The 115,011-nt window shown below is 66.4% G+C and carries 98 protein-coding genes, 1 tRNA gene and 3 pseudogenes; 61 read left to right on the forward strand and 41 right to left on the reverse strand.

The features are described from left to right. Positions 1–520: 520 nt before the first annotated feature. On the reverse strand, positions 521–3,721 hold the full coding sequence (gene putA, locus GGR73_RS16620; protein WP_184457993.1) for a bifunctional proline dehydrogenase/L-glutamate gamma-semialdehyde dehydrogenase PutA: 3,201 nt from the start codon (positions 3,719–3,721) through the stop codon (positions 521–523). Positions 3,722–4,011: 290 nt separating this feature from the next. Here putA and GGR73_RS16625 point away from each other — a divergent pair, with 290 nt between their 5' ends. Genes GGR73_RS16625 through GGR73_RS16650 form a run of 6 tightly spaced genes read left to right on the forward strand, consistent with a single transcriptional unit; the run spans position 4,012 to position 8,758 of the window. Continuing rightward, positions 4,012–4,488 carry a DUF2244 domain-containing protein gene (locus GGR73_RS16625; protein WP_016902801.1) on the forward strand — a complete coding sequence of 159 codons (477 nt, stop codon included), beginning with the start codon at positions 4,012–4,014 and terminating at the stop codon, positions 4,486–4,488. 16 nt (positions 4,489–4,504) lie between these two features. Further along, positions 4,505–5,455, forward strand: coding sequence for a cytochrome c oxidase subunit II (gene coxB, locus GGR73_RS16630; protein ID WP_024938844.1), 951 nt, complete (start codon positions 4,505–4,507; stop codon positions 5,453–5,455). A gap of 39 nt (positions 5,456–5,494) precedes the next feature. After that, positions 5,495–7,099 carry a cytochrome c oxidase subunit I gene (gene ctaD, locus GGR73_RS16635; RefSeq protein ID WP_016902803.1) on the forward strand — a complete coding sequence of 535 codons (1,605 nt, stop codon included), beginning with the start codon at positions 5,495–5,497 and terminating at the stop codon, positions 7,097–7,099. Beyond that, entirely contained in the window at positions 7,080–7,250 is a 171-nt protein-coding gene (locus GGR73_RS16640) for a hypothetical protein (RefSeq protein ID WP_024938846.1), read from the forward strand. The genes ctaD and GGR73_RS16640 overlap by 20 nt, the downstream gene beginning before the upstream one ends. Further along, on the forward strand, positions 7,247–7,843 hold the full coding sequence (locus GGR73_RS16645; RefSeq protein ID WP_102257003.1) for a cytochrome c oxidase assembly protein: 597 nt from the start codon (positions 7,247–7,249) through the stop codon (positions 7,841–7,843). The genes GGR73_RS16640 and GGR73_RS16645 overlap by 4 nt, the downstream gene beginning before the upstream one ends. 39 nt (positions 7,844–7,882) lie before the next feature. Beyond that, positions 7,883–8,758, forward strand: coding sequence for a cytochrome c oxidase subunit 3 (locus tag GGR73_RS16650; protein ID WP_016902806.1), 876 nt, complete (start codon positions 7,883–7,885; stop codon positions 8,756–8,758). Positions 8,759–8,849: 91 nt separating this feature from the next. Here GGR73_RS16650 and GGR73_RS16655 read toward each other — a convergent pair whose 3' ends face one another. Next, a complete protein-coding gene (locus tag GGR73_RS16655) occupies positions 8,850–9,068 on the reverse strand; it encodes a twin transmembrane helix small protein (RefSeq protein ID WP_006449736.1) in 219 nt (72 codons plus the stop codon). Positions 9,069–9,128: 60 nt separating this feature from the next. Here GGR73_RS16655 and GGR73_RS16660 point away from each other — a divergent pair, with 60 nt between their 5' ends. Genes GGR73_RS16660 through cyoE form a run of 4 tightly spaced genes read left to right on the forward strand, consistent with a single transcriptional unit; the run spans position 9,129 to position 12,530 of the window. Beyond that, positions 9,129–9,854: an SURF1 family protein gene (locus GGR73_RS16660; RefSeq protein WP_184457995.1), complete on the forward strand. Its 726-nt coding sequence runs from the start codon at positions 9,129–9,131 to the stop codon at positions 9,852–9,854. 27 nt (positions 9,855–9,881) lie between these two features. Continuing rightward, positions 9,882–10,457 (forward strand): hypothetical protein, encoded by a 576-nt coding sequence (locus GGR73_RS16665; RefSeq protein WP_184457997.1) that lies wholly within the window; start codon positions 9,882–9,884, stop codon positions 10,455–10,457. A gap of 10 nt (positions 10,458–10,467) precedes the next feature. After that, positions 10,468–11,631, forward strand: coding sequence for a COX15/CtaA family protein (locus GGR73_RS16670; protein ID WP_016902809.1), 1,164 nt, complete (start codon positions 10,468–10,470; stop codon positions 11,629–11,631). 2 nt (positions 11,632–11,633) lie between these two features. Continuing rightward, positions 11,634–12,530: a heme o synthase gene (gene cyoE / locus GGR73_RS16675; protein ID WP_039518476.1), complete on the forward strand. Its 897-nt coding sequence runs from the start codon at positions 11,634–11,636 to the stop codon at positions 12,528–12,530. 201 nt (positions 12,531–12,731) lie between these two features. On the opposite strand, the gene GGR73_RS16680 is transcribed toward cyoE, so the two are convergent. After that, positions 12,732–14,312 carry a thioredoxin family protein gene (locus tag GGR73_RS16680; protein ID WP_184457999.1) on the reverse strand — a complete coding sequence of 527 codons (1,581 nt, stop codon included), beginning with the start codon at positions 14,310–14,312 and terminating at the stop codon, positions 12,732–12,734. Positions 14,313–14,574: 262 nt separating this feature from the next. Further along, a complete protein-coding gene (locus GGR73_RS16685; protein WP_039524893.1) occupies positions 14,575–15,579 on the reverse strand; it encodes a bile acid:sodium symporter family protein in 1,005 nt (334 codons plus the stop codon). A 348-nt stretch (positions 15,580–15,927) separates the two neighbouring features. Between GGR73_RS16685 and GGR73_RS16690 the strand changes: the two genes are divergently transcribed. After that, the gene (locus GGR73_RS16690; RefSeq protein WP_184379513.1) at positions 15,928–17,139 is read left to right on the forward strand and encodes a lipase family protein; all 1,212 of its coding nucleotides are present in this window, start codon (positions 15,928–15,930) and stop codon (positions 17,137–17,139) included. Between the two features lie 76 nt (positions 17,140–17,215). Here GGR73_RS16690 and GGR73_RS16695 read toward each other — a convergent pair whose 3' ends face one another. The 5 genes from GGR73_RS16695 to rpsU all read right to left on the reverse strand — a co-directional run bounded on the left by GGR73_RS16695 (position 17,216) and on the right by rpsU (position 21,389). After that, positions 17,216–17,419 (reverse strand): hypothetical protein, encoded by a 204-nt coding sequence (locus tag GGR73_RS16695; RefSeq protein WP_301182645.1) that lies wholly within the window; start codon positions 17,417–17,419, stop codon positions 17,216–17,218. Then, entirely contained in the window at positions 17,419–19,167 is a 1,749-nt protein-coding gene (gene dnaG / locus GGR73_RS16700) for a DNA primase (RefSeq protein ID WP_104589524.1), read from the reverse strand. The genes GGR73_RS16695 and dnaG overlap by 1 nt, the downstream gene beginning before the upstream one ends. 111 nt (positions 19,168–19,278) lie before the next feature. Beyond that, positions 19,279–20,226 carry a YihY/virulence factor BrkB family protein gene (locus tag GGR73_RS16705; RefSeq protein WP_184458001.1) on the reverse strand — a complete coding sequence of 316 codons (948 nt, stop codon included), beginning with the start codon at positions 20,224–20,226 and terminating at the stop codon, positions 19,279–19,281. A 248-nt stretch (positions 20,227–20,474) separates the two neighbouring features. Then, entirely contained in the window at positions 20,475–20,921 is a 447-nt protein-coding gene (locus GGR73_RS16710; RefSeq protein ID WP_065032992.1) for a GatB/YqeY domain-containing protein, read from the reverse strand. 252 nt (positions 20,922–21,173) lie between these two features. Further along, positions 21,174–21,389 (reverse strand): 30S ribosomal protein S21, encoded by a 216-nt coding sequence (gene rpsU, locus GGR73_RS16715; RefSeq protein WP_002808376.1) that lies wholly within the window; start codon positions 21,387–21,389, stop codon positions 21,174–21,176. Positions 21,390–21,669: 280 nt separating this feature from the next. Between rpsU and tsaD the strand changes: the two genes are divergently transcribed. From tsaD to GGR73_RS16730, 3 genes are all read left to right on the forward strand, one after another. Next, complete coding sequence (gene tsaD, locus GGR73_RS16720) at positions 21,670–22,734, forward strand: tRNA (adenosine(37)-N6)-threonylcarbamoyltransferase complex transferase subunit TsaD (RefSeq protein WP_160955065.1); 1,065 nt, start codon at positions 21,670–21,672, stop codon at positions 22,732–22,734. A 75-nt stretch (positions 22,735–22,809) separates the two neighbouring features. Beyond that, positions 22,810–23,166 (forward strand): dihydroneopterin aldolase, encoded by a 357-nt coding sequence (gene folB, locus GGR73_RS16725; RefSeq protein ID WP_184458003.1) that lies wholly within the window; start codon positions 22,810–22,812, stop codon positions 23,164–23,166. A 232-nt stretch (positions 23,167–23,398) separates the two neighbouring features. Beyond that, positions 23,399–25,570 (forward strand): glycoside hydrolase family 3 N-terminal domain-containing protein, encoded by a 2,172-nt coding sequence (locus tag GGR73_RS16730; protein ID WP_184458006.1) that lies wholly within the window; start codon positions 23,399–23,401, stop codon positions 25,568–25,570. Positions 25,571–25,861: 291 nt separating this feature from the next. Here GGR73_RS16730 and GGR73_RS16735 read toward each other — a convergent pair whose 3' ends face one another. Further along, entirely contained in the window at positions 25,862–27,040 is a 1,179-nt protein-coding gene (locus GGR73_RS16735) for a PQQ-dependent sugar dehydrogenase (RefSeq protein ID WP_184458008.1), read from the reverse strand. Positions 27,041–27,210: 170 nt separating this feature from the next. Here GGR73_RS16735 and yiaA point away from each other — a divergent pair, with 170 nt between their 5' ends. Then, positions 27,211–27,648, forward strand: a complete 438-nt coding sequence (gene yiaA / locus GGR73_RS16740) for an inner membrane protein YiaA (RefSeq protein WP_046344757.1) — start codon at positions 27,211–27,213, stop codon at positions 27,646–27,648. A gap of 55 nt (positions 27,649–27,703) precedes the next feature. Here yiaA and GGR73_RS16745 read toward each other — a convergent pair whose 3' ends face one another. From GGR73_RS16745 to GGR73_RS16770, 6 genes are all read right to left on the reverse strand, one after another. Beyond that, positions 27,704–28,036 (reverse strand): hypothetical protein, encoded by a 333-nt coding sequence (locus GGR73_RS16745; RefSeq protein WP_184458010.1) that lies wholly within the window; start codon positions 28,034–28,036, stop codon positions 27,704–27,706. A gap of 171 nt (positions 28,037–28,207) precedes the next feature. Further along, positions 28,208–28,705 carry a hypothetical protein gene (locus GGR73_RS16750; protein ID WP_102256993.1) on the reverse strand — a complete coding sequence of 166 codons (498 nt, stop codon included), beginning with the start codon at positions 28,703–28,705 and terminating at the stop codon, positions 28,208–28,210. 88 nt (positions 28,706–28,793) lie between these two features. After that, positions 28,794–30,101 carry an APC family permease gene (locus GGR73_RS16755; protein WP_184379502.1) on the reverse strand — a complete coding sequence of 436 codons (1,308 nt, stop codon included), beginning with the start codon at positions 30,099–30,101 and terminating at the stop codon, positions 28,794–28,796. Beyond that, positions 30,098–30,874 carry a L,D-transpeptidase family protein gene (locus GGR73_RS16760; protein WP_104593653.1) on the reverse strand — a complete coding sequence of 259 codons (777 nt, stop codon included), beginning with the start codon at positions 30,872–30,874 and terminating at the stop codon, positions 30,098–30,100. Before GGR73_RS16760 ends, GGR73_RS16755 begins: the two co-directional genes overlap by 4 nt. A 495-nt stretch (positions 30,875–31,369) precedes the next feature. Next, positions 31,370–32,467, reverse strand: a complete 1,098-nt coding sequence (locus tag GGR73_RS16765; protein ID WP_102580510.1) for a dipeptide epimerase — start codon at positions 32,465–32,467, stop codon at positions 31,370–31,372. Continuing rightward, positions 32,464–33,876 (reverse strand): SH3 domain-containing protein, encoded by a 1,413-nt coding sequence (locus GGR73_RS16770; RefSeq protein ID WP_184458012.1) that lies wholly within the window; start codon positions 33,874–33,876, stop codon positions 32,464–32,466. The genes GGR73_RS16765 and GGR73_RS16770 overlap by 4 nt, the downstream gene beginning before the upstream one ends. A gap of 310 nt (positions 33,877–34,186) precedes the next feature. Here GGR73_RS16770 and GGR73_RS16775 point away from each other — a divergent pair, with 310 nt between their 5' ends. The 14 genes and pseudogenes from GGR73_RS16775 to hglS all read left to right on the forward strand — a co-directional run bounded on the left by GGR73_RS16775 (position 34,187) and on the right by hglS (position 46,616). Beyond that, positions 34,187–34,990, forward strand: coding sequence for an N-acetylmuramoyl-L-alanine amidase (locus GGR73_RS16775; protein WP_053054563.1), 804 nt, complete (start codon positions 34,187–34,189; stop codon positions 34,988–34,990). 109 nt (positions 34,991–35,099) lie between these two features. Further along, the gene (locus GGR73_RS16780) at positions 35,100–36,005 is read left to right on the forward strand and encodes a hypothetical protein (RefSeq protein WP_184458014.1); all 906 of its coding nucleotides are present in this window, start codon (positions 35,100–35,102) and stop codon (positions 36,003–36,005) included. 400 nt (positions 36,006–36,405) lie between these two features. After that, a complete protein-coding gene (locus GGR73_RS16785) occupies positions 36,406–37,188 on the forward strand; it encodes a hypothetical protein (RefSeq protein ID WP_184458016.1) in 783 nt (260 codons plus the stop codon). A 166-nt stretch (positions 37,189–37,354) separates the two neighbouring features. Then, a complete protein-coding gene (locus GGR73_RS16790) occupies positions 37,355–39,310 on the forward strand; it encodes a peptidoglycan-binding domain-containing protein (protein WP_184458018.1) in 1,956 nt (651 codons plus the stop codon). Between the two features lie 336 nt (positions 39,311–39,646). Next, the gene (locus GGR73_RS16795; protein WP_435013355.1) at positions 39,647–40,297 is read left to right on the forward strand and encodes a M15 family metallopeptidase; all 651 of its coding nucleotides are present in this window, start codon (positions 39,647–39,649) and stop codon (positions 40,295–40,297) included. Between the two features lie 79 nt (positions 40,298–40,376). After that, positions 40,377–40,574, forward strand: a complete 198-nt coding sequence (locus tag GGR73_RS16800; protein WP_016903162.1) for a CPXCG motif-containing cysteine-rich protein — start codon at positions 40,377–40,379, stop codon at positions 40,572–40,574. Between the two features lie 137 nt (positions 40,575–40,711). Further along, positions 40,712–41,089, forward strand: coding sequence for a hypothetical protein (locus GGR73_RS16805; protein ID WP_184458022.1), 378 nt, complete (start codon positions 40,712–40,714; stop codon positions 41,087–41,089). Between the two features lie 224 nt (positions 41,090–41,313). After that, entirely contained in the window at positions 41,314–41,676 is a 363-nt protein-coding gene (locus tag GGR73_RS16810) for an EF-hand domain-containing protein (protein WP_024938867.1), read from the forward strand. A 256-nt stretch (positions 41,677–41,932) separates the two neighbouring features. After that, a complete protein-coding gene (locus GGR73_RS16815) occupies positions 41,933–42,367 on the forward strand; it encodes an EF-hand domain-containing protein (RefSeq protein WP_049818089.1) in 435 nt (144 codons plus the stop codon). Positions 42,368–42,404: 37 nt separating this feature from the next. Further along, entirely contained in the window at positions 42,405–43,163 is a 759-nt protein-coding gene (locus tag GGR73_RS16820; RefSeq protein WP_046344739.1) for an HAD family hydrolase, read from the forward strand. Between the two features lie 112 nt (positions 43,164–43,275). After that, positions 43,276–43,863 (forward strand): hypothetical protein, encoded by a 588-nt coding sequence (locus GGR73_RS16825; RefSeq protein ID WP_184458024.1) that lies wholly within the window; start codon positions 43,276–43,278, stop codon positions 43,861–43,863. Positions 43,864–44,023: 160 nt separating this feature from the next. Next, complete coding sequence (locus tag GGR73_RS16830) at positions 44,024–44,638, forward strand: hypothetical protein (protein WP_184458026.1); 615 nt, start codon at positions 44,024–44,026, stop codon at positions 44,636–44,638. A 129-nt stretch (positions 44,639–44,767) separates the two neighbouring features. Next, positions 44,768–44,922: pseudogene (locus tag GGR73_RS20380) on the forward strand (beta-ketoacyl-[acyl-carrier-protein] synthase II); the annotation flags it as partial. 326 nt (positions 44,923–45,248) lie between these two features. Further along, positions 45,249–46,616 carry a 2-oxoadipate dioxygenase/decarboxylase HglS gene (gene hglS, locus GGR73_RS16835; RefSeq protein ID WP_065032981.1) on the forward strand — a complete coding sequence of 456 codons (1,368 nt, stop codon included), beginning with the start codon at positions 45,249–45,251 and terminating at the stop codon, positions 46,614–46,616. A 488-nt stretch (positions 46,617–47,104) separates the two neighbouring features. On the opposite strand, the gene GGR73_RS16840 is transcribed toward hglS, so the two are convergent. The 3 genes from GGR73_RS16840 to GGR73_RS16850 form a co-directional block, all read right to left on the reverse strand. Beyond that, positions 47,105–50,242, reverse strand: coding sequence for an efflux RND transporter permease subunit (locus GGR73_RS16840; protein ID WP_184458028.1), 3,138 nt, complete (start codon positions 50,240–50,242; stop codon positions 47,105–47,107). Between the two features lie 133 nt (positions 50,243–50,375). Continuing rightward, entirely contained in the window at positions 50,376–53,624 is a 3,249-nt protein-coding gene (locus tag GGR73_RS16845; protein WP_181141072.1) for an efflux RND transporter permease subunit, read from the reverse strand. Positions 53,625–53,717: 93 nt separating this feature from the next. Further along, positions 53,718–54,959: an efflux RND transporter periplasmic adaptor subunit gene (locus GGR73_RS16850; protein ID WP_046344730.1), complete on the reverse strand. Its 1,242-nt coding sequence runs from the start codon at positions 54,957–54,959 to the stop codon at positions 53,718–53,720. Positions 54,960–55,215: 256 nt separating this feature from the next. On the opposite strand from GGR73_RS16850, the gene GGR73_RS16855 reads away from it, so the two are divergent. The 7 genes from GGR73_RS16855 (at position 55,216) to GGR73_RS16885 (ending at position 64,123) form a co-directional block, all read left to right on the forward strand. Further along, complete coding sequence (locus tag GGR73_RS16855; RefSeq protein ID WP_046344728.1) at positions 55,216–56,532, forward strand: M20 family metallopeptidase; 1,317 nt, start codon at positions 55,216–55,218, stop codon at positions 56,530–56,532. A 174-nt stretch (positions 56,533–56,706) separates the two neighbouring features. Beyond that, the gene (gene queF / locus GGR73_RS16860) at positions 56,707–57,522 is read left to right on the forward strand and encodes an NADPH-dependent 7-cyano-7-deazaguanine reductase QueF (protein WP_054591073.1); all 816 of its coding nucleotides are present in this window, start codon (positions 56,707–56,709) and stop codon (positions 57,520–57,522) included. A 102-nt stretch (positions 57,523–57,624) separates the two neighbouring features. After that, complete coding sequence (locus GGR73_RS16865) at positions 57,625–57,918, forward strand: LysM peptidoglycan-binding domain-containing protein (protein WP_024938877.1); 294 nt, start codon at positions 57,625–57,627, stop codon at positions 57,916–57,918. Positions 57,919–57,980: 62 nt separating this feature from the next. After that, a complete protein-coding gene (locus GGR73_RS16870) occupies positions 57,981–58,538 on the forward strand; it encodes a hypothetical protein (protein WP_184458030.1) in 558 nt (185 codons plus the stop codon). Between the two features lie 402 nt (positions 58,539–58,940). Then, complete coding sequence (locus tag GGR73_RS16875) at positions 58,941–61,172, forward strand: NADP-dependent isocitrate dehydrogenase (RefSeq protein ID WP_184458032.1); 2,232 nt, start codon at positions 58,941–58,943, stop codon at positions 61,170–61,172. Between the two features lie 267 nt (positions 61,173–61,439). Beyond that, positions 61,440–63,179, forward strand: a complete 1,740-nt coding sequence (aceK, locus tag GGR73_RS16880) for a bifunctional isocitrate dehydrogenase kinase/phosphatase (RefSeq protein WP_104575630.1) — start codon at positions 61,440–61,442, stop codon at positions 63,177–63,179. 59 nt (positions 63,180–63,238) lie between these two features. After that, complete coding sequence (locus tag GGR73_RS16885; protein ID WP_184458034.1) at positions 63,239–64,123, forward strand: hypothetical protein; 885 nt, start codon at positions 63,239–63,241, stop codon at positions 64,121–64,123. A gap of 638 nt (positions 64,124–64,761) precedes the next feature. On the opposite strand, the gene rho is transcribed toward GGR73_RS16885, so the two are convergent. Both rho and trxA read right to left on the reverse strand, forming a co-directional pair. Further along, positions 64,762–66,648 carry a transcription termination factor Rho gene (gene rho / locus GGR73_RS16890; protein ID WP_184458036.1) on the reverse strand — a complete coding sequence of 629 codons (1,887 nt, stop codon included), beginning with the start codon at positions 66,646–66,648 and terminating at the stop codon, positions 64,762–64,764. A gap of 217 nt (positions 66,649–66,865) precedes the next feature. Next, a complete protein-coding gene (gene trxA / locus GGR73_RS16895; protein WP_005923050.1) occupies positions 66,866–67,207 on the reverse strand; it encodes a thioredoxin TrxA in 342 nt (113 codons plus the stop codon). A 198-nt stretch (positions 67,208–67,405) separates the two neighbouring features. Between trxA and rhlB the strand changes: the two genes are divergently transcribed. From rhlB to rpoH, 6 genes are all read left to right on the forward strand, one after another. Beyond that, positions 67,406–69,124, forward strand: coding sequence for an ATP-dependent RNA helicase RhlB (gene rhlB / locus GGR73_RS16900; RefSeq protein ID WP_167709813.1), 1,719 nt, complete (start codon positions 67,406–67,408; stop codon positions 69,122–69,124). A 75-nt stretch (positions 69,125–69,199) separates the two neighbouring features. Further along, positions 69,200–69,886, forward strand: coding sequence for a cell division ATP-binding protein FtsE (ftsE, locus tag GGR73_RS16905; protein WP_016903688.1), 687 nt, complete (start codon positions 69,200–69,202; stop codon positions 69,884–69,886). Further along, a complete protein-coding gene (gene ftsX / locus GGR73_RS16910) occupies positions 69,883–70,833 on the forward strand; it encodes a permease-like cell division protein FtsX (protein ID WP_167763592.1) in 951 nt (316 codons plus the stop codon). Before ftsE ends, ftsX begins: the two co-directional genes overlap by 4 nt. A gap of 8 nt (positions 70,834–70,841) precedes the next feature. Continuing rightward, positions 70,842–71,684 carry a response regulator gene (locus GGR73_RS16915; protein ID WP_016903686.1) on the forward strand — a complete coding sequence of 281 codons (843 nt, stop codon included), beginning with the start codon at positions 70,842–70,844 and terminating at the stop codon, positions 71,682–71,684. Between the two features lie 5 nt (positions 71,685–71,689). After that, positions 71,690–72,415 (forward strand): uracil-DNA glycosylase, encoded by a 726-nt coding sequence (gene ung / locus GGR73_RS16920; RefSeq protein ID WP_184458232.1) that lies wholly within the window; start codon positions 71,690–71,692, stop codon positions 72,413–72,415. Positions 72,416–72,615: 200 nt separating this feature from the next. Then, positions 72,616–73,491, forward strand: coding sequence for an RNA polymerase sigma factor RpoH (gene rpoH, locus GGR73_RS16925; protein ID WP_024938885.1), 876 nt, complete (start codon positions 72,616–72,618; stop codon positions 73,489–73,491). Positions 73,492–73,641: 150 nt separating this feature from the next. On the opposite strand, the gene GGR73_RS16930 is transcribed toward rpoH, so the two are convergent. Beyond that, positions 73,642–74,256: a trimeric intracellular cation channel family protein gene (locus tag GGR73_RS16930; RefSeq protein ID WP_016903683.1), complete on the reverse strand. Its 615-nt coding sequence runs from the start codon at positions 74,254–74,256 to the stop codon at positions 73,642–73,644. Positions 74,257–74,308: 52 nt separating this feature from the next. Further along, a complete protein-coding gene (locus tag GGR73_RS16935; protein WP_024938886.1) occupies positions 74,309–75,601 on the reverse strand; it encodes an NAD(P)/FAD-dependent oxidoreductase in 1,293 nt (430 codons plus the stop codon). A 118-nt stretch (positions 75,602–75,719) separates the two neighbouring features. On the opposite strand from GGR73_RS16935, the pseudogene GGR73_RS16940 reads away from it, so the two are divergent. The 3 genes and pseudogenes from GGR73_RS16940 to GGR73_RS16950 all read left to right on the forward strand — a co-directional run bounded on the left by GGR73_RS16940 (position 75,720) and on the right by GGR73_RS16950 (position 77,721). Beyond that, positions 75,720–76,235, forward strand: a pseudogene (locus GGR73_RS16940) (hypothetical protein). Continuing rightward, the gene (locus tag GGR73_RS16945; RefSeq protein WP_024938888.1) at positions 76,232–77,062 is read left to right on the forward strand and encodes an NYN domain-containing protein; all 831 of its coding nucleotides are present in this window, start codon (positions 76,232–76,234) and stop codon (positions 77,060–77,062) included. Before GGR73_RS16940 ends, GGR73_RS16945 begins: the two are co-directional and overlap by 4 nt. Then, complete coding sequence (locus GGR73_RS16950; protein ID WP_374057818.1) at positions 77,059–77,721, forward strand: glutathione S-transferase family protein; 663 nt, start codon at positions 77,059–77,061, stop codon at positions 77,719–77,721. Before GGR73_RS16945 ends, GGR73_RS16950 begins: the two co-directional genes overlap by 4 nt. Before the next feature lie 345 nt (positions 77,722–78,066). Here GGR73_RS16950 and GGR73_RS16955 read toward each other — a convergent pair whose 3' ends face one another. Then, positions 78,067–80,289 (reverse strand): primosomal protein N', encoded by a 2,223-nt coding sequence (locus tag GGR73_RS16955; RefSeq protein ID WP_184433141.1) that lies wholly within the window; start codon positions 80,287–80,289, stop codon positions 78,067–78,069. 469 nt (positions 80,290–80,758) lie between these two features. On the opposite strand from GGR73_RS16955, the gene GGR73_RS16960 reads away from it, so the two are divergent. From GGR73_RS16960 to sppA, 4 genes are all read left to right on the forward strand, one after another. Continuing rightward, complete coding sequence (locus GGR73_RS16960) at positions 80,759–81,793, forward strand: hypothetical protein (RefSeq protein ID WP_054591081.1); 1,035 nt, start codon at positions 80,759–80,761, stop codon at positions 81,791–81,793. Continuing rightward, positions 81,780–82,382 carry a DUF3106 domain-containing protein gene (locus GGR73_RS16965; RefSeq protein WP_184458040.1) on the forward strand — a complete coding sequence of 201 codons (603 nt, stop codon included), beginning with the start codon at positions 81,780–81,782 and terminating at the stop codon, positions 82,380–82,382. Before GGR73_RS16960 ends, GGR73_RS16965 begins: the two co-directional genes overlap by 14 nt. A 364-nt stretch (positions 82,383–82,746) precedes the next feature. After that, positions 82,747–84,123: an MATE family efflux transporter gene (locus tag GGR73_RS16970; protein WP_054591083.1), complete on the forward strand. Its 1,377-nt coding sequence runs from the start codon at positions 82,747–82,749 to the stop codon at positions 84,121–84,123. A gap of 84 nt (positions 84,124–84,207) precedes the next feature. Next, complete coding sequence (gene sppA, locus GGR73_RS16975; RefSeq protein ID WP_184458042.1) at positions 84,208–86,109, forward strand: signal peptide peptidase SppA; 1,902 nt, start codon at positions 84,208–84,210, stop codon at positions 86,107–86,109. A 277-nt stretch (positions 86,110–86,386) separates the two neighbouring features. Here sppA and GGR73_RS16980 read toward each other — a convergent pair whose 3' ends face one another. Further along, on the reverse strand, positions 86,387–86,602 hold the full coding sequence (locus GGR73_RS16980) for a hypothetical protein (RefSeq protein WP_016903674.1): 216 nt from the start codon (positions 86,600–86,602) through the stop codon (positions 86,387–86,389). A 106-nt stretch (positions 86,603–86,708) separates the two neighbouring features. Here GGR73_RS16980 and GGR73_RS16985 point away from each other — a divergent pair, with 106 nt between their 5' ends. Further along, positions 86,709–87,485: an SDR family oxidoreductase gene (locus GGR73_RS16985; protein ID WP_184458044.1), complete on the forward strand. Its 777-nt coding sequence runs from the start codon at positions 86,709–86,711 to the stop codon at positions 87,483–87,485. Positions 87,486–87,753: 268 nt separating this feature from the next. On the opposite strand, the gene GGR73_RS16990 is transcribed toward GGR73_RS16985, so the two are convergent. From GGR73_RS16990 to GGR73_RS17030, 9 genes are all read right to left on the reverse strand, one after another. Then, positions 87,754–88,434, reverse strand: a complete 681-nt coding sequence (locus GGR73_RS16990; protein WP_184458046.1) for a DUF4124 domain-containing protein — start codon at positions 88,432–88,434, stop codon at positions 87,754–87,756. Beyond that, positions 88,431–89,222, reverse strand: a complete 792-nt coding sequence (locus GGR73_RS16995; protein WP_184458048.1) for a DUF4124 domain-containing protein — start codon at positions 89,220–89,222, stop codon at positions 88,431–88,433. Before GGR73_RS16995 ends, GGR73_RS16990 begins: the two co-directional genes overlap by 4 nt. A 90-nt stretch (positions 89,223–89,312) precedes the next feature. After that, complete coding sequence (locus tag GGR73_RS17000) at positions 89,313–89,876, reverse strand: Sua5/YciO/YrdC/YwlC family protein (RefSeq protein WP_039515356.1); 564 nt, start codon at positions 89,874–89,876, stop codon at positions 89,313–89,315. 9 nt (positions 89,877–89,885) lie between these two features. Next, positions 89,886–92,384 carry a DNA topoisomerase I gene (locus tag GGR73_RS17005; protein ID WP_184458050.1) on the reverse strand — a complete coding sequence of 833 codons (2,499 nt, stop codon included), beginning with the start codon at positions 92,382–92,384 and terminating at the stop codon, positions 89,886–89,888. 182 nt (positions 92,385–92,566) lie between these two features. Further along, on the reverse strand, positions 92,567–93,799 hold the full coding sequence (locus GGR73_RS17010) for an RDD family protein (protein ID WP_184458052.1): 1,233 nt from the start codon (positions 93,797–93,799) through the stop codon (positions 92,567–92,569). A 27-nt stretch (positions 93,800–93,826) separates the two neighbouring features. Beyond that, the gene (locus GGR73_RS17015; protein WP_184458054.1) at positions 93,827–94,561 is read right to left on the reverse strand and encodes a pilin; all 735 of its coding nucleotides are present in this window, start codon (positions 94,559–94,561) and stop codon (positions 93,827–93,829) included. 37 nt (positions 94,562–94,598) lie between these two features. After that, a complete protein-coding gene (locus GGR73_RS17020; protein WP_003484452.1) occupies positions 94,599–95,072 on the reverse strand; it encodes a DUF494 family protein in 474 nt (157 codons plus the stop codon). A gap of 43 nt (positions 95,073–95,115) precedes the next feature. Further along, the gene (gene dprA / locus GGR73_RS17025; protein ID WP_024938527.1) at positions 95,116–96,252 is read right to left on the reverse strand and encodes a DNA-processing protein DprA; all 1,137 of its coding nucleotides are present in this window, start codon (positions 96,250–96,252) and stop codon (positions 95,116–95,118) included. Between the two features lie 71 nt (positions 96,253–96,323). Then, a complete protein-coding gene (locus GGR73_RS17030) occupies positions 96,324–97,460 on the reverse strand; it encodes a LysM peptidoglycan-binding domain-containing protein (RefSeq protein WP_184458056.1) in 1,137 nt (378 codons plus the stop codon). A gap of 131 nt (positions 97,461–97,591) precedes the next feature. Here GGR73_RS17030 and def point away from each other — a divergent pair, with 131 nt between their 5' ends. From def to GGR73_RS17055, 5 genes are all read left to right on the forward strand, one after another. Further along, positions 97,592–98,104, forward strand: a complete 513-nt coding sequence (gene def, locus GGR73_RS17035) for a peptide deformylase (protein WP_024938525.1) — start codon at positions 97,592–97,594, stop codon at positions 98,102–98,104. 307 nt (positions 98,105–98,411) lie between these two features. Continuing rightward, a complete protein-coding gene (gene fmt, locus GGR73_RS17040; RefSeq protein ID WP_184458059.1) occupies positions 98,412–99,335 on the forward strand; it encodes a methionyl-tRNA formyltransferase in 924 nt (307 codons plus the stop codon). Beyond that, entirely contained in the window at positions 99,335–100,645 is a 1,311-nt protein-coding gene (gene rsmB / locus GGR73_RS17045) for a 16S rRNA (cytosine(967)-C(5))-methyltransferase RsmB (RefSeq protein WP_184458061.1), read from the forward strand. The genes fmt and rsmB overlap by 1 nt, the downstream gene beginning before the upstream one ends. A 48-nt stretch (positions 100,646–100,693) precedes the next feature. Then, a complete protein-coding gene (locus GGR73_RS17050; protein ID WP_184458064.1) occupies positions 100,694–102,415 on the forward strand; it encodes an ArnT family glycosyltransferase in 1,722 nt (573 codons plus the stop codon). A gap of 153 nt (positions 102,416–102,568) precedes the next feature. Next, positions 102,569–103,846 (forward strand): O-antigen ligase family protein, encoded by a 1,278-nt coding sequence (locus tag GGR73_RS17055; protein WP_154832768.1) that lies wholly within the window; start codon positions 102,569–102,571, stop codon positions 103,844–103,846. 122 nt (positions 103,847–103,968) lie between these two features. Here GGR73_RS17055 and GGR73_RS17060 read toward each other — a convergent pair whose 3' ends face one another. Next, positions 103,969–104,793, reverse strand: a complete 825-nt coding sequence (locus GGR73_RS17060; RefSeq protein WP_024938520.1) for a glycosyltransferase family 2 protein — start codon at positions 104,791–104,793, stop codon at positions 103,969–103,971. On the opposite strand from GGR73_RS17060, the gene GGR73_RS17065 reads away from it, so the two are divergent. Continuing rightward, a complete protein-coding gene (locus GGR73_RS17065; protein ID WP_184458066.1) occupies positions 104,794–105,852 on the forward strand; it encodes a CDP-glycerol glycerophosphotransferase family protein in 1,059 nt (352 codons plus the stop codon). An 86-nt stretch (positions 105,853–105,938) separates the two neighbouring features. On the opposite strand, the gene GGR73_RS17070 is transcribed toward GGR73_RS17065, so the two are convergent. The 3 genes from GGR73_RS17070 to ribA all read right to left on the reverse strand — a co-directional run bounded on the left by GGR73_RS17070 (position 105,939) and on the right by ribA (position 109,189). Next, positions 105,939–107,444: a PH domain-containing protein gene (locus tag GGR73_RS17070; protein WP_054591097.1), complete on the reverse strand. Its 1,506-nt coding sequence runs from the start codon at positions 107,442–107,444 to the stop codon at positions 105,939–105,941. After that, entirely contained in the window at positions 107,441–107,917 is a 477-nt protein-coding gene (locus tag GGR73_RS17075) for a PH domain-containing protein (RefSeq protein WP_024938517.1), read from the reverse strand. Before GGR73_RS17075 ends, GGR73_RS17070 begins: the two co-directional genes overlap by 4 nt. A 138-nt stretch (positions 107,918–108,055) precedes the next feature. After that, positions 108,056–109,189, reverse strand: coding sequence for a GTP cyclohydrolase II RibA (gene ribA, locus GGR73_RS17080; protein ID WP_016902497.1), 1,134 nt, complete (start codon positions 109,187–109,189; stop codon positions 108,056–108,058). Between the two features lie 244 nt (positions 109,190–109,433). Between ribA and GGR73_RS17085 the strand changes: the two genes are divergently transcribed. Next, entirely contained in the window at positions 109,434–109,955 is a 522-nt protein-coding gene (locus GGR73_RS17085) for a GNAT family N-acetyltransferase (RefSeq protein ID WP_016902496.1), read from the forward strand. A 54-nt stretch (positions 109,956–110,009) separates the two neighbouring features. Here GGR73_RS17085 and GGR73_RS17090 read toward each other — a convergent pair whose 3' ends face one another. Further along, positions 110,010–111,026, reverse strand: a complete 1,017-nt coding sequence (locus tag GGR73_RS17090; protein ID WP_024938516.1) for a lauroyl acyltransferase — start codon at positions 111,024–111,026, stop codon at positions 110,010–110,012. Here GGR73_RS17090 and dtd point away from each other — a divergent pair. From dtd to GGR73_RS17110, 4 genes and pseudogenes are all read left to right on the forward strand, one after another. Next, entirely contained in the window at positions 111,025–111,465 is a 441-nt protein-coding gene (gene dtd, locus GGR73_RS17095; RefSeq protein WP_184458068.1) for a D-aminoacyl-tRNA deacylase, read from the forward strand. The two genes, GGR73_RS17090 and dtd, sit on opposite strands and share 2 nt — an antisense overlap. A 106-nt stretch (positions 111,466–111,571) precedes the next feature. Further along, positions 111,572–113,446, forward strand: a complete 1,875-nt coding sequence (gene rpoD / locus GGR73_RS17100) for an RNA polymerase sigma factor RpoD (protein WP_016902493.1) — start codon at positions 111,572–111,574, stop codon at positions 113,444–113,446. A 188-nt stretch (positions 113,447–113,634) separates the two neighbouring features. Beyond that, positions 113,635–113,948, forward strand: a pseudogene (locus tag GGR73_RS17105) (hypothetical protein). A gap of 290 nt (positions 113,949–114,238) precedes the next feature. Then, positions 114,239–114,314, forward strand: a tRNA-Ile gene (locus GGR73_RS17110). A gap of 131 nt (positions 114,315–114,445) precedes the next feature. On the opposite strand, the gene GGR73_RS17115 is transcribed toward GGR73_RS17110, so the two are convergent. Together GGR73_RS17115 and GGR73_RS17120 are read right to left on the reverse strand one after the other, a co-directional pair. Continuing rightward, a complete protein-coding gene (locus tag GGR73_RS17115; RefSeq protein WP_161961094.1) occupies positions 114,446–114,724 on the reverse strand; it encodes a hypothetical protein in 279 nt (92 codons plus the stop codon). Next, a complete protein-coding gene (locus GGR73_RS17120) occupies positions 114,721–114,939 on the reverse strand; it encodes a hypothetical protein (RefSeq protein WP_184458070.1) in 219 nt (72 codons plus the stop codon). The genes GGR73_RS17115 and GGR73_RS17120 overlap by 4 nt, the downstream gene beginning before the upstream one ends. Positions 114,940–115,011 lie beyond the last annotated feature (72 nt).

The raw sequence follows: 115,011 nt of genomic DNA on the forward strand, positions 1-115,011 counted from the left end.
GTGTGGCTCAAGCCATGCGAGAGTAGGTCATCGCCAGGGGCTTTACCCGAAACCCTCAGTCCAACAGGACTGAGGGTTTCTTTTTGTGCGAAATTTAAGACAACTGGCTAAAGCCAAGGCCAAAGCCAAAGCCGAAGCCGAAGCCAAAGCCGAAGCCGAGTAGCGCCACGGCACTCGGACACTTCAGGCGCATCCCTTGGAACCTTGCCACGCTGTGATCGGGGCCTCATCGACATGTAACGCAGTAGCTGACGCGTCGGTTCACGCAGGTCACTGACAGGGCCCAAGGTTGAGCTTCTTTCTTACCTCTGTCCCCTGATTTTCACGTCGATGCCGAGAGGTAGGTACTCGCAGCGATGCTGTTGTGTAGCAATGACCTACCGCTTACTTCTACGCAATGCAGATCTACGGGCACGGGACCTTGTGCGGACATCTGGGCACAACAAAAACCCCGCGATGCGGGGTTCTTGTTTTCCTCAGCAAGCCAAGAGAGATGGCCTGATAGTTGTGGGCCTGGCCCTCAGTCGCCCAGTGTCAGAAGCGAGGCGTTGCCGCCTGCGGCCGTCGTATTGACGGTGACGACCTTCTCGGTGGCAAAACGAAGCAGGTAATGCGGGCCGCCGGCTTTCGGGCCGGTACCTGACAGTCCCTGGCCGCCGAAGGGCTGTACGCCGACGACCGCACCGATCTGATTGCGGTTGACGTAGACATTGCCGACCGCAACACGCGTGGTGATGCGATCGATGGTCTCGTCGATGCGCGAGTGCACGCCCAGGGTCAGTCCGTAACCGGTGGCATTGATCTGATCGATGACGACGTCGAGTTGGTCGGCTTTCCAGCGGATGACATGCAGGACCGGCCCGAAAATTTCGCGCTGCAGCTGCGCGAGCGAGGCCAGCTCGTACGCACGCGGGGCGAAAAAGCTGCCGTTGGCAGTGGCGGGGCCCAGGGTGGTGGTGCCGATCGGGCGGGCTTCGCGATCCATGCGCTCCGCATGATCGTCGAGGATCTTGAGCGCATCTGCGTCGATGACGGGGCCAACATCGGTGGACAGCAGCGCAGGATCGCCGATCTTCAGCTCTCCCATTGCGCCGGCCAGCATGGTCATGACCTTGTCGGCGATGTCGTCCTGCACGAACAGCACGCGGGCCGCCGAGCAGCGTTGGCCGGCGGACATGAAGGCGCTGGAGATCGCGTCCTTGACGACGGCTTCCGGCAACGAGGACGAGTCGGCGATGAAGGCGTTCTGGCCACCGGTTTCGGCAATCAGCACGCCGATCGCGGCATCGCGAGACGCCAGGGTACGGTTGATGACGCGCGCGGTCTCCGTGGAGCCAGTGAAGGCGACGCCCGCCACGCGCGGATCATTGGTCAGCGCAGCGCCGACGGTGGCGCCGTCGCCCGGCAGGAACTGCACGACCGCTTCGGGGATACCCGCTTCGTGCAGCAGCTTCACTGCAGCGTAGCCGATCAAGTTGGTTTGCTCTGCAGGCTTGGCGATCACGCTGTTGCCGGCAGCCAATGCGGCGGCGACCTGGCCGAGGAAGATAGCGAGCGGGAAGTTCCAGGGGCTGATGCAGACGAAGACACCGCGGCCATGCAGCTGCAGTTCGTTGGATTCGCCGGTTGGCCCGGGCAGACGCTCGGGTGCGCCGAACTGCGCGCGTGCCTGGGCTGCGTAATAACGCAGGAAGTCGACCGCCTCACGCACTTCTGCCACGGCGTCGGGCAGGGTTTTGCCGGCCTCCTTGACGCAGATCGCCATGAACTCGGGCATGCGTGCTTCGAGCAGGTCGGCGGCATGCTCCAGGATGGTGGCGCGGCTGGCCGCCGGCGTGCGGTTCCAGGCCGGCTGCGCGGCAGCGGCGGTTGCCAGCGAGGTCTGCACGGTGGCCGGATCGGCCGGCTGCCAGTGCCCGACCGTTTCGCGTCGGTCAGCCGGGTTGCGCACCGCCTCGCTCTGCGTGCTGATCACCGCGCCGGGCACCAGTGGGGTGGCCTTCCACGGCTTGATGGCGGCATTGAGTTGCTCGGCCAGCTGCCGCAGATCGTTGTCGTTGGCGAGATTGGCGCCCATGGAGTTTTTCCTGTGTTGGTTCTGGCTGCGCAACAGATCGGTGGGCAGCGGAATCTTGGGATGCGGAATGGAGCCGAACGAGGACACCGCTTCGACCGGATCGCGGATCAGGTCTTCGATGGCGACGTCCTCGTCGGTGATGCGATTGACGAAGCTGGAATTGGCGCCGTTCTCGAGCAGGCGACGCACCAGGTACGGCAGCAGATCCTCGTGCGAGCCGACCGGGGCGTACACGCGGCATGGCAGTCCCAGGCGATCGGCCGGAATCACTTCGGCATACAGGTCATCGCCCATGCCGTGCAGTTTCTGGTGTTCGTAATGCTTGGTCGTTGCGATTGCGCGTACCGCCGCGATGGTCTGCGCGTTGTGCGTGGCGAACATCGGATACAGCGCATCGCTGTGCGCGAACATGCGGCGCGCGCAGGCCAGATACGACACGTCGGTATTCTGCTTGCGGGTAAAGACCGGGTAGCCGGGGTGACCTTCGATCTGTGCGCGCTTGATCTCCGCGTCCCAGTACGCGCCCTTGACCAGACGCACCGGAATGCGACGGCCGACGCGGCGTGCCAGATCGGCGAGAAAATCGATCGTATACGGCGTGCGCTTCTGATACGCCTGCACCGCCAGGCCATAGCCCTCCCATCCATCCAGCGACGGGTCCGAGAAGGTGGCCTCGATGATGTCCAGCGACAGTTCCAGACGGTCGGCTTCTTCGGCATCGACGGTGTAGCCGATGCCGTAGGACTTGGCCAGTTGCGCCAGCTCGAGCACGCCCGGCACCAGCTCGGCCATCACGCGTGCGCGCTTGGCGTGCTCGTAGCGCGGATACAGTGCGGATAATTTGATCGAGATGCTGGGCGCTGCAAAGACATCGGTACCGACGAAACTGCCGCTGCGGCCGATCGCGTGGATGGCATCGCGGTACGCCTGCAGATAGCGCTGCGCATCCTTCATGGTCAATGCGCCTTCGCCGAGCATGTCGAAGGAATAGCGGTAATCGGCGTTGTCGCCCTTGCGCGAACGCGACAGGGCCTCACCGATGGTGCGGCCCATGACGAACTGGTGGCCCATGATCTTCATCGCCTGGCGCACTGCCAGGCGAATCACCGGCTCGCCGACGCGGCCGATCAGGCGCTTGAACGCACCCGGCACGTCGGCACGGGTGAGGTCGTTGAGCTGCACCAGCTTGCCGGTGAGCATCAGGCCCCAGGTCGATGCGTTGACCAGCACCGAGTCGCTGCCGCCAACGTGTTTTTTCCAGTCCGCATCGCCGAGCTTGTCGCGGATCAGCTTGTCTGCGGTGTCCTGGTCGGGAATTCGCAACAGTGCTTCGGCCACGCACATCAGCAAGACGCCTTCTTCGCTGCCCAGGTCGTACTGGCGCATGAAGGCTTCGATCGCGCCCTGGTCCTGCGCACGTGCGCGGACGCGGGTGACCAGATCGGCGGCGACTGCCTGCACCTTGGCCTGTTCGGCGGCGGGCAGACGCGCCTGGTCGAGCAATTCGCGGACGTGCTCGGTTTCGTCCTTGAGCCAGGCGGCGGTGATCGCCGCACGCAATGCGCCGGGTGCGGCAGGCAGCTCGGGCGCCAGCAGCGGGCGCGCAACTGAGGGAGAGGCAAGCGGGTCGAGCTGAGCGTTCATGCGAAGGGTGCCTGGGAATCCTTGCTCATTCTAGAGAGCCGCAGCCCCTGCGCACTTGTGTGGAAGCGGCAACTTTTCCGCCGTTTTGTGCACGTGGCCGGCGCAGGCCCAAAACGGACTCGCTCCCTGCCGGCCGCAGCCGCGGGCATCGGCACATGCACCGGGAAGTGATTGATTTACGCGTGTTTTTAGCTGCACTGCAGCAATCGCATGATTGCCGGAAACGCTTGCCGCATGCGTTCGTGCGGGTCTACCATCGGGCCATTCCCGCAGTGCGCTGCGTGTTGCCAATGATCGAAGTACTGCCGTTGATGTCCGAAGGGGTCGGGACGCAGTTGCGGTTGCGGCCTCCGCGGGCATTGTCGGCCAGGCAATTCGTGCAGCTGTTCGCAGTGTTGGCGGGAACGATGTGGGTATTTGCGGGCCTGGGGTGGTGGACCGGCAATGCATTCGCGCCGGTGTTCGCCCTGTTGCACAGTGGTGTGGTGGCGCTGGCGCTACGGCAGTTGTGGCGAAGTGGCGAGCGCGAAGAAGCGATCCGGGTAGGGGAGACCGTTGTCGAGGTGTTTCCATCCGGACATGCGCCACCAGCGTTTCAGGCACATCCGCATTGGGTGCGGTTATGCATGGAACGCGACGACAGGGTGGTGCTGGTCAGCAGCGGCAAGCAGATCGAGATTGGAAGTTTTCTCGGGCCGGCCGAACGTGTGGAACTGGCAACTACGCTGAAACGCTTGCTCGCGGCCGCCAATGGCCGTCACCGATGACGTAAGGGTCTAGGCAATGACGCAACGCAGCAGCTGGAAGGCGACGTATCCGAAATTGGCTTTGGCGATGCTGGCGCTGTCGAGCGCCTCGGTTGCCTGGGCGCAATCGGCCGACCCGAAGGAATGGCAGCTCAACATGGGCCGCGGGGTCACCCAGACCGCGCGCATGGCCTACGAGGCGCACATGGTGGCGCTGTGGGTCTGCGTGGTGATCGGCGCGCTGGTGTTCGGTGCGATGGGCTATGCGATCTTCAAGTTCCGCAAGTCCAAGGGGGCGGTGGCCGCGCAATTCAGCCACAACACCACGGCAGAGGTGCTGTGGACGGTGATCCCGGTGCTGGTGCTGATTGCGATGGCCTGGCCGGCAACGGCCAAGCTGATTGCGATGTACGACACCCGCGAGTCGGAAATGACCGTCAAGGTCACCGGCTACCAGTGGATGTGGAAATACGAGTATCTGGGCCAGGGCGTGGAGTTCACCAGCCGGCTGGCGCGCGAATCCGATCGCATCCGCCAGAGTGGCGAGCGTCCGACCGCTGCATCGCAACCGCATTATCTGCTGGACGTGGACAATCGCCTGGTGCTGCCGGTCAACACCAAGATCCGTTTCGTGATCACCGCCGACGACGTGATCCATGCGTGGTGGGTGCCGGCGCTTGGCTGGAAGCAGGACGCAATCCCCGGCATCGTCAACGAGGCATGGACCAATATCGAACAGCCGGGCGTGTATCGCGGGCAGTGCGCCGAGTTGTGCGGCAAGGATCATGGTTTCATGCCGATCGTGGTGGAAGCGCTGCCCAAGGCCGAATTCCAGCGCTGGCTGGCGGCCCGTCGCAGTGCCAGCGCAGCGCCTGCCGCACCGGCCGGCACCCCGGCGCCGGCGTCCACACCTGCAGCACCGCCTGCCGGTGAGGCTGCTCCAGCCGCAGCGCCTGCTCCGACCGCCGCACCGACCGCCGCTCTTTAATCGCCCGCAACCGCACCGCTTCGTAGAGGTCGTTCCGTCATGGCGCATACCGCAGTCGATCACCACGGACACCACCAGCCCGGTTTCGTCGAGCGCTGGTTTTTCTCGACCAATCACAAGGACATCGGCACGCTGTATCTGCTGTTTTCCTTCGTGATGTTCATCATCGGCGCGGCGATGAGCGTGGTGATCCGCGCTGAACTGATGCAGCCCGGGCTGCAGTTCGTCAAGCCGGAATTCTTCAACCAGATGACCACCGTGCATGCCCTGGTGATGATCTTCGGCGGGGTGATGCCGGCCTTCGTCGGCCTGGCCAACTGGATGATTCCGTTGCAGATCGGCGCGCCGGACATGGCGTTGCCGCGCATGAACAACTGGTCGTTCTGGTTGCTGCCGGTGGCGTTTACCTTGCTGCTGCTGACGCTGTTCCTGCCCGGCGGTGCGCCGGCCGGCGGCTGGACGCTGTACCCGCCGCTGTCGCTGCAGGGCGGCTACAACGTGGCCTTCAGCGTGTTCGCGATCCATGTGGCCGGCGTCAGTTCGATCATGGGTGCGATCAACATCATCGCCACCGTGCTCAACATGCGCGCGCCGGGTATCGACCTGCTGAAGATGCCGATCTTCTGCTGGGCCTGGCTGATCACCGCCTTCCTGCTGATCGCGGTGATGCCGGTGCTGGCCGGCGCGGTGACCATGCTGCTGACCGACAAGTTCTTCGGTACCAGCTTCTTCAATGCGGCCGGCGGCGGCGACCCGGTGATGTACCAGCACATCTTCTGGTTCTTCGGGCATCCGGAGGTCTACATCATGATCCTGCCGGCGTTCGGCGTGGTCAGCGAGATCATCCCGACCTTCAGCCGCAAGCCGCTGTTCGGCTATCAGGCGATGGTCTATGCGATCGCGGCGATCGCGTTCCTGAGTTTCATCGTGTGGGCGCACCACATGTTCACCGTGGGCATGCCGCTGGGTGGCGAAATCTACTTCATGTTTGCCACGATGCTGATCTCCATCCCGACCGGGGTGAAGGTGTTCAACTGGGTCAGCACGATGTGGAAGGGCTCGCTGACGTTCGAATCGCCGATGCTGTGGGCGGTGGCGTTCGTGATTCTCTTCAGCATCGGTGGATTTTCGGGTTTGATGCTGGCAATCGTGCCGGCGGATTTTCAGTATCACGACACCTATTTTGTGGTCGCGCATTTCCATTATGTGCTGGTCACCGGTGCGGTCTTCGCGCTGATTGCGGCGGTGTACTACTGGTGGCCGAAGTGGACCGGGCGGATGTACAACGAGACCTGGGCCAAGTTCCATTTCTGGTGGACGATGGTATTCGTCAATCTGCTGTTCTTCCCGCAGCATTTCCTTGGCCTGGCCGGCATGCCGCGGCGGATCCCCGATTACAACGTGGTGTTTGCCGACTGGAACCTGATCAGCTCGATCGGCGCGTTCGGCATGTTCGCCACGCCGTTCCTGATGGCCGGCATCCTGCTCGCCTCGCTGCGCAGCGGCGCCAAGGCCGACGCACGTGCCTGGGAAGGCGCCAAGGGACTGGAGTGGACGGTGCCGTCGCCGGCACCTGCGCATACCTTCACCGTGCCGCCGGTGATCAAGCCTGGAGATCTTGCGCATGAAGACATCGGTCACTGAGTCCGCGCCGCCGGCTGTGGCACGTCTGCTCTCCGCTGCCGAACGGCAGGCGCAACAGCGTCGTGCGGTGCGCCGCACGGCGATCACCGTCGGCATCATCGCGCTGCTGATCTATGCGGGTTTCATTGCGTCGGGAGTCATCGGGCGGTGAATGCGCGGGCGCCCGCACCTGCACCGACGGCCGGCCTGTTCAAGCTGCTGGGCGTGGTGTTGGGCGTGTTCGTGCTGACCTTTTCGCTGGTGCCGCTGTATCGCATCGCGTGCGAAAAAGTCTTCGGCATCCGCATGGAGCGTGTGCCGGGCAGTACGCGCGGCAATGCCGCCGCGAGTGCAGGGGCTGGCAAACGCACGGTGCGGGTGGAGTTCGATGCCGGGGTCAATTCCAAACTGCCGTGGACCTTTCATCCCGAGCAGATGACGATGGATGTGGTGCCGGGCGAACTCAACGAGGCGCTGTACTTCGCACGAAACGACAGTGCGCGGGCAGTGGTCGGCAGTGCGGTGCCATCGGTCGCACCGGCGCGGGCATCCGGATACTTCAACAAGACCGAATGCTTCTGTTTTACCGCGCAGACCTTGCAGGCCGGCGAAACGCGCGACATGCCGCTGCGTTTCATCGTCGACCCGGCGCTGCCGCCCGAAGTCACCACGATCACCCTGTCCTACACGTTCTATCGCAACGACACCCTGACCTCGGAGTTGCAGGGCGGTGGCGCATCCAGCGCGCCGCGCGCGGCGCCTTGATCCTTCATCCACACGCAGCACCGACACGGAAGCAACGCCATGGCAGACCATAGTCCCAACGCCGATGCGTATTTCGTCCCGAGCCAGAGCAAATGGCCCTTTGTCGGGTCGATTGCGATGTTCGTGATGATGATCGGCGTGGCCAGCTGGCTCAACGATGCGGCATGGGGGCGCTGGACGTTCTTTGTCGGCATGGCGATGTTGCTGGCGACCTTGTTCATGTGGTTTGGCGATGTCATCCGCGAATCCAACGCCGGGCACTACAACCGCCAGGTGGACGGCTCCTTCCGCATGGGGATGGTGTGGTTCATCTTTTCCGAGGTGATGTTCTTCTGCGCCTTCTTCGGCGCGTTGTTCTACACGCGTGTGCTGACGCTGCCCTGGCTGGGCGGCGAAGGCGATGGCGTGATGACCAACGAACTGCTGTGGAACGGCTATTCCGCTGCATGGCCGACCAATGGCCCCGGCACGATCGGTGGGCAGTTCCAAACCATTCCCGCCTGGGGCCTGCCGCTGATCAATACGCTGATCCTGCTCAGCTCCGGCGTGACATTGACCATTGCGCACCACGCGCTCAAGGGCGGCCGTCGCGGCGCGTTATTGCTGTGGCTGGGCCTGACCGTGCTGCTGGGCTGCGTGTTCCTGTTCCTGCAGGCCGAGGAATACATCCACGCCTACACCGAGCTCAATCTGACGCTGGGATCGGGCATCTACGGATCGACCTTCTTCATGCTCACCGGCTTCCACGGCATGCACGTGCTGCTGGGCACGATCATGCTGGCGGTGATGTGGCTGCGGGTGGCGCGCGGGCACTTCACCCGCGACAACCACTTCGCCTTCGAAGCGGCGGCCTGGTACTGGCATTTCGTCGACGTGGTGTGGCTGGCGTTGTTCCTGTTCGTGTATGTACTTTGAGGGCGGGGATTGGGGAGTCGGGATTGGGGATTCGCAAGAGCGATCCGCGTTTGCTGTTACCAATCCCCAATCCCCAATCCCATCGGCCGCGTCAGCGGCCGAGCCCATGCGGCTTGATCCAGCCGGTGTAGATGCCGAGGATCACGACGGCGATCAGTGCGACCGATAGACCGATGCGCCAGGTCAGTGCGTTGACGGTGCGCTTGGTTTCGCCACGGTCGGTGAGCAGGTAATACAGGCCCGCACCCAGGTTCCACAGGATCACGATCAGGAAGGCGACAATCAGCAACGTCTTGAGCGAATCGTTCACAACAGCCCCGGTGGTCGTCGGCGTGGTAGCGGCATTGCACGCCTTTTTGCGTCGCTTGTCATGACGCGCAAGCACACGGCGGTGTTGGGATGGTGTCTGGCCGTGCTGGTCAGTGCGGGGTTTGCGGCGCTTGGTCAGTGGCAGCTGCAGCGCATGCACGACAAACAGGCGTTGCTGGAACGCGCGGCGCATGTGCGGCAGACGCCGTTGACCCTGGTACAGGCGCTGGCCACGCCGCATGCGCTGGCCTGGGTGAGCGGAGAGGTGCGGTTCCTGCCGCAGCAGGTGCTGCTGGACAATCAGCTGCATGCCGGGCGTGCCGGTGTGCGGATCTATCAACTTGCCGCGCCGCAAGGCAGCCCGGTCACGCTGCTGGTCGATCTGGGCTGGCTGCCGTTGCCGGCCAATCGGCAGTTGCCGACGATCACCCCGCTGCAAGGCACCCGGACACTGCAGGGCTTGCTGAGTGCGCCGCCCTCGGCCGGACTCGCAATGGGGCCGGCGTTGGCCGCCGGCAATGCGCCGCAGACCTGGCTGGCCACGCGTCTGGATACCAGCGCCCTGCGCAGCGCGCTGGGCAGGCGCGACATTTCGTCGCAGGTCCTGCGCCTGGATCCCGCCCTGCCGGTCGGGTATGCACGCGACCTGGAGATGCTGCCGAACACGCTGCCACCCGCGCGGCACTTGGGTTATGCGGTGCAATGGTTCGGTCTGGCCGCGGCCGTGCTGGTCACCGCGACGCTGCTGAGCTGGCGTGCGCGTCGCCGCCGTCAACGCGGGCACTGACGCCTGCGGCATGAGAAAATCGCCGGCATGACCTCCTCCACATCGGCCACGCCGCATTCGGTCAAACGCGGCCGCAGGATGCTGATTGCCCTGGCGGTGCTGTTCTTCGGCTCGATGTTGCTGGCCGGCGTGCTGCGCTTCTCCGGATGGCAGCCGGCATCGATGCGCAATCACGGCGAACTGCTCAAGCCGCCCGCCGACCTGCGCGGGTTGGTGCCAGTACGCGCGGACGGGCAGCCGTATGCCTGGACGCCTGCCGAACGTGTATGGCGTATCGCGCTCGCACCGCCTGCCGGCTGCACGCAGCAGTGCCTGATGTTGGCGGCCGAACTGGACAAGGTATGGCAGCTGCTCGGCCATCGCGCCGACAAGGTGGAGGTGTTGTGGATCGGCGCCCCGCCGGCCGGTCTGCCGCCGATGCCGGCCCTGCGTGTGCTGCGCGACGACGCGCGGCTGCGGCAGGGCCTGCCGCGTGCCAACGATGCCGCCGGCGTGCCGGTGTATGTAATCGACCCGAATGGCTTCGTGATCCTGCGGTACGCCCCGGGGTTCGACCCGGCTGGCCTGCGTGCCGATCTGGTCAAGCTGTTGAAACTGATGTGAGCCCGTTTCGATGAATCTGTTTGCGCCACCGGCATTGTTCCGCCACTTCCATCGCATGGCCTGGCTGGCTGCGTTGTTCACTGCGAGCACGATCCTGTTCGGGTCGTTCGTGCGCCTGTCCGATGCCGGCATGAGCTGCCCGGACTGGCCGACCTGCTACGGCCGCGTCACCTGGCCGCAGACCAGCGACGAAGCCAATACGCATGTGGCCAGCAAGATTCGGCCGCTGGAATCGCACAAGGCCTGGCGCGAGCAGGTGCACCGCTTCCTGGCCGGCGCGCTCGGGGTGGAGGTGCTGGTGCTGTCGTTGCTGGCGGTGCGCCGCCGCCGCATGGGCATCGCCCAGGTGGTTTCTGCCGCGGTGCTGGTGGCCTTGTCGATTCCGTTGTACATGTCCGGCTGGCACGCACTGGCGTTCGGCGTGGCGATTGCCGGCGAGGCCATCCTGCTGCTGGCGGCGCTGCGCTGGAGCAATATCGACCTGGCGCGTGCGGCGGTGCTGACGCTGGCGGTGGTGATCTTCCAGGCGCTGCTGGGCATGTGGACGGTGACGCTGCTGCTCAAACCCATCGTGGTGATGGGCCATCTGCTCGGCGGCATGTTGATGTTCTCGCTGCTGGTGTGGATGGCCTGGCGCGCGACGCACCTGCCGATCACGCTGGCCGATGCCTCGCGGCTCAAGTGGCTGCTGCGTGCGGGCGTGGCGGTGCTGGGCCTGCAGATCGCCCTCGGCGGCTGGGTCAGTGCCAATTACGCGGCGCTGGCCTGTGGCGGCGGTAGCTGGTCGGCCGACAATTTCCCGCGCTGCGTCAGCCAGTGGTGGCCGCCGCATGACTTCCGCGAAGGCTTCACGCTGTGGCGTGGGATCGGGGTGGATTACGAAGGCGGTGTGCTCGATGGCGCAGCGCGTATCGCCATCCAGATGGCGCACCGGTTGTGGGCAATTGCGACGGCGCTGTATCTGTGGTGGCTGGCCTGGCGCCTGTCGCGTTCGCCGGGCATGCGGGTGTGGGCCGGTGCGCTGGCGGTGCTGGTGGCGGTGCAGGTGACGCTGGGCATGCTCAACGTCAAGCTGGCGTTGCCGCTGGAAGTGTCGGTGCTGCATAACGGCGGCGCGGTCGCATTGTTGTTCGTGCTGGTCTCGCTGCTGGCGCGGCTGCGCGCGCCGGAGTGAGCATGGCTGTCAGCGCACGCGATTACTGGGATCTGACCAAACCCAAGGTGGTGGCACTGATCGTGTTCACCGCCCTGGTGGGCATGTTCCTGGCCATCCCCGATGTGCCGACGTGGGTGCAGGTGCGCACCGGTGCGTTGGGTTTTCTGGGCATCTGGCTGGCGGCGTCGGCGGCGGCAGCGATCAACCAGTTGCTGGACGCCAAGATTGACGCGCAGATGGCGCGGACCTCGTGGCGCCCGCTGGTGGTGGGCAAGGTGCGGCCGTGGCAGGTGCTGCTGTTTGCCGGCGTGTTGATCGTGATCTCCATGACCATCCTGGTGGTCTGGGTGAATGTGATCACCGCGGTGCTGACGTTCGCGTCGCTGATCGGTTACGCGGTGATCTACACCGTGTACCTGAAGCGTGCGACCTCGCAGAACATCGTGATTGGCGGTCTGGCCGGCGCCACGCCGCCGATGCTGGGCTGGGCCGCAGTGACCGGCTTGCCGACCAGCGCCGACTGGATCAACGCCTCGCTGCTGGTGCTGATCATCTTCATCTGGACGCCGCCGCATTTCTGGGCGCTGGCGATCTTCCGCCGTGCCGATTACGCCAAGGCGGCGATCCCGATGCTGCCGGTCACCCATGGCGTGCCGCATACGCGCAAGCAGATCCTGGTGTACACGGTGCTGCTGGCGATCGTGACCCTGCTGCCGGTGGTGGTGGGCATGAGCGGGCTGTTCTACCTGGGCGGCGCGGTGGTGCTCAACGTGGTGTTCCTCTGGTACGCCTGGCGCATGCTCGATCCGCCGGACGAGCTGTTCTCGATGAAGATGTTCGGTTACTCCATCGTCTACCTGATGGCGCTGTTCGCGTTTCTGATGGTGGACCACCTGCTGTTGCCGTGGGTGCGCTAGCGGCAGCGAATGCCCGCTGCTGCGATCAAGGCGGGCGACAGACCTGAGAGCGATGCAGCCGTCAGGCGGATGCGGCCGGTGGCTGGAACCGGCCCATCTCGCTCTTACACGTCAGTTGTGCGTGCCGTTGAGCATCCGGTGCGCAATCGCTACTTAGCACACTCAAATTCACCGCGTAGCGGGCTGCTTGCTCACGCCGGCTCAGCTCAACCAGCTGGCGCACTCGCTGGTGTTCTTGCTGTCACAGCTGCTCTGCATCTTCTGCTGCAGGCGCGTCAGCACCGCATTGCCTTCCTGGCGATGCTGCTTGCTCCAGGTCTTCAACGTGGCGCCCAGCGTGGCGAAGCGCTGCCGGGTGCGTTGGCGGTAGCCATCGGGCTGCCCGGCCAGCTCGCCGATCACCTGCGTGGCAGCGGCCTCGATGCCGGCGGTGTCGTCCGGGCTGAGTCGGATCAGGCCATCCACGTACATCACGCCCCATTGCACGCGAGTGGCCGGTCCCTGCGCGCTTTCGTAAGCCTTCCTCAGCCAGGACAGCGCGGTCTTCTTATCGCCGCGTTGTTCGGCCAGATCGGCCAGTTCGGGCATGTAGTAGTAAGGCGTCTTGCTGCGCGTCAATTCGGCCAGCAGCAACTGTTCGGCGCCGCTGCGGTCGCCGACCTCGCCGAGCAGTGCCGCGGCGGTGCTGATGGTGGATTGGCGCTCCTCATCGGTCCTGGCGGTGTCGGTCGCCCATTGCACGCGTTGCTGCACGGTGTCGACCACGGCCTTGGGCAACGGCGGTTGCGGGCCCTTGGCCTCGGTTTCGGTGGGCTGGCCTTGTGCCAGGCGTGCCAGCTGGATGCGCGCATACGCGGTGCCGAGCCGGTCGGCGATCGGCAGTGCGGTGTCGGCGTAGACCTTGTCCAATGCCAGATTCAGCGCATTGGACAAGGCAGTGCGCTCACCGGCATCGCTGCTGGCAGCGGCGACCAGCCGTGCAGGCATGTAGCTCAGCGTGCCGAGATTGGCGCGCACCTCTGCCGGATCGGCCAGCACCGCTTCCAGCAACGTGCGTGACGCCGCGCTGGGTGCAGGCGGTTCCTTGGCTGCGGTAATCGCCGCCAGGGCGAAGCTGCGTTGCAGCGCCGGCTGTGGCGCCGACCTGGACAGGCGCGTGAGCACATCCACGGCCTGCTCCGGCTTGACCAGCCGATCGTCGGTGCCCCAGGCATAGTTGCCGAGTACGGCCCAGTCGTCCGCGCTGAGCTGCTGAGGGGTCTGCAATGCGGTGTCGAGCAGTTGCCTGGCGGTACTGGTGCTCTTGGCCGCGACCCGCAGCACATCGGCCAGACGTGCGTTGTCGGCATCGCCGGCCAGGCGGGTGATCTCGCTGCGATCCGGGCGCAGCACGATGATGGTGGGGTAGCCCTTGATGCCGAAGCGCTCGCCCCAGGCCTGCGCGCCCTCCGAATCGCCGTCCAGATGCACCGCCACGAATTGCTGGGTGCGGGCGATGAAGGTCGGGTCCTTGAACAAGGTGGCCTTCAGGCGATTGCAGGGCGGGCACCAGGCCGCACCCCAGTACAGCAGGATCGGCTTGCCGCTTTCCCTGGCCTCGGCGAAGGCATCTTCGACATCGCCCTCGCGCCAGGCGATGCTGGACGCGGGTGCCGGCGTGGCGGCCGCCTTGGTCTGTGTCGGGGCTGGCGGCGTGGCGGGCTTGTTGCAGGCAGTGAGCGTGGCCAGCACCGCCAGCAGCGCGATCAGGGACGGGGCAGGGCGTCGGAACGATAGCGTCATGGCAATCACCGATGGGGGCGGCAAGGTGGATCGAACACTCTAGCGAGCGGCACTGTGCCAGCGTCGGAGTGCGTCATAACCGTTGTATATCTGCTTACAACCGGCACCGGCACGCAACGCGAACCGGTGTCGCGTCGGGCGTAGCGGGCCGGCGATGGCGCGCAGGCAACGCGCCGGCGGCAAGCAAGCCTTTGCAGGGCACGCCGCGTGGGATGCGCCATGTGTCGTCGATCAGACCACCGCCGTGCAGTGGCCGTTACCTTCAATGACCACCGGGAGTGATCTGCGGCTCGCCCGGCGCGTTGCGCGCATAACGCGCGGCCACGAATGCGCAGACAATGAGCTGTAGCTGGTGATACAGCATGATCGGCAACACGATCGCGCCCAGGCCACCGCCGGCGAACATCACCTTGGCCATCGGTACGCCGGTGGCCAGGCTCTTCTTCGAACCGCAGAACACGATCGCGATCTCGTCGGCGCGGTTGAAGCGCAGGCGCCGCGCGATGAAGGTGATCGAGAGCATCGCCACCGTCAGCAACAACGCGGCGGCACCGAGCACCGCGAGCAAGGCCGGCAACGGCGTCTTCTGCCACAGACCTTCGTTCACCGATGCGCTGAAGGCGGTGTAGACCACCAGCAGGATGGTGCCCTGGTCGGTGTAACGCAGCACGGCGCGATGCCGTTCGACCCAGCCGCCGATCCATGGGCGCATGAAATGGCCAGCCAGGAACGGCACCAGCAACTGCAGCAGGATCTTGCCGATCGCCTCGGCCGGGTGCGCCATCGCGCCCTGGCTGCCGACCAGGGCGCCCATCAGCAACGGTGTGAAAAACACCCCCAGCAGGCTGGAAAGCGAGGCGGCACACACGGCCGCCGGCACGTTGCCGCGCGCCATCGAGGTGAAGGCGATCGACGATTGCACCGTGGATGGCAGCGCGCACAGGAACAGCACGCCGATATACAGCTCCGGTGTCAGCGCAAGATGCGCGAGCGGTTTGAACAACAGCCCGAGCAGCGGGAACAGCACGAAGGTGCAGGCCAGGATCACCAGATGCAGGCGCCAATGCAGCGCGCCGGCCTTGACCGCCTCGCGCGACAGGCGCGCGCCGTGCAGGAAGAACAGCGCGGCGATCGCCACGTCGGTGACATCGTCCATGACCGCCGCGGCGGTGCCGGAGACCGGCAGGAACGAGGCGAGCGTGACCGTGCACAGCAGCGCGAGGGTGAATGGATCAATGCGCAACCGCGCCAGCCAGTGTTTGATCATCGTGCGTATTCAGGGGGAGGGCTGCCTGCAGAGTGCCATTGTAGAGGCCAGCGTGCACCGTGCGAGTCGGCCGCGCAGCGCAGGCCGGGGACGCATGCGTGCTCGCACCGGCTCCGGCAGCAGCGTGCGCTTGCGCCTGCCTGTGCAGCGCTGCAGACGGCGCCGCGTGGGGTGGTGAGCGATTCGTGCGATGCGTCGAGATTCCGCTGTGCGGGCGCTTCTGGCACGCACATCCTTTGTTAGATTCCGGTTGCACACGCCGCGCGCATCCGTGCCCGAACGGTGTCCGCGCGCCGCGTCCATGTTCGCTCGTGTTTCCACGCAAGGCCTAAGGAAAGGAGCCAGTCCATGCACTACGACCAATATCAACAGACCTTTGCGCTTTCCGCCCTGGCCAACTGGGTGGGCGATCGCAGGGGCAGCCAGCCGGTGTTGCAGGCGGACTACCAGGCCACGTTGCTGCAGACGCTGGCATCGGCCGACACCCAGGACCGGATCGGCGACTGGCAACTGGTGTGGGGGCCGCAGGTCTGGCAGGCGGCCGATTCGTCGCTGTCGGGCAATGCCATGTACGTGGCGCATACCGACGCCATGCCGGGCATCGGCGAGGCGTATGTGGTCGCGTTGAGCGCCACCAACCCGGAGTCGCTCTACGACTGGTTCACCGAAGACTTCGATGTGTCCTCGGTGGTGGATTTTGCGACCTACACGCCGTTGCTCGGCACCGCGCCGGTTGCGGCGAAGAAACCCGTCAAGCCAGGTTCGGCGGTCATCTCGATGGGCGCCGCCACCGGTGTGTGGCATCTGCTCAACATGGTCAGCCCCTCCACCGCACTGGCGCCGAACACGACGCTGCTGGATTTCCTGCAAGCGCTGGATGGCAGCAAGGCGACGGTGATCTTTGCCGGGCACAGCCTGGGCGGTGCGCTGTCGCCGACCTTGGCGACCTGGTTGAAGACCAACGGCAAACTGGACAATTTCAGCGCCGTGCACTGCTATCCCACCGCCGGCGCCACGCCGGGCAACGGCGGGTTCGCCGCGCTGTATGCGCAGGCATTGCCCTCTCCAGCGCCGGGCGCGGCGCCGTATCAGATCTGGAATGCCGACTTGTGGAACACGCTCGATTGCGTGCCGCATGCCTGGACCGTGCCGATGCTCAGCCAGATCAAGACGCTGTACGGGAATGCGCCGATCAAGGAGATCGATGTGCTGGTCGATGTGGCCATCGCCAATGCGGTGGCGTCCACGGTGAACTACCGGCAGATCGCCAACCAGCCGCTGACCGGCACGCTCACCGGCACCCCCACGACGGTCCTGCAATTTCTCGAGCAGATGGCTTCCCAGCACACCACCGCCTATCAGGCCTTGATTGCCCCATGGCTCACGCCGGTGTCCGGTACGCCGCAGAGCCAGAGTGCCGACGAAGCGCCCGCGCGCGATGCCCTGATCGAGCGGCTGACCGCGCATGCCGGCCAGGCCGCACTGGCCGATGCCGACAAGATCGAAGCGGTCAGCGCGGCGCTCGGCTCGATGGCCAAGACCTTGTTCAAGCAGCTATGAGCGCGCATCTGCATGCGGCGGCCAGCGCTGGCCGGCTGCGTCGGCAACAGGTGGTCTGACAGCATGCGCCGGATGCTCAGTGCGCGGTCGAACGCAGGCGCGGCAGTGCGCGCAGTGCGTGCTGGTCGATCTCGTCGAGTCCGTGTGCGCGTTGCCTTGCCTGCAGCGCTTCAATGCGCTGCTGCAGCAGTTGCCGGTGCAACTGGGCCATGGCGTCGTGCAGCGTGCGCGCCTGGCCCGCACACGACAGCGTAAGTCGATCCCCTCGCGTTACCCGCACTACAACGCAGCAAGCGCCTTGAACAGCTCGCGCAATTCGTACTTGTCGGTGTCGTCCAGGCCCTGCGCGCGCTGCTTGTCCTGCAGTTCGTCCAGGCGCTGGCGCAGCAATTGCTTGTCCAGTTGCGCAACGACGTCATGCAGTTCCATCGCCCAGCTGTGCTCGTCGCCGGGCAATGCCTGTGCGGCCAGTTTCTGCAGCGCGGCCTGTTCGTCGCGTTCGGCGAAGTGTTCCAGCAGCGCACCGGTGCTGATTTCCGGGCGTTGCCGCACCAGTGCCAGCAGTTCCATCAACAGGTCGATGCCGGGCAGGCGCAGGCCGGAAAAATCGTGGTCGCCCTCCAGGCTCATCGCCAGCGACGGCCGCTGCAGCAGGATCGCGATCGACGCGCGCACCAGGCTGCGTTTCTGCGCGGGTGCACCCATGCGGGCAGGTGGCCGTGCCTGCGATGTGGACGCCTGCGCCGCCTGATTGACGCCCACGCCGGTCAGGCGCGACAGCTCCTGCTTCATCAGGTCGCCGAACGCGCCTTCGGGGATTTGTGCCAGCATCGGCTTGGCGCGTTCGGCCAGCCGCGCCTTGCCATCGAGCGTGTGCAGGTTGATCTCGCGCGACATCTCGTCGAAGAAGAACTGCGACAGCGGCGTGGCCTGCTTCAGGCGCTGATCGAAGGCCTGCGCGCCTTCCTTGCGCACGATGGTGTCCGGGTCCTCGCCATCGGGCAGGAACAGGAAGAACGCCTGGCGGCCGTCCTTCATGCGTGGCAGCACCGATTCCAGTGCACGCCAGCCCGCCTTGCGGCCAGCGTTGTCGCCGTCGAAGCAGAAGTACACATCCGGCGCGTTGCGGAACAGCAACTCGGCATGTTCTGGCGTGGTCGCCGTGCCCAGCGTGGCCACCGCCTGGGTGACGCCAAACTGAAACAGCGAGACCACGTCCATATAGCCTTCCACCACGATCAGCCGCTCGATCTTCTGATTGGCCTGGCGCACCTGCCACAGGCCGTACAACTCGCGGCCCTTGTGGAACAGCGCGGTTTCCGGCGAGTTGAGGTACTTCGGCCCCGGGTCGCGGCCATCGGCCGGCGCACCCATGATGCGTCCGCCGAACGCGATCACGCGGCCGCGGCGGTCGAAGATCGGGAACATCACCCGGTCGCGGAACTTGTCGTAGACATGGCCGCGATCGTTCTTGGAAAACAGCCCGGCGCGTTCGAGCACGCTCATGCGGCGTGCATCGGTGCCCAGCGTGTCCTTCAGTGCGCTGTAGCCATCGGGCGCGTAACCGATCTGGAAACGCGCGCGGTTGTCGGCATCCACGCCGCGGCCGTCCAGATAGTCGCGGGCGCGTTCGCTGCCCTCGAGCTGACGCTGGAAGAACTTGGTCGCCGCTTCCAGTGCCGAATACAGCTCGCGGCTGTCGTCCTGCTGTTGCGGAGTGCGTTGCTGGGTCTCGCGCGGGATTTCCATGCCGGCACGCTTGGCCAGCTCGTCGACCGCATCGAGAAATTCGAGGCGGTCGTAATTCATCAGGAAGCTGATCGCGGTGCCGTGCGCGCCGCAGCCGAAGCAGTGATAGAACTGCTTGGTCGGCGAGACCGTGAACGAGGCCGAGCGCTCGTCATGGAACGGGCAGCGCGCCGAGTATTCCTTGCCCTGACGCTTGAGCGGCACGCGACCGCCCACCACCTCGACGATGTCGGTGCGTGCAAGCAGTTCGTCGATGAATGCGTCGGGGATGCGGGCCATCCCGCTAGGATATCCCAGCCGCCGGCGCGCGCCGATTTCAGTGAGCGAGGGTCCTCAGCAAAGCGGTGGATGCCGCCTGGGTACGCGCGGCAACCGGCGCGGCATGCGCAATCAATTGCGCGTGGGTGCTTCCTGCGGCGGCGCGGCATCCGGTTCGGCGGCGACCGGCGGCAGGTTGTCCGTATCCACCCCGGCCTCGCGCAGCTTGCGATGCGAGCGTACGCGCTCGTCGATCACCGCGGTCAGCAGGGCGCCGACGAAGAACACCACCGAGGCGTAGTACATCCACACCAGCAGGATGACCAAGGTGCCCATCGAACCGTATGCGCTGCCAGGCGCGGCCTTGGCGATGTACAGGCCAATGCAGTAGCGGCCCAGTGCGAACAACAATGCAGTGATCACGCCGCCGACAAAGGCCTGCCGCCAGTTGACGGTGCGATCGGGCAGATAGCGATACAGAAAAGCAAAGGCGAGCGAATACAGCGCCAGGGTGGTGATGTAGCCGATCGCCGGCAGCACCGATGGCAGCCGTGCGAACACTACCTGCAACGCGGTGGTGGCAATCATCGACACGATCAACAAGAAGCCCAGGGCCAGGATCACGCCGAACGAGAACACGCGCTTCTTCAGCCACGCCATCAGGCCTTCCAGGCGCTGCTTGTCGGTGCGGAAGATCAGGTTCAGAGCGTTCTGCAACTGCGCAAATACCGCCGTGGCGCCGATGAACAGCAGCAACGTGCTCCACAGTCCGGCCAACGAGCCTACGCCGGGTTGATCGGTGGCGTTGCGGATCACCGTATCGGCCACTTCCGCCGCGCTGCCACCGGCCAGTTGCGCGATCTGCTGCACCAGCGCTTCCTGTGCGGGCGGATACAGCGATGCGGTCAGCCACAGCAGCAGCACCAGCAGCGGTGCCAGCGACAGCAAGGCGTAGAACGACAGCGACGCGGCCTGCGTCATCACGTCGATCTCGAGAAAGCGATTGAGCAGTGCCATCGGCAGGCTGCGCTGCAGGCGGCTCAGATGTTTCTGCAGGTGTTCGGTTGAGAGCTTCGTCACCGGCGGGAGAATCCTTGGGCATACCGTTGTGTGCGCAGGCGTCGTAAGGCGAAGCCGGCATGCGGAATGCTTCACCCGGACCTGTGCTGGCGAAGGTGTTCTAACAGGGCGTGTTCAAAGATCGGGTGAAAGCGGGCGCTGGATGTTGCGCGTGTGCTGCCGTTGAAACGGCGCTGCAGCCAGCCGCACTTGGGCGGCTCGCTGCAGTGCCCTGGCCATCGGGCACAGGGCACTGTGCAGGCGAAGACTCAGCCTGCCAGATGCTGCTTGACCAGCGTCGAGACCAGGCCCATGTCGGCCTGCCCGGCCAGCTTGGGCTTGAGTGCGCCCATCAGCTTGCCGATGTCGGCCGGGCTGCTGGCACCGGTCTGCGCGATGGCTGCCTGGATGGCGGCGACGATCTCTGCTTCGCCCATCTTGGCCGGCAGGTAGCGCTCGATCACCACGATCTCCTCGCGCTCGACCTGCGCCAGGTCGTCGCGTGCGGCAGCTTCGTACTGGGTGACCGAGTCCTTGCGCTGCTTGACCATCTTGTCGAGCACGGCGATCACGGCGGCATCGTCCATCTCGACGCGTTCGTCCACTTCCTTCTGCTTGATCGCGGCATTGATCAGCCGGATCACGCCCAGGCTGTGCTTGTCGCCGGACTTCATGGCGGCTTTCATGTCATCGGTGAGCTGTTGCTTGAGGGGCATGGTGTAACTCCTGGGAGTGCGTGTTGCAGATGTGCCGATGCGCCACGACGGGCGCAGTGCATCGGCAGGAAGTCGGCCTGACAGGCGCGGGTCATGGCAGCGACGCCGGCCGGTCTGCAGCGCAGAACGCAGCGGTCGCCTGGCATCGAACCAATACAAAAAGCCGGCGACGCTTGCGCGTGCCGGCTCTTGGGTTCCACTCCGATGGGCCGCGCCTTCAGCGCATGCCCGTCGGCAAGGAACCGCGTTCGATCAGTACAAGCGCTGGCGCTTGGTGACGTCGCGCGAGGAACGACGCAACTGACGCTTCACAGCAGCGGCAGCCTTACGCTTGCGCTCCTGGGTCGGCTTTTCATAGAACTCGCGCTTGCGGGTTTCGGCCAGCACGCCGGCCTTTTCGCAGGTGCGCTTGAAACGACGGAGCGCAAATTCGAAGGGCTCGTTCTCGCGGACTTTAACGCTGGGCATGGGTTCTCCAGATAATGGGATTTCCGTCCGGGAGCCCCGGGCGGGTGCGAGCGGACTCGCGTGACGGAATTTCCGGGTTGCCCCGGCGAGCCGCGCATTATAACGACTTGCCAACGACCTGCAAGCCCCCTGCAGCATCTGCGCGAGCAAGCCTGATAAAGCCTGCGCTTGCGGGTGATCCGGTGGCGATGACATGGCCGCGCAGCAGATCGCCCCTGGCCGATCTGCGCAGGGTAAAAGCTGCGAAAATAGCCCGCATGTCCCTGCCTGCCGAGTTGCCGTGAAAGTTCTTGGGATCGAATCATCGTGCGATGAGACCGGCGTGGCGGTCTACGACACCGCGCTGTCGGGCGTGCCGGCGCTGCGGGCCCACGCGGTCTACAGCCAGATCGCGCTGCATGCCGAATACGGCGGCGTGGTGCCCGAGCTGGCCAGTCGCGACCATGTGCGCAAGCTGCTGCCGCTGATCCGCCAGACCCTGGACGAGGCCGGATTGCGGATCGACGAACTCGATGGGGTGGCCTATACCGCCGGCCCGGGCCTGGTCGGCGCACTCCTTGTTGGTGCCGGTGTGGCGCGGTCGCTGGCCTGGGCGCTGGATGTGCCGGCGATCGGCGTGCATCACATGGAAGGCCATCTGCTGGCGCCGCTGATGGAAGACGACCCGCCGCAGCCGCCGTTCGTGGCGCTGCTGGTCTCCGGCGGCCACACCCAGCTGGTATCGGTGAAGGCGCTGGGCGAGTACGAGGTGCTTGGCGAGACGCTGGACGATGCGGCCGGCGAGGCTTTCGACAAGACCGCCAAGATGATGGGCCTGCCGTATCCGGGCGGGCCGCAACTGGCGGCGCTGGCTGAAACCGGCACCCCGGGGCGCTACAAGTTCGCGCGGCCGATGACCGACCGGCCCGGGCTGGATTTCAGTTTCAGCGGGCTCAAAACCCAGGTGCTGCTGGCCTGGCGCGGCAGCGACCAGTCCGACACCACGCGGGCGGACATCGCGCGCGGGTTCGAGGATGCGGTGGTGGAGACGCTGGCGATCAAATGCCTGCGCGCGCTGGATGCGGCCGACTGCAACACCCTGGTGGTGGCCGGCGGCGTGGGCGCCAACAAGCGCCTGCGCGCACGCCTGCAGGACGCGGCGCAGCGGCGCGGCGGCCGGGTGTGCTTCCCGCGGCCGGCCCTGTGCACCGATAACGGCGCGATGATCGCCTTCGCCGGCGCGCTGCGGCTGGAGGCCGGCGAGCGCGCCGACGCGGCAGTGCATGTGACGCCGCGTTGGGATATGGCCGCGCTGCCGCCGCTGGCGGCGGCGCGGGATTCGGGAGTGGGGATTGGAGATTCGTAGAAGCTAGTCCCTCTACCTGCTGTCTGTCGCGCTCTTGCCAATCCCCCTATCCCGAATCCCCAATCACGGCTCCCAATGGACAAAGTTTTTATCGAAGGCCTGGAAATCGATGCGCTGATCGGCATCTACGACTGGGAGCGGCACATCCGCCAGACGCTGCGGTTCGATCTGGAGATGGGCTTCGACAACCGCATTCCGGCCGCCAGCGACGACATCGCCGATACCCTGAACTACAAGGCAGTGAGCAAGCGGCTGATCGAATTCGTGCAGGCCTCGGACTTCGGGTTGGTGGAGACCCTGGCCGAGCGCTGCGCGGCGATCGTGCTGGACGAGTTCGGCGTGCACTGGCTGCGGTTGAAGCTGAGCAAGCCCGGTGCGGTGCGCGGCGCGCAGGCGGTGGGAGTGATCATCGAGCGCGAGCGGGCCCGCTGACGGCCACCGGCCGCGGGCTCGCTCAGCGAGCTCCGATCCTTGGCCGCGCCCCGGAAAACCTAGGTGGCACCGGACCGAGATCTACGACCACGCCAACGATCCCCAGCCCCAAGGCGCGGTTCAACCGGATCCGACAAATCCCGAATCCCGAATTCCAAATCCCGGCACTTGCCCCCTCGCGGTCGCCTCAGGCTAGAATTGACGGCCATGTAAACGTTTTCTCAAGGATCTCATGGCTGCTGATCGTATCGAAACCCTGATTGCCCAGATGACCGTCGAAGAGAAGGTCGGACAGTTGGGTGTGTTCGCCGACATGGTGCGGCCGTTCGCGCCGGACGTGAATCCCGAAGCCAATGTGCTCAACGCCGACGAGGTGCTGCAGCAGGTGCGCGCAGGCCGGGTCGGCTCGTTGTTCAATGGCGTCGGCGCCGCGCTGGGCGTGCAGATCCAGAAGGTGGCGGTGGAAGAAAGCCGCCTGGGCATCCCGGTGATCCTGGCGGCGGACGTGATCCACGGCATGCGCACGGTGTTCCCGATCCCGCTGGGCGAGGCGGCCAGCTTCGAGCCCGAGCTGGCCGAGCGCACCGCGCGCGCCACCGCGATCGAGGCGACCGCCGCCGGCCTGCACTGGACCTACGCACCGGCCGTGGATATCGCGCGCGATCAGCGCTGGGGCCGTGGCGCGGAAGGCGCCGGCGAAGACGTGGTGCTGGGCGCGGCGTTTGCCGCCGCCCGCGTGCGCGGCTTCCAGGGCAGCGATCTGAAGGCCGACGATTGCCTGCTGGCCACCCCCAAGCACTTCGCCGCCTACGGCGCCGTGGCTGCGGGCATGGAATACAACACCGTGGACGTCGCGCCGCAGACACTGCGCGATGTGCACCTGCCGCCGTTCAAGGCCGCCTTCGATGCCGGCGCACTGACCGTGATGTCTTCGTTCAACGACATCAACGGCGTGCCGGCCAGTGCCAACCACGAATTGCTGACCGAGATCCTGCGCGGCGAATGGCAGTTCCCCGGCGTGGTGATTTCCGATTACACCGCCGACATGGAATTGATTGCGCACGGCTATGCGGCCGATGAGCGCGATGCGACCAAGAAGGCGTTCCTGGCCGGCCTGGATCTGAGCATGCAGAGCGGCTTCTATGCCGCGCATCTGCCGTCGCTGGTGGAAAGCGGCGAGGTGCCGATGGCCACGCTGGATGCCAGCGTGCGCCGCATGCTGCAGCTCAAGGAGGCGATCGGGTTGTTCGACAACCCGTACCGTTCGCTGGATCCGGCACGCGAAGCCGACACCGCGCATCTGCCCGCGCACGATGCGTTGTCGCGCGATGCGGCGCGGCGTTCGATCGTGTTGCTGAAGAACCAGGGCGAGGTGTTGCCGCTGAAGAAAAGCGGGCAGCACATCGCGTTGATCGGGCCGTTCGTGCAGGACCGCGAGAACATCGAGGGGTGCTGGACACTGTTCGGCGACAAGCAGCGCTACGTGACCCTGGAGCAGGGTGTGCGCGCGGTGGTCGACAGCGAGCATCTGACGGTGGTGCCGGGCTGTGGCCTGGAAGACGCACTGCCGGGCGGTATTTCCGCCGCCATCGATGCGGCGCAGGCCGCCGACGTGGTGGTGCTGGCGCTGGGCGAGCCGCAGCGCTTCAGTGGCGAAGCGCAGTCGCGCACCGAGATCGTGTTGCCGCCGGCGCAGCAGGCATTGGCCGAAGCCATCGCCGCCACCGGCACGCCGATGGTGGTGCTGCTGCGCAATGGCCGCGCGCTGGCCCTGAGCGGTGCGGTGCGCGATGCCGATGCGATTGCAGTGACCTGGTACCTGGGCACGCAGACCGGTACCGGCGTGGCCGACGTGTTGTTCGGCGACTACAACCCCTCCGCGCGTCTGCCGATCAGCTTTCCGCAGGTGACCGGGCAACAGCCGTATTTCTACAACCATCTGCGCACCGGCCGCCCGGAACTGCCGACGCTGTCCGAGTACAAGGCACGCTGGCGCGAGATGCCCAACGAGCCGTTGTATCCGTTTGGCCACGGCTTGAGCTACACCACCTTTGCGTATGCGCAGCCGCAGCTGAGCAGTGCGCAGCTCGGCTGGGACCAGACCCTGACCATCACCACGCGCGTCACCAATACCGGTCGCGTGGCCGGCGAAGAAGTGGTGCAGCTGTATGTGCACGATCGCGTGGCCAGCCGGGTGCGCCCGGTGCGCGAACTCAAGGGTTTCCGCAAGGTGTTGTTGCAGCCTGGCGAAAGTACGGACGTGGTGTTCACCCTGACGCGTGACGCACTGGCCTTTACCAACCACAAGAATGTGTTTGGCGCCGAGCCGGGCGTGTTCGATGTGTGGGTGTGCGCCTCGGCCAAGAGTGGCGAGGCGGTGACGTTCGAGTTGCTGGAGGCCTAAACACCCGCGGGCGTGGTAGGGCGCACTCACGCGATACGCAGCGGAGTGCGGTTGCTACGCGGGATTTGAGATGACGGTGGCGGACGTGGCCCAAGGGCGCGCCGTCATTGGGTCAGGGAAGATGTAAGCGCATGCCTGGTCGATGTGACCACGGCTCTGCTCGCATCTGTATGTATCGCGCCATGCACCGCACCGGATCGAACGCGGCTTTGCCGCGAAAATCGTGGCCACCGCCAGCACGCATTCGACGCGTGGCGGTGGCACGACTCCCCTGGGCGCGATCTTGCGGAGTTATGCCTCGTTCTCGACTGCTGCCTTGCTCTTGGGCGTCAGCTTGAGCAGGCGCCCGGTGCTGCCGCTGGCTTCGTCTTCCAGCAACCACAGAGCGCCGTCCGGACCCTGTTCCACTTCGCGAATGCGCGCGCCCATGTCGTAGCGGGCCACCTCGCGCGGCTGATCGCCGAGCGAGACCTGCACCAGCGACATCGACGACAAGCCGCCGGTAAAGCCGTTGCCGCGCCACGCCGGGAACTGCTTGCCGCTGTAGATCACAAAGCCGGCTGGCGAGATCACCGGTGTCCAGCTGATCTTGGGCGCGGCAAATTCCGGGCGGGTGTTGTGATCCGGGATCGGGGTGCCGTCGTAGTTGTCGCCGTTGGAGACGATCGGGTAACCGTAGTTGGCGCCGCGCTGGATCAGGTTCAACTCATCGCCGCCAAGCGGACCCATCTCGTGTTCCCACAGGCGCCCCTTGCCATCGAAGGCCAGGCCGAGAATATTGCGGTGACCCAGCGACCACACCTGCGCGGCAACGCCGCCCTGCGCAGCGAACGGGTTGTCGGCCGGCACGCTGCCATCATCGTTGAGACGGATCAGCTTGCCGAGATTGGCCTGCATGTCCTGGGCGGGGGTGAACTTCTGGCGTTCGCTGGAACTGATCCACAGCTTGCCGTCCGGGCCGAACGCTAGCCGGTGGCCGAAGTGGCCGTTGCCGGTGACCTTGGGATCCTGGCGCCAGATCACCTTCAGGTCCGACAACGTGCCGCCGCCGCTGGCATCCAGCGTGAGCTTGGCGCGTGCCACTGCTGCGCCGCGGGTATCGCCCTGTCCCGGTTCCGCGTAGCTGACATAGACCAGGCCATTTTTGGCAAAGCGCGGATGCGCCAGGACATCGCCAAAACCGCCCTGTCCGCCATAGGCGACTGCCGGAATGCCGGTGATGGCGCTCTTGCGGTTGGTCTTGAGATCCAGCCGCATCAATGCACCGCGTTTTTCGCTGACCAACAGGCTGCCGTCGGGCAGGAAGGTCATTGCCCAGGGTTCGTCGAAATCGGCAACGGTGGTGGCCTGGAACGGCCACTGCGCCTTGGGAATGGCGGCCGCCGGCGCGACGGCAGGCGCGGCACATGCGGTGGCGGCGGTGAACAAGCTGGCCGAGCAGGCCAGGGCAAGCAGACGTCGGACAGACATGAGGTCCTCCAGGGAATGGGCGCAGTCGCGTTGCAGCCCTCCCGCAACGTGTCCTGCGTCGGGTTTTAAAGTACCTTACACGACGCCTTCAAGGCCGCCTTGTCGTAGATCACTTTCTTTGTGAGACGTGTGCGTCCCACATTACTGCTTCACCATGAAAAGGAGTTTCCATGGCTGCCACGCAAAAAACGTCACCTGCTTTTATCGCCGCATCCTGGGCTGCATTGCTGCTGGGTGGCATTGCCTACCTGGTCGGGCTATGGAATGCGCAGATGATGCTCAACGAAAAAGGCTATTACTTCACGCTGCTGTTGTTTGGCCTGTTCGCATCGGTGTCGTTGCAGAAGAGTGTGCGTGACCGCGCAGATGGAATTCCGGTGACGGGCCTGTACTACGCGATCTGTTGGTTTTCGCTGGTCATCGCGCTGCTGCTCCTGGCAATCGGCTTGATCAACGCGACTTTATTGCTGAGCGAGAAAGGTTTCTACGCGATGGCCTACGCATTGAGCCTGTTCGGCGCAGTTGCGGTGCAAAAGAACACCCGCGATGCGATGGATGTCGCCAATGCATCGCATTACTCGCGCGCAGTACCGCCGCCACTGGACTGATGCACTACAGACAGATTGATACAACAACGCCACCTCGAGGGTGGCGTTGTTGTCTTCAGGGCTTGGACTTGTTGTCGCCGGTCACAAGGTCTGTCGCATTTTCCCAGGCACGCTTGACGGCGTGACGGGCCTTGCTCCAGCTCAGGCCATGGGTGCCGCGGTTGGCTTCCCACTCGCGGTGCAATTCCGCTTCCACCTGATCGTAGGCGCGGGCGTTTTCGCGGATGCGCGCTTGGTGTCCTGCGAGATAGGCGCCCTCGTAATCTTCGTAGCGGTCACCTTCGGTGTAATACGATTCTTCGGTGAAGCGCTCGCGCCAATAATTGGATACGTTCTGGCTGCGGTCTTCGTCCGGTGCGCGGCCCGGAATCTGATACGGCACGTTCATGCTCGTCTCCGTGTTGAATGTGCGCCCTAACCTAGGCGGGCAGGTGTTAAATCCGTTGCCAGAGCAGGTGAGGAGGGCATCAAGGCATGCTGCACTTGGTGACGCTCTCTGGCGCGCCCCTGCGCGACACGGTGCGCCGCGCCCAACGATTCAGCCGGTGGTCGGCGCGCGTCACGTCGCTGCCGATGCAGCTTCGTATGGTAGTGGCGTGGCACCGGCGGCACGCAGGCTGGCTTCGGCATGCTGCAGCGAGGGCTCGTCGGCGTCGATGATGACCAGGACGCGCCCTGCCTGGATTTCGTCCTCAAATTGGCGGCGGACCGGATCGGGGACGGTGGCGCCGATCAGTGCAGACGACCAGGTGCCGACCAGGGCGCCTGCCAGCGCCATGACGCCGGCACCGGCGATGGTGAGGCCGATCGGAGGCACAGCGATGGCAACCAGTCCGGCGACCAAGCCCGCAGCGCCCCCGGTGGCGGCGCCGCGCGCGGCAGCAGGGAGAAAATCCGTCTTGGCATCCTTGCGTTCATCGGGAATACCTTGCAGCTCGATATCCGAACGGGCAATCAAGGACAGCGCATCGTTGTCGATGCCGGCGCTGCGTGCGGCCTGCATGACGCGTTGCGCACTTTCGATATCGGGCGTGCTGTAGACACGGCGCAGTTTCATCGCAAGCTCCCATGCAGGTGAGAACTGCAGCCTTGGGCGGGCACGGTTAGTCGGGCGTGATCGCTGTGCGAGCGTCCTGCGAAAACCGCTACGCAGACTTGCGCGGAAACAGGTAAATCAGCCAGCCCACCAGCAATGCCACCCCGGCGGCTGCCAGGTTCTGCCAGCTGGCGCTGGCCAGCAGGCCCAGCGACAGCAGCAGCGCTGCGATGGGAATGGCCGGCCCGCCAGGCAGGCGCAAGGTGTCGGTGCGTTGCCGGTAGCGACGCGCCAGCACGATCACTGCCGCAGCGGTGCCGATGTAGGCAAACAGCCGCGTGACCATCGACAGCAATGCCAGCTGCGTAAACGAGCCGGACACCGCCAGCGCCAGCGACAGCACGCCCTGGGTCAGCACTGCCGCAGCCGGGGTGTGGAAGCGCGGATGCACACGTGCCAGGAATGCGGGGCCGTAGCCATCCTGTGCCAGCGCGAACAAAAAGCGCGGCCCGAGCATGACCGTATTGCTGGTGGTGCCGAGAATGGAAATGGTGGCACCCACGGTGAGGATCAGCGCCAGCGCCTCGCCGCCGAAACGGCTTGCGGCATCGGCCAATGGCGTGGGCGAGGCGGCAAGATTGGGCAGCGTGCCCTGTGCGACGACCTGGACCGCGGCGTAGATCAAGGTGACCGTGACGATCATGGTGATCAGCGCAAACGGCACGTCGCGGCGTGGGTTGCGGTATTCGCCAGCGGCCGCAGGAATGTTCTCAAAGCCTGCATAGGCAAACAGCAGCAGCAAGGCCGCTTCGCCCAGATTGCCCAGGTCGCGCAGATCCGGCGTGTTGCCGGCAAAGGCCCACGACCAGTCCACGTAGAACAGGCCGATGGCCACGAACAGCAGCAACGGCACCAGCTTGCCGATCACCAGCGCGATGCCGGTACGCGCAGCCGATTTCACGCCGATCACGTTGATGGCGGTGAGCAGACCCAGGGAACCGACGACCACCAGCAAGCGCGCCCAGTGATCGGTCGCCACGGTCGGCCAGAACCGCGCCACCGCATCGGCCAGGCCGTTGCTCAATGCCGCTGCCGAACTGATGCGCGTGAGCCAGATCATCCAGCCGATCTGAAAGCCGACAAACGGGCCGAACGCCTCACGCGTGTACAGGTAACTGCCGCCCGGCGTGTCGAAATAGCTGGCCGCCTGCGCGTAGCACAACACCAGCAACGCCACCGCCAGGCCGGCCAGCATCACCGCCCACAGGCTCATCGGCCCCAGCAGTGCCGCGGTGGCCGCGGGCAGCAGATAGATGCCGCTGCCGATGACATCGTTGATCGACAAGCCAACGATTTGCCAGCGGCTGACCACGCGGACCAGGCCAGTGGAATCGGGTGCAGGAGCCGGGGTGGTCATCGTGCCGCCTCCTTCAATTCGGGCAACTGCCACTGGGCTTGCAGGCGTGCATATTCGGCACGTGGCAACAGCACGAACAGCGGTTTGTCGTCTGGCTTCAACCAGGCCAGCAGGCCTTGCATATCGGCCGGCGCCATCGCGGTGCAGCCGGCGGTGAACTGGCCCGGCGTGCGCCACAGGTGCGCGAAGATGCAGCTGCCGCGCCCGGGAACCGCGTCAGGATTGTGGGCGATCACGAAGCCCTCGCTGTAACGCGCATCGCCGGGATGTTGCAGGTCCAGGCGCATCGGTTCGGTCGACCCGGCCACTGCGGCCTCACCGACCTGCGCGGCATCGACGATGCGGTTGTACAGCGGCGAACTCGGCACATCCATGCAGTAGTGGGTGGCGCTCATCGCCTGGTACGGCATGGCGCTGTCGATCTGCTGGGCATAGCCGAAGGCCGGGCCGATCGCGAAGACACCGGCCGGGCTGCGGCCGTCGCCTTCGCGCTTCTGCGGTCCTTGTGCCTGTGCCGGATGCAGGCCATCGCCCCAGGCACTGCCATGCCGCCCGAGCGCGACCGCGAAGCCCGGTGCGGCCGGTTGCCAGTGGCCGTCCACACGGGTGAACGTCTGCAGGCGCGCCTGGGTGCTGTCCCAGTCCGGCGTGGTCACCACGATCAATGCGCGCGCTTGATTCAGGGCATCGATCGGCCCGGCAGCGACGGCAACGCTGCCGCAGCTCGCCAGCGCCAACAGCACAGCGGATCGAAACAAGGTGGCAAGGCGCATGCAGGCTCCGGGGGGAATGGGTCGAGCGGGGGACGAGTCTGGGGGCGATACATGGTTGACGGAGACAGTACGCTGCTTTGGTGCCGCGTTGGGCACACCATCATGTCGCTACTGTACTCAGCAATGTGGCCGTGTGCCGCATGCGCGCGCCTGGTTTGTGCGACTGCTTGGCCGGGCTTCGAGTGTGTTTTGTTGTTCTGGGAGAGTTGGCCTCTGTGGCTGGCTGGCTGCAGAGCGGCTGATCTGGGGCATGGCTGCAGGGCCCTTGCCCGCCCGCCCTCGCAGGACACGCCGCAAGTACGTTCTTGTAGGCGCTTACGCGGCATCCATGCCGCGTAAGGTCCCGCGACGGTGAGCGGGCAAGGACCTGTCGAGATGATCGGTGGGCATGGTGCAAGCAATGCACGACGTTCGCTGTCCGGGTGACTGCGTGTGCAAAGAAGCGCTGACGGCGCCATGCCTGGGCCAATGCGGCCTGGAGATCCTACTGACGTTTTAAGCCGGCAAGAGCTCCAGCCCGTGGATGCGGCGGATGCCCAGGCCGGGCGAGTCGTCGATATGGATCTGCGCATCGTCGAAGTGCACGCCGCCCTCGGTGGGATCGAACTGCCCGAGCGCGGGCGCATCCAGATCCGCCAGGGTGATGCTGCCGGCCTTGGCCACCGCCAGATGCACTGCCGCAGCCACGCTGATGCTGGATTCGATCATGCAGCCGATCATGCAGGGCACGCCGTACAAGCCAGCGATATCGGCGATGCGGATTGCGTTGGATAGCCCGCCGGTCTTCATCAGTTTGATGTTGACGATATCGGCGGCACGGCGCTGGATGAGGTCGATCACCTGGACCGGCGAGAACACGCTTTCGTCGGCCATCACCGGCGTGTCGATCCGCGCGGTGACAAACGCCAGCCCGTCGATGTCCGCGGCCTTGACCGGCTGCTCCACCAGTTCCATCACGATGCCGGCGTGTTCCAGTGTACGCATGGTGCGCACCGCCTGTTTGGGCGTCCAGCCCTGGTTGGCATCCAGGCGCAGCGATGCGCGGCCAGCGACAGCAGTATGTATCGCGGTGATCCGCTCGAGGTCCGAGCCGCTGTCCTTGCCGACCTTGATCTTCAGCGACCGATAGCCGCGCGCGAGCGCGGATTGCGCCTGCGCCACCATCACGTCGATGCTATCGACGCTGATGGTGATGTCGGTGGTGATGCGCGGCATGCCACCGCCGAGCGCCCGGTAGAGTGGGGCGCCCAGGGCCTGCGCCCACAGGTCGTAGAGCGCGATCTCCACCGCCGCCTTGGCGCTGGTGTTGCGCTCCAGCGCGTGTTGCACCAGCGCGCATAGCCGGTTGAGATCGGCCACGTCCTGGCCGATCAACGTCGGCCCGATGCAATGCTGGATCGCAGCGATGATGGAGCCGTGCGTATCGCCGGTGATCGGGGCGGTGGCCGGCGCTGCGCCATAGCCGATGTGGCCGCTGTCGGTCTGCAGCAGCACCACCACGTCCTCGATCGCCTGCACGGTACGCACTGCTGTCTTGAACGGGGTCTTCAATGGCACGCGCAGCATGCCGAGGCGAAAGCCGGTGATCTTCATGGAAAGCCAATCGGTGCGATGCGTTGGATGCGGGTGATGTGGTCGACGAACGGTGTGCCGTCGCTGGCGAGCAGTGGCAGCAGCGGCGTCACCGACACACCGTTCAAGCGCGCGCGCTGCACGTTGCCGGCTGCGTCGCGGTAACTGGCGCCGGCCACGTCATGGATCACCCATGGCGCACCGCGCTCGTGTCCGACCACCAGCATCACATGACCAGGGATGTAGATCAGGTCGCCGACCTGCAGCCGGGCAAGTTGTTGCAGGCGCTGCGGCAGTGCGGCCTGCGCCTGGAACGGAACGCCCAGCAGCGCAGGGCTGCGTGCCTGATCGCCGGTATTGCGCGGCAATGCAATACCCAGGCTGCGATACACATCCAGCACGAAACCGCTGCAGTCGCGCGCATCGTAATCGTTGCCCCAGCCATAGCGTTCGCCAAGAAATTTGAACGCCTGCTGCAGCAACGCTGCAGGCGTGGCCGGCAACGGGCCCACGCGCACGTCGGCGCCGCGTGGGATCAGTGCCGGCACCAGCTGCAAGCGACCCTCGCTGTTGCGCAGCGGCAGCTGCACGACATGGGCGGCCTGCGGCAACTGCCCGTTGACCGGTTGCTGCGGCGGCCAGTCGCGAAGCAGAGGGACGCTGGTGCCCATGTCCAGCGCCATTGCGGAGATGGCGGGTACCTCCGGGGTGTAGGCGCTTTGCACGCGTGCGCCGGTGACCACCAGCCGTGGGCTGCGTTGTGCATAGTCCAGCACTTCCTCACGCGTGCCCACGGCAATCCGGTCGGCAGCGATCCAGGCCGCATAGTTGGCTGCCAGCACAAAGTGCCATGCACCATCGGCGCTGGTGTGCAGCACCGCCACCGGCGTGCCGGGGTAGAGCGCCGATTCCTGGAAGCGGTCGATATCGTGGTCGTCGGTAGTGCTGAACACGCGTTGCGCGGTGGGGAAGGTGCGCAGTGCCGCGCGCTGCACCACCAGTGCGAATCGTGGCGTGACCTGCGCAGGCAGTGCATCCAGTGCCAGGGCGTGGCGCAGCGTCGCAAGGCGGGAGGCATCGATGCTGCGACCCTCGCTGTCGTACAGCGCACGCGTCGGCATGGCCGACAGCGCTTCGATACGCGCGCGCACCTCGGCCGCCGGCAGTACTTCGGCCAGCTGCGACAGGTCGTGCATGGAGCGATCGTCACGCAGCAAACGCGCATTGAAGCCGGCGATCTGTGCGGCAGTCATGTGCAGCGTCTGCGCGTTGTCAGTGCGCTGGATCCAGTAGTCGGCGGTCAGCTGCGCATCGCTGGCCGCAAACGGTGCCGTGTGCAATATCGGGCTGGCAGGCGTTGCCGCAGCGGCATCCCAGGACAGTCCGATGATCAGCAGCAACAACGTCAGCAGGCGGCGCGACAGTGGCATGAAGAGGGCTCTTGATGGGATACAGCGACTGGCGAGGCTTTTTACAGGGAATCACCACCGCAGGCGCGCGGACCTGCGCCGACCGCGCCGGCCTTTAGTGTACGCATGCGTATTATCACTGGTGCGTGTCGCATGGCGCAGCGGCGCTGTAAGGTCTGTCGGTCTCTGCACACGTGCAGTCTGCCTGCCACCGGCCGCAGCCGCATGCTGCATGCCATCGTCCGCACGGCAGATAATGGGTGTATCGCCTGCGCGGCCCATCAGGGTGCTGGTGCAGCGCAAGCCCTTGCCGTTTTGCCAGGAGAATCCGATGTCATCTGCTCCCACGCTGTCGCCATCGCCCTGGCTACGCGCCGCGCTGTGCCTGGTGGTGCTGTCACTGGGTGCGTGCGCGCATGCGCCGCAGCGCAACCCGCTGGCCCAGTGGGTGCCCTCGCCCAACTACGACGCGCGGCGGCCGATCCTGATCGTGCTGCACTTCACCGACCAGCAATCGGTGACGCAGAGCCTAGGCACGCTGCGCGGGCGCAATAGCGGCGGCCGGGTCAGTGCGCACTATCTGATCGGCGAGGATGGCGCGCGCTATCAACTGGTCAGCGACGACCAGCGCGCCTGGCATGGCGGCGCCGGGCGCTGGGGCACCATCACCGACATCAATTCCGCCTCGATCGGCATCGAACTGGACAACGACGGCAGCGAGCCGTTCGCGCCCGCCCAGATCGACAGCCTGCTGGTGCTGCTGGATGACCTGTGCACCCGCCTGCGCATTCCGCGCACGCAGATCGTCGGGCATGAAGACGTGGCCCCGACCCGCAAGAACGATCCCGGCCCGCTGTTTCCGTGGAAACGCCTGGCCGACGCCGGCTTCGGCCGCTGGCCTGCCGCCGATGCCCCCGCCGCGCCGGCAGGCTTCGATCCCTGGCAGGCGCTGGCCCTGCTCGGCTACAGCCTCGACGATCCCGCTGCCACGCTGCAGGCATTTCATCATCACTACCGCGGCAGCGACGCCCGCACGCTGGATGCCGAGGATTTGCGCATCCTGCATGCGTTGACCCGACCAGCGCTGCGGCAATTGCAGCTTCCGTCGGTGCCCATCGAACCGGATGCGCCGTAGCGATCCAGCCTGCTCGTTTTCCGTCGCCCTGACGAACGCTGCGTGGACTGGATCCCGACCACATTCTTGGTAGCATCCGCTCGCCCAAACTCTTGAAGGACGTCGTGTGATGAGGCTAGGAAAGACTGCCCTGTGGGCCGCCACGATCCTGATGGTCGGCGGCTGCACCAAGACACCCGACGCAACGCCCGGAGACGTGCAGACACCGCCCTCGCAGAGCGCTCCTGCTGCTGCGCCAGCGGCGACGAGTCCTGCAACGGTCGACGCCGAGGTGCCGGCGCCCGGGCATGTGCTTGCCGATATCTATGGGATGAAGGGCGACGGATCGGAGTCGTACACCATCGACAACGGCGCCTTGGCCAGCTTCTGGTACGGCTACCGCTTCGACCTTGGCGGCAAGCAGTACTACACCGGCTTCGCCAACGCGGGCCCCGGCAAGTACGGCAAATCCGAGGAAGAGGACTCTCCGGACCCTGCCGTCGGCGTCAGCATCAGCCAGGCGACCTATGTGCTCGACGATGCCGGTGGCAAACCGGCATGGGTGCTGTTCCATGCCCAGCAATGGGCTGGCGATTTCGGCGGCAACGAGAAGGCCGACACGCTGGACCAGACGCGCAAGCCGCAGCGCACCGAGACCAAGGATGGCCACCTGGTGCTGGCGCTGCCGACCACGCGCTTCGCCAACGGCATCAGTAGCTTGGGTTTTGCGTTGTTTTCCTTCGATCCGAACAAGAACGACATGGGCGACTACAAGGGCTGGGTTTACCTGGGCACCGTGGCCACCGGCGAAGACAACAGCGCGGCCTGCGACGATGAGGGCACCATGAAGTGCGCGTCCAGCACCGGCACGCTGAGCTTCGAACCCGGCAGTGGATCGATGCCGACCCTGCGTGTGGCCATGAGCGGCACCGCCATTGCCGGCCCTGGCAAGGCCCGCAGCCTCGGCGCCGCCGACGTGGTCACCTATACCTACGACGCCACCAAGCACCAGTACACGCCGCCGCTGGATCGCTGAGCCTGCCCGCGTGCCGGTCTGTTGTGGGCCAGCACGTGACGCGGACTGGCCGGCACAGCCAGCTGGTTTCGGGGGCGGGAACTGGATAAGATTCGCCCACGGGGCCTGATGATCAGGCAAGTCATTCGCGAGCGGCAATGGATGCTGCACTCGCCCGAAATGCCGGAGTGGATCGCCGGCTTGCGGTTTGCCATGCGCGAATCGCTATCACCGCCCCTGCCTTGGGGCCGGATCGCACTCACCGTTTTCTGTCCGAAGCCGCGTCTGCGACAGCTGCGTCTCTGCGGGTCGGGCCATGTCCGTGATGCGTAGCAGGGCGGCTTGCCGGATAACGCGGCATGGCGTGTCGGGATTGCGGTTGTGTTTCCGGCTTCTTCAATACATACAGGATGTTCTGCACATGTCCAACGACACTCAAGTTGCCGTCACGGTGGCACCGCCCTACCCGGGCAGCGTGCTGTACCTGATTTACGGCATGGATGGGGACGGCGCGCTCTCGTACGAGATCGATAACGGTGCTGTTGCCAGTTTCTGGCACGGCCAGCACTTCGATCTGGACGGCAAGCACTACTACACCGGTTTTGCCTACGCCACGCCCAACAAGTACGGCAATGACGAAGCCGAGACCTTTCCGGATCCGGGTGAAGGCGTGTCGATCAGCCAGGCCACGTTTCTGCTGACCGCGCCGGACAGCGAGCGGCCGTGGAGGCTATTCCACGCGCAACAGTACGTCGGCCGCTTCGGCGGCGACGAGCGCGCCGACGCGGTCGACGAAACGCGCAAGGCGCAGCGGCATATCCTGGACAACGGTCACTTGCTGTTGGCAGTGCCGACCTCCAGTTTCGGCAATGGCGTCACCAGCTTCGGCTTTGCGCTATTTACCTTCGATCCGGACAAGAACGACCTGGGCGACTACCAGGGCTGGGTCTACCGGGGAACGCTTGCAGCCGGCGAGGACAACGAGCTCAGTAGCGACGAAGAGGGCAGCGTTGCGCACGTCTCCAGCCGCGGCACGCTGAGCTTCCAGCCGGTGCCCGGCGAGCGGATGCCGGCCATGCACGTGACGTTGCAGGGCACGGTTATTTTCGGCCCTGGCCAGGTGCGCATGCTCGATGCATCCGATGCGGTGATTTACGTATACGACCAGGCGAGCGGGCAGTACCTGCCGAAAGAAGTCCAGTGAATCGGTCGGTGCGCTGCTCCACGGAGCGACGCGTCGGCAGCAGCAAGAACCCGCGACTTGCAACATCGAACAGGCTTGTTGACCGCACACCAATCAGCTCATGGACGAGCTCGGTTGACCTTGTCGGCGCCCAGCGCCGTATATCAACCTCAAGGAGTAACACGAGATGGCACGCGACTACACGAAGGCCGAGAACCTCGACATCATCGAGCGTGAGGCCAGGGAACGCCACATTCCAGTCGACGATTTCATGCGTTTCGCCTATGTCGAAACCGGCGGCAGGTTCGACGAGCAGGCCAGCCGTGGCCCGAACAGCGCCAAGGGCTTGTTCCAGTTCACTCCTGGTACTGCCGCGGCCTACGGCATCAGCGGCCGTGAACTGGATGCGGTGGCCAATACCGATGCCGCGGCGCGGTTATATCAGGACAATGCGAGGTCACTGACCCGCCAGCACGATAAAGACAATCGTCCGTACCTATCCGGCAAGCCGCAGCCCGATGGGCTGGATATGTACATGGCGCACCAGCAGGGCGCTGCCGGCTATCGGTCGATCCAGAAGGCGGTTGCCGACGGCAGCTTCGCGCGCGGAGACACGCGCGCGAACATCATCAACAATGTGCCGCGCGAAAAGGATGCGGCCGGTGCCAAACAGTTTGAGGCTTACACCGGCAGCTCGCTGGCCGAGTTCAAGAAGATGTCCGATCAGGACATGGCCAAGACCTTTCTGAAGTACTGGGACACCAAGTTCGACCATATCGCCATCCCGGAAAAGGGCATCAAGCCGGTTGCCGAGGGCCAGTCCCAACAGCCGGTGGCGCCGGCCCGCGTGCAGTCGCATCCGGCTGCAGCGGCCGGGCAGGACGGTCAAGACGCAATCAAGCTCACCGCCGCGTATGAGATGGGCGTCAAGTACGACGATGTGAAGTACGCGATCAATATCAAGGGCCACAGGCTCTACCATCCCGGCGTGGACGGCAAGCACCTGGAACAGGGCTACATCGACTGCTCCGGCTGGGTCTCCGAGTTGCAGAACGCCACCATGCGGGAGATCAATCAGAAGGCTGGCCGCGACGTGTTCGGCCGCCAGGACATGCTGGTGCAAGGAATGACTGGCTCCGGTGGCATCGTCAAGAAGGCATTCGACAATTCCGGCGTGTTGCTACAAGGCCAGGACGTGTTCAAGCCCGGTGCGCTGAAGGAAGGCATGGTCATTGGCGTGGATGCCAGCCGGAATTCGGGGCATGACCACTGGAAGGGCATCGATCACATCCTGATGGTGGTGCGCGACCCCAAGAGCGGCGAGCTGCAGGTCAGCCAGTCCAGCGGCACAAAGGGCGTCAATACGATGCCTTTGGAAAAGTATCTGGCCGACAACCAGAACGCCAGGTTGTTTGCGTCCGATCCATTCGCCAAGGCGCGCGAGCTACTGCAGGACAGGCAACAGACACAGTCGCAGAATCAGGACCATCCAACGCGCACATCGTTGCGACCGGGCGAGCAAGGTGCGGATGTAAAGGCGATGCAGCAGGCCCTGATCGAACTCGGGATAAAAGACAACAGCGGCAAGTTGCTGTCCGGTACCGGCTATTACGGCGACAAGACCAAGGAAGTGGTGGCAAACCTGCAGCGCGAGAAGGGCATGGATCCGACGGGTATTGCCGATAAGGCCACGCTCGAAGCACTCGGCAAGCAACAGGGCCAGGTCAAGAATAGTGGCGAGGCCAAGCTCCCCGCTTCCGCCGCTGTCGAAGCGCAACGTCCAGTAGATCCTTTGCTCAAGCAGGCAATGGACCATCTTCAGAAGCATGGGCCGAACGGCGGCTTCAGTAGTCGCGACGAAATGCAGCGCGCCGCTGGCCAAATCGCCTTCGAAGCCAAGGTCAGTGGGATGTCGCGTATCGACGAATTGGTGCCGAGCACCAATGGTAGGGGGTTGATTGCGGTAGAGCGCAATCCCAACAATCCGCTCGATGTGAATCGTGCCTACGTGGACAAGCAGCAGGCCGCATCGGTGCCGCTGGAGCAGAGTCAGCAACAGCTCACAGCCGAGACGCAGCGGCAGAACCAGGAGGATCAGCAGCGCACGCAGGCCGCCCAGACGCAGTCGGGTCCTGCACGCTAGGCACCTCTCGTCAGGTTACGAATCTGTGCGACAGCAATCGCCAGTCCGGCATTCGACCGGACTGGCGATTGCGCAGGAGCGGGGATAGTGCGTCGATGTGCGGATGGCGAGCGCCGCGATCCGGTCTGTCCGTCCCGAGCCGTTGTTCGTCAAGCGAGCCACGTGCTTTGCCTGTTCGAGCGCTTCTGTGCAGGCAGCTTGCTTGTGGTGGCTTATGCTTGGTGCATGACGCAAGCACGATCCCCGGTAAATCTCGTATGGCACCATGTCGCATGCACCCTGCAGCGCATCGGGTGGCAGGTGTCTGCGCTGGTTCTTCTGTGCGCAGGCCTCAACGTGCAAGCGGCTCCCATCCTCTCGCCGGCAACAACCGCCGCACAAGCCGGTCTGGTCAATGTGCACGGCCTTGCGCCCGAGATCGCGGTGGACATGCGTTATGCGGGCAGCAACAACTTCACCGGGCGTGTGGTGCCGGGGTATGAGGCGCCCACGTGCTATCTGTTGCGTCCGGCGGCGGAGGCGCTGGCACGGGTGGCGCGGTCCCTCAAGTCCCAGGGATATCGACTGCAGGTGTTCGACTGCTACCGGCCGGTGCGGGCGGTGCAGGCGTTCGTGGCCTGGGCTGCGGATCTGCAGGACCAGGCGACCAAGGCGCAGTACTACCCGCGTGTGGACAAGCGCGCACTGTTAGGCGACTACATTGCCGAGACTTCGGGGCATAGCCGTGGCGCAACGCTGGACCTGGGCCTGCTCGATTGCCGGCAGGGCCCATGCCAGCCGGTGGCGATGGGCACCGACTTCGATTTCTTCGATGCGCGTGCGCATACCGATGCGCGCGACATCAGTCCTGCCCAGCGTGCCCACCGCCAGCAGCTGTTGCGTGCCATGGCAGCGGAGGGATTTGCCAACTATCCGATGGAGTGGTGGCATTTCACCTTCCGCCCTGAGCCGATGCCGGATACCGCGTTCGATGTGCCGGTCAACTGAGCAACCGCGCCGCAGGCGGTGACTCGGCCACCGGCCTGTCCATGTTGTGCATCACCCTAAATCGCTGCAAGGAATTGCCATGTCCGACCCGGAACGCTTTATCGATATCGCCTGCCCGTATTGCGGGGAGTGGATCACCCTGACGCTGGATCTGACCGGCGGCGACCAGCACTACATCGAAGATTGCCAGGTGTGCTGCAAGCCGATCTCGGTCAGCGTGCAGTGGGATGAGGAAGGCGAGGCGCAGGTGAGTGCGCGCGGGCAGGACGATGCGTGAGCGCGGCGTGCCGCAGCATCGGGCACTCGTAGCGCGCGGCCGGTCCGCGTTCGCGTAAGCGCTCGCGCTTGCTGCCTGGGCAGGGATCCATCACCCGCAACCGCTAGACTGATGCGCCTGCTGCCTGGATCCTCACGATGAATCTGCCTCTGCACTTCGGTCTGCTCGGTTCGCTGGAGGCTGGCCTGATCGCGTTGGTGCTGGGTGTGCTGGTCTTCGCCGGGGTCGAGCACATCGGCCGGCGTGTGCACTTCACCCACGGGCACACGCTGGGTATTGCCTGTCTGCTCGCGGTCGCCATCGGCGGCGGCTACGACATCTGGAATCTCGTCTACACCAGCATCGTGCGGCTGGAGTCGCCGCTGTATGCGCGCCTGGCATTGGCCAAGATCCACGATCCCAACGAATTGGGACCGCGGGTGATCCTGGAAGTGGCCGGGGCGATCGCCGGTGTGGTGCTGGGTTGGAAACTGTTCAGCTCCGGAAGCTGGGATGACGAGGCACCGAATGCGTAAATTTACGTTATGAAATGCGGCACGGTTCGCATATTTTGATGCATTGAATGAGCTGCTTCTGTTTGGCTCACCGATGTCTAACAGATGGCTAGGCGCAAACGTCCGACGCGTGGTTAAGAGGATGTTTTGCGGGAAATTGCGGCAGGTTTTGCGTTCATTCGGGCCGGGTAAGGTGGGGCCATGTGCGGCGACACCGCGCATTCCCAAGCCAAGGAGACCACCCAATGAAGAATCGCAACCGCACCTCGCTGCTCGCCGCCACCGCCGCTCTTGCCGCCGCCCTGGCGCTGCCGGCGATGGCGCAGAGTACGCAGCAGGATGCCGCCGCGACGTCGGCCCAGTCGGGAAGCTCTGCCACGAGCGCGGCACAGCCTGCGCAGTCCGGCGGCGGGCAGACCTGGGCGAGCGTCGACACCGATAGCGACGGCGCCATCAGCACACAGGAGGCCCAGGTCAATGCCGGGCTCGCGCAGATCTTCAATGACGCCGATTCCGACAAGAACGGCAAGCTGACCCCGGACGAATACAAGGCGTTTGTCGCCAAGCAGCAGGGCGGCGCAGCGGGAAGTGGGTCGCAAGGCAACTGAGGTAGTAGGTCGCAAGGTAGTGAGTTCGTTTGCTGACGTGTTTTTTTTGACATCAGGAGGCAGCTTTCGCAATTGCAGTCATTTGAGCAGTTGTTGTCGTTTGATCCGTGGCATCGCTTCGTGGATGCCCGTGATCGGCAAGTAGCAGCATGACCACGTAACAGGATGGACACGCGGGAGCGATCTGCCAGGGTCGCTCCCGTTTTCTTTACGTGCACCGCGCTAGATTGCCCGCTCGTCCCTTCGGCACACTCTCATGCTGCTGCGTATCGCCATGCTGGTCGGCCTGTCGAGTCCACTGTGGGCGCTCGCGGCGCCGCCGGAGTTGCCACCGGCCAACCCGTCGCGTGCGACCTCCACCACAGGGCCGGCAACACCGACAATGGCGCCGTTGCCGATCGACCCACCACCGCCTGCCACAACACCCTTACTTCCGGTCGATGCTGCAGCGCCATCGGCTGCCAAAGGCGGTGCGGAGGCCGCACTGGCGCCGCAGGCCGGCACGTTGGCGCCACGGACCTTCCGCAGCCTGGACAGCGACGCCGACGGCTCATTGACGGTGGCCGAAGCCGGCGCCGACCCCGTCCTGCGCGAGAATTTTGCCGGCTTCGACAGCAATGGTGATGGGCGCCTGTCGCGCGACGAATTCGCCAGCTACCAGCCCGGTCCAGGCGACGCCGCGGGGGATTGACCGCGGCAGCGCTCCAGTGCGCTGCTAAACTGGCGCGATGACCTCTTCTGCACAGCGCGACGGCCAGGCGATCCAACTGGTCGGCTTCGACGGCGACGATACCCTCTGGAAAAGCGAGGACTATTACCGCACTGCCGAAGCGGATTTCGAAGCGATCCTGGCCGATTACCTGGATCTGGGCGACAGCCGCATGCAGCAGCACCTGCTGGCGGTGGAGCGGCGCAATCTCAAGGTATTCGGCTATGGCGCCAAGGGCATGACGCTGTCGATGATCGAGACGGCGATCGAACTGACGCAGGCGCGCATCGCCGCACGCGACATCCAGCGCATCGTCGAGATCGGCCGTGCCACGCTGCAGCATCCGGTGGAGGTGATTGCCGGCGTGCGTGAGGCGGTCAGCGCAATTGCCGCCGACTATGCGGTGGTGCTGATCACCAAGGGCGACCTGTTCCATCAGGAGCAGAAGATCGAGCAATCCGGTCTGGCCGATCTGTTTCCGCGCGTGGAGGTGGTGTCCGAGAAGGATCCCCAGACCTATGCGCGCGTGCTGGGCGAGTTCGACCTGCCGGCGCAGCGCTTTGTGATGATCGGCAATTCCTTGCGCTCGGACGTGGAGCCGGTGCTGGCCATCGGCGGCTGGGGGATCTACACCCCGTACGCGGTGACCTGGGCGCACGAGCAGGAGCATGGCGTGGCCGCCGACGAGCCACGCATGCGCGAAGTGCCCGACGCTGCCGGCTGGCCGGCGGCAGTGCATGCGCTGGATGCAGTGGCCCGGCAGCACGCGCTAAGCTGACTTCCGTCGCGGCCAGCGCCGCGACCTGGATCTGCCGGCGCAACCGGCGGCGCCCAGCAACAGGACGTTTCCGGTCAGGCGTGCATGCCTGGCCGACTAGGAGGGATCACCGATGCGCATGTTGTCGTTTACCTGCCGTGTCAGCCTGACCGTATTGCTGGCTCTGTCAGGCGGCGTGCCGTCGCTAGCGGCTGCCGAGCTCGAAGAAGAAGTCATCAACCCGAGCGAAGTGATCTTTCGCGACGGTCAGCCTTACTACGACGATGGCGGCAACTATGTCCGCCTGCGTACGCGTCGGGACGCGGGAGAGCTGGTGTATTTCCGCATGGTGCGCTTCGATCGCGAGCAGGGCTATGTGGATGCCCAGGGCCAGAGCATTGCGACCTTGCAGACCCGGCCGGACCGGCGTGAGCGCAGCAGCGTATTTGCTGCCGACGGATATTCGGGCGAGCGCTACGGCCCATACGGCGGCGACGCCCGCGGATACCTCGGGTTTGGCGCCGGGCTGAGGCTGGGCGCGTCGCGCAACCGCCCCTACGGCCAGATCTATTACGGCAATGGTCTGTACGGCCCGGACCCTTACAGCAGCCCGCACAATCGCGATGCGCGGCAGCGTTACATTGGCCCGGGCTATGTGGGTGCCTGCGATCTCAGCGGCTGCCGCGAAGTGCGCTACGGCGGTTTTTACGATCTGCGCTGAGCGCGGCCGGCGCCGCTGTGCGCGCGCCACACATGCGAATGCTCGTGGCGGTCCGGCGTCATGCATCCGTTCCGACTCGGGGCATCCCATACGGCTGGCGCGCTGACGGCGCGCCGCCTGTGTCGGTGGCGCAAGCGCTCGGCCTGACAGCGACGCGGGCATGCGGCATCATCGGTGCATGCCTTCACTGCTTACCTCGCTGTTGCGATCCCTGCCGCTGCTGAGCGCGCTGCTGCTTCTGCCGATGCTGGCAGTTGCGCAGACGTCGCCTGCGCCTGCCGCTGCGGCACCGGTTGTTGCACCGGCAGTGACGCCGGGCACCGGCGATGCCTGGGTGGACCAGCATCTAGCCGACATGGGCAGCTACGCGCAGCGCTATCCGGATAGTTTCATCGGCGAAGTTGCGCGCTACACCGGCACCCCGCGCGGTTATGTGCAGGCATTGTTGCAGGTGCATGGCTGGCACGCCGGCGACATCTATTTCGCCTGTTTCTGGGCGCAGACGCTGCAGTTGTCCTGCCGCGACACAGTACGCGCCTACAGCCGCGACCATCATGACGGCTGGGAGGGCGTGATCACGCGGCTGTCGGTCACGCCGGAGACCGTGCATATGCGCGCGCTGCGGCACGCCATCGTCGCCAGTTACGACCGCTGGGAACGTCCGATCACCCTGGACACGCTGCTGCGCCGCCAGCTCGGCGATCACGCGCAACGGCTGGAAGCCGCGCGCCAGGCCAGCGAGGCGGCCGAGGCAGCGGCGCAGGCCGGGCTTTAAAGCGGCTGGCAAACCGACGGCGTAGCCGCCAGGCGGGTGCGGTGCGGCGGTGCTAGGAACCGGCGTGTACCACTCGCACGCTGCGTTTACTGCGCGCCGTCCACGCACATCCGGTGGCTGCCGGCTCAAGGTGGTGTTGGCTACCGGCGCGGCAGCGTGCTATTCGGCTTCAACTCGCTGCAGTAGTGGCACCGGAGCCGTGCCGGCCGTGCGGTGCGCGCCGGGTCGGCCTGAGCCTGGGCGAGGCTGGCGGCCTCTCGCGCTTGTTGGCCATCCCCGGAGCGACCCACAAGATGACTGCGCTCCCGGCCACACAGGCGCAGCCGGCAGTAGGACCGACATGGACCACGCCGTGCGCTGGGGTTCCAAGCTTGTGCGCCATCCGCATCCAGCGGACGACTGCTCGCCACGGATCGCCAGCCGCCACTCGATGCGTTTCACGCCTGGTGGGAACCTGCGCAGCGGCAAGACGTGAGGTGACCGATCGGCTGCGCGCCTGTCTGCGCGCCAACACAGGCGCCGGCATGCTGCCGTGCAGCTGGCCGCCGCAGGGCGCGGTCGGCGAGAATGCCGCAACGCCGGCGTTGGCCGGCCCTGCCAAGACCAGCCCATGCGCGATACCGTGTTTGTCTCCCCCGATCACATCCGCAGCCTGTTCGCGCAGGCGATGTCGGACATGTATCGCGCCGAGGTGCCGTTGTACGGCGACCTGATGACGCTGGTGGCGCAGGTCAACGCCGACACCCTGAGCGCCGATCCCGCCCTGGCCGCGCGCCTGCAACGCAACGACGAACGCGCGCGGCTGGATCTGGAACGGCACGGTGCCATCCGGGTCGGCACGGCGCAGGAACTGGCCACGTTGCGGCGGCTGTTTGCGGTGATGGGCATGCATCCGGTGGGCTATTACGATTTGTCGGTGGCCGGTGTGCCGGTGCATTCCACTGCGTTCCGCCCGATCGACGAGGCGGCGCTATCGGTCAATCCGTTTCGCGTGTTCACCTCGTTGCTGCGGCTGGAGTTGATCGAAGACGCCGCGCTGCGGACGCAGGCGGCGCAGATCCTGGAGCAGCGGCAGATCTTCACCGCCGCCGCGCTGGAGCTGATCGAGCAGCACGAGCGCCACGGCGGGCTGGAGGCGGCGCAGGCGCAGCAGTTCGTGGACGAAGCGCTGGAAACCTTCCGTTGGCATGGCGATGCCACGGTGTCGCTGCCGACCTACCGCGCGCTGAGCGAGGCGCACAAGCTGATCGCCGACGTGGTGAGCTTCCACGGGCCGCATATCAACCACCTGACGCCACGCACCCTAGATATCGATGCGGCGCAGGCGCAGATGCAGCGCGCCGGCATCGACGCCAAGGCGGTGATCGAAGGGCCGCCGCGTCGGCGGGTGCCGATCCTGCTGCGCCAGACCAGCTTCAAGGCACTGGAGGAGCCGGTGCGCTTTGTCGGCGACAGCGGGCAGGCCGAGCACGGCACGCACACCGCGCGCTTTGGCGAGATCGAACAACGCGGGCTCGCGCTGACGCCCAAGGGCCGCGCGCTGTACGACGCGCTGCTGGCGCAGGCACGCGACAGCGATGGCGCGGGCAGCACCGGTACCGATTACGCCACGCGGCTGCAGACCGCGTTCGTGGCGTTTCCCGACGACGAAGCCGTGCTGCGTCAGGAAGGTCTGGGCTATTTCCGTTATGCGCTGACCGAGGCCGGACGTGCCGATCCCGCGCAGGTGGCGGCGATGCCGGCAGAAACCGCGATTGCGCTCGGTCTGCTCAGTGCCGATCCGATCATCTATGAAGATTTCCTGCCGGTGAGTGCGGCCGGCATCTTCCAGTCCAATCTCGGTGGCGCCGAACAACGCGCCTATGCCGCCCATTCGAGCAAGCGCAGTTTCGAACAGGCGCTGGGTGCGCAGGTGCAGGATGAGTGCGCGTTGTACGCGCAGCTGGAGCGTGCGTCGCTGCAGGCGTTGCTGGTGTAGCGGTCACGGCGCGCCGTCGCCCGAACAACGCATGTAACGCACGGTTTGCATCTTGCACACCGACCATCTCGACAGGTCATTGCCCGCCTATCGTCGCGGGACCTTACGCGGCATGGATGCCGCGTAAGAGCCTACACGGACGTACTTGCGGCGTGTCCTGCGATGGTAGGCGGGCAAGGGCCCTGCAACCAAGCTGCAGCCCCGCCGCGCGACAACTGATCCATCCCTGCCGTCCAACACGTCAAGGCAGCCGAACTTCCGGTCGCAGTGTCGTCTGGATGCGGTCAAACACGTGGGCTCTGGCCAAAAGCAAGTAAGGCGAGCGTGCATTTGCAGCTCGCATCACTGTGCCGCGTTTGAATGCACTGCCAGCAGCGATGCCCCGGCGTCATGCCAGCAATCGGCAAGCGACGGTGAGAGATGATGGCCAACCGCCATGCCGGCCGGCACGCGTCGGTCCGTGCAGACCGGCGCGCGTGCGGCATCGCTCAGTGCGCCGACGCCGGGCGCCGTGCCGCCGCGCGCTCTGCCCGGCGTGCACGCGCACGTGCGCGACGCGCCTTCCAGCGTTCGCTCAGGCAGGAGAAGATCACGTACAGCGCCGGGGTGCTGAGCAGGGTCAGGCTCTGCGAGAAGATCAGCCCGCCGATCATCGCGATGCCCAGCGGGCGACGCAGTTCGGAGCCCTCGCCCAGGCCGACCGCCAGCGGCACCGCGGCCAGGATCGCCACCATCGTGGTCATCATGATCGGGCGGAAGCGCACAATCGAGGCCTCGCGTGCGGCCGCGCGCGCATCCATGCCGTGCACGCGCTGCGCCACCAGCGCGAAGTCGATCATCATGATTGCGTTCTTCTTGACGATGCCGATCAGCAGCACCAGCGCGATCATCGAAATCACCGACAACTCGGTGTTGGTGAGGAACAACGCCAGTAGTGCGCCGACGCCGGCGGCCGGCAGCGTGGACAGGATGGTCACCGGATGGATCAGGCTCTCGTAGAGCATGCCCAGCACGATGTAGACGGTGAGCACCGCGGCCAGCAGCAACACGCCCATCGAGTTGGGGCTGAGTTGCACATTGAAGCTGTCATCGCCACTGAGGCGGATGCCGTCTGGCATGCGCAAGCCTTCCACGGTGGACTTGATGATCAGGTCCGCCTCGCCGGTGCTCACGCCCGGTGCGAGGTTGTAGCTCAGATCCATCGTGGTGTACTGGTTTTCGTGGACGATCTGCGGCGGCGCCAGCCCGGGCACCTGGGTGGCGACGGAGGTGATCGGCACCATCAGGCCGGCGCGGTTGGGCACGAAGACTTGGTCCAGCGCCTTGGGCGTTGCCGTTTGCGAGGGCAGTGCATTGACCACCACGCTGTACTGGTTGAGATCCGAATAGATGGTGGAAATGGAGCGCTGGCCGAAGGCGCCATACAGCGCGCCATCGATGGCACCGACCGAAATGCCCAGGCGCGCGGCCTTGGCGCGGTCGATCACGATGTTCTGGCGCAGACCCGATGTATCCACGTCGGTGCCGACATCGCGCAGGCGCGGATTCTTCTTCAACGCCGCCTGCAGTTTGGGCAGCCATTCCTGCAGCTGCGCCAGGTCGTTGCCCTGCAGCGAAACGCGGTACTGCGCACCCTGGCTGGTGCCGCCACCGCCGTCGCTGGGCAGGTCCTGGATCGCGCGCAGGCGCAGATCCAGATCCGGGTAACGGTCGGCCTTGGCGCTCAGGCGTGCGACCACCTGCGCGGTGGTGTCGCGGCGGCCTTCGTCGCGCTTCTTCAATTCGATATTGAACGAGGCGCTGGAACCCTGCCGGCCGGAGCCCAGCCGCGCGCCGACGGTCTTCACCGCCGGGTCGGCCATCAGCATGTCGGTGATGCGGCGCTGGCGGCTGACCATGTCGGCAAACGACACCGTGGCGCTGGAATTGGCGCGGCCCCAGATCAGGCCGGTGTCCTGCGCCGGGAACGAGCCCTTCTTGACTGCGCCGCCGAGAAAGACGGTGGCGGCGATCAACAGCAGCGGCGTCAGCGACAGCAGCAAGGCGTGCCGCAGCGAGAAATCCAGCGCCACCGTGTACACCGCGAGCATGCGCTCGTGCATGCGGTCCAGCCAGGCGCCGAAACGGCTGGGTTTTTCCGGCTCGGTGTGCGCGGACAGAAAGCGACTGCACAACGCCGGCGTCAGGGTCAGCGACACCAGCATCGACACCACGATCGCCGCCACCAGGGTCACGGTGAACTCGCGGAAGAACGCGCCGATCATGCCGCTGGCAAACAGCATCGGAATGAACACCGCCACCAGCGAGGCAGTGATCGACACGATGGTGAAGCCGATCTCGCGCGCACCGGCCAGTGCGGCATCCAGACGCGGCATGCCTTCGTCCAGATGACGCATGATGTTTTCGATCACCACGATCGCATCGTCGACCACAAAGCCAATGGCGATCACCAGCGCCAGCAGGCTGAGGTTATTCAAGGTGAAGCCCAGCATGTACATCACCAGTGCCGAGCCGGCCAGCGACAGCGGCACGGTGACCGCCGCGATCAGCGTCGGCGCCAGGCGGCGCAGGAACAGCGCCATGGTCAGGACCACCATCGCCAGGCTGATCAGTAGCGTGGCCTGCACCTCGTGCAGCGAGGCGCGGATGGTCGGGGTGCGGTCGAAGTAGGGCATCAGCTTGGTGCCGGGCTGCAGGTAGGCGCGTAGCTCGGGAATCTGCGCCTTCACCTGGTCCACGGTTTCGACGATGTTGGCGCCGGCGCGGGTGAAGGCATACATCACCACTGCCGGTTTGCCGTCGAACCAGGCTGCTTGATAGGCATCCTGCTGGCCGTCGTAGACGGTGGCCACGTCGCCCAGCCGCACGATGCGCCCGTTGGACTGGGTGGAGATCGCCAGCTGGGCGAAATCGGCGGCCTTGGATACCGAATCGTTGGCCACGATCGCCATGGTGGTGTTGCCGTCGGACAGGAATCCGGTCGGCGAGGTGACGTTGGCCGCGCGCACCGCATTGCGCAGATCGTCCGGGGTCAGGCCCAGCGCGTTGAGCGCGCGCAGATCCACATCCACGCGGACCGCCGGCGTGGAGGCGCCGGCGATGTCGACCGAACTGATGCCGGTGATCTGGCGCAGCCGTTGCGCCAGCAGCGAGTCGGCAACGTTGTAGAGCTCATCGGCCGATTGCGTGTCCGAGGTCAGCGCGATGGCGATGACCGGGTCGTCGTTCGGATTGGCTTTCGAATAGATCGGCGTGCCGAGCCCGGACGGCAGGTCCGATTGCGAGGAGTTGATCGCCGTCTGCACATCCTGCGCGGCCGAATCGATGTTGCGATTGCTCTGGAACACCAGCACCACCAGGCTGCTGCTCTCCGAACTGGAGGAGCGCATGCGGTCGATGCCGGGCAGCTGGCCCAGGTGGCGTTCCAGCGGTGCGGTGACGGTGGAGGCCATGGTGCTGGCATCGGCGCCGGACTGCGTGGCGTGCACGAAGATCACCGGAATCTGGATGTTCGGCAACGCCGCCACGCCCAGCCGCAGGTAGCACATCAATCCGATCACGAACAAACCGATCGCCAGCAGCGCGGTGCCGATCGGGCGCTTGATGAAGGGCGCGGAGATGTTCATGGGGTGACTGCCGGGAATCGGGATTCGGGATTCGGGAATCGGGAAAGGCAACAGCCAGCGCAGTTGCCATACGCGCGTGCGGGAAGGCGGTGCCGTGGGCAGGCAGACCGATCAGCGATGACGCCATCGGTCATCATGCCGGGCGCTCCGAAGTGGAGGCCGGGGGCACGCCGTCGCGGCGGGCGGCACGCCGCGCGCGCCAGTCACGCAGCCGCTCGCCGGCACGTTCCATGTACAGGTAGATCACCGGCGTGGTGTACAGCGTCACCAGCTGCGACAGCAGCAGGCCGCCGACGATGGCGATGCCGAGCGGACGCCGCAGTTCCGAGCCGATGCCGGTGCCCAGCGCCAGCGGCAGCGCGCCCAGCATTGCGGCGGCGGTGGTCATCATGATCGGGCGGAAACGCAGCAGGCAGGCGCGGCGGATCGCCTCGTGCGCGTTGGCGCCTTCGCGGCGGGCGTCGATGGCGAAGTCGATCATCATGATCGCGTTCTTCTTGACGATGCCGATCAGCAGCACGATGCCGACGATGCCGTCCACCGACAGGCTCAATCCGCACATCATCAGCGCCAGCAGCGCGCCGACGCCGGCCGGCGGCAGCGTGGAGATGATCGTCAGCGGGTGGATGTAGCTCTCGTAGAGCACGCCCAGCACGATGTAGATCACCACGATCGAGGCCAGCAGCAGCCATACGATATCGGTCTGGCTGCCGGTGAATTCGGCCGCCTTGCCGACGAACGCCGCATGCACCTGGGTGGGGATCTTCAGATCCTGGCGCGCCTGCTCGATCGCCTCCACCGCCTGCGACAGCGAATGGCCGGGCGCCAGATTGAACGAGATCGTGACCGCCGGCAGCTGTTGCTGGTGGCTGACCACCAACGGCGTGTTGGTGACCTTGGCCTCGGCCAGTGCGGCCAGCGGAATGATGCTGCCGGCGCCGACCACGATGCCGGTGTTCTGCGCGCCCACGCCGGTGGCGGTGGAGGAGTTGGACGAGGTCAGCTGGCCGAAGCTGGTGGCATTGGTGCCGGTCAGCGCGCCGCTGCCGTTGCTGGCCACCGCCAGCTGGTTCATCAAGGCGGTGCTGCTACGGAACTCCGGCGCCACTTCCAGCACCACCCGGTACTGATTGAGCTCGGTGAAGATGGTGGAGATCTGGCGTTGACCGAAGGCGTCGTACAGCGTGTCGTCGATGGTCTGCATCGGCACGCCGAGCATGCTGGCCTTGTCGCGATCGATACTCAGCTCCAGCGCCCGGCCCTGGTTGGCCAGGTTGTTGTCCACGTCGGCCAGCTCGGGCAGCTTGCGCATCGCCTCGGTCATGCGCCCGGCCCAGGTGGCCAGCTCGCTGCTGTCCACATCCGACATCGAATACTGGTACTCGGTGGCGGCCACGCGGGTGTCCAGGGTGACGTCCTGCACCGGCTTGAGGAACAGCGCCACGCCGGGAATGCCGGCCACCGCCTTTTGCAGGCGCGGCAGCACCTCGTCCAGGCCCTCGCGGTCGCCGCGCGTCTTCAGCACGATCGACAGCTGGCCCTGGTTGATGGTCGGGTTCATGGTGCCGGCACCGATGAAGGCGGCCACGCCGGTCACGGCAGGGTCTTTCTGCAGCGCCGCGGCCACCGCCTGGGTGCGCTGCTCCATCTGCGGGAACGCCACGTTCTGGTCGGCCTGCACCACGCCGGTGATCAGGCCGGTGTCCTGCTCGGGCAGCAGGCCCTTGGGGATCGCCATGTACAGCACCACGGTCAGCGCCACCGCGCCGATCGCCACCGCCAGGGTCAGCGGCTGGTGCGCCAGCACCCAGTCCAGGCTGCGCTCGTAGGCGCCCACGGTGCGCGTCCACAGGTTGGTCTTGCCGGCGGCCGCGGCGCGTTCGTGCGCGTCTTCGCCTTCGGGCAGGGCGTCGGGCTTGAGCAGGTAGGCGCACATCATCGGCGTCAGCGTCAGCGACACCAGCATCGAGATCACCACCGCAATCGACAGCACCCACGCAAACTCATGGAACAGCCGCCCGGTCACGCCCGGCATCAGCAGCAGCGGCAGGAACACCGCCACCAGCGACACGGTTAGCGACAGCACGGTGAAGCCGATCTGCTTGGCGCCGATCTCGGCCGCTTCCGGCCCGCTCTTGCCCTGTTCGATGTAGCGCACGATGTTTTCGATCATCACGATCGCATCGTCGACCACGAACCCGGTCGCCACCACCAGCGCCATCAGCGACAGGTTGTCCAGCGACATGCCGGCAAACGCCATCACCCCGAAGGTGCCGGCCAGCGACAGCGGCACCGCCACCGAGGGAATGATGGTGGCCCACAACCGGCGCAGGAACACGAAGATCACCGCCACCACCAGCGCGATGGTCAGCACCAGGGTGAACTTGACCTCGTGCACCGAGGCGCGGATGGTTTCGGTGCGGTCGGAGAACACCTCCAGGTGCACGTCGGCCGGCAGCACCGCCTGCAGCTGCGGCAGGATGCTGCGGATCTGCTCCACCGTCTGCACGATGTTGGCACCGGGCTGGCGGCGGATTTCCAGCAGCACCGCCGGCTTGCCGTCGGCCCAGGCGGCGAGCTGGTCGTTCTCCACCCCGTCGACCACCTTGGCCACATCGGCCAGCCGCACCGGGCGGCCGTTGCTGTAGCTGATGATGGTCTCGCGGTACTGCGCCGCATCGGTGAGCTGGTCGTTGGTGCCGATGCTGTAGGACTGGGTCTTGCCGTTGAGCGAGCCCTTGGGCGCGCTGACGTTGGTCTGGGTCAGCGCGCTGCGCAGCGATTCCATGGTCAGGCCCATGTTCGACAGCTGCGCCGGGTTGACCTGGATGCGCACCGCAGGCCGCACATTGCCGGCGATCGACACCAGGCCCACGCCCGGCACCTGCGACAGGCGCTGGGCCAGGATCGCATCGGCATAGCGGTTGACCTCGCGCAGCGGCAGCGAGTCGGAGGTGAGCTTGAGGGTCAGGATCGCCGCGTCGGCCGGATTGACCCGGTTGTAGACCGGTTGATACGGCAGCGACGAGGGCAGGGTGGCCTGACGGATCGCCGCCTGCACATCCTGCGCGGCGATGTCGATGTCGCGGTCCATCGAGAACTGCAGGATGATCGTGGACAGGCCTGCCGACGAATCGGAGGTCATCATCTGCAGCCCGGAGATCTGCCCGAACTGGCGCTCCAGCGGCGTGGTCACCAGCGAGGCCATGGTGGTCGCGTTGGCGCCGGGATACTGGGTGGTGACCACCAAGCTGGGCGCGTCGATCTCCGGCAGCGCCGAGACCGGCAATTGCCGGTAGCCCAGGATGCCCAGCAGCAGGATGCCCGCCATCAACAACGAGGTGGCGATGGGACGGCGGATGAAGATGGTCGAAAAGCCCACGGGGGGTGTCCTTGCTGAAGACGTCAATCGATGCCGGCGCGCGCAGCGCCGATGCACACCGGCGACGGAAGGCCCGTCGCCGGTGCTCGCGAGTTAGCGCGGACCGCCGCCGCCACGTCGGCCGCCGGCGCCGCCACGGCTCTTGTCCTGCGCGGCCTTGAGTTCGGCCTCGGTCGGCTCCGGCGGGGTCTCGCCCGGCTTGAGTGCGCTGACCTTGCTGCCCGGCTTGAGCCGGAACTGGCCTTCGGTCACCACGCGCTCGCCTGGCTTGAGCCCCTTGGTGACCTGCACATGGCTGTCGTCCACTTCCACGCCCTGCACCACGGTGCGCATCTGCGCGGTGTTGTCGTTGCCGACCACGTAGACGTAATCGCCGTCCGGGCCGCGCTGCACGGCCTGGGTCGGCACCACGGTGCCGCCGGAGATGGTGCGCAGCTGCAGGCGCACGTTGACGAACTGGCCCGGCCACAAGGCATTGTCGGTGTTGGCGAAGATCGCACGCGCACCGAAGGTGCCGCTGTCGGCGGCGATGCGGTTGTCGATCACCTCCAGCTTGCCGTCGCCGCTGATCACGTGCGCATCGCCGCGGTCCAGCGCTGCCACGTCCAGCGGGGCGGCCGCCTGGCCGCTGCGCACCGCCTGCAACTCGCGCTCGGGCAGGTTGAAGGACACGTAGATCGGGCGGATCTGGGTCAGGGTGACGATGGTGGAACTGGCGCTGACGATATTGCCCACGTCCACGCCGCGGATGCCGGCGATGCCGTCGATCGGCGCGGTCACGCGGGTGAACTGCAACTGCACCTGCGCCGAGCGCATCTGTGCATCGTTGGCCGATACCGCCGCCTCGTACTGCGCCACCTGATTACGCTGAGTATCCAGGTCTGTGCGCGAGACGTACTGCTTGTAGGCCGGGTCGTTGGAGCGCTGGTAGTTCACCCGCGAGGTCGCCAGCAGCGCCTGGTTCTGGCGCTTGGCCGCCAGTGCCTGGTCGTAGCTGGCCTGCAGGGTGCGCGGGTCGATCTGCGCCAGCAGCTCGCCCTTCTTCACTTCCTGGCCCTCCTTGAAATTCAGGCTCATCAGCTGGCCGCCGACCTGCGGGCTGACCGTGACGGTATTGAGCGCGGTCACCGTGCCCAGCGCGCTGGCGTAGACCGGCACATCCTGGGTGGTGGCGGCCACGACCGTGACCGGTACCGGGCCGCTGTTCTCGGTGCCATTGCCGTCCGGCGCGTCCGCCCGCTTGCCGTGGTTGCCCCCACCGAACATCCGCATTGCGACGAACACCACGACGAGCACCGCTACGACCAGCAGTGTGATCTTCCAAAAACGCGACATGCGACAACTCCTGAGGGCGGGCCGGGCGCTGGTGCGACCGTGGGGCGGCTGTGCGAAGCATATCGTTGCGATCAGGCAATTGAGCGTTACTGAAGTAACGGCCCGCCGGACGAAACGACTGCAGCGTTCACAGATGCAATGCAGCGGCAACGCGTCAGGGCCGATGTGGTTGACCGCAGGACTGAATCGAGCCCCACTGCAGCCCACCGAGCGTGCACCTGCACTACATTAAGCAACCATCTTTAGAGGATTGCTGATGCGCCACTCCCGCCTGCTGACCAGCGCGTTGCTGCTCGCCCTGCCCACCCTGGCCGCCGCCCAGGCCGCGCCCCGGCCCGACGTCCAGGCCGCCGCCGCGCCGTTGCAGAGCAAGCTGGTGCAGTGGCGCCGCGACTTCCACCAGCACCCGGAGCTGTCCAACCGCGAGGAGCGCACCGCCGCCACCGTGGCCGCGCAGCTGCGCAAGCTCGGCCTCAAGCCGCGTACCGGCATCGCCCATCACGGCGTGGTGGCCATCATCAAGGGCGGCAAGCCGGGTCCGAAGATCGCCTTGCGCGCGGACATGGATGCCTTGCCGGTCAAGGAGCAGACCGGCCTGCCGTACGCCTCCAAGGTCACTGCCGAGTACCGCGGCGAGCAGGTCGGGGTGATGCATGCCTGCGGCCACGACGCCCACACCGCGATCCTGCTCGGAGTGGCCGAAGCGCTGGTCGGCATGCGCGAGCAGCTGCCTGGCGAAGTGATGCTGATCTTCCAGCCCTCCGAAGAGGGCGCGCCCGGCAACGAGGAGGGCGGCGCCTCGCTGATGCTCAAGGAAGGCCTGTTCGCCGACTTCAAGCCACAGGCGGTGTTCGGCCTGCATGTGTTCTCCAGCGTGCAGGCCGGCAAGATTGCGGTGCGCAGCGGCCCCCTGATGGCCGCCTCGGACCGGTTTGCGATCAAGATGATCGGCCGCCAGACGCATGGCTCGGCGCCGTGGAACGGCATCGACCCGATCGTGGCCAGCGCCGACATGATCGGTGCCGCGCAGACCGTGATCAGCCGCCGCGCCAACCTGTCCAAACAACCGGCGGTGTTGAGCTTCGGCGCGATCAAGGGCGGCATCCGCTACAACATCATCCCCGACGACGTGGAAATGGTCGGCACCATCCGCACCTTCGACGAAGCCATGCGCCAGCAGATCTTCGCCGACCTCAAGACGGTGGCCGAGCACACCGCCGCCGCCCACGGGGCCAAGGTTGAGGCGCAGGTACCGGACCAGCCCGGCAACCCGGCCACGGTCAACGACCCGGCGCTGACCGCCAGGATGCTGCCCAGCCTGCAGGCCGTGGTCGGCGCCGACAATGTCTACGAGCCGCCGCTGCAGATGGGCGCGGAAGATTTCTCCTTCTATGCCCAGCAGGTGCCGTCGATGTTCTTCTTCGTCGGCTCCACCGCCAAGGGCATCGACCCGGCCACCGCGCCCAGCAACCATTCGCCGCAGTTCCTGCTCGACGAATCGTCGCTGGATGTGGGTCTGCGCGCGCTGTTGCAGGTGTCGCTGGATTACCTGCATCAGGGGGAGGCTGGCTGATTCGGGAATCGGGAATCGGGAATCGGGAATCGTGTGCAGTTGCGCGGTCTCCGCTGAGCGTTGGTGATCGTGTGGCGCAGCGGGCCGCTTGACGGCCCGCTGCTTCTGTCGCCAGCTCGCTCCAGCGTCCCGCTATACACCTCACGGCCAGCCCGCTCGGCCTAAAATGGCGCGATGAATACCCCAGAAGATTCCACCCTCGGTCGTGAGGTCGCCTATCCCAGCGGCTACGATCCGTCGCTGTTGTTCCCGATTCCGCGCGCGGCCGGGCGCGAGGCGATCGGCCTGACGGGGGCCTTGCCCTTCATCGGCCGCGACCGCTGGCATGCCTACGAACTCAGCTGGCTCGATGCGCAGGGCAAGCCGTGCGTGGCCACCGCCACCTTGCACGTGCCCAGCGAGTCGCCGTCGTTGATCGAATCCAAGTCGCTCAAGCTGTATCTCAATTCGCTCAATGCCACCCGCTTCAATAGCGCCGAAGCGGTGCGTATGCGCATCGCCTCCGACCTGTCCACGCGCGCCGGTGCCGATGTGGTGGTGGAATTCGGTCTGCCGCCGATCGATGCGGTGGGTGAGGGCGAGTCGATCGACGCACTGGATGTCAGCATCGACGATTACGGCCCGCCCAATGCCGCATATCTGGCGGCGCACGCACAACCAGTGGTGGAAGAAGTGCTGACCTCGGCCCTGCTCAAGTCCAATTGCCCGGTCACCGGTCAACCGGATTGGGCCAGCGTCACGTTGCGCTACCGCGGCGCCCCGATCGACCGCGAAGGCCTGCTGCGTTATCTGGTGAGTTTCCGCGACCACGCCGAGTTTCACGAGCAATGCGTGGAGCGTATCTTCCATGACGTGCTGCTCCGCTGTGCGCCCGAATGGTTGGTGGTGGAAGCGCGCTATACCCGCCGTGGCGGGCTGGACATCAACCCCTTGCGCAGTTCGCCCAGCGTGCCGACACCGCTGTCGATCTTCCGCGACCTGCGCCAGTAATCGCGCCCATTCAAGGCTCGCGCCAGCTTCACGGTGGCGCGATCCACGCTTAACAGCGCGCCGCGCACCCTGCAGTCATCGTGATGCAAAGGGATTGCGGCAATGAATGTCGACAAGAAAGCAGATTTTTCCAACGTGACGTCCTCGGTCGACAGCACCGCAGACGTCGCGCCAGCAGCGGACTTCTCAAACGTGCGTACCAGCGTGCAGAGCACTGCGCAGCTGGTCAGCGAATCGGTCACCGTGCAGGCGGGCGACAGTCTGTCCAGCATCGCCAAGCGCCACTACGGCGACGGCAACCTGTGGCCGCGGATTTTCGAGGCCAACCGCGAAACGCTCAAGGATCCGGACAAGATATTTCCCGGTCAGGTGCTGCAGTTGCCGCCGAAGTCATAGGCGCACCGCACCCCTGGCACCTTTCGAAACCCACTTTCATTCTGATATCCGGAGATTGATCCATGCGTACTACATCCGTTTCTAGCACCCTCGCCATTGCCCTTGCCAGCGTTCTCGCCCTGTCGGGCTGCAGCAAGAAGGCCGACGACGACAGCGTGTCCAAGGATCCGACCTCCGGGGCTGCCACCGAGGCGATGCCAGGCCCGGCCGCAACACCGCCGGCGAGCGATCAGGCGGGCCAGAGCACCGCGACCGGCGCTGCCAGCACCGATACCGCAGCCGCAATGGGTTCGGCAGTCACGGTGTCAAGCGTGGTGGTCGGCACCACGGCGACCGCCGACAAGTCGGTGACCCCGTCGGCCAATATCGGCAGCAAAGACACCATCATTGTCTCGGTGAAAACCGATGGCAGCGCGAGCAATGTGGCGGTCGCAGCCAAGCTCACCTATCAGGATGGCCAGGTGGCCGGCGAGCAGAATGCCACTTTGACCACGACTGGCCCGGAAACCACCAACCTCAGCTTCAGCAAGCCAGATGGCTGGCCGACCGGCAGCTACACCGCGCAGGTCATGGTGGATGGCAAGCCGGCGGGTACTCCGCAGACCATCACGGTCAAGTAAGCAGCCACGCGAGCAGCCAGTCTGCTGATAGGGATGCGTGCTCGCAACCTGGGTAGACTGATCCCAAGCGTGTCGGACACGTGCGTCCATCGCGCTGTCACAACGCTCATCAAGCAGGCCATCGGGGCGCGATCACACGATCGCGCCCTTTTTTCTGCGTAATTCTCTCAGCCGGCACATTCGTTACAGCTGCATCCATCGCATTGACCGAGTGGCGGGATGGAGCATCCGCCTGTGGTCGCTTTACCCGAGCGCGGCTCAGACGCGACAATGCCGTGCTGATCCATCGCCGCGTTCCACGCGCCGGCCGATCGGCGTGCCAACAGCGACCCCCGTCGCGCACGCCAACGCCAGTGCCAACAACGCCGGCGCTCCTTCCGACCACACGAGCCATCGCACCTTATGTCGAAGACACCGAAGATCATCTACACGCTCACCGACGAAGCACCGTATCTGGCCACGCAGTCGCTGCTGCCGATCATCGATGCCTACACCAATACTGCCGGCATCGTGGTCGAAACCCGCGACATCTCGCTGGCCGGCCGCATCCTGTCGCTGTTCCCCGAGCACCTGAGCGACGCGCAGAAGATCGCCGACGACCTCGGTGAGCTGGGCGAGCTGGCCACCACGCCGGAAGCCAACATCATCAAGCTGCCCAACATCAGCGCCTCGGTGCCGCAGCTCAAGGCCGCTATCGCCGAACTGCAGGGCCAGGGCTATGCGCTGCCGGCGTATCCGGACACGCCCAAGGACGATGCCGAAAAGGACGTCAAGGCGCGCTACGACAGGGTCAAGGGCAGCGCGGTCAATCCGGTTTTGCGCGAAGGCAACTCCGACCGTCGCGCGCCGCTGTCGGTTAAGAATTACGCGCGCAAGCATCCGCACCGCATGGGCAAGTGGAGCAGCGATTCGAAGTCGCACGTGGCCCATATGGACGACGGCGATTTCTTCGGCAGCGAGCAATCCGCCACCGTGGCGGCCGCCGGCGCGTTGAAGATCGAGTTCGTCGGCAACGACGGCAGCAGCAGCGTGTTGAAGGACAAGGTGGCGGTCAAGGCCGGCGAGATCGTCGATGCCGCGGTGCTGAGCAAGCGCGCGCTGGCCAGCTTTATCGACGCGCAGATCGCCGATGCCAAGGCCAAGGATGTGCTGTTCTCGGTGCATCTGAAAGCCACCATGATGAAGGTCTCCGACCCGGTGCTGTTCGGCGTGGTGGTCGGCGAGTTCTACAAGGACACGCTGAGCAAGCATGCCGAAGCGCTCGCGTCGGTCGGCTTCGATCCCAACAACGGCATCGGCGACCTGTACGCACGCATCGCCACCCTGCCGGACGACCAGCAGGCGCAGATCAAGGCCGATATCCAGGCCGAATACGCGCAGCGCCCGGCCCTGGCCATGGTCAATTCGGACAAGGGCATCACCAACCTGCATGTGCCCAGCGACGTGATCGTCGATGCGTCGATGCCGGCGATGATTCGCGACTCCGGTCAGATGTGGAATGCCGAAGGCAAGCTGCAGGACACCAAGGCAGTGATCCCGGATCGCTGCTACGCCGATGTCTATCAGGCGGTGATCGACGACTGCAAGGCGCATGGCGCTTTCGATCCGTCCACCATGGGCTCGGTGCCCAACGTCGGCCTGATGGCGCAGAAGGCCGAGGAATACGGCTCGCACGACAAGACCTTCCAGATTGCCGCCGCCGGGACCGTCAAGGTCACCGACGACACCGGCGCCACCGTGTTCGAACATGCGGTGGAAGCCGGCGACCTGTGGCGCATGTGCCAGGTCAAGGACGCGCCGATCCAGGACTGGGTCAAGCTGGCTGTGGAGCGCGCGCGCCTGAGCGAGACGCCTGCGGTGTTCTGGCTGGACAAGGCCCGCGCGCACGATGCGCAGGTCATCGCCAAGGTCGAAACCTATCTGAAGGATCACGACACCAACGGCCTGGATATCCGCATCTTGCCGCCGGTGGAAGCGACCACCTTCTCGCTGGAGCGCATCCGCAAGGGCCAGGACACCATCTCGGTCACCGGCAACGTGCTGCGCGACTACCTCACCGACCTGTTCCCGATCCTGGAGCTGGGCACCAGCGCCAAGATGCTGTCGATCGTGCCGCTGATGGCCGGTGGCGGCCTGTTCGAGACCGGTGCCGGTGGCTCGGCGCCCAAGCACGTGCAGCAGTTCGTCGAACAGAACAGCCTGCGCTGGGATTCGCTGGGCGAGTTCCTGGCCCTGGCCGCCTCGCTGGAGCATCTGGGCAACCGCTACGACAATCCGTCGGCCACGGTGCTGGCCAAGGCGCTGGACGTCGCTAACGGTCAGTTCCTGGACAACAACAAGTCGCCAGCGCGCAAGGTCGGTGAACTGGACAACCGCGGCAGCCACTTCTATCTGGCGATGTACTGGGCGCAGGCCCTGGCTGCGCAGACCGAGGACACCGCCCTGCAGGCCAAGTTCGTACCGCTGGCCAAGGCCCTGACCGAGAACGAAGCCACCATCGTGGCCGAGCTCAACGGCGCCCAGGGCAAGCCGGTCGAGATCGGCGGCTACTATCACCCCGATCTGGCCAAGGTCAGCGAGGCGATGCGCCCGAGCAAGACCTTCAACGACGTGTTGGCCACGCTGAAGGCCTGATCCAGCGCACCGCCTGGCGGTGCGTCCAGCAGGTGCAACAGGCAGGGCCCGCCTCGATGAGGGGCGGGCCTTGTCGTTTCCGGCGTTTGCGCGCAACAGCGAGAACACGGTCGTCGCGTGCCAGGCCTCACGACCTGGCAATGCCGTGCCTGCGAGAGAGCCTGCGCCTCGGTGCGAGCAGTCTCGGCATTTGGCTGACTGTGCGCCTGTTCGATGGATCATTTGTCTCCGCTGCACGCCGCAACATGCGCTGGGTACACTGCCGGCATGAGCCAGCTCCCGTTACCGCCACAGTCCGAGCGCCGTGCGCTGGCGATCGCCCATGCCGTGTACGACGCCTTCGAGGATTACCACGCCCGGTTTGCCGAGATCACCGCACGCGCCAAACAGCGCTTCGAAACGCGCGACTGGAGCGGCGCGCGCGATGATGCGGTGGCGCGGATCGCGCTGTACGACCAGTACATCAGCGAATGCATGCTGCGCTTGCGTGCGGTGCTGCTGGGGCAGGCGCACGATCGCGCGCTGTGGATGCGTGCACGCGTGCATTACGCCGCGCTGCTGAGCGGGCTGATCGACCAAGAGCTGTACAAGACCTTCTACAACACCCTGACCCGGCGTTACTTCGGCACCCACGGCGTGGATGCGGAGATCGAATTCATCGCGCTGGATATCGAGCCGACCGACGCGATCACGGTGCCGGTTGCGCGGCACACCTATGCGGTCTCGCCCGGCCGGCTGACCGACATGCTGGTGCGCGTGCTCGGCGATTATTCCTTCGACGTTCCGTATGCGCATCGCACCCGCTGTGCAGCGGCGATCGCGGTGCGCCTGCTCGATGATCTCGCGCACTGGGGCGAGCACCCGGTGCGCAGCGTGGAATTGCTGGAGACGGTGTTCTATCGCGAACGGCGCGCCTACCTGGTCGGCCGCGTGTTCGGCGAACATCGCTTCTCGCCATGCGTCATCGCCCTGGTCAACGACGACGCCGGCCTGCGAGCAGAAGCGGTGCTGACCCGGCGTAGCGACGTCGCGCAATTGTTCAGCAACTCGCGCAGTTACTTCCAGGCCGATCTGGCCACCGTCGGCGACGCAGTGGTGTTCTTACGCAGCCTGCTCACCCACAAGCCGGTCGACGAGCTGTACACGATGCTCGGGCGCGCCAAGCAGGGCAAGACCGAACGCTATCGCACGTTTTTCAGCCATTTCCAGGCGCATCCCTCCGAGCAGCTGGTGCATGCCGACGGCACGCCCGGCATGGTCATGGTGGTATTTACCCTGCCCAGTTATCCGCTGGTGTTCAAACTGATTCGCGACCGCTTTGCCTATCCCAAGACCATGAGTCGCGCGCAGGTCGAAGGCAAATACGAGCTGGTGTTCCAGCTCGATCGCATCGGTCGCCTGCTGGACGCGCAGCCGTATCGCTTCCTGCGGTTTCCCAAATCGCGTTTCTCGCCCGCGTTGCTGGACGAGCTGCAGACCAGCTGTGCGACGAGCCTGAGCGAAGATGGCCAGGACGTGCTGATCGCGCTGTGCTACGTGCAGCGCCGCCTGCGCCCGCTCAATCTCTACCTGCGCGAACAGCTGCCCGAAGCCGCGCATGCGGCCGCGCTGGACTACGGCCAGGCGATCAAGGACATGGCGCGCAACAATATCTTTCCCGGCGACATGCTGCTGAAGAACTTCGGTATCACCCGCCATCAGCGCGCGGTGTTCTACGACTACGACGAGCTGTGCCTGATCACCGAATGCACCTTCCGCGACTGGCCGACCGCCACCACCTATGAAGAACAGATGGCTGCCGAGCCCTGGTTCCACGTCGGCCCGCGCGATGTGTTCCCCGAGCGCTTCGCGCTATTCATGGGCTTGCCGCCCTCGCAGCTGGAAGCGGTCAAGCACCTGCACCCGGAACTGTTCGACCCGCAGTGGTGGCGCGACCTGCAAACCCGCCTGCGCGAGGACGACTACCCCGACACCCCGCCCTACGCAGACTCGCGAAAACTGGCCTGACGATTTACGCGTATGCGCCCAGCTGGTACAACGAAACTCAATAACCATGGAGTGCGGTCATGCAGTGGAAGCAACGCTTGGGCTTGGGCATTTTGTTGGCAATGGCGAATGTCAGCGGCGTGCAGGCAGTTCCCAGTGCCGCGCAGGTACAGGCACAGATGGAGGCCAGCATGAATATCGCAGGCGAATTGACGCTGACGCCGCACGGTACCGTTACGGAGGTCAAGCTCACCGACGAAGCAAGCCTGCCGCCAGTGGTCCGCGACCGCGTCAAACAATCGATCGCTTCCTGGCGCTTTGACCCTGTCAAAGACGATGGAAGCGCCTTGCCCGCGCAATTGCTGATGAATCTGCTGCTTGTCGCCAAGCCGGCCGATAACGGCACCTATTCCGTATCGATTCGCAGCGCGCATTTCGGCAGCCAGGAGCAAGCTGCAGCCAGCGTCGCTGCCAAGGACATGCCGGCACCTGCGTACCCTGAGCATGCGTTTCGAGAAGGTGTGACCGGGGTGGTCTATCTGCTGCTCAAGGTCGGGCGCGATGGCAAGGTCGAAGATCTGGTCGCCGAGCAGGTCAACCTGACCACGCTGGCGCCGGAATCCAAGCGCCCGCGCTGGCGCAAGGCGTTTGCCGACGTTGCAATCGCCAAGGCGCGAGGCTGGACATTTGTGCCGCCAACGCAAGGCGCCGAGGCCGACGCGCCGTACTGGGTCATGCGGGTTCCGGTCACCTTCGCCATCGAATCCTGGCCAGGCAATTCGATCGCTGCAAAGCAAGCCAAAAAGTGGCAATCCTATCTGCCGGGCCCGCGTCAGCCGGCGCCCTGGCACGAGCAGCGCGATGCGTCGGCATCGACCGACAGTCCGGATGCGCTGCCGGGCAGTGGCTTGTTCTCCGCACGCGGAGAAGGTGTGCGGCTGGTGACGCCGCTGCAAGGAACTTAAGCGCGAAGCCAACATCAGCGCGGCTGGCGAAGCTACCTCACGCCTGTTGCTTGCAGAGCGGATGGTCTTGATCGTTCGCTGCCGGACGGCTTATCAGGGCTTGGCTACAAGGCCGCTGATCTGCCAGTTGGCTGCAGGGCCCTTGTCCGCCCACCCTCGCGGGACACGCCGCAAGTACGTCCTTGTAGGCTCTTACGCGGCATCCATGCCGCGTAAGGTCCCGCGACGATGGGCGGGCAAGGACCCGTCGAGATGGTCGGTGTGCATGTTTGCGAGCAGAGCATGAGGTTTGTTGTTTGAGTCACAGCGCGTCCCACCAGCGTTCCATTTCAAGCCGAGAGAAGGCAGGCTTTTCAACAAGCACCCTGCAAAACCTTCTGGCATCCCTACGCAGACGCGGCGATAGGCAGGTGTTGGCCCCGCCGATCAACTTCCTGGTGCGGTGTCCTCGCCGCTTGCGGGACCGCGGGCGGCGAGGATGCCGCTCCCGAGCCTACACGTACGTATCTGCAGTGTGTCCCGCGAGCGGCGAGGGCGCCGCGCACTCGACCAACCAGGCTTGTGACTGCAAGCAACCACGCACCCACAAAAAAAGCCCCGCAATGCGGGGCTTTTTCTTGTCGAGAATACCGACCGACTCAGCGCTTCATCGAACTGAAGAACTCGTCGTTGGACTTGGTGGTCTTCATCTTGTCCAGCAGGAATTCCATTGCCGCGATTTCGTCCATCGGGTGCAGCAGCTTGCGCAGGATCCAGATCTTCTGCAGCAGCTCCGGCTCGATCAGCAGGTCTTCGCGACGCGTGCCCGAGCGGTTGATGTCGATCGCCGGGTACACGCGCTTTTCGGTGATGCGACGGTTCAGATGCACTTCGCTGTTGCCGGTGCCCTTGAACTCTTCGTAGATCACCTCGTCCATCTTGCTGCCGGTTTCCACCAGCGCCGTGGCGATGATGGTCAGCGAGCCGCCCTCTTCCACGTTACGGGCCGCACCGAAGAAGCGCTTCGGACGGTGCAGCGCGTTGGCGTCCACACCACCGGTGAGCACCTTGCCGGAGCTGGGCACCACGTTGTTGTAGGCGCGTGCCAGACGGGTGATCGAGTCGAGCAGGATCACCACGTCCTTCTTGTGCTCGACCAGGCGCTTGGCACGCTCGATCACCATCTCGGCGACCTGCACGTGGCGCGCGGCCGGTTCGTCGAAGGTGGAGGAGATGACCTCGCCGCGCACGGTGCGCTGCATTTCGGTCACTTCTTCCGGGCGCTCGTCGATCAGCAGCACGATCATGTGCACTTCGGGATGATTGCTGGTGATGGCCGTGGCCACCTGCTGCATCATCATCGTCTTACCGGCCTTGGGCGGGGAGACGATCAGCGCGCGCTGGCCTTTACCCTGCGGCGCCATCAGGTCCAGGATGCGGCCGGTGATGTCCTCGGTCGATCCATCGCCACGCTCCAGACGGAAGCGGCGACGCGGGAACAGCGGGGTCAGGTTCTCGAACAGCACCTTGTTCTTGCTGGCTTCCAGCGGCTCGCCATTGATGGTGTCGACGATCGACAGCGCGAAATAGCGTTCGCCGTCCTTCGGGAAGCGGATACGGCCGGACAGGTGATCGCCGGTCCGCAGGTTGAAGCGGCGGATCTGGCTGGGCGAGATATAGGTGTCGTCCGGGCCGGCCAGGTAGCTGGCTTCTGCGGCACGCAGGAAGCCGAAGCCGTCGGGCAGGATTTCCAGTACACCGTCGGCGGCAACGCCTTCGCCGTGGCGGGTCAGCACCTTGAGCAGGGCGAAGATCACGTCCTGCTTGCGCGCGCGCGCCACGCCTTCCTGGATGTTGAGCTGGTCGGCGATATCCAGCAGCTTCTGTGCCGGCATCCGCTTGAGATCGCTCAGCGAGTAGGCCGGGAAGCCTTCCGGCACGGCCGGGTGCGGGCGCGCGACGAACGGCTCGTTGCTGCCATCGGACGACGGCATGCCACCACCACCTTCGTTACCGAAGCGGTCGCGTCCACGGTCGCGGCGGTTGCGGAAGCGGTCACGGCGGTTGCCCTGCTGGTTCTGCCCCTGGCCCTGGCCTTGCTGATGCTGGCCGCCATTCTGGGCTTGGTCCTGACCCTGGCCCTGACCTTGCGCCTGGGGCTGAGCCTGGTTCTGGCCCTGGCCACGGTGCTGCGCCTGATTTTGGTTCTGCTGCTGCTGCGCCTGATTGAAGCGCTGCTGCTGTGTCTGGCCGCCCTCGCGGGAGTCGCCATGGGTGTCGCCGCCCTGGTTGGCGCTGGGGGCGTTACCGGCATAGGACGCGCCATCGCCGGACGTCTGCGCCGGTGCCGAATCGGCAGCGTGCGACGGGGCCTGCGGGGCACGTGGAGCGTCGGGTGCGGGGCTGGCGGGCAAGGGCAGGTTGGGCTGCTGCGCGCCACCGTCGTCGGTGGCAGCGGCGGTCTTGCTCACGCGCGGCTTGCGCACGCGCTTCTCGACAGGAGCGTCGACGCTGCTCCCGGTATCGGAGGAAGGATGATCGGACAAGTGCGTGATTCCTCGCTAAGAGTGCGAGCGCCCGGCTGGGGGGCGAACTTTAGGTGATGGGAGTCTAGAAGAGGTTTCTAGAGGGGTACGTCGGCGCACGAACGTGCTCCGGATCAACTGACACTATCACCGCTGCGCGCAACCGCGCAAGCGCCTGCCGCAGCAGGATTTAACTGCTGGCGCATCACGGGGCGCCCATCGCTGGACGCCCGCTCGCTCAGGCGGCCGCGCCGCCCAGGGTCTTGTCGATCATCTGGGTCAGCTGGCCCTTGCCAACCGCACCGATCTGGGTGGCCTGCACCTGGCCATCCTTGAACAGCAACAGCATCGGGATCGAACGCACGTGGTACTTGATGGCCAGGGCGCGGTTCTGGTCCACATTGACCTTGGCAACCTTCAGTCTGCCCTGGTATGTATCGGCCAGATCGTCCAGCACCGGGGCGATCATCTTGCAGGGTCCGCACCACTCGGCCCAGAAATCCACCAGCACCGGTTCGCCGGATTGCAGTACAGCTGTATCGAAGTCGGCATCGCCGACATGTTGAACCTTATCGCTCACGTTGGGTCTCCTGGAAACCAAAACGGCCCGCCCGAACGGGCAGGCCGCTACATTGCGTTAAACTGGGGCATTGCGCGACTGAATCAAGTGTCAGTCCTGAAGCCGCGCTGTCCGCCACAACAGCCGCAGTTTGCGACGCTGTCGGCATCGATGCAAGCCGCGCCCGGGCTGCCCAGGGCGCCTCACGAAGACGGAATAATGAGCGACAAACCGCTGACCGATTTGACTTTTTCCACGTTCGACCTGCATCCGGCGCTGATCGCCGGGCTGGAGAGCGCCGGGTTTACCCGCTGTACCCCGATCCAGGCGCTGACCCTGCCGGTCGCGCTGCCGGGCGGCGACGTCGCCGGCCAGGCCCAGACCGGCACCGGCAAGACCCTGGCGTTCCTGGTGGCGGTGATGAACCGCCTGCTGATCCGCCCGGCGCTGGCCGACCGCAAGCCGGAAGACCCGCGCGCGCTGATCCTGGCGCCGACCCGCGAGCTGGCGATCCAGATCCACAAGGATGCGGTCAAGTTCGGCGCCGACCTGGGCCTGCGCTTTGCGCTGGTCTACGGCGGGGTGGACTATGACAAGCAGCGCGAGCTGCTGCAGCAGGGCGTGGACGTGATCATCGCCACCCCGGGCCGGCTGATCGACTACGTCAAGCAGCACAAGGTGGTCTCGCTGCACGCATGCGAGATCTGCGTGCTGGACGAAGCCGACCGCATGTTCGACCTGGGCTTCATCAAGGACATCCGCTTCCTGCTGCGGCGCATGCCCGAGCGCGGCACCCGCCAGACCCTGCTGTTCTCGGCCACGCTCAGTCACCGCGTGCTCGAGCTCGCCTACGAGCACATGAACGAGCCGGAAAAGCTTGTCGTCGAAACCGAGAGCATCACCGCCGCAAGGGTGCGCCAGCGTATCTATTTCCCGTCCGACGAAGAGAAGCAGACGCTGCTGCTGGGCCTGCTGTCGCGCAGCGAAGGCGCGCGCACCATGGTGTTCGTCAATACCAAGGCGTTCGTCGAGCGCGTGGCGCGCACGCTGGAGCGGCATGGCTACCGGGTCGGCGTGCTGTCGGGCGACGTGCCGCAGAAGAAGCGCGAGTCGCTGCTCAACCGTTTCCAGAAGGGCCAGCTCGAAATCCTGGTCGCCACCGACGTGGCCGCGCGCGGCCTGCACATCGACGGCGTCAAGTACGTCTACAACTACGACCTGCCGTTCGATGCGGAAGACTACGTGCACCGTATCGGCCGTACCGCGCGGCTGGGCGAAGAGGGCGATGCGATCAGCTTCGCCTGCGAGCGCTATGCGATGAGCCTGCCGGACATCGAGGCCTATATCGAGCAGAAGATCCCGGTCGAGCCAGTGACCTCCGAGCTGCTGACGCCGCTGCCGCGTACCGCGCGTGTACCGGTGGAAGGCGAAGAGGCCGACGAGGATGCTGGCGACAGCGTGGGCACCATCTTCCGCGAGGCGCGCGAACAGCGTGCTGCCGAAGAGCAGCGCCGCGGCGGTGGTCGCAGCGGCCCGGGCGGCCCATCGCGTAGCGGCAGTGGCGGCGGTCGCCGCGACGGCGGCAGTGCCGATGGCAAGCCGCGTCCGCGTCGCAAGCCGCGTGTGGAGGGCGAAGCCCCGGCAGCGGCAGCGCCGACCGAAACGCCGGTGGTTGCGGCGGCGTCGGTCGAGGCGCCTTCCACCATCGTGGCCGATGCCGAGCGCGCACCACGCAAGCGGCGCCGTCGTCGCAACGGCCGTCCGGTCGAAGGTGCCGAGCCGGCAGTGGCCTCCACACCGGTCGCCGCACCTGCCGCACCGCGCAAGCCCACCCAGGTGGTCGCCAAGCCGGTGCGCAGCGCCGCCAAGCCGTCCGGCAGCCCGTCGCTGCTGAGCCGTATCGGCCGTCGCCTGCGCTCGCTGGTGTCCGGCAACTGATCGCCTGCGGCCTGCGTCGCATTGCCGGGCTCCGGCGATGCGACGCAAGCGCTGGCGCTCCGGCATAATCGCTGGATGACCGTTCTGCGTTTCGACAACGTCAGCAAGCACTACGCCGGTGGCCACCAGGCGCTGACCGATGTCAGCTTCGAAGTGGCCGATGGCGAGATGCTGTTCGTGACCGGCCACTCCGGCGCCGGCAAAAGCACCCTGCTCAAATTGATCCACCTCAGCGAGCGGCCCAGCCAGGGCGCAGTACTGCTGGGCGAACGCAACCTGCTCAAGGTGCGCGGCCGGCAGATTCCGCTGCACCGTCGCCAGGTGGGTGCGGTCTATCAGGACCATCGCCTGCTCAACGACCGCAGCATCGCCGAGAACGTGGCGTTACCGCTGATCCTGCGCGGCACCCGGCGTGCGGAGATCGGCAAGCGCGTGCGCTCGGCATTGGAGCGGATCGGGCTGGCCCATCGCGAGCGGGCCTTGCCGTCGCAGTTGTCGGCCGGCGAGCAGCAGCGCGTGGGCATCGCCCGCGCCATCGTCGGCGAACCGCGCCTGCTGGTGGCCGATGAGCCCACCGGCAATCTGGATCCGGCGCTGGCTGCGGAAATCATGCAGTTGTTCGCCGAGCTGCCCGCGCGCGGCACCAGCGTGCTGGTGGTCAGCCATGACCTGGCCCTGCTCAAGCAGATGCGCAAGCGCGTGCTGATCCTGGATCACGGCCGCCTGGTCGACGACATCTCGCCGCAGGATCTGGCCGAATGAGCAAGCCCGCCAATACCGAAGCCGTCGCCCCTTCGCGGGTCGGCGTGTGGATCGACCATCATCTGCACAGCATCGCCTTCAGCCTGGGCCGTGCCATGCGCAAGCCCTGGGCCACCTTGCTGACCATCGTGGTGATGGCGCTGGCGCTGGCCTTGCCGCTGGGGCTGTCGATCGCGCTGGACAACGTCAAGTTGCTGGCCGGCAGCGTGCAGCAGTCGCGCGAGATCAACCTGTTCCTGAAGGTCGAGATCGGCGCCGAGGCCGCGCAGGCCCTGGCCGGCGAATTGCGCGCGCGCCCGGACGTTGCCCGGGTCGCGCTGCGCACGCCGGCGCAGGGGCTGACCGAGCTGCGCGAGAGCGCCAAGCTCGACGAGGCGATCGATGCGCTGGGCGACAACCCGCTGCCGACGCTGCTGGTCGTCACGCCCAGCGAGACGGCCGACGATGCGCAGCTGGCCGGCGCGCTGCAGGCCTTGCCGCAGGCCGACCAGGTGCAGCACGACGCGCTGTGGCGCAAGCGCCTGGATGGCTGGCTGCACTTCGGCGAGCGGCTGGTGCAGGTGCTGTCGGCACTGCTGGGTGTCGGCGCGGTGCTGGTGGTCGGCAATACGGTGCGGCTGGACATCCAGTCGCGGCGCGAGGAAATCGGCGTGCTGCAGTTGCTGGGTGCCAGCGATGGCTTCATCCGGCGTCCGTTCCTGTACCTGGGGGCCTGGTACGGGCTCGGTGCCGGCGCTGTGGCGCTCGCGCTGATCGCCGCCTCCGGGCTGGCGTTGCGCGCGCCGTTGGCGACCCTGGCCGACAGTTACGGCAGCTCCTTTACCCTGCACGGGCTGGATCTGCTGCATTCTGCGCTGGTGCTGGTCGGCACCCTGGTCCTGGGCTGGCTGGGTGCCTGGCTGGTCACCGGCCATTTCCTCCGCCAGACCCGTCCCACCGAGACCTGAGGCCTGCCATGCATCCACCGGATCTCAAGCACCTGATCAGCGACGCGCCGCGCGTGATGGTGGTCGATGGCTCCAAGCTGGTGCGCAAGCTGATCGCCGATGTGTTGCAGCGCGATCTGCCCAACGTGCAGGTGATCGGCTGCTCCAGCATCGCCGAGGCGCGCCAGGCGCTGGAAGCCGGGGCGGTGGATCTGGTCACCACCTCGCTGTCGCTGCCCGATGGCGATGGCCTGACCCTGGCGCGCAGCGTGCGCGAAGCGGCCGGCCAGGCCTATGTGCCGGTGATCGTGGTCTCCGGCGATGCGCAGCAGCATCTGGTGGAGCGCCGCTTCACCGAATACGTCACCGATTATTTCGACAAGGCGCTGGGCCACGAAGCCCTGGCGACCTTCATCCGCGGCTATGTGCAGCCCGAGCCGGTGGTCGGCGCGACCGTGCTGTACATCGAGGACAGCCGCGTGGTGGCCGAGGCGACCAAGCGCATGCTCGAGCGGCAGAGCCTGAAGGTGGTGCATGTGCTCACCGCCGAGGATGCCTTTGCGCTGCTCACCGCCGAATCGCTGGGCCGCACCGAGCGCCGCATCGACGTGGTGCTGACCGATGTGACCCTGAAGGGCGAGCTCAACGGCCGCGACGTGGTCGAGCGCATCCGCATCGACTTCGCCTACGGCAAGCGTCGCCTGCCGGTGCTGGTGATGACCGGCGACACCAATCCGCGCAACCAGTCCGAGCTGCTGCGCGCCGGCGCCAACGACCTGGTGCAAAAACCCATCGAAGAACGTCTGCTGGTGACCAAGGTGCTGTTCCAGCTGCGCCTGGCACGGCTCGAGGACCAGGCTGTCACGCTATGACCGAAGTGGCTGAAGTGGAAGCGCGTATCCAGCTGGAACCGTCGTGGAAGGCGCGGGTGGGCGATTGGTTGCTGCGCCCGGAAATGCAGGAGCTGTCCACATTCCTGCGCCAGCGCAAGGCGGCCGGGGCGCGGGTGTTCCCGCCGGGCCCGCAGATCTTTGCGGCCTTCGACGCCACCCCGTTCGAGCAGGTCAAGGTGGTGATCCTGGGCCAGGATCCGTATCACGGCGAAGGCCAGGCGCATGGGCTGTGCTTTTCGGTGCTGCCCGGGGTGCCGGTGCCGCCGTCGCTGCTCAACATCTACAAGGAGATCCAGGACGACCTGGGCATCGCACGTCCGGACCATGGCTATCTGATGCCGTGGGCGCGCCAGGGCGTGCTGCTGCTCAATGCGGTGCTGACGGTGGAGCAGGGCCGTGCCGGCGCGCACCAGAACAAGGGCTGGGAAGGCTTCACCGACCATGTGGTGGAGACCCTCAACCGCGAGCGCGAAGGTCTGGTGTTCCTGCTCTGGGGCAGCTACGCGCAGTCCAAGGGCAAGGTCATCGACCAGGCGCGCCATCGCGTGTTCAAGGCCCCGCATCCCTCGCCGTTGTCGGCGCATCGCGGCTTTCTGGGCTGCCAGCACTTCTCCAAGACCAACGAGCACCTGCAGCGCCGCGGGCTGGGCCCGATCGACTGGTCGCTGCCGCCCCGCAACGTGCTGGACACCACTCCGGCCAGCGGCTGAACGGTACCGGCGCCGGCCCGTTTCGCGGCGGCTTTGTCACGGTCTGCGCAGGGCGGCGGTGGTAGCGTAGATGCTCGAAGTCGGGGAGCTTCGCCGTAGAACGACGGCGACGCCAAAAGCCCGAACGTCCTATAAATGGAACGCTGGGAACTTTTTCTGTACCCGGCAGTCCAATAGTTCGACTGCTAAGATGGTGCCCTATGAACCAGATCACCTCGACTGCCCTAGTGGCAAACAATCTCCCGATTCCCAGTGCGCTCGGTTCGCTGGACGCCTACATCGGTGCCGTGCACCAGATCCCGGTGCTGTCGGTCGATGAGGAACAGAATCTTGCCCGTCGCTTCCGTGACGAGCTGGATCTGGACGCCGCGCGCGAGCTGGTCCATTCCCACCTGCGCTTCGTGGTGCACGTCGCTCGCGGCTACAACGGCTACGGCCTGCCGCTGGGCGACCTGATCCAGGAAGGCAACATCGGCCTGATGAAGGCGGTCAAGCGCTTCGACCCGGAAATGGGCGTGCGCCTGGTCAGCTTCGCGGTGCATTGGATCCGTGCCGAGATGCACGAGTTCATCCTGAAGAACTGGCGCATCGTCAAGGTCGCCACGACCAAGGCGCAGCGCAAGCTGTTCTTCAACCTGCGCAAGTCCAAGACCCGCCTGGGCTGGCTCAATGCGTCCGAGGTGACTGCGGTCGCCAAGGACCTGAACGTCTCCGAGCGCGAAGTGATGGAGATGGAGTCGCGTCTGTCCGGTCGCGATATCGGCTTCGATGCCTCGTCCGACGAAGACGACGATCATGGTCCGCCGTCGCCGGTGAGCTACCTGGTGGCCAACGACGAAGATCCGTCGCAGGCCTACGAGCGCCACGACAGCGAAGACAATCAGCTGCAGTTGCTGCGCGAAGGCATGGCCGGCCTGGACACGCGCTCGCGCGACATCGTCAAGCGCCGCTGGCTGGACTCCGACTCCAAGGTGACGCTGCAGGAGCTGGCCGACGAGTACGGCGTGTCGGCCGAGCGTATCCGCCAGATCGAGGCGAATGCGCTGAAGAAGATGAAGGCACTGTTCGTGGCCTGATCCTTCGATCATGCCCCAGGTGTTGCACAAACGGCCCGGTTTTCCGGGCCGTTTGCATGTGGGCTGCTTGTGCTGCGTCGAGTCCGACGACGCGCGGTGGTTCGTCGTGGTCGTTCGCCGATGATCGACCGCGCGCTGCGCCCGCCGGCGCTATTCCGGCAGGCGCGCCACCGGCAGATGCCAGCCGTAGCGGATGGCCATGAAACGCAGCCCGAAACAGACCAGCGCGCCGGTCGCCAGCGACCAGGCCTGCGGCACTGCGAGCATGTGCCCGATCGCGACCAGGCCGCCACCGGCCAGCGCGGCGACCGCATACAGCTCGGCCTGCAGCACCACCGGCGTCCGCGCCACCAGCAGATCACGCGCGATGCCGCCGCCGATGCCGCTGAGCATGCCGAGTAAGGTCGCGCTGAGCGGGCTGAGTTGGTAATCGAGCGCCTTGCTGGTGCCGTAGACCGCAAACAGCGCCAACCCGGCCGCGTCGAACAACTGCACCGGGTTGCGCAGCCGTTCCACCGCCGCATGCCAGTAGAAACCGGCCACGCCGGCCAGGCAGGCGACCAGCAGGTACTGCGGATGCACCAGTGCGGCCGGCGGGGTGGCGCCGATCAGCACATCGCGCACGATCCCGCCGGACACCGCCGCCGCGCACGACAGCACCAGTACGCCGAACAGATCCAGGCGATTGCGCACCGCCACGGTCGCGCCGCTGAGGGCGAACACGAAGGTGCCGAGCAGATCCAGCAGGAACAGGAGAGTGGTCACGATCAGACCGTCGCATCAGGCCGCACAGCATCGCGCACGGCCTGCGCCGCTGTCATCCGTCCTTGCTGCTGGGCGGCGGATCGTCGGTGGCACCGCCGAAGATGATGCGCGCGGCGCGCTGGTAGCTCCAGTACGCCATCGCCCAGTTCACCAGCACCACGAACCGGTTGCGGAAACCGATCAGGAAGTACACGTGCGCGGCCAGCCAGAACCACCAGGCCACGATGCCGGAGAGCTTGAGCTTGCCGACATGCACGATGGCGGCCATGCGGCCGATCGTGGCCAAGTTGCCGTAGTCCTGGTAACGGAAGGCTGGTGCAGGCTGGCTGCGGTGGCGGGCGCGGATCGCCTTGGCGATGTGCTTGCCCATCTGCTTTGCTGCCGGTGCCACACCTGGTACCGGGCGGCCGTCTTGCTGGACCGAGGCCAGGTCGCCGCCGACGAAGATCTCCGGGTGACCGGGTACGCTCAGGTCCGGCTCCACCAGCACGCGGCCGGCACGATCCAGCGGCACGCCAAGCGTGCGCGCCAGCGGCGATGCCGCCACGCCGGCGGCCCACACCACGGTGCGTGCAGGCACGAAGGTGTCGCCGAGCTGATAGCCCAGCGCATCGATGTGGGTGACCGGCGTGCCGGTGTGCACCTCCACGCCCAGGCGCTCGAGCTGCTTGCGCGCCTTGGCGGTGAGATCGTCCGGGAACGAGGGCAGCACGCGTGGGCCGGCTTCGACCAAGCGCACGCGCGCCTGCTGCGGGTCGATATGGCGGAATTCGTTCTTGAGCGTGTGGCGGGCGATCTCGGCCAGCGTGCCGGCCAGCTCGACGCCGGTCGGGCCGCCGCCGACCACGGCAAAACTCAGCCAGGCTGCGCGTGCGGCCGGGTCGGACTCGGCTTCGGCGCGTTCGAAGGCGAGCAGCAACTTGCGCCGTAGCACCAGCGCGTCGTACAGCGTCTTCAGGCCGGGCGCATGCTCGGCCCATTGATCGTTGCCGAAGTAGGCATGGGTGGCGCCGGTGGCCAGCAGCAACATGTCGTAGCCGAGCGTGCTGCCGTCGGCCAGGACCACCTCACGGCGGGCCGGTGCGATTTCGGCGACGTCGCCGAGCAGCACTTCGACATTGCGCTGCTCGCGCAGGATGTGGCGCAGCGGCGCGGCGATATCCGGTGCCGACAGGCCGGCGGTGGCGACCTGGTACAGCAGCGGCTGGAACAGGTGATGGTTCTGGCGGTCGATCAGGGTGATGCGGATGCCGGGATCGTCGAGTGCGCGGGTGGCCCATAAGCCGGCGAAACCGCCGCCAACCACAACCAGGTGCAGCGGAGCTTGGGAGGGGGAAGAAGTCATCGTAAGGTCCGATGGATTGCGACGCGGGCTCATCAGCATGCCGCATCGGTAATGAACATGCCGCCTGGACCCGGCCTGCCTGCGGCATCATGTCGCATCTCATCCACATGATGACCGCATGCCGTCACTACCGCCGCCGTTGCCGCCGCTGTCGCCACCGCCATCCGCTTCGCCGGCGATGGCACCGGCTGCCGCGCGTGCGCCCGGACAGAAGCTCAGCGGCGTCACACTCGGCCTGATCGGGCTGGCGACCTGCGTGGTGCTGTTCGGCATGCTGGTGCTGGGCGCGCTCGGCTAGCTGATCGTGTTCGGCTGGTCGCTGTTTGCCGACCAGGCACGCGCCGCGCTGCAGGACGATGCGGTGGTGCAGGAACAGATCGGCCAGATCCACACGATGCGGGTGGATCTGGTGCGCACCGGCCTGGCGCCGGGTGACGACGATTTCGTGTTCACGGTGGAAGGCGATCGCGGCCGCGGCCGCGTGCATGCCACCTGGGTCAGCGGCGGGTCCGAGCGCGAGATCCTGAGCGATGGCGTGTTGACCATGCACGATGGCAGCCAGTACACGCTGCCGTCGGCCGATGCGGCCGACACCGAAATCGACACCGACTCTGCCGACACCTTCGAGGAATGACCATGATCGACAATCCCGACAAACGCATCGCCTTGCTGATCGATGCCGACAACGCGCCGGCCGGCAAGATCGACGTGGTGCTGGCCGAAGTGGCGCGCTATGGCGTGGCCAACGTGCGCCGCGCCTACGGCAACTGGAAGAGTCCGCACCTGAAGAGCTGGGAAGCGGCGCTGCACGAATACGCGATCCGGCCGATCCAGCAATTTGCCTACAGCTCGGGCAAGAACGCCTCGGACATGGCGATGGTGATCGATGCGATGGACCTGTTGTATGCACGCAATCTGGATGGCTTTGCGATCGTTTCCAGCGATGCGGATTTCACTCCGCTGGTGATGCGCCTGCTCACCGATGGCATGAAGGTGTATGGCTTCGGCGAGAAGAAAACCCCGGCGCCGTTCGTCAATGCCTGTTCCAAGTTCACCTATGTCGAAGCGCTAGGCGAGCAGGCGGCAGCGGCCAGCGACACCGCCGCCGGCCGCAAGGATGCCACCGCGCTGCGCGGCGACACCCGGCTGGTGCAGATGCTGCGCAATGCGATCGACAGTGCCTGCGAAGACGATGGCTGGGCGCATCTGGGCGCGGTGGGCAAGCAGGTGGCCAACCAGGCCTCGTTCGACCCACGCAACTACGGTTATCGCAAACTCAGCGACTTGGTGCGTGCGATCGGCCTGTTCGAGATCAAGCAGGACGAGCAGGCCCTGTGGGTACGCGATGCGCCAAAGGGCGGGCGGGCGAAAGCGGCGCAGCCAGCGGCCGCCGTCGCCACGCAGGCGTCCACCGCAAAGCGTCCGGCGCGCGCGACGCCCAAACCGCCAGCAGGGAAATGACGATGGCTGACGCTGCGATGCAACCGGCGGCAGGAAACGCCTCGATCACGCTATGGGGGCGGCGCAATTCCAGCAATGTGCGCAAGGTGCTGTGGTGCGCCGAAGAAGCCGGGGTGCCGTACACCTCGATCGAAATCGGCGGTGCGTTTGGTCGTAACGACACGCCCGAGTATCGCGCGTTGAATCCCAACGGTCTGGTGCCGACGATGCAGGATGGTGAGTTGGTGCTGTGGGAGTCAAATGCGATCGTGCGCTACCTTGCCGCGCAATATGCGCCGGCCCTGTATCTGCAGGCACCGGCCGAACGCGCGCTGGGCGATCGCTGGATGGACTGGACCACCTCGACGTTTGCCGGTGTGTTTCGCGACCTGTTCTGGGGCGTGCTGCGCACACCGGAACCCGAGCGCGATCCTGCGCGCATCGCCGCGGCGCTGGCGCACTCGGGCGACCTGCTCGCGCGCGCGGATGCGGCCCTGGCGCAGCAACCGTATCTGTCCGGCGCGCAATTTGCGATGGGCGATATTCCACTGGGCAGCTTCATCTACGCCTGGTTCGAAATGCCGATCGAGCGGCCCGAGCTGCCACATCTGCAGGCGTGGTACCAGCGCCTGCGCGCGCGGCCTGCGTACCAGCGTGGGGTGATGACCGCGCTGACCTGAGTGTCGCGTTTCCGCTCATGCCAGCATGGTCCATGGCAGGCACCGCACGCGCTGCCGACACGGCACGTTGCTGCAAGGACATGCGCCTCGTACATCGCGCGGCCAAATAGCCCGCGTTCTCTGTAGGAGCGCACTTGTGCGCGAGGGCATTCCTGGTAACGCCCCATCGCGCGCAAGCGCGCTCCTACAAAAACGTGGGGACACGTGTGGCCTGTTCGCTCGCGGTGTTGTAGGAGCGCACCCGGGCGCGAGGGCATTCCCGGTAACGCCACATCGCGCCCAGGTGCGCTCCTACAAGCTGGTACACGGTGGTCTGGCTGCAGCTCCGCGTGCGATACGCCCGCCCTAATACAGATCGATCGGATCCACATCCAGCGACCAGCGTACGCGCCGCGCCTGCGGCAGCGCATAGATCGCAGGCAGTTGCGCATCCAGCAGACGATGCAGCGCCGAGCGCTGTTGCGCGGACAACAGCAACTGGGTGCGCTGGAAACCGGCGCGACGTGGCATCGGTGCCGGCATCGGGCCGTAGCACTCCACTGCGGCAAACGCAGGCGATTGTGCGGTGCTGTCTGCCGTGGTCAGGCCGCGCACCGCCATCAGGAACTGGTTGGCCGCGGCCACGTCCTTGGCCTCGGCGCGGAACAGCGCCAGATGCGCGAACGGCGGAAATCCCGCGGCCTCGCGCTGTTGCAGTTCGGCATCGGCGAAGGCGTGGTAGCCGCCGTTGACCAGGGTCTGCAGCAGGGGATGTTCGGGGTGATGGGTCTGTAGCCAGACCTCGCCGGGGCGGTCGGCGCGCCCGGCGCGTCCGGCCACCTGGATCAGCTGCTGGGAGAGCTTTTCGGCGGCACGGAAGTCGGCCGAGAACAGGCCTTCGTCGATGCCAACCACCACCACCATGGTCAGCCGTGGCAGATCGTGGCCCTTGGCCAGGATCTGGGTGCCGACCAGGATGCCGGCCTCGCTGCCCAGGCGCGCCAGCTGGGTCTCCAGCGCGTCGCGGCGCTGGGTGGTGCTGCGGTCGATGCGCACCACCGGAAACTCCGGAAACGCTTCGGTCAGGCGTTCTTCCAGCCGTTCGGTGCCGATGCCTTGCGGCTGCAGCGCCAGGCTGGCGCAGGCCGGGCAGGCCAGCGGTGCCTGCTGGCGCGCGCCGCAGTGATGGCATTGCAGGCGCCGCCCGCCGGCGTGCACGGTCATCGGGGTCTGGTGCAGCGGCGTGCTGCAGCGCTGGCAGGCGGCAGTCCAGCCGCAGTCGTGGCACAGCAGCACCGGCGCATAGCCGCGGCGGTTCTTGAACACCAGCACCTGCTCGCCGCGCGCCAGGGTGGCGCCGATGCCGGCCAGCACTTCCGGCGACAGGCCGTCCTTGAGCGGGCGCTTGCGCACGTCGAGCACGCGCACGCGCGGCGGACGCGCCTCGCCGGCGCGGCGCGACAGGCGCAGATGCCGGTAGCGGCCGGAATAGGCGTTGTGCAGGCTCTCCAGCGACGGCGTGGCGCTGCCCAGGATCACCGGCACATCCAGCGCCTTGCCGCGCACCAGCGCGAAATCGCGGGCGTGATAGCGGATGCCGTCCTGCTGTTTGTAGCTGCCGTCGTGTTCCTCGTCGATCACGATCAGCCCGGCATTGGGCAGCGGGGTGAACACCGCCGAACGCGTGCCGACGATCAGCTTGGCTTCGCCGCGCCAGGCCGCCGCCCACACCCGCGCCCGTTCGCCGTCGGACAGCCCCGAATGCAGCGCGTGCACCGGTACGCCCAGGCGGGCGCGGAAGCGGCCCAGCGTCTGCGGGGTCAGGCCGATCTCCGGCACCAGCACCAGCGCCTGGCGGCCGGCCGCCAGGCAGTCGGCGATCGCCTGCAGGTAGACCTCGGTCTTGCCGCTGCCGGTGACGCCATCGAGCAGATAGGTGGCAAAACCGCTTTGCGCACGGATGGCGTCGGCGGCGGCCTGCTGTTCGTCGTTGAGCTGCGGGCCGCTGCCGGGACGGGGCGGGATGCTGTCGGCCGGCACCGCCACGCGCTCGGCATGGCCGCGCTTGGCCAGACTGCGTGCGGCCTCGCGCCACTGCGGCAGCAATGGGTCCAGCTGTTCTTCGCCCAGCGTACCGGTCAGCAGCAGGGCGGCCAGCAAGGCGGGGCGGCTGCCGGCGCGCAGGCTGGCGGCGCCGGTGCGTCCGGCCTCGGTGAGCTGCCAGGCCCAGGCATGGGTGTCGGCCAGCGGCTCGCCGCGGCGCAATGGGCCGGGCAGGGCGCTGGACTGGGCCTCGCCCAGCGGTGCGTGGGTATAGCGCGCCAGCCACTGCAGCGAACGCGCCAGCTCCTCGACCAGCAGCGGGGCGTCGTCGCACCAGGCCAGCGCCGGGCGCAGTCCTTCGGCGGAGGCCAACTGGCCGATCTCCACCACCACCCCGACCAGTTCACGCGGCCCGAACGGCACTCGCACCCGGCAGCCGACCCGCGCCGGGTCGGTCAGCGGCGCGTCGGCCGGAGGCAGATAGTCGAACAGTTGTGGCAGCGGCACCGGCAGGGCGACGCGCAGGGTGGCGACGGTCGAAGACATCCGGTCAGTCTACCGACCCTGTCCAGTACCGGCAGACGCCGCTCGGTCGCCTCCGAATCGGTGCTTCGGCTTACGACGCGTTTGTGTGACGGAAGTGATAAATCCGACGTAAACCTATGTGAGGGCTAGGGAAACGGGTTTATCCACACTGCCTGTGGATAAGCCTGTGAATTAGTCTCGTGCTCCACGCTGTGAAGGCGGATTCACTAGCGTCTGCAACCTGTTGGACATTTTTTCGCCAATCGGCTTAAAGCGATAAGGATCAATCACTTAGGCGTGAAACACGAATGCAACAAAGAAAAATCAACAGTTGACAGACGCCCGCGTATCGGTATGTCTGCCGCTGTGCACAACCTGCGCAGGTGACGGCAGTCGATGGCACCGGGACGCAGCGCAGCCGGGTCGATCTGTCAAGCCATCGGCGGGGGCCGATTGCGTCGGTATCATGCCGGCCGATGCTGGAGTTCCCATGACCGTAGTCCCCGACGCCCCCGTCACCCCTGCCGCGCTGTCTGCTTTCCTGCGCGGTGTCGAACGCCGGGGTCTGGTGCTCGCACAACTGCAATGCGGCGATGGCGCGGCGGCCGAGCGGGCCTTGGCGGCGGCGTTGCGTGCATTCAGCAGCCAGGCGGCGGGTCGCCCGATGGCCGGCTGGCCGATGCGCTTCTGGAGCCTGCTGGCAACGGCACCGCCGCTGCGGCGCGAGCCCATGCCGGGGACCTGGCTGCCGCCGTTCACCGCACTGGGGCGGATGCAGACCAGCGACCGGCTGGCGCTGCTGCTGCGTATCGTGGCCGGGCTGGAAGAAGAGCCTGCCAGCGAGGTGCAAGGCATCGAGGTGGCGGCCTATCGGCAGTCGCTGGCCCGTGCCTGCCCGCGCGATGCGGCCGGCAACCCGGATGCGCAGGCCTGGCGGGCACTGGCCGAGGCGGCGCAGCAGGAGTTGCGCGAGCTCAGCCCGGCGCAGGTCAGCCGGCTGGCACAGCTCCGCGAGTCGGCCCTGGCCGGCATGCCGCTGCAGCCTGTCGCGGCCGCGCCTGCGGCCGCCGCCGAAGCGCGCCGCCCGGCCGCGCCGCGCCGCCGTCCTGCACGCCAGTGGCAGTGGCCGCGGATCGACCGCCGCCACGCCGGTCTCGTGCTGGCCGTGCTGGCGTTGGCGCTGCTGCTTGCGGCGCTGGGCTGGTGGTGGACGCATCGCCGCCCGGCCCTGCCGCCCGAGCCGGTCTCGCAGGCCCCGGCCGGCGTGCTGCACGTCACCGATGCCGCGCCGGTGCTGGTGGAAGACCTTCCCGCCGCCGACTTGCCGGAGGCGGTGGCAAACCCCGGCCTGGATCCGCGCGACCAGGCGATGCTGGCCGACCCGGACCTGGAACTGGCGCGTTCGGCCGATTTCTACGCCTGGTATGCGGCCGGCCATCCGGTGCCGGCCGACGAATCCGGCGCGCATGCCACCGCCGCCGACCAGCCTGCCGCCACCCTGGAGACCGTCGATGACGACAATTAAGTGGTGCGGCCTGCTGGCGCTGGCGGTTGTCGGCATGGCCGCTGCGCAGACCCTGCCGGCGCCGCTGGAGGAAGGCAACGCGACTGCGCCTGCCGGCGTGCCGACGCCCGCAGCCGCCACCGCCGCAATCCCAAGCGCCGCGCAGCAGCGCGCGCGCTGGGACGCATTGACGCCGGCCCAGCGGGCCGAGCTGCGCGCCCGTTATGCGGCCTGGAAAGGGCTCACCGCCACCGACCGGGTGGTATTGCGGCAGGCACGCGAGCGTCTGCATGGCTTGCCCGACGACCAGCAGCGCGCGCTGCGCACGCAGTTCACCGCAATGGATCGCCTGCATCGCGATGGCTGGCGCCTGGGCTCGCAGCTGGGTGCGTTCTATCCGCAGTTGCAGCCCCTGATCGGCTACGTGCCGCCAGCGCAGCGCGATACGCTGCTGGCGGCGTTGCGCAGCCTGGACGCCGGGCAGCTGGAACAGCTGGCGATGCTGGCACAACGCACGCCGCCGCAGGAGCGCGATGGCTTGCGCGATGCCCTGCTTGCGCAGGCGCCGGCAACGCGTAGCGCCTGGTTGAAGCGCCAGCTGGCGCGCTGATTGGCAGCGGCGGGACTGCGCCGCTGCAGCCCCCTGCGCTGGCGTCGTCTGCCTACGTGCTCGGTGTCCTCCCCGATGCCGGGCAGCGGGGCCGAACACCGAGCCGAGAGCATGCAGGTCTGCCGCCTTCGACGATGCGTGCGCGAAGCGGCGGGCGTCACGAAGGACACGGACTGCGCTGAAGCCCAGGCATCCCGTTCCGGTAACCAGCCACGCCGGCCGCTCGCCGCCGAGCATCTCCCTCCTTACGCCTTGCCGCCGATAGCCGCTGCCCGTGTCGCAAGTGCGGGTAAGATAGCGGCCCCACGCGACCCGGTGCCAGCGCCTCCCGGCACGGCCGTAGTCCGCGCAGCGATCGGTTGTCATGTCTGTCTCTCCTGTACCCACCTCCGCGACGCCGCGTTTCGGCGCGGAAGTGCGCACCACCGGCCTGCTCGCATTGCCGCTGGTACTCGGTCACGTCTCCACCGGCCTGATCGGATTTGTCGATAACGTCATCGCCGGTCACCACGGCACCGCCACGCTGGCGGCGGTCACCATCGGCACCTCGCTGCTGTGGCTGCCGATGCTGGTGCCGATCGGCACGCTGATCTCGTTGACCGCCTCGGTCTCGCAGCTGCGCGGCGCCGGCCGCGAGCGCGAGATCGGCCCGCTGTTCCGCCAGGCCCTGTGGCTGTCGCTGGGGCTGGGCGCGGTGATGTTCGCGTTCCTCAGTGCGGTGCCGCCGCTGTTGCCCACCTTCGGGATTGCGCCGGACATCGTGCCGGGCGCGACCGACTTCCTGCACGCGGTGCGCTGGGGCGGGCCGGCGCTGACGTTCTACTTCTGCATGCGCTATCTCAGCGAGGGCATGCACTGGACCCTGCCGACTATGCTGCTGGGCTTTGGCGGCCTGCTGGTGCTGGCGCCGCTGGGTTATGCGCTGACCTATGGCAAGTTCGGCTTTGCCGAGCACGGTGCGCAGGGCCTGGGCATGGCCTCGGCGGTCACCATGTGGGTGCAGGCCAGCGTGTTTGCGCTGTATCTGTGGCGCTCGCGCCGCTTCGCGCACCTGCAGTTGTTTGCCCATTTCGAAGGCCCGCGCTGGCGTGCGATCGGCGATCTGTTGCGCACCGGTCTGCCGATCGGCATCACCGTGCTGATGGAGGGCGGCCTGTTCATCGTCACCGCCTTGCTGATCGGCCGGCTCGGCTCCACCGAAGCGGCCGCGCACCAGATTGCGATCAACGTCGCGCAGCTGTGTTTCATGATTCCGATGGGCGTGGCCGAGGCGACCACCGTGCGGGTCGGGCATGCGGTCGGGCGCGGCGATCCGCTCGGCATGCGGCGCGCGGCCTGGGCCGGTTACGCCATCGTGCTGGGCACCCAGGCGCTGTCGGCCAGCGTGCTGTTGCTGGGCCACGATGCCATCGTGAGCGTCTATACCGACGATGTGGCGGTGGCCGCGCTGGCCTCGGTGCTGCTGCTGTTTGCCGCCACGTTCCAGTTCCCTGACGGCATCCAGGTGCTTTCCAGCGGCGCGCTGCGTGGGCTCAAGGACACCCGTGTGCCGATGTTCCTGGCGATGTTCTCGTACTGGGGTGTCGGCATGCCGATCGGCGCCGGGCTCGGCCTGGGGCTGGGCTGGGGGCCGCAAGGCATGTGGATCGGCCTGATTCTGGGTCTGACCGTGGCGTCGGTCCTGATGGGCTTGCGCTTCCGGCAGACCAGCCGGCGGCTGACTGCCGGCACGGCCCCCTGACTTCCAGCGCATGCCGCGCGCGCCGCGCAGCCGGTATGCTGGACACCATTGAATTGTATGCAGCGTCTTTTGACGGAGTTTTCCATGAACCACCCCGTGCGTCGCAGTCCCATCGCCAGTTTCTTCGTCGGCCTGTGGGATGTGATGAATTTCACCCGGCGCCTGATCTTCAACCTGGTGTTCTTCGGCTTCCTGTTCCTGGTGCTGCTGCTGTTTGTGGTGGCGATCGCGCGTGGCGACGGCAGCAAGCCGCTGGCCGAGCGCACCACCCTGGTGATCAACCCCGAAGGCACGCTGGTCGAGCAGTTCAGCGCCGACCCGGTGAGCCGGTCGCTGGCCAAGGCGGTCGGTGACAAGAGCGCCGAGGAAGTGCAGCTGCGCGACCTGGTGCGGGTGATCGAGGCGGCCGGCAAGGATCGCAAGATCGAGCGGGTGGTGTTGAACCTGGACAAGTTTCAGCCCGCCGGTTTCGCCTCGCAGCGCGAAGTGGCCGCGGCGTTGCAGAAGCTGCGCGCCTCTGGCAAGCAGATCGTCGCCTTCAGCGAGAGCATGAGCCAGGGCCAGTACCTGCTGGCCGCACAGGCCAACGAGGTCTATCTCGACCCGATGGGCAGCGTGCTGCTGGAAGGGCTTGGCCGTTATCGCCAGTATTTCCGCGAGGGCCTGCAGGACAAGCTCGGCGTGGACGTGCATCTGTTCCGCGTGGGCGAGTACAAGTCCGCCGCCGAGCCGTACATTCTCGATGCCGCTTCGGCCGACGCCAAGGAAGCGGACCTGTTCTGGATGAACGACGTGTGGCAGCGCTACCTGACCGATGTCGGCAAGGCGCGCAAGCTGAGCCCGGCGCAGCTGACCGCCGGCATCGACACGCTGCCCGAGGGCGTGGCCGCCGCCGGTGGCGATCTGGCCAAGTTCGCGCTGCAGCAGAAGCTGGTCGACGGGCTCAAGACCCGCGAGGACGTCGATGCGCTGCTGACCAAGCGCGGCGTGGCCGACAGCGACGCCGACAGCGGCTTTCGCAACATCGGTTTCAACGATTATCTGAGCCAGTTGCAGGCGCAGCGTTCGCCGATGGACAGCCGTCCGCAGGTGGCCGTGGTGGTGGCCGCTGGCGAGATCAGTGGTGGCGAGCAGCCGGCCGGCCGCATCGGTGGCGAGTCCACCGCTGCGTTGCTGCGCCAGGCGCGCGACGACGACGAGGTCAAGGCGGTGGTGCTGCGTGTGGATTCGCCCGGCGGCGAAGTGTTCGCCTCCGAGCAGATCCGTCGCGAGGTGGTCGCGCTCAAGCAGGCCGGCAAGCCGGTGGTGGTGTCGATGGGCGATCTGGCCGCCTCGGGCGGTTACTGGATCAGCATGAACGCCGATCGCATCTATGCCGACCCGTCGACCATCAGTGGCTCGATCGGCATCTTCGGCATGGTGCCCAACCTGACCCGCGCGCTGGACAAGATCGGCGTGCACACCGATGGCGTGGGCACCACGCGCTTTGCCGGTGCCTTCGACATCACCCGTCCGCTGGACCCGGCCGCCGGCCAGGTGATCCAGGCGGTGATCAACAAGGGCTACGCCGACTTCACCGGCAAGGTGGCGCAGGCGCGGCATCAGTCGGTGGACGCCATCGACAAGGTCGCACGCGGCCGCGTGTGGAGCGGTGCGCAGGCCAGGCAGCATGGCCTGGTGGACGCGTTCGGCGGCATGTCCGAAGCGGTGGCCGATGCGGCCGACCGCGCCAAGTTGAGCCGCGGCAAGTTCCGCGTGCGCTACGTGGAAAAGCCGGCGACGCCGTTCTCGCAGTTCATGAGCGGATTTGCCGGCAGCCGCATGGGCGCCTGGATGCTGGGCGATTCGGGCATGGCGCGCGCACTGCTGGCGCGCTCGCTGCCGGAAGTGGACACGCAGTTGCGTTTCGTCGAAGACGCCGTGCACGACAGCAAGGCGGGCGGTACCCCGGTCAAGTCGCTGGCGTACTGCTTCTGCGGCTTCTGACGCGGCAGGTTCACAACGTGATGGATCGACAACGCCGGCCCTGTGCCGGCGTTGTTGTATCTGCGCTCAGGCGATGCAGCAATGCGGGCGCGCCAACAGCGCAAAAATGGCAGGACGCACGGCGCCGCGGTCACAGGCAATCAGCCATCGGTCGAGCGACCTCACGCGTGTTTGCCGTGCGCGCAGATGCAGTGATCGCCTTGCGCTCAATCGCAGGCGCGCACGCGCAGTTGCTGGGTCGACAAAAAACGCGCGTGCTTCAGCCAGCAGGCTTCGGTTACTGCGTGGCCGCATCGATCGCCTTGCGTTGATCATCTGCGGCCTGATCGCTTGCCGCCTGCACTGCGTGCGCCTTGTTCAACGGTTCCTGGATGTGGTCGCGCAGGGCGGTGGCCTGCGGCTCGGGCTTCTGCTCGGTGGGCGCAGGTTGCGGCCGCTGACAGGCGCCCAGCAGCAACGTCAGGCTGATCGCAAGAATCCAATGCCGTTTCATCGTCGTGACCTCGCTCGGGGTGGCGGTATCCTAACGCCCGGGCCCCAGGCATGCGTCAAGCGCGCTGCTGCGGCCGTTTCCTGCGTCTTGAAAGAGGATGACCCACGTGACAACCCTCCGTTGGCGGCTGGATGGACAGACCGCGCTCATCACCGGCGCCAGCGCCGGCATTGGCTTTGCCATCGCGCGCGAATTGCTGGCCTTCGGCGCGGACCTGCTGATGGTGGCGCGCGATGCCGATGCGCTGGCGCAGGCGCGCGACGAGTTGGCCGAGGAATTTCCCGAGCGCGAGCTGCATGGGCTGGCCGCCGATGTGGCCGACGACGAAGAGCGGCGCGCGATTCTGGATTGGGTGGAAGACCATGCCGATGGCCTGCACCTGCTGATCAACAATGCCGGCGGCAACATCACCCGCGCGGCGATCGATTACACCGAAGACCAGTGGCGCGGCATCTTCGAAACCAATGTGTTCGCCGCTTTCGAGTTGTCGCGTTATGCGCACCCGTTGCTGACCCGCCACGCGGCATCGGCAATCGTCAACGTCGGCAGCGTCTCCGGCATCACCCATGTGCGCAGTGGCGCGCCGTACGGCATGACCAAGGCCGCGTTGCAGCAGATGACCCGCAACCTGGCGGTGGAATGGGCCGAGGACGGCATCCGCGTCAACGCGGTGGCGCCGTGGTACATCCGCACCCGTCGCACTTCCGGGCCGTTGTCGGATCCGGATTACTACGAGCAGGTCATCGAGCGCACCCCGATGCGCCGCATCGGCGAACCGGAAGAAGTGGCCGCCGCCGTCGGTTTCCTGTGCCTGCCGGCCGCCAGTTACATCACCGGCGAATGCATCGCGGTGGATGGCGGCTTCCTGCGCTACGGGTTCTGACACGCCTGCGTGCGTGGTCGCGCGGACAGTGCCTGCGCATGGCATCGGAAGCTGCGCAGGCAGGCGCCGACCCGTCGCTGCGCCTGCGCCTGCAGTGTTCGTCCGCCGCGTCTGCAGGCGACAGTGCGGTGGGCTTGCTCGCATGCGGCTCGCTGCACCGCGCAGGTCATCCGGTGATCGCTAACGGTTGCAGTGGCTCGAAAGAATCAGCCCGGCAAGCACTGCACCGGCACACTGGCTGGCATGCGCTGCCACGCCGGCTGCAGCGTCATGGCGTGGCGGACGGATTCGCGCAGCGGCTTTCGTCCAGCACCCGGCGCATCTGCAAATAGCGCTGCTTGCGCTCGGCCGCTTGCGCCTCGTCGGAGAAGCGCCAGGTCGATTCGGCCTGCTCGGCACGCTGGCGCCAGGCCTCGCACAGGCTCTGGTCCGGCACCGGTGCGCAGCGGTCGGTGACCACTTCGCAGGCGCTGCCGCCACCGGTTGCCGGCCCGCCCGCCAGGTTGGTGGTCTGCATCGGCAGGCAGCGCGTGGCCGGCTCGCGGTCTTCGGTGAAATAGCGCCCGTTGTCGTGCGCGGTGCATTCGAACAAGGGCGGCGGTGGCAGCGTGGAGGTCGAGGTCGAGGTCGAGGTCGAGGCAGGTGGCATCGCAGCCACCGGTGCCGGGGCCGCAGCGGGTGCGGCGGCAGGGACATCGGTCTTCGGCCTGGTGGGGGGCTGCGCAGCGGGCGTGCTACGCGCAGGCGATGCTGCGCCTAATCCATCCGCCGTCAACGGTACCGCGGCCGGTGCCGTCATCAGTTTCTTCTGCTGCTGCATGCCTTTCGGGCAGGGCATGTTCTGCACGGTAAGCGCGCCGCTGGAGTCGGTGCACCGGTAGATCGCCACTTCCTGTGCGCCGGCCACCGAGGCACACGCCAGCAATACCGCCCACGGCCAGCGCCTCATGCGCCGCCGCAATCGCGCTGCAGGCGCGCGTCGATACCGCGCTGTTCGCGGCTGAGATCCTGGCGCTCGCTCTGCAGGGCATTGTTGTAGCGGCGGATCAGTTCCCAGCGACGGTCGGCCAGGCGCGCGCAGACTTCCTGTTCGGGCAGGGCATGGCATTCGTCGCGGATCTGCACGTTGCCGTACGGCACGATCACCGTGCCGCCGTAGCCGCCGCCGTAGCCGCCGCCGTTGTAGCCGCCCTGATAACCGCCTTGATAACCGCCGCCGCCGAAGCTTGCGCTGCCGCGCAGGCTTCCACCGCGACCGGCGCTTCCCTGCACCGACATCGCCGGGCGTGGGCGGACCGAAATCGGCGGGCGCTGGATGCCGCCGCCGCTGACCGGCGGGGCAATGCCGTTGCCCACATAGGCCGGGCCCCAGGTCGGCACCCAGCGCGGATTGCCTTCCGGGCTGTCGCTGGTATAGCGGTTGCCGTCTTCGGTGGTGCACTCGTACATCGGCTGCGGCGGCTGCACGGTGATGATGCGCACCTCGCGCGGTGGCTGCGTCGCGACGGCGGCCGGGGCGGCAACGGCGCGCTGCGGCCGCGGCGGCGGATCCTGCGGACGCTGCAGGTCCAGCACCTGCTGGCGGCCGCTGCTGCATGGCGCATCCTGCAAGGCGACGGTGCCGGTGCTGCTGACGCAGCGGTAGATCCGCACATTCGGATCCGGTTTGCTGGCGGTACTGGCCGCCGACGCAGGCAGCGCGGTGGCCAGCAACAGAAGGGTCAGGACGGTACGCATGGCCGCAGTGTGCGCGTCTACCCGGCTGTGGGCAAAGGGGCAGGCGGTGTTCATGGCCAAGCGCGCCGACAGGCGGCGCGTGGCGGCTGCTCAGTCGCGCAGGATCTGTCCGCTGCGGGCGTCGCGGATCTGGGTCGGTTGCGCCAATGCGCCCACCTCGCCATCCGTCACCCCGTCGATGCTGGCCAGCAGGGCCGGGTCCAGCGCCTGTCGGCTGCGCGCGGGCGGTTCGCCGGCCAGGTTGGCGCTGGTGGACACCAACGGGCCGCCCCAGGCCGCACAGAGCGCGGCGACCAGCGGGTGCGCGCTGATGCGCACCGCCAGCCCGTCATGCGCGCCGGTGACCCAGCGCGGCGCCTGGGCGGTGATCGGCAGGATCCAGGTATGCGGGCCTGGCCAGCTGGCCAGCACCTCCTGCTTGCGGGCCGGCGCCAGCGCGTCCAGATCCACCCAGTCGTGCAGCACATCCACGCTGGCGGCTACCACGATCACGCCCTTGTCGACCGGGCGGCGTTTGATCTCCAGCAGTCGCAGCACGGCGGCCTGCTGGCGCGGGTCGCAGCCCAGCCCCCACACCGCTTCGGTGGGATAGGCGATCACGCCGCCCCGGGTCAGGGTGGCGACGGCGCTGTCCAGGCTGAGCGTGTGCTGCATGCGGCGGCCTTAGCTTGCGGCCTTGCTCGCGGTCTTCTTGACCACGCGCTTGCTGGCCTTCTTGGCAGCGGCCTTCTTGGCCGGCGCCTTCTTCGCCGCGGTCTTGGTGGCGGTCTTCTTTACCGCGGTCTTCTTGGCTGCGGCGTCCTTGGCTTCCTTGGCCGAATCCTTCACCGCGTTCTTCTTGAGCGTGGCCTTCTTGGCGCCGAAGCCCTTGCGCACTGGCTTGCCGGTGTCGGCCAGCAGCTGCTGCACTTCCTCGAACGTCAGCGACGCCGGCTCGCGATCCTTGGGGATCTTGCCATTGAGCTTGCCATCGCTGATGTACGGGCCGAAGCGGCCGTTGAGCACCTGGATGTCGCTGCCCTCGAAGTCCTTGATCACGCGGTTGCGCGCGATTTCTTCCTTCTCCTCGATCAGGAACACCGCGCGCGCCAGATCGATGGTGTACGGGTCGTCTTCCTTCTTCAGCGACGCATAGACGCTGCCGCGGCGCGCGAACGGGCCGAACCGGCCGATGCCGACGCTGACGTCCTGGTCCTTGTCCTGGCCCAGTGCGCGCGGCATCTTGAACAGCTCCAGCGCGTCTTCGATGGAGATCGAGTAAATGCTCTGGCCTGGCCGCAGCGAGGCGAAGGTGGGCTTTTCCTCGTCTTCGACGGTGCCGATCTGCACCATCGGGCCGAACCGGCCGATGCGCGCGCTGACTTCCTTGCCGCTGACCGGGTCGGCGCCCAGCACGCGCACGCTGCCGGCGTCGGTCTTGTCCAGCGAATCCTTCTTGTCCTCGACCAGTTCCTTGAACGGGCCCCAGAACTTCTCCATCAGCGGGATCCACTCTTCCTCGCCACGCGAGACCGCATCCAGGTCGTCTTCGAGCTTGGCGGTGAAGTCGTAATCCACGTAACGGGTGAAATGCCCGGACAGGAACTTGGACACGGCGCGGCCCACGTCGGTGGGACGGAAGCTGCGGCCTTCCATTTCCACGTACTTGCGGAACTGCAGGGTCTGGATGATCGAGGCGTAGGTGGACGGCCGGCCGATGCCGTATTCCTCCAGTGCCTTGACCAACGCCGCTTCGGTGAAGCGCGGCGGCGGCTGGGTGAAATGCTGGTCGGTGACGATGCGGTCCAGCGGGATGTTGTCGCCGGCCTTCATCAGCGGCAGCTTGCGGCCTTCGTCCTCGTCCTCGCTGCTCTTGGTGTCCTTGCCTTCCTCGTAGACCGCCAGGAAGCCGGGCACCACCACGGTGGTGCCGCTGGCGCGGAACACGTGCTCGCTGCCGGCCGACAGATCGACGCTGACGGTGTTGAGCGTGGCCGGGATCATCTGGCAGGCCACGGCGCGGCGCCAGATCAACTCGTACAGGCGACGCTCGTCGTCGGACAGGAAGCGCGCCACCTGCGCCGGGGTGCGCAGCGCCGAGGTCGGGCGCACCGCCTCATGCGCTTCCTGCGCGTTCTTGGATTTGGTGGTGTAGGCGTTAGGCTGGTCCGGCAACGAGGCGGTGCCGAAATCGCGCGCGATCACATCGCGGATTTCCGACAGCGCGTCCTGCGACAGGTTCACCGAGTCGGTACGCATATAGCTGATCAGACCGACCGAGCCTTCGTCGCCCAGCGCCACGCCTTCGTACAGCTTCTGCGCCACCTGCATGGTCTTGCGGGTGGTGAAGCCGAGCTTGCGCGAGGCTTCCTGCTGCAGCGTGGAGGTGGTGAACGGCGGGGCAGGGCGACGCTTGCGCTCCTTGCTGGCCACATCGGTGACATGCAGCACGCCTTGCGCGGCCTGCTGGATGCGCAGCCGCGCCGCTTCGGCGGTGTCGCCGTCGGTGACGGTGAACTGCTCGAACTTCTGCCCGTCCAGCTTGATCAGGCGCGCATTGAACGGCTGCGACGGATGCCGGCAATGCGCATCGATGGACCAGTACTCGCGCGCGATGAAGGCTTCGATCTCTTCCTCGCGCTCGACGATCATGCGCAGCGCCGGCGACTGCACCCGGCCAGCCGACAGCCCACGCTGCACCTTGCGCCACAGCACCGGCGACAGGTTGAAGCCGACCAGATAGTCGAGCGCGCGACGGGCCTGCTGCGCATCGACCAGATCGGCCGCGATCGCGCGCGGCTTGAGCATGGCTTCCTTGATCGCACGCGGGGTGATCTCGGTGAACACCACCCGCTGCATCGTCTTGTCCTTGAGCAGCCCGCGCTCTTTCAGGATCTCGGCGATGTGCCAGCTGATCGCCTCGCCCTCGCGGTCCGGGTCGGTCGCCAGATAGATGTCGTCGGCGCTCTTGGCCGCGCGTGCAATGGCTTCGACATGCTTCTCGTTCTTTTCGATCAGGTCGTAGCGCATTGCGAAGCCGTTGTCCGGATCGACCGCGCCTTCCTTGGGGACGAGATCGCGCACGTGCCCATACGAGGCCAGGACGGTGAAGTCCTTGCCGAGGTATTTATTGATCGTCTTGGCCTTGGCAGGCGATTCGACGATGAGCAGGTGCTTGGGCATGGTGGCGAATTCTTTGGGCAGGGCCCGGGGGGCGGGTAGCGTGGCCTAATTGGCCGGTGGAGGGAAGCAGATCGACCGTTTCCCACAGGTCAACGCCCGGGAAACGAGCCCGGGCGTTCAGTTCTCTTATTAGAAAGATCACGGCGGACGCCGCCGTGTCAAGCGGCCAGGGCCGCCAACTGCTAGCTCTGGCTCATTCCGATGGCGGCCAGCATGAAGCCCACCACCACCACCGAGATCACCAGCAGCACCGCATAAATGGCCAGCACCACGATGGTGACCGTGTCCAGACCCCTGGATTGGCGCTCCGGGTGATCCGTAAACGCCCAGCGGTCCACCACCAGGGTGTCGCAGACCTTGTCGTGCGGAGCCTGCTTGCGCGCGGTCATGCCGGCCATGAACGCGGCCACGACCACGCCGATGCCCAGGGTGAGCACGCTGATCAGCATGTAGGCCAAGTAGCGCAGCACATTGCGCCAGAAACCGACCCGGCCGCCGTTGCTGTCGGCGCGCACCAGCTTGATGCCGCAGGCGAGCTTGCCCAGGCTGGCCTGGTGCCGGCTGGACTGCATCCAGGCGAAATACAGCGTCGGGATCGCCAGGCCGATGCCGTAGGACATCACCAGGATGGCGATGCTGAGCGCGCTGCCGTCGTCCAGCGCCGAGCCGGAATCACCCCGGCTGGTCGCCAACGCCACGACGAACACCAGCGGGATCACGATCAGGTACACCGCAAAGCTGGTGATCAGGCTGTCCAGGATGCTGGCGGCCACGCGCCGCCACAGGCCGGCGTAGACGACCGGGGCATCGTGCAATGCGACGCTTGCCGCGGGCGCGGCGACGGAATCCCAGGCGCTTGGAAGCGGCGCGCCGGCCGGTGGTTGCGACACGGCATGCGCGGGTGTTGCAGGCGCGTGGGAGGTGTCGGTCAGGAGCGGGCTCGGTGCCGCCGGGGTTGCCGCAGGGCCTGCCGGCGTGATGGGCCACGCCGCTGGATCTGTCAGCGCAGCCTGTCCGCTCGGCGGACGCTGCAGGTGGTCGGCTACGGCAGGGTGATCGGCAAGGCCGGAGTCGGACCGCCCGAGCGCAGCGTCTGCCGCCGGGCCGGCAAACGGCGCATCTGCGGCAGGCGTGTGATCCACCGCGACGCTGGTCGGGTGAACCGTCGCCTGCGGCTCACTGTGCGCAACGTTCACCGGCACATCTCCGACGCTCGGCGCGGCGGGCGCTGGAACGGCGGTGTCGATCCCCAGCTCGGCCATGACCTCGCCAAGTGCCACCCACTGCGGAAAGCCTTCGCGCCAGACCAGGCTGGATGCATCGATCAGGCCTTCCGACAGGCGCGCGCGAAGCGTGTCCGTGTCCACCGGCCCCTGGCGCTCGCGTTGTGCGTCGGCGTAATACCACTGCGTCATTGAAGTCCCCTTGCGTAGAGCGATTGACTAGCCGCGGCAGTCCGGCGGAAGTTGGTTGTCGTCGATCTCGGAGCTGCACTGCCAGCTGCCGGCGTCCGCGTCGAAATCCAGCCACAGCGCCTTGCCGTCAATTTTGGTCATTTTCGGCGCATGCAGCAGCGCCTCGACTCCGCAGTTGGTGGTGTCGAAACGGCCGATCCGCACGCTGCTCAGGACATCGTTTGCATACTGCTCGGGCGCGAGAAAGCCGGCGTCGCCGTTGACCGGGCAACGGCCTTGCTGCGCGAGAAATTCGGCGATCTGCGGCTTCAGGGGCGTCAGCGCCGCGATCGCCTGGGCGACCTTGGTACGCGTGGTGTAGTCCTGGTACGCCGGCGGCGCGATCGCCGCCAGGATGCCGATCATCGCCACCAGCACGAACATGCCCACCACCGCGCCCAGCACCAACGCCAGCGGCCACCCCGGCCCGTTGCCAGGCAGGCGATGTGCTGACGAAGAGGGTGCACTGGCGGCTGCGTTGTGAACAGCCGCTGGCGGAACCGACGGCAGCGGCGGCGGCAGCGCTGCGGCGCGCAGATCGGTGGAAATCGGTGGCCCGAGCTCGTCGGCGCATGCAGACAGCGGCACCCATCGGGCAAATCCTTCGCGCCAGACCAGGGTGTCCAGTGCAATCGCGTGCTCGCGATACAGCGCCAGCAAGGCCTCGCCGGCCACCGGGCCACGCCGGTGGCGGTTGCCCTCGGCGTAATACCAACTACTCATTGCCGTCCCCTCGCACGCGTCCGTTGCGGCTTCCGCCTCAGTGTACGGGTTCAGGCTCGTCCAGGAACATCTGCGTTTCCATCCAGGCGTAGGCCGCTTCGGCACCCGGCTGGTTGAACAACACCATCAAGACCACCCATTTGAGGTCGTCCAGGTCCAGTTCGTCCTGGTCCAGCGCCATGGCGCGATCCAGCACCAGCTCGCGCTGGTCGGCGTCGAGGATGCGGTGTTGCTCCAGGAACAGCAGGAATCCACGGCAGTCCACATCGAGCTTGTCCAGCTCCGGGCCGTGGTAGATGCGTACCGGTCCATCGACATGCGGGCGCGCCACGCTGGGCCGCTGCTCGGAGAGCGCGTCCAGCCAATCGAAGGCTTTGCTGATTTCTGCGGGGCTGAAACCGGCCTGGATCAGGCCATTCTGAAGCGAGTCACGGTCGCGGACCAGGTCCGCATCTTCGCTGAAATAATGTTCGAACAGGTACAGCAGTACATCAAGAATGCTCTCTTTCATTGCCCCTCGGCCTGCGTCGCGCGACGCTGTGGAGGTGAAGAAACTAGGGATTGCGGGTATAGCGACCGTGCTCGGTGACCACGTCTCCCTCCAGTTCCATGATGAGCAGCATGGAGGACAGCGCGGCGGCCGTCAATCCGGTGCGTTCGACCAGGGAATCCATAGGGGTTGGGTCATGGCCCAGCGCCTGCCACAAGCGCTGGTAGTCCGGATCCGGTCGCGCCGGGCCGGCTTGCGGCGGTGTCCTGGCCTGATCAGTGGGGGCGGCCAGGCGCTGGCGCAAGGCGCTTGCCAGTTCGCCCGACAGCAGGCGCAGGCCGTCGATGACCTGGGCCGGCTCCTGGGCCAGGGTGGCGCCCTGCCGGATCAGGTGATGGCAGCCACGCGCGAGCGGATTGTGCAGCGAGCCGGGCAGGGCGAACACCTCGCGCCCGGCCTCCGCCGCCAGCCGCGCGGTAATCAGCGCGCCCGAGCGCATGGCCGCTTCCACCACCAGGGTGCCCAGGGCCAGCCCGGCGATGATCCGGTTGCGGGCCGGGAAGTGCCCCGCAACCGGCCCGGTGCCGGGCAGGTATTCGCTGACCACCGCGCCACGCGCGGCGATGCGATCGCGCAGGGAGTGGTGATTTGCCGGGTAGGCCACATCCGCGCCGGTGCCCACCACCGCCACGGTGATGGCCCCGGCACGGCCAAGCGCGGCCTCGTGCGCGATCGCGTCCACGCCGGCGGCCATGCCGCTGACGATGGCCAACCCGGCGCCGGCCAGGCCGGAGGCGAACGCGCGGGTGTGGTCGCGGCCGCCGGCGGTGGCGGAGCGGCTGCCGACCACGGCCACGCCCGGGTGCCAGAGCGCGTTCGGGTCGCCGTCCACGAACAGGGCCAGCGGCGGATTGACGATGTGGCGCAGCAGGGCGGGGTAGTCGGGATCGTTCAGGCCGATCAGGTGATGGCCGGGCTGCTCGCACCACTGCAGGGCAGCGTCCAGCGCGCGCGCATCGGGGGTCTGCAGCCGTGCCGCCTGCAACTCGTCGCAGCCGGCGGCAAGCCAGGCCTCGGGCCCGGCCGCCAGTAGCTCGGCCGGGCTGGCGAAGCAGTCCAGCAGCGCATGGCGCGGCGGGCTGCGGCCGCCCGCCAGGAGCAGGGTCAGGAGTGCGCGCAGGTCGGAAGTGGGGAGGGCCATACGTCCAGCCTGAACCGCAAACGCCGACGGCGCCCTCAGGCGCCGTCGTATTACCGCATCGGAATTTTCGCTTACTGCGCGTCGGGATGCTTGACGAAGTAGCCCAGGCCGGTCGGTTTGACGCTTTCCATCACCAGCGCATAGCTGACCTTGTCGAAGGTACGGAACACCATCGCGTGCGAGGCGTATTCGTCGGGCAGGCCGACGGCGGAGCCGGCCGGGCCGCTGAAGTCGTCGTCGGTCCGCGAGAAGCGCGAGTGCTTGACGCGGTCGCTGACCGTGCGGCCCTTGCGCCAGATCGAGAACACCGTGCCGTTGTTGATGCCTTCGCGGGCACCGCCGGAGATGGCGATCACGTCGCGGGTGCCGCCGACGGTGAAGGCATCGGAGATGGCCAGTACCCGCAATTCGGTCTGCAGGGCCTGTTCCGACGGCGGATGCGGGATGAACTGCAGGTCGTAGGGCTGCGCCTCGACGGCGACGATGCGATCGCCGGCGCGTACTTCGCGGCCGCTGTCCTGCAGCAGCAGGGTGGCCGCCTTGGAGTTGCCGCCCGCCGCGCTGCGCGTGATGGTGCCGACGTTGACCTGCGCCAGTTCGTAGCCGAGGAACTCGCGGCGCGTGCTCGGCGCGATGTAGTTCTTCCAGATGTTGCCGGCGCCTGCGGTGATGTTGCCGGCCGCATCGAGGTCTTCGTTGTGCTTGGGCAGGCTGAACTTCACCGTCGGGCGCACCACCGCAAAACGCTGGCCCGGCTGTGCATCGTCCAGGCCGACCACATAGGCCACCTGGCCGGTGGTGGCGCGCGCGCGGCCGCCTTCCAGGCCCACCACATACGGCAGCTGGTCGAAGTCGTCGGTGACGCGCAGGTTCTTCAGGAACGGCTCGACATCGGCCAGCGGAATCGCATTGATCGGCGCTTCCTGGCGCGGACCGGGCTGGACGGTGCCCTTGGCGACGCGATCCAGGTAGGCCAGGCTGATCACGTCACCGGGATAGATCAGGTGCGGATTCTGGATCTGCGGGTTGGCCTGCCAGATTTCCGGCCACAACCAGGGTTTTTGCAGGAAACGTCCAGCGATGTCCCACAGGGTATCGCCCTTGCGGACCACGTAAGTCTCTGGATGCTCGCCCACCGCTTGCGCGGCAGCGTAGGTCGCGACGGTCAGCATCGCCGCAGCGACGACCGTACGAAGTCGGTTCAACATGAGTGCCTTCTTGCCTGATTCCCCAACAGGTCTGCGCACTATAGTCCAGAAACCGGGGCGTCACGCAAGCATTGCGCTAGAATGACAGCGTCTTGCCGGCGCAGCGCCGGTGTTCCCAGACGGGTAATCCCATGGCTTTGCTCCCTATTCTCGAATTCCCCGATCCGCGGCTGCGCACCAAGGCCGTGCCGGTCGACGCTGCCGAGCTCACCAGCCCGGCATTCCAGACCTTGCTCGACGACATGTTCCAGACCATGTACGAGGCGCCCGGCATCGGCCTGGCCGCCAGTCAGGTGGACGTGCACAAGCGTTTCATGGTGATCGACGTCAGCGAGGAGAAGACGCTCCCGCAGGTGTTCATCAACCCGGAGATCGTGAGCAGGCAGGGCGAGCAGGTCTACCAGGAAGGTTGCCTGTCGGTACCGGGCATCTATGCCGACGTCGCCCGCGCCGATGCGATCACCGTGCGCTATCTCGACCGCCAGGGCAAGGCGCAGGAACTGAGCACCGACGGCCTGCTGGCGGTGTGCATCCAGCACGAGATGGACCATCTCGACGGCAAGTTGTTCGTCGATTACCTGTCGCCGCTCAAGCGCGAAATGGTGCGCAAGAAACTGGCCAAGCAGCGTAAGCATGTGGCCTGAGGGCAGGGATTGGGGAGTCGGGATTGGGGATTGGTGAAGCGGGTTTTCTGGCTGCTTGCCGGATCCGTTGGTCCCCATCCCAATCGCCGGGCGCGGCGCTATCGCGCGTGATTGAAGCGATGGCGCAGGCCGTCGCTGCGCGCGCTCCGCGTACACGGATGGGGCGACACGTCGAGACCTGGGATATGGGATTGGCCAGCCATTGCGCTGTTGCCCAAGCCCCTGCTGCGAATCCCGATGCCCGAATCCCCGCTTTCCCGCCGCCGCTACTGCCACTCCCAAATCCCCACTCCCGAATCCCCACCCTATGAGAATCGTATTCGCCGGTACGCCGGATTTTGCCGTCGCCTCGTTGCGCGCAGCCGCGCAGCGGCATGAAGTGGTGGCGGTCTACACCCAGCCGGATCGGCCGGCCGGCCGTGGCCGCGGGTTGACGCCGTCGCCGGTCAAGCTGGAGGCGATTGCGCGTGGCATCCCGGTCTTCCAGCCGCAAACGCTGCGCTCGCCGGAGGCGCTGGCCACGCTACGCGCGCTCAATGCCGATCTGATGGTGGTGGTGGCCTACGGCCTGATCCTGCCCAAGGCAGTGCTGGCCGCGCCGACCCATGGCTGCTGGAACGTGCATGCCTCGTTGCTGCCGCGCTGGCGTGGCGCGGCGCCGATCCAGCGCGCGATCGAGGCCGGCGATACCGAAACCGGCGTCTGCCTGATGCAGATGGAAGCCGGGCTGGATACCGGCCCGGTGCTGCTGTCGCAGCGGCTGGCCATCGGCGAGCAGGAAACCGGCGGGCAGCTGCACGATCGCCTGGCCGCGCTGGGCGCGCAGGTGCTGGCCGATGGCCTGGGCCTGCTGCGTGCCGGCATCCGCCCGGTGGCGCAGCCGCAGCCGGCCGAGGGCGTGACCTATGCGCACAAGCTGGACAAGACGCAGGCGCGGCTGGACTGGACCCAGCCGGCGCAGGAGCTGGCACGGCGGGTACGCGCGTTCAATCCATGGCCGGTGGCCGAGGCGCTCCTGGCCGGCGAGCGCTTGCGCCTGCATGGTGCAGTGGCGCTGGAGCTGGCCCATCAGCAGGCGCCGGGCACCCTGCTCGCCGCCAGCAAGCAGGGCATCGACATCGCCTGCGGGCAGGGCGCGCTGCGGGTGCGCGTGCTGCAGCGCGAGGGCGGCAAGGCGATCACCGCTGCCGACTACCTCAACGCGCGCCGCGACCTGCCGGCGCTGCGCTGATGTCGGCAGAGACCGCAACCGCCGGCGTCGGCTCGCGTCTGGCCGCGGCACGGGTGCTGACGGCGGTGTTCGACCAGGGCCGCTCGCTCAAGGCCGAACTGGCCGCGACCTTGCCCGGTCTTGATGATCCACGCGACCGCGCGCTGGTGGAGGCGATCTGCTTTGCGGTGCTGCGCCGCCGCCCGGCCTATGACGTGGCATTGCGGCAGTGGCTGGAACGCCCGTTGCCGCCGCGCGACGCGGAACTGAAAGCGCTGCTGATGGCCGGCTTCGCCCAGCTCGACGTGCTGCAGCTGCCCGCGCATGCGGCCTTGTCGGCCACCGTGGACGCGTGCCGCGCGCTGGGCCGGCCGCGGCAGGCCGGCATGGTCAACGCGATCCTGCGGCGCGCCCAGCGCGAGGGGTTTCCGGCGGTGTCCGCCGATGCGGGCTGGCCGTCCTGGCTGCGCAAGCAACTACGCGCCGATTGGGACGAGCAGGCCGAACGCATCTTCGTGGCCAGCGCGCAGATGGCGCCGATGTGGCTACGCGTGCAGCGCGCGCGGATCGACCCGGCCGGTTATGTCCAACGGCTGGCCGCGCAGGGCATCGGCGCGGACACGGAGGCGCTGTTGCCGGATGCGGTGCGTCTGCACGGGGCGGTGCCGGTGAGCCAGTTGCCGGGCTTTGCCGACGGCGATGTCTCGGTGCAGGACGGCTCTGCCCAGCAGGTTGCCGATGCGCTGGCGCTGGCGCCGTCGGCACGCGTGCTCGATGCCTGCGCGGCGCCCGGCGGCAAGGCCGCGCATCTGCTGGAACGTCATCCTGGCCTGCAGCTCACCGCGCTGGATGTGGATGCGCGCCGGCTGGAGCGGGTGCAGCAGACCTTGCAGCGCACCGTGCCGGGCGCGCAGGTGACCTTGCACACCGCTGACGCAGCCGATACCGCCGCATGGTGGGACGGCCAGCCGTTCGATGCGGTGCTGCTGGATGCGCCGTGTTCGGCCACCGGCGTGGTGCGCCGTCAGCCCGACGTGCTGCTGCATCGTCGTGCCGACGATATCGACGCCTTGTGTGCGTTGCAGGCGCGTCTGCTCGACGCCACCTGGCGCACGCTGCGGCCGGGCGGGCAGCTGCTCTACACCACCTGTTCCCTGCTGGCGCGCGAGAACCAGGCGCAGGTGCAGGCATTCCTGCAACGCACTGCCGATGCGCAGCCGCAGCCGCTGGGTGCGCAATTCGGTCATGCGGCAGGTGCCGGACGCCAGCGTTTTCCCGGCGAGCAGCACTGCGACGGTTTTTTCTACGCGCTTTTGCTAAAAGCGTCCTAACCGCGCGCCGATCCCGGCGCTCCACCTGTGCATCCACTGCCGCCCGTCATGCTCAAGACTCGTGCTTCCAAGGATTTCTGGCTGCTGGCCATCACCGCCGTTCTGGTGATCGGTGCCGGCCTGGGACTGCGCGACCCCTGGCCGTCGGACGAGCCGCGGTTTGCACTGGTCGCCAAGCAGATGGTGATGAGCGGCGACTGGCTGTTCCCGCATCGCGGCAACGAGCTGTACTCGGACAAGCCGCCGATGCTGATGTGGCTGCAGGCGCTGTTCTACACGCTGCTGGGCAACTGGCGGGTGGCGTTCCTGCTGCCGTCGCTGCTGGCGGCGCTGGGCACGCTGGCCTGCGTGTACGACCTGGGGCGGCGCCTGTGGACCCGGCGCGTGGGCGCGTATGCGGCGTGGATGCTGTTGTTCACGCTGCACTTCACCTTCCAGGCCAAGAAGGCGCAGATCGATCCGCTGGTGGTGTTCTGGATCACCCTGGCCAATTACGGGTTGCTGCGCCATCTGCTGCTGGGGCCGGCCTGGCGCTGGTGGACGCTGGGCTGGTTTGCCGCCGGGCTGGGTGTGATCACCAAGGGGGTTGGCATCATCGCCCTGCTGATGCTGATCCCGGCCGGCATTGCGGCGGCGCGCGGCTGGCCGGGCGTGCGCGTGCATGTGCGCGATCGGCGCTTCTGGCTGGGGCCGCTGTTCTTCTTCGTCGCGATCCTGCTGTGGTTCGTGCCGATGATGGTGACCGCGCTGACTGCCGGCCAGCCCGAGTACCGCGTCTATCTCAACGACATCCTGCTGCGCCAGACCGCCAAGCGCTATGCCAATTCCTGGGATCACGCGCAGCCGGTCTGGTACCACTTCAAGGGCATGGCCACGATGTGGCTGCCGACCATCCTGGTGCTGCCCTGGGCGATCCCGGCCTGGTGGCGCCGGCTCAAGCGACGCGATGCGCGCTATCTGTTGCCGCTGGCCTGGTGGCTGCTGGTGCTGGTGTTCTTCACCATTCCCAGCGGCAAGCGCGATGTGTACATCCTGCCGGCGCTGCCGATGTTCTGCCTGGCGCTGGCGCCGCTGGCGGCAGGCCTGCTGCGTCGCGCCGGGGTGCAGCGGCTGCTGTTCGGATTCGTGCTGCTGCTGACGGTGGCCTTCGCTGCCGGCGGCGCGGCGATGCTGATCGGGCACCCGGGCTTCGAGCAGAAGATCATGGACAGCCGCGGGGTCGGCAGCGAGACCACCGACCCGCTCGGCTGGCTGCTGCTGGCAGTCGGTCTATGGGGCGTGGCCAGCCTGTTGCTGCTGCGGGTGCGTCGTTCCGCGCTTGCCGCAGCATCGCTGCTGGGCGCGTGGTGGGTGGCGTTCGGCCTGGTCTGCTATCCGATCTTCAATGACTCCAGTTCGGCGGGCGCGGTGATGCGCGAGGCCGGGCGCCGGATCGGCCCGGACGCGCAGCTTGGGCTGGTGGCCTGGAAAGAGCAGAACCTGCTGATGGCCGACCGCCCCGCGCAGACCTTCGGCTTCAAGGTGCCGTGGGAACAACAGCTGCAGCGCGCGGTGGCCTGGCAGGCAGAGCGTCCCGATCGACGTTGGCTGATGGCGCAGGAGACCGCGCTGCTGGCCTGCGTGGACCGCAGCCGCAGCCAGATGGTGGGGGTGGCCAACCGCCGTCGCTGGTGGCTGGTGCCGGCCGATGCCGTGCACGGCAGCTGCGTGGCGAGTTCCGAGCAGCGGGCAGTGGAAGCGCAGGAGCAGGGCAACCTGGACACCGAATGAGCCGGCGCAGCGCAGGTGTCTGCCGCGATCGGCGGCCCGTCAATGCCGTCGCCGGCCGCTGTCTAGCATGGATTCATGCGGGGCATCGTTAGCTTGGCCGGCGTCGCTGACGCGTGTTGCCCGATGTCACCCCCACTTGCCACCGATGTCTGAATGAATTCCTTGCCCACCCAGCCCGCTGCGCTTTCCTCGTCGGCCCCCATCGCATCACCTGCAGGTGTGGGCATTGCCGAACTGGGCGTGTTCGCGTTGACCGCCTTGGTGGTCAGCATGCCGAGCGGGTTGCTGCCCTTCGGGCTGTGCCTGTTGCTTGGCTCGCTGGTGGGGTGGCGCAGCCTGCGCGCAGGCGTTGCCATGCGCCCCTGGTCGCTGCGTGCGCTGGGGTGGTTGGCCGCGGCGGTGATCGCGATGTCGCTGTTGTCGATCGTGCTGTTCGAGCACGGGCTGCGCGATGTCGACAACCGCTCGCGCTTTCTGGTGCTGCCGTGGGCGGCGGTGTGGGCGTACGCACTGCGGCCGCGCCAGGTCTGGCTATGGCGTGGCGCGCTGGCCGGCGTGTTCGCGGCAATGTTGATCGCCATGCTGCAGGTGATGAACGGTGCCGACCGCGCGGAAGGCTGGACCAATGCGATTGTATTTGCCGATATCGCGCTGATGTTGCTGGTAGTGGCGGTGTTCTGCCGCCCGCCTGGCAAGGTGCGCTGGCTGGTGGGCGCGGCCATCGCCACGGTGGTGGTGATCGTGCTCAGCGGCAGCCGCGGGGTGTGGTTGTCGCTGCTGGTGACCTTGGGCGTGCTGATCTGGGGCGCGCCCTGGCAGAGCGCACGCATGCGCTTGCTGACCTTCGTCGGCAGTGCGGTGCTGGCGGTGGGCGTGGTGCTCAGCGTGCCGGCGTTGACCCAGCAGATGCGCCTGGGCGAGTTGCAGAGCGACCTGCAGCGCTACGAGGTCGGCGACAGCGACTCGTCCGCCGGTGCCCGGATCGAGCGCCTGCATGTGGCCTGGGACACCTTGCGCGCGCATCCGCTCACCGGCATCGGCGTCGGGCGCTTCGACGATGCGATGCGCGAGCTGCCGGTGTGCGCCGGCGACACCTGGCTGCTGCGCTGCCATCTGGGCCATGCGCACAACGATCTGGCCGAGTGGGGCGCCACCCAGGGCGTGCCGGGCCTGTTGCTGCTGTTTGCGGTCTACGGGGTGCCGTTATGGGTCTTCGTGCGGCTGCATCGCCGCAGCGGCCAGCGCCAGTTCCGCGGACCGGCCGCGGCCGGGGTGATGATCGTGGTGAGCTATGCGCTGTGCGGACTGACCCAGTCGATGTTTGCACACCAGGTGTCGGCCAGCTTCTATACGGCGATGGTCGGTGTGCTGGTCGGGCTGGCAGCGCGTCAGGCGCAGGAGTTCCCGGCTCGAGCGGCCGACAAGGTCTAGCAAGCGGGCTTGCGGTGGCGGTGGGTTATTCGCTCGTCACCGGAATTGACGTGGTGGACTGCCGGCTTCGAGCGCGTCTTGCGCCGACGTAGCGGCGAGCGCAGTCGTGTTGCTGACCGCTCTCAGTCGCCGCGCCGCTCGTCCGCACGCGGCGGGTCCTGCACCGGCTGGTTGTGCTGCAGCAGCCACAGCATGATGGTCTTCTGGCGCACGTAGTTGGCGCGCACGTAGGCATAGATCAACCCGTGCCAGCCATCGCGAAACCCGCCGCGCAGCAGGTAGCCGCGCCAGAAGCGCCAGGCCGGCGCCAGCACCAGCTTGCTCCAGGTCGCGCGTTTGCCGCGGGCGTGGTCGTGTTCGGCCATCATCTGCGCGTAGCGCTGGGTCTTGGCCAGTTGCTGCGCCAGTGAGCGGTACGGGTAGTGGATCAGATCGCCGGCCAGGGTCACCACTGCACCGTCGACACTGGCCGCCTCGTGGATCTCGCGCTTGCCGCGCCAGCCGCCGCGGCGTCGATCGAACAAGCGCAGCACCCGATCCGGATAGGCATTGCCATGGCGCAGGAACCGGCCGAAATAATCCGACAGCCGTGCGAAGCGATAGCCTGCGGCATTGGCAAAGCCGCCATCGCGCGCGGCAACGATCGACGCCCGCAAGGCATCGCTGACGCGTTCGTCGGCATCCAGGCACAGCACCCAGTCGTGGCTGGCCTGCGCAACGCAGAACGCCTTCTGGCTGCGGTAGCCATCGAAGGCGCGCTGCAGGACGCGTGCGCCGTGTGCGGTGGCCAGCGTCACGGTGGCGTCGGTGGAGCCGGAGTCCACCACCACGATCTCGTCGCAGAACGCCAGCGAGCGCAGGCAGTCGCGTAGGCGATCGGCCTCGTTGAACGCGATAATGCAGGCGCTGATGCGCGGCCGTTCGTCGGGTGCGGTCGAAGAGGACATGTGATGGCTCAATACCTGCTGTTCGCAACGGAACGTTACGCGTTGCCTATTCTGGCGCCATTGGCGCAGGCATTACAGGCCCGCGGGCACGCCGTGTCGGCGTGGTTCGAGGGCGGTGCGCGCGGGCTGGTGTTGCCGGAGGTGCGCGAGGTCGGCCTGCGCGAGGCGCTGGCGTTGCGCCCGCGTGCGGTGTTCAGCGCGGCCAACTGGGTGCCGCCGTTCATTGCGGGCACCAAGGTGCAGCTATTCCATGGGTTCAATGTGCAGAAACGCGAAGACAACCGCGGGCACTTCCGCGTGCGCGGGCTGTTCGATCTGTATTGCACGCAAGGCCCGGCCACCACGGCGCCGTTTCGCGCACTCGCCGAGCGCGAAGGGCATTTTGCCGTGGTCGAAACCGGCTGGCCCAAGCTCGACCCGGTGTTCCGCGACGATGGCGGTCGCAGCGCTGCACTGCGTGCGCCCGCCAGCGGGCGGCCGGTGATCCTGTTCGGTTCCACGTTTACCGAGCGCTTGAGCGCTGCGCCCGCGCTCTACGACGAGATCGCCGCCGATATCGCGCGCGGTACGCATTACTGGCTGCTGACGCTGCATCCAAAGTGCGCGCCGGAGCTGTTCGATCGCTATCGCGCGCTGGCCGGGCCGCATGCCCGTTTTGTCGAACCCGAAGAAGTGATGGCCGCGCAGCGTGCGGCCGATGTGCTGGTGTCGGATACCTCGTCGATCGTGTCCGAGTTCGTGGTGCAGCACAAACCGGTGGTGACCTTCCGCAACCGCGTGCCGCAGCCGCATATGCTGGACTTCCAGCAGCCCGGGCAATTGCCACAGCAGCTGGCGCGCGCGCTGGCGCCGGATGCGTCGCTGCGCGATGCGCTCGCCCGTTATGCCGACGCGATCCACCCGTACCGCGACGGGCAGTCGTCGGAGCGGGTGATCGCAGCGACCGAGGATTTCATCGCCGGCAAGCTCGGCCCACTGCGGCGCAAGCCGCTGGGCGCAGTGTGGCGAGGCCTGCAGATCCGCCGCGAACTCGGATACTGGGGCCCGGCACAACGCTGATCACTGCGAGTTGCGCATCGACGAGACCGCTGCCAATCAGCACTTCACCCAATCCCGATTCCCGACTCCCCAATCCCGATTCCCAATCACCAACGCAGCTTGCGTCGCGCCAACGCGGCACCCAACTGCGCCTGCAGTGCCTGCGCCTGCGCCAACGGCACGAAGCGCAGCCGCAACCCCGGGCCGGCCGCGCTGGCGCCGGCAGTGTCCAGCCACAGCGTTGCGGTGCCGGACAGACGGTCCAGCGGCGAGCGTTGCAGTTGCAGCGCCTGCAGCTTGTCCAGCTCGGCCAGCCGCCACCAGCGTTTCCACCAGCCGCCGCGCACGGCGACAAACCGTGCATCCACCGCGTAGCCCATGCGGTGCACCTGGCGATGCGCCTTGAATGCGCTCCACGGCAACCACAGCAGCAACCACGCCGCCTGGTTGCCGAACTGCCAGGCCAGGCCGATCACCAGCGGCAGCAGCAACAGCAGCGTGGGCAGACTCAATCGCCACCAGCAATGCGTGGCGATCGCCTGCCACTGTGCCGGCGGCCAGGCGATCCCCGGCAGCAGGCGTTGCAACAAGGCATCGCAGCGCTGCGGGTCGGCAATCGGCGCAAGCTCCTTCAATGCGCTGCCTTCGCGGTCGGCGCTGCCGGCTACTGCAGTCTCCACCCGCAACTGGCGACGGCCGAACAGGCGATGCAGGCGGCTTTCGTACAGTGTCCACGACTGGATGCGCCGCAGCGCCACGCTGCTGCGGATGCGCGTCAGCAGGCCGCGCTCCACGGTGAGGCGGCGCTCGGATTGGCTGAGATGAAAGCCGTGGTACTGCGCCACCGCCAGCGCCACCGACAGCGCGCGCATCGCGACCAATACGGCCAGGGCGCCCAGCACCACCAACGCGGCGGTCACTGCCGCCCCCGGATGGATCTGGCTGACGTAGCGGTAGGCCAGCTCGCCGTTGTGTTCGACGAAGTTGGACACGGTGCGGCGCGGAATCATCTGGTAGATCACGCCGAAGCTGGCAGCCACCACCACCATGCCGCGGTTGGAGATCAGCCCCAGCCGGATCACTTCGCCCAGCGGCAGGCGCAGTAGCGTGTTGCTGTCGGCCTCGATCTGCGGCGTGCTGGCATCGGCGTCATGCGTGCGGCGACGGATCAGGTCTTCCAGCGCCAGTGCTTGGTCCAGCCGCAGCACGCGCATTTCCGCTTCGGGCTTGTGGCCGCCGGCCGATTCCAGGCGCACCTCGGCCACGCCGGCCAGCCGGTGCAGCAGCGATTGATGCACCACCACGTTGTGGATGCGCGCGAACGGGATATCGCGCCGGCTGCGTTCCAGCAGCCCGCTGCGGATCGCCACGCCATCGGTGCCGATGCGGTAGCGATAGGTGAAATAGCGCAGCACCGAGATTGCCACCAGCACTGCCATCACCACGCCGGTGGCGATGTGGTCGGCCGAGTCGCGGCTGCCATCGCGGCTGCCGAACAGCACCAGGGCCGCCAGCGGAATCAGGAACTGGCGGATCTGCTGCAACAACACGAACACCCACGACAGCGGATGCAGGCGCTGCTCGTCTTGGCCGGGGTGTTCGATGGCGCTCACAGCGCGTCGTCGTCGTGATCGAGCTGGCGGGCGAGGCGGTCGCGCAGGCGTTCGGCATCGCCCTGATCCAGGCCGGACAAGGCCACCGCGTTGAGCCGGCTGCCGGCGGTATGCACCACCAGCGTGGTCAGCCGGGTGGCGCGTTCGATCGGGCCGCGGCGCAGGTCCACGTGTTGCACGCGCGAAATCGGGATGCGCGTGTCGCTTTGCCAGAGATGGCCGCGTTGCAGCGCCAGGCCGTGCTGGTCGAGTTTCCAGTGGGTGAGCCGATGCCGTTTGACCGCGAACCACGCACCCAGCAGCGCGGCAACCACGGTCACGCCCAGCACCACCGGCCAGTCATGCCAGGCGTGCAGCACGGCGACGGTTGCGCCGGCGGCGATCAGCCCGGCACATCCGCCGCCCAGCGCGCCGTTGACGCCGGCCACATACGCACCGCGTTGCGGTAGCGGTTGCCACTGGGTGTGGTCCACCGCCGGAGCCTGTGCCGGCGCGGCAGCGACGATGACCTCGGGGTGCGGCGGTGGAGCGTCGTGCACAAGGTTGGCCTGCAGGAGCGGTGCGCAAGCATAGCCGGGCGCCGCGGACGGGCGCATCCGGCGCAGCGGCGCTTACTGCGCGGCCAGAATCAGCGCGTCCACATCCAGCGCATGCCCGGCACGCGCGGCCTTGGTGCGCAGGTACTGCTCGTTCTCCGGAGTGATGTCGCCGGTCACCGGGATGCGGTCTTCCACCGCGATGCCGGCCGCACGCAGGCGCTCGGCCTTGGCGGGATTGTTGGTCAGCAGCCGGATCCGGCCGATGCCCAGACCGCGCAGCATCGCCACCGCACTGCCGTAGCGGCGCTCGTCCGGGCCGAAGCCCAGTTGCGCGTCGGCATCGATGGTGTCCAGGCCGGCATGCTGGTAGCCGTACGCGCGCATCTTGGCGGCGATGCCGGTGCCGCGGCCTTCCTGATCCAGATACAGCAGCACGCCGCCGCCGAGTTCCTTCAGCTTGGCCAGGCCATGCCGCAGCTGGTCGCCGCAATCGCATTTGAGCGAACCGAACAGATCGCCGGTCAGGCAGGAGGAATGCACGCGCACCGGCACTGCCGCCGACAGGTCGGGCTGGCCGACCACGATCGCCACCTGGTCGCGCTGCGCCACTCCGCCACGAAACACCACGAACTCGCTCATCCCCAGCCCGCGCAACGGCACCGGCGTGCGGGTGACCAGCTCGTAGCCGGCCGCGGCGGATTTGGCGCAGCCGCTGCCCAGATCGTCCAGTGCCAGCGACTGGCAACCGGCGAAGGCGGCGTGGTCATCCGCGTCGTGCAGTTCCACGGCCAGCATCGCCGGCAGCAGCAGTCCCAGCCGCGCGATTTCCACCGCGCCGGCATCCAGCGCATCGCCCGGGGTCCATTGCGTCGGTACCGGGGTGTCGCGCAGGTAGGCCAGGGCAGCGAGCTGGTCGTAGTCGTGTTCGACCAGCGCCACACGTGCGCCTTGCGGCGCGCTCAGGCCCAGCACCTGGGCGCGGGTCGGGGTGACGAACAGATAGTGCCGCCCCTGCGCCGCACGCGCGAAGGCCGCGTACGACTGCGCGGTGCTGCTGTCCAGCGCCAGCACCGCGCGCGCCTGCCCGTTGGCCGCCGTCAGCAGCACCGGGCGGCCGGCGCGCAGCTCGGAGGCGGCGCGCTCGCAACGGATCGCCGCCGGATCACCGAAGGCCTGTGCGCTGGGGGAGGGGACGGGGCTGCTCATGCACGACTCCAGATGGGGATTGCCACGGCCGCTTCAAGGCGGACGCCGCTGCGGCCGTTGCCTGCCGCGTGCGGCCATTGTCGCGTGGTTCGCAAGCGCCAGTCGCCACGGCCGGGTGGAACGCTGCATCCAGCGCCCGCCGTTTGAGTTGCGCGGCAGGCGTGGATTGGTTGCGTGCCGGCTGCGTTGTTCATCGCCCGGCAATGCCTTTTAATCCCAAGACCCTCTGCCCGCACCGGACCCCATGTCTCTCATCGATTGCAGCGAAGACCGCCACGCCAGCGCCATCCTGGAGATCTTCAACGACGCCATCGCCAACTCGACCGCGTTGTACGACTACAAGCCGCGGCCACCGGAGAGCATGGTCGGCTGGTTTGCGACCAAGCGCGCGGGCGGCTTTCCGGTGATCGGGGTGGAAGCGGCCGACGGCAGCCTGATGGGGTTCGCCAGCTACGGCACCTTCCGCGCCTGGCCGGCGTTCAAGTACAGCGTGGAGCATTCGATCTACGTGCACCGCGACCATCGCGGCAAGGGGCTTGGACGCCTGCTGCTGCAGGGCGTGATCGCGGCGGCGGAACAGCGCGGCGTGCATGTGCTGGTCGGCGGCATCGATGCCAGCAATCAGGCCAGCATCGCCCTGCACGAACAGTTCGGCTTCACCCATGCCGGCACCGTGCGCGAGGCCGGTTTCAAGTTCGGCCGTTGGCTGGACCTGGCGTTCTATCAGCGCATCCTCGCCACGCCGGCCGATCCGCACGACGATTGAGCCGCTGCCGCCGCCGCGCTGTGTGCGAGCGGCTCCGTCTTCAGCCAGCCGGCGTCAGTGCGGATGCCGCTCGGTCGCATACGGATTGGGCTCGCCGCTGCCCGGCGGGCGCAGCGTGTAGCGCTTGTAGGTCCACTGGTATTGCGCCGGGTCGCGCCGGGCGATTTGTTCGATGCCCGCGTTGAGCGCGCTGGCCGCGCGCACCGGGTCGGCGTCGGCCACTGCCGGGTCGGCCGGCTGCACATGCAACGCGAATTGCAGGTCGCCGCCGGCCCGTTCGCACCAGCCATACAGCACGATCGCGCCGGTGCGCTCGGCCAGTCGGTTGACCAAGGTCATGGTCAGGGCGGGGATGCCGAAGAACGGCGCAAACACGCCGTCGCCCATTTTCGGCTGCTGGTCGGGCAGGATGCCGACCGCGCCACCGTCCTTGAGCACCTTGAACAACTGCCGCACCGCCGGGCCTTCGGCACGCACCTGGCGCACGTTGTCGCCGCCGCGTGCCAGTTGCAGGAAACCGTCCACCGCGTCCGATTCCGGCGGGCGATACACGATGGCGATCGGCCCGCGTTCGGACAGCCACTGGTTGAGCAGCTCCCAGTTGCCGAAGTGCGGCGCGGCCACGATGACACCACGCCCGGAAGCCAGCGCGGCGTCGTAGAGCGCCTGGCCATTGCGTTGCAGCCGCGCCAGGTTCTCGGCCGGCGGGCGGGTCCAGGTGCGCAGCACTTCCAGCGTCTGCCGCGCGGTCGACCGCAGCACCTGCGCATGCAGCTGCGCGCGCTGGCCGGCATCCAGTTCCGGGTACGCCAGTTCCAGGTTGCGGCGTGCCACGCGCGCCTCGCGCGCATTGAGCTTGCGCCAGCTCCAGGCCAGCGCGTCGGCCACACGTTTGAGCAACGGCCACGGCAGGCGGCCCACGGTGGCGGCGGTGGCGTAGAGCAGGCGAGCGCGAACATCGGGTTTCATCCGCGCAATTCTAAACAGCGCGGCCGGCGATGACCCGCGCGTGACAGTGCCAACCGTGCTGGGCATGCTGCGCGGCACAGTTTGCTGCCGGAGAGTGCCCATGCTTGCGCTGATCCAACGTGTCACCCGCGCCGCCGTCACGGTCGATGCGCAGACCGTCGGGCAGATCGGTCCCGGGCTGCTGGCCCTGGTCGGGGTCGAACCCGGCGACAGCGACGCGCAGATCCGGCGCCTGGCCGAGCGCCTGCTCGGCTACCGCGTGTTCGCCGACGACGCCGGCAAGATGAACCGCTCACTCACCGACGCCGGCGGCGGCCTGCTGCTAGTCAGCCAGTTCACCCTGGCCGCAGACACCAGTTCCGGCAATCGCCCCGGCTTCAGCACGGCGGCGCCGCCGTTGGAGGCTGAACGGGCGTTCAATCAATTGGTGGCGATCTGCCGGCAAAAACATCGCGGCGGGGTGGAAACCGGGCGCTTTGGTGCCCATATGGTTGTCGACCTGGTCAACGATGGCCCGGTGACCTTCCTTCTCAGACCCTAGAAACCCACGTCCACCAGCGGTCCTGTCTTGAATCCGGCAGACCGGGCTTCACGCTGGTATAATGCTAGGTTCTCTTCCAATCTCAAAGCCGGTGGCGCGAGCACTCATGGCCAACGAACGTCCTGCCCAGCAATCCGACATCAAGCTACTGATCAGCAAGGGCCTGGAACAGGGCTATCTGACCTACGCCGAAGTCAATGACCACCTGCCCGACGACCTGGTCGACCCGGAGCAGATCGAAGACATCATCAGCATGATCAACGGCATGGGCATCGATGTCCATGAAGTTGCCCCCGATGCTGAAACCCTGTTGCTCAACGATGGCAACACCGGCAACCGCGAGGTTGACGACACCGCAGCCGAAGAAGCTGCCGCCGCGCTGACCGCGCTCGACACCGAAGGTGGCCGCACCACCGATCCGGTGCGCATGTATATGCGCGAAATGGGTACGGTCGAGCTGCTGACCCGCGAAGGCGAAATCGCCATCGCCAAACGTATTGAAGAAGGCCTGAGCCAGGTCCAGGCAGCGCTGGGCGTGTTCCCGCTGTCGACCGAAATGCTGCTGGCCGATTACGAAGCGCACAAGGAAGGCAAGAAGCGTCTGGCCGAGATCGTGGTCGGCTTCAACGACCTGATCGAAGAAGCCGACGCCGCTGCTGCTGCGCTGGCCGCCGCCGGCCCGGTCGCCGTCGACGAAGACGCGGTCGATGAAGACGACGACGAAGACGGCGATGACGACGCTGCCGAGGAAGAGGCCGGCCCGACCGGTCCGGACCCAGTGGAAGTGGCCACGCGCATGGAGAACCTGGCCAACGAATACGCCAAGTTCAAGAAGATCTACGCCAAGAACGGCGCCGAGCACAAGCTGGTGGTCAAGGCGCGCGAGGACATGGCCGCCATCTTCACCACGCTCAAGCTGCCGCTGCCGCTGACCGATGCGCTGGTCACCCAGCTGCGTGGCGTGGTCAACGGCATCAAGGATCACGAGCGCAAGGTGCTGCACCTGGCCACCACCGTGGCACGCATGCCGCGCAAGGATTTCATCCGCTCCTGGGAAGGCAACCAGACCAACCTGGAATGGGTGGAAGACGCACTCAAGCGCAAGCAGAAGTGGTCGTCGGCGCTGCGCGACGTCAAGGACCAGATCGTCTCCGAGCAGCAGGGCTCGATCGAGATGGAGAAGGCCAACTACCTGACCCTGGGCGAGATCAAGGAGATCAGCCGCGCGATGGCCTATGGCGAAGCCAAGGCACGCAAGGCCAAGAAGGAAATGGTCGAGGCCAACCTGCGCCTGGTCATCTCCATCGCCAAGAAGTACACCAACCGCGGCCTGCAGTTCCTCGACCTGATCCAGGAAGGCAACATCGGCCTGATGAAGGCCGTGGACAAGTTCGAATACCGCCGCGGTTACAAGTTCTCGACGTATGCGACGTGGTGGATCCGTCAGGCCATCACCCGTTCGATCGCCGATCAGGCGCGCACCATCCGTATTCCGGTGCACATGATCGAAACGATCAACAAGTTGAACCGCATTTCCCGCCAGATGCTCCAGCAGTTCGGCCGCGAGGCCACGCCGGAGGAGCTGGCCAAGGAAATGGACATGCCCGAGGACAAGATCCGCAAGGTGATGAAGATCGCCAAGGAGCCGATCTCGATGGAAACCCCGATCGGCGACGACGAGGATTCGCATCTGGGCGACTTCATCGAAGACACCAACGTGGAGTCCCCGATCGACAACACCACCAACATCAATCTGTCCGAGACGGTGCGGGACGTGTTGGCAGGGCTGACCCCGCGCGAGGCCAAGGTGCTGCGGATGCGCTTCGGTATCGACATGAATACCGATCACACGCTGGAAGAAGTGGGCAAGCAGTTCGACGTCACCCGCGAGCGGATCCGTCAGATAGAGGCCAAGGCGTTGCGCAAACTGCGTCACCCGAGCCGTTCGGAACAGCTGCGCTCGTTCCTGGACATCGACTGATCCCCGGTAGCCGTATCGGTGCAGTGATCACACAACAGCCCCGCACATGCGGGGCTGTTGCGTTGTGGGGCATGTCGCGCGCTATGCTTGGCCGGGTGGACGTCGCCGAAGCACGGACGCGCCGGGGATGGCGCAGGCGACATTCACGCCCCGGCGACGAAGCCAGACAGCGGCGCAACATAAAGCCGATGTTTCTGCCTGACTCACGTGACGTTCTAGCCGTGGCTTCTAAGTTGATGGACGAATGGAACGAGGCCGTCGTATGAGCAGGCAAAGCCGCTTTGAAACCACCACATACCGCGAGCACGAGATTCGCGTACGCACCGAGCAGGCGTCCCCGGGCGCCAGGTGGACGTTGTGGGTCGACGTGTATGCACTGGGCGGCAAACGCCAGCCACGCATCGGTGGCCGGGAACAGGGATGGGAGACCTACCAGGAAGCCATCGCGCAGGGATTCCGTGCAGGCCGGCAATTGGTCGATGCGCAGCTTGAGGTGGCTTAGAGGCCGGGATTGGGGAGTGGGGATTCGGGATTGCTGAGGAGCTGATTGCTGAGGTGCTTGTAGCACCGGATCACCTACCGCGAATGGTGCGCAAGGCGCGGTCATCGCATATAAATTTAGAAGCCCGGCTCGCGCCGGGCTTTTTTTGTGGGCATGCACGGGCACGGGTGGGTGCGGGCGCTTCTCCTCATCGATGCCTGATGTCAGCAGACAGCGACGCGCGCGGACAGGTAAACTTTCGCCTCAGCTGGACGGTCCGACATGCCCCGCATCTCGCCACCCACCCTGCCGGGCCTATAGCTCAACGGTTAGAGCAGAGGACTCATAATCCTTTGGTTCCAGGTTCGAATCCTGGTGGGCCCACCAATAGAAAGCAGGCACTTGGACGCGCGCCCAAGTGCCTTTTTTATGACTCGGAAACTATCGGGCAACGCCGTGTTCTTCTTCGCTGATCGCGTAGTCGGCGTCTTCTGGATAAGCGTTTGCGTGTGTGGTAATCATCGTGTCGCTCCGTTGCGGTGCGCTTGCTTGCGCAGCCAAGTAAGGACGTCAACTGCCGGGTCTTCATGCATACAGACATGCAGTCGGCCCAGTACGACGCTCTGCGCATCGCCGCCTGGCAACACGTCATCGAAGCCGGTGGCTTCGCAGGCGATCAGGATCGGCGGCAGACCGGGCTGCGCGTGGGAATGCAGCATGGCCAGCACATAGCCCTGCATCATTTCGAAGCTGAGGGTGACGCCGGTGCAGACGCGGAACTGTTTGCTAGTGCTCATCGCCGCACCTGCGCATCTAAGGCATCGACGGTAGTGATCGCTGCAGCAGCGTCGGCAAACGTGACGGTGTAGATGGCTTCGCGTGTACTTGCGAGGTGTGCCATCAGGCTTAGCCACGTGGCATGGCTGCAAGCGAGAGCGTTGATGATCAGGTCGACTTGGCGGGCAATCTGGCTCGCCGCCGACAATGGTGCTTCTTGGGTGTCGTAGGACATACGGGTCTCCTCAGGTTTTGGAAATCCGTCACCCCGACGCCAATCCGGGTGGCGGACGGTACGCGGTTGGCG

Source organism: Xanthomonas sp. F14, from assembly GCF_014199865.1.

Excerpts from the sequence above, each read along its gene's own strand:
- putA (WP_184457993.1), bottom strand. The coding sequence starts at position 3,721 with ATGAACGCTCAGCTCGACCCGCTTGCCTCTCCCTCAGTTGCGCGCCCG.
- GGR73_RS16625 (WP_016902801.1), top strand. The coding sequence starts at position 4,012 with ATGATCGAAGTACTGCCGTTGATGTCCGAAGGGGTCGGGACGCAGTTG.
- coxB (WP_024938844.1), top strand. The coding sequence starts at position 4,505 with ATGACGCAACGCAGCAGCTGGAAGGCGACGTATCCGAAATTGGCTTTG.
- ctaD (WP_016902803.1), top strand. The coding sequence starts at position 5,495 with ATGGCGCATACCGCAGTCGATCACCACGGACACCACCAGCCCGGTTTC.
- GGR73_RS16640 (WP_024938846.1), top strand. The coding sequence starts at position 7,080 with ATGAAGACATCGGTCACTGAGTCCGCGCCGCCGGCTGTGGCACGTCTG.
- GGR73_RS16650 (WP_016902806.1), top strand. The coding sequence starts at position 7,883 with ATGGCAGACCATAGTCCCAACGCCGATGCGTATTTCGTCCCGAGCCAG.
- GGR73_RS16660 (WP_184457995.1), top strand. The coding sequence starts at position 9,129 with ATGACGCGCAAGCACACGGCGGTGTTGGGATGGTGTCTGGCCGTGCTG.
- GGR73_RS16665 (WP_184457997.1), top strand. The coding sequence starts at position 9,882 with ATGACCTCCTCCACATCGGCCACGCCGCATTCGGTCAAACGCGGCCGC.
- GGR73_RS16670 (WP_016902809.1), top strand. The coding sequence starts at position 10,468 with ATGAATCTGTTTGCGCCACCGGCATTGTTCCGCCACTTCCATCGCATG.
- cyoE (WP_039518476.1), top strand. The coding sequence starts at position 11,634 with ATGGCTGTCAGCGCACGCGATTACTGGGATCTGACCAAACCCAAGGTG.
- GGR73_RS16680 (WP_184457999.1), bottom strand. The coding sequence starts at position 14,312 with ATGACGCTATCGTTCCGACGCCCTGCCCCGTCCCTGATCGCGCTGCTG.
- GGR73_RS16685 (WP_039524893.1), bottom strand. The coding sequence starts at position 15,579 with ATGATCAAACACTGGCTGGCGCGGTTGCGCATTGATCCATTCACCCTC.
- GGR73_RS16690 (WP_184379513.1), top strand. The coding sequence starts at position 15,928 with ATGCACTACGACCAATATCAACAGACCTTTGCGCTTTCCGCCCTGGCC.
- dnaG (WP_104589524.1), bottom strand. The coding sequence starts at position 19,167 with ATGGCCCGCATCCCCGACGCATTCATCGACGAACTGCTTGCACGCACC.
- GGR73_RS16710 (WP_065032992.1), bottom strand. The coding sequence starts at position 20,921 with ATGCCCCTCAAGCAACAGCTCACCGATGACATGAAAGCCGCCATGAAG.
- rpsU (WP_002808376.1), bottom strand. The coding sequence starts at position 21,389 with ATGCCCAGCGTTAAAGTCCGCGAGAACGAGCCCTTCGAATTTGCGCTC.
- folB (WP_184458003.1), top strand. The coding sequence starts at position 22,810 with ATGGACAAAGTTTTTATCGAAGGCCTGGAAATCGATGCGCTGATCGGC.
- GGR73_RS16730 (WP_184458006.1), top strand. The coding sequence starts at position 23,399 with ATGGCTGCTGATCGTATCGAAACCCTGATTGCCCAGATGACCGTCGAA.
- GGR73_RS16735 (WP_184458008.1), bottom strand. The coding sequence starts at position 27,040 with ATGTCTGTCCGACGTCTGCTTGCCCTGGCCTGCTCGGCCAGCTTGTTC.
- yiaA (WP_046344757.1), top strand. The coding sequence starts at position 27,211 with ATGGCTGCCACGCAAAAAACGTCACCTGCTTTTATCGCCGCATCCTGG.
- GGR73_RS16745 (WP_184458010.1), bottom strand. The coding sequence starts at position 28,036 with ATGAACGTGCCGTATCAGATTCCGGGCCGCGCACCGGACGAAGACCGC.
- GGR73_RS16750 (WP_102256993.1), bottom strand. The coding sequence starts at position 28,705 with ATGAAACTGCGCCGTGTCTACAGCACGCCCGATATCGAAAGTGCGCAA.
- GGR73_RS16755 (WP_184379502.1), bottom strand. The coding sequence starts at position 30,101 with ATGACCACCCCGGCTCCTGCACCCGATTCCACTGGCCTGGTCCGCGTG.
- GGR73_RS16760 (WP_104593653.1), bottom strand. The coding sequence starts at position 30,874 with ATGCGCCTTGCCACCTTGTTTCGATCCGCTGTGCTGTTGGCGCTGGCG.
- GGR73_RS16765 (WP_102580510.1), bottom strand. The coding sequence starts at position 32,467 with ATGAAGATCACCGGCTTTCGCCTCGGCATGCTGCGCGTGCCATTGAAG.
- GGR73_RS16770 (WP_184458012.1), bottom strand. The coding sequence starts at position 33,876 with ATGCCACTGTCGCGCCGCCTGCTGACGTTGTTGCTGCTGATCATCGGA.
- GGR73_RS16775 (WP_053054563.1), top strand. The coding sequence starts at position 34,187 with ATGTCATCTGCTCCCACGCTGTCGCCATCGCCCTGGCTACGCGCCGCG.
- GGR73_RS16780 (WP_184458014.1), top strand. The coding sequence starts at position 35,100 with ATGAGGCTAGGAAAGACTGCCCTGTGGGCCGCCACGATCCTGATGGTC.
- GGR73_RS16785 (WP_184458016.1), top strand. The coding sequence starts at position 36,406 with ATGTCCAACGACACTCAAGTTGCCGTCACGGTGGCACCGCCCTACCCG.
- GGR73_RS16790 (WP_184458018.1), top strand. The coding sequence starts at position 37,355 with ATGGCACGCGACTACACGAAGGCCGAGAACCTCGACATCATCGAGCGT.
- GGR73_RS16800 (WP_016903162.1), top strand. The coding sequence starts at position 40,377 with ATGTCCGACCCGGAACGCTTTATCGATATCGCCTGCCCGTATTGCGGG.
- GGR73_RS16805 (WP_184458022.1), top strand. The coding sequence starts at position 40,712 with ATGAATCTGCCTCTGCACTTCGGTCTGCTCGGTTCGCTGGAGGCTGGC.
- GGR73_RS16810 (WP_024938867.1), top strand. The coding sequence starts at position 41,314 with ATGAAGAATCGCAACCGCACCTCGCTGCTCGCCGCCACCGCCGCTCTT.
- GGR73_RS16815 (WP_049818089.1), top strand. The coding sequence starts at position 41,933 with ATGCTGCTGCGTATCGCCATGCTGGTCGGCCTGTCGAGTCCACTGTGG.
- GGR73_RS16820 (WP_046344739.1), top strand. The coding sequence starts at position 42,405 with ATGACCTCTTCTGCACAGCGCGACGGCCAGGCGATCCAACTGGTCGGC.
- GGR73_RS16825 (WP_184458024.1), top strand. The coding sequence starts at position 43,276 with ATGCGCATGTTGTCGTTTACCTGCCGTGTCAGCCTGACCGTATTGCTG.
- GGR73_RS16830 (WP_184458026.1), top strand. The coding sequence starts at position 44,024 with ATGCGGCATCATCGGTGCATGCCTTCACTGCTTACCTCGCTGTTGCGA.
- hglS (WP_065032981.1), top strand. The coding sequence starts at position 45,249 with ATGCGCGATACCGTGTTTGTCTCCCCCGATCACATCCGCAGCCTGTTC.
- GGR73_RS16840 (WP_184458028.1), bottom strand. The coding sequence starts at position 50,242 with ATGAACATCTCCGCGCCCTTCATCAAGCGCCCGATCGGCACCGCGCTG.
- GGR73_RS16850 (WP_046344730.1), bottom strand. The coding sequence starts at position 54,959 with ATGTCGCGTTTTTGGAAGATCACACTGCTGGTCGTAGCGGTGCTCGTC.
- GGR73_RS16855 (WP_046344728.1), top strand. The coding sequence starts at position 55,216 with ATGCGCCACTCCCGCCTGCTGACCAGCGCGTTGCTGCTCGCCCTGCCC.
- queF (WP_054591073.1), top strand. The coding sequence starts at position 56,707 with ATGAATACCCCAGAAGATTCCACCCTCGGTCGTGAGGTCGCCTATCCC.
- GGR73_RS16865 (WP_024938877.1), top strand. The coding sequence starts at position 57,625 with ATGAATGTCGACAAGAAAGCAGATTTTTCCAACGTGACGTCCTCGGTC.
- GGR73_RS16870 (WP_184458030.1), top strand. The coding sequence starts at position 57,981 with ATGCGTACTACATCCGTTTCTAGCACCCTCGCCATTGCCCTTGCCAGC.
- GGR73_RS16875 (WP_184458032.1), top strand. The coding sequence starts at position 58,941 with ATGTCGAAGACACCGAAGATCATCTACACGCTCACCGACGAAGCACCG.
- aceK (WP_104575630.1), top strand. The coding sequence starts at position 61,440 with ATGAGCCAGCTCCCGTTACCGCCACAGTCCGAGCGCCGTGCGCTGGCG.
- GGR73_RS16885 (WP_184458034.1), top strand. The coding sequence starts at position 63,239 with ATGCAGTGGAAGCAACGCTTGGGCTTGGGCATTTTGTTGGCAATGGCG.
- rhlB (WP_167709813.1), top strand. The coding sequence starts at position 67,406 with ATGAGCGACAAACCGCTGACCGATTTGACTTTTTCCACGTTCGACCTG.
- ftsE (WP_016903688.1), top strand. The coding sequence starts at position 69,200 with ATGACCGTTCTGCGTTTCGACAACGTCAGCAAGCACTACGCCGGTGGC.
- ftsX (WP_167763592.1), top strand. The coding sequence starts at position 69,883 with ATGAGCAAGCCCGCCAATACCGAAGCCGTCGCCCCTTCGCGGGTCGGC.
- GGR73_RS16915 (WP_016903686.1), top strand. The coding sequence starts at position 70,842 with ATGCATCCACCGGATCTCAAGCACCTGATCAGCGACGCGCCGCGCGTG.
- rpoH (WP_024938885.1), top strand. The coding sequence starts at position 72,616 with ATGAACCAGATCACCTCGACTGCCCTAGTGGCAAACAATCTCCCGATT.
- GGR73_RS16935 (WP_024938886.1), bottom strand. The coding sequence starts at position 75,601 with ATGACTTCTTCCCCCTCCCAAGCTCCGCTGCACCTGGTTGTGGTTGGC.
- GGR73_RS16945 (WP_024938888.1), top strand. The coding sequence starts at position 76,232 with ATGACCATGATCGACAATCCCGACAAACGCATCGCCTTGCTGATCGAT.
- GGR73_RS16950 (WP_374057818.1), top strand. The coding sequence starts at position 77,059 with ATGACGATGGCTGACGCTGCGATGCAACCGGCGGCAGGAAACGCCTCG.
- GGR73_RS16955 (WP_184433141.1), bottom strand. The coding sequence starts at position 80,289 with ATGTCTTCGACCGTCGCCACCCTGCGCGTCGCCCTGCCGGTGCCGCTG.
- GGR73_RS16960 (WP_054591081.1), top strand. The coding sequence starts at position 80,759 with ATGACCGTAGTCCCCGACGCCCCCGTCACCCCTGCCGCGCTGTCTGCT.
- GGR73_RS16965 (WP_184458040.1), top strand. The coding sequence starts at position 81,780 with ATGACGACAATTAAGTGGTGCGGCCTGCTGGCGCTGGCGGTTGTCGGC.
- GGR73_RS16970 (WP_054591083.1), top strand. The coding sequence starts at position 82,747 with ATGTCTGTCTCTCCTGTACCCACCTCCGCGACGCCGCGTTTCGGCGCG.
- sppA (WP_184458042.1), top strand. The coding sequence starts at position 84,208 with ATGAACCACCCCGTGCGTCGCAGTCCCATCGCCAGTTTCTTCGTCGGC.
- GGR73_RS16980 (WP_016903674.1), bottom strand. The coding sequence starts at position 86,602 with ATGAAACGGCATTGGATTCTTGCGATCAGCCTGACGTTGCTGCTGGGC.
- GGR73_RS16990 (WP_184458046.1), bottom strand. The coding sequence starts at position 88,434 with ATGAGGCGCTGGCCGTGGGCGGTATTGCTGGCGTGTGCCTCGGTGGCC.
- GGR73_RS16995 (WP_184458048.1), bottom strand. The coding sequence starts at position 89,222 with ATGCGTACCGTCCTGACCCTTCTGTTGCTGGCCACCGCGCTGCCTGCG.
- GGR73_RS17000 (WP_039515356.1), bottom strand. The coding sequence starts at position 89,876 with ATGCAGCACACGCTCAGCCTGGACAGCGCCGTCGCCACCCTGACCCGG.
- GGR73_RS17005 (WP_184458050.1), bottom strand. The coding sequence starts at position 92,384 with ATGCCCAAGCACCTGCTCATCGTCGAATCGCCTGCCAAGGCCAAGACG.
- GGR73_RS17010 (WP_184458052.1), bottom strand. The coding sequence starts at position 93,799 with ATGACGCAGTGGTATTACGCCGACGCACAACGCGAGCGCCAGGGGCCG.
- GGR73_RS17015 (WP_184458054.1), bottom strand. The coding sequence starts at position 94,561 with ATGAGTAGTTGGTATTACGCCGAGGGCAACCGCCACCGGCGTGGCCCG.
- GGR73_RS17020 (WP_003484452.1), bottom strand. The coding sequence starts at position 95,072 with ATGAAAGAGAGCATTCTTGATGTACTGCTGTACCTGTTCGAACATTAT.
- dprA (WP_024938527.1), bottom strand. The coding sequence starts at position 96,252 with ATGGCCCTCCCCACTTCCGACCTGCGCGCACTCCTGACCCTGCTCCTG.
- GGR73_RS17030 (WP_184458056.1), bottom strand. The coding sequence starts at position 97,460 with ATGTTGAACCGACTTCGTACGGTCGTCGCTGCGGCGATGCTGACCGTC.
- def (WP_024938525.1), top strand. The coding sequence starts at position 97,592 with ATGGCTTTGCTCCCTATTCTCGAATTCCCCGATCCGCGGCTGCGCACC.
- fmt (WP_184458059.1), top strand. The coding sequence starts at position 98,412 with ATGAGAATCGTATTCGCCGGTACGCCGGATTTTGCCGTCGCCTCGTTG.
- rsmB (WP_184458061.1), top strand. The coding sequence starts at position 99,335 with ATGTCGGCAGAGACCGCAACCGCCGGCGTCGGCTCGCGTCTGGCCGCG.
- GGR73_RS17050 (WP_184458064.1), top strand. The coding sequence starts at position 100,694 with ATGCTCAAGACTCGTGCTTCCAAGGATTTCTGGCTGCTGGCCATCACC.
- GGR73_RS17055 (WP_154832768.1), top strand. The coding sequence starts at position 102,569 with ATGAATTCCTTGCCCACCCAGCCCGCTGCGCTTTCCTCGTCGGCCCCC.
- GGR73_RS17060 (WP_024938520.1), bottom strand. The coding sequence starts at position 104,793 with ATGTCCTCTTCGACCGCACCCGACGAACGGCCGCGCATCAGCGCCTGC.
- ribA (WP_016902497.1), bottom strand. The coding sequence starts at position 109,189 with ATGAGCAGCCCCGTCCCCTCCCCCAGCGCACAGGCCTTCGGTGATCCG.
- GGR73_RS17085 (WP_016902496.1), top strand. The coding sequence starts at position 109,434 with ATGTCTCTCATCGATTGCAGCGAAGACCGCCACGCCAGCGCCATCCTG.
- dtd (WP_184458068.1), top strand. The coding sequence starts at position 111,025 with ATGCTTGCGCTGATCCAACGTGTCACCCGCGCCGCCGTCACGGTCGAT.
- GGR73_RS17090 (WP_024938516.1), bottom strand. The coding sequence starts at position 111,026 with ATGGGCACTCTCCGGCAGCAAACTGTGCCGCGCAGCATGCCCAGCACG.
- rpoD (WP_016902493.1), top strand. The coding sequence starts at position 111,572 with ATGGCCAACGAACGTCCTGCCCAGCAATCCGACATCAAGCTACTGATC.
- GGR73_RS17115 (WP_161961094.1), bottom strand. The coding sequence starts at position 114,724 with ATGAGCACTAGCAAACAGTTCCGCGTCTGCACCGGCGTCACCCTCAGC.
- GGR73_RS17120 (WP_184458070.1), bottom strand. The coding sequence starts at position 114,939 with ATGTCCTACGACACCCAAGAAGCACCATTGTCGGCGGCGAGCCAGATT.